The organism is Paraburkholderia sp. RL17-368-BIF-A, from assembly GCF_046054045.1.
GTDB lineage: Bacteria > Pseudomonadota > Gammaproteobacteria > Burkholderiales > Burkholderiaceae > Paraburkholderia > Paraburkholderia graminis.
The window spans coordinates 1-113390 of record NZ_JARESN010000010.1 but is presented as its reverse complement, the minus strand read 5'-3'; the positions used below and the strand labels follow the sequence as shown (position 1 = coordinate 113390).

The 113390-nt window shown below is 63.7% G+C and carries 105 protein-coding genes (1 of these 105 running past the window's edge); 55 read left to right on the top strand and 50 right to left on the bottom strand.

All coding sequences use genetic code 11. The features are described 5' to 3' along the window. The 3 genes in view from tssC to P0D87_RS18710 are tightly spaced (at most 36 nt apart) and all read right to left on the bottom strand, a layout consistent with a single transcriptional unit that may run on beyond the window. Window positions 1–721, bottom strand: the beginning of a protein-coding gene (gene tssC / locus P0D87_RS18720; RefSeq protein ID WP_006052924.1) for a type VI secretion system contractile sheath large subunit. It extends 770 nt beyond the left edge of the window; 721 of the gene's 1491 nt are visible here — the first part of the coding sequence; the start codon lies at window positions 719–721; the stop codon falls past the left edge of the window. 14 nt (window positions 722–735) lie between these two features. Beyond that, a complete protein-coding gene (tssB, locus tag P0D87_RS18715) occupies window positions 736–1284 on the bottom strand; it encodes a type VI secretion system contractile sheath small subunit (protein WP_006052925.1) in 549 nt (182 codons plus the stop codon). A 36-nt stretch (window positions 1285–1320) separates the two neighbouring features. Then, a complete protein-coding gene (locus tag P0D87_RS18710; RefSeq protein ID WP_082367163.1) occupies window positions 1321–2013 on the bottom strand; it encodes a tetratricopeptide repeat protein in 693 nt (230 codons plus the stop codon). Between the two features lie 382 nt (window positions 2014–2395). Between P0D87_RS18710 and tssJ the strand changes: the two genes are divergently transcribed. The 3 genes from tssJ to icmH all read left to right on the top strand — a co-directional run bounded on the left by tssJ (window position 2396) and on the right by icmH (window position 5253). Further along, complete coding sequence (gene tssJ / locus P0D87_RS18705; RefSeq protein ID WP_029968704.1) at window positions 2396–3022, top strand: type VI secretion system lipoprotein TssJ; 627 nt, start codon at window positions 2396–2398, stop codon at window positions 3020–3022. Between the two features lie 108 nt (window positions 3023–3130). Next, window positions 3131–4477 carry a type VI secretion system baseplate subunit TssK gene (gene tssK / locus P0D87_RS18700; protein ID WP_053860265.1) on the top strand — a complete coding sequence of 449 codons (1347 nt, stop codon included), beginning with the start codon at window positions 3131–3133 and terminating at the stop codon, window positions 4475–4477. After that, window positions 4474–5253 (top strand): type IVB secretion system protein IcmH/DotU, encoded by a 780-nt coding sequence (gene icmH, locus P0D87_RS18695; RefSeq protein ID WP_029968700.1) that lies wholly within the window; start codon window positions 4474–4476, stop codon window positions 5251–5253. Before tssK ends, icmH begins: the two co-directional genes overlap by 4 nt. Window positions 5254–5390: 137 nt before the next feature. Here the strand turns inward: icmH and zwf are convergent, their stop codons facing one another. The 5 genes from zwf to P0D87_RS18670 all read right to left on the bottom strand — a co-directional run bounded on the left by zwf (window position 5391) and on the right by P0D87_RS18670 (window position 10572). After that, entirely contained in the window at window positions 5391–6872 is a 1482-nt protein-coding gene (zwf, locus tag P0D87_RS18690; protein WP_029968698.1) for a glucose-6-phosphate dehydrogenase, read from the bottom strand. Between the two features lie 267 nt (window positions 6873–7139). Further along, window positions 7140–8075: a bifunctional Delta(1)-pyrroline-2-carboxylate/Delta(1)-piperideine-2-carboxylate reductase gene (gene lhpI, locus P0D87_RS18685; protein WP_053860854.1), complete on the bottom strand. Its 936-nt coding sequence runs from the start codon at window positions 8073–8075 to the stop codon at window positions 7140–7142. 135 nt (window positions 8076–8210) lie between these two features. Further along, window positions 8211–8474, bottom strand: coding sequence for a hypothetical protein (locus tag P0D87_RS18680; protein WP_006053215.1), 264 nt, complete (start codon window positions 8472–8474; stop codon window positions 8211–8213). A 77-nt stretch (window positions 8475–8551) separates the two neighbouring features. Continuing rightward, complete coding sequence (locus tag P0D87_RS18675) at window positions 8552–9184, bottom strand: cysteine peptidase family C39 domain-containing protein (protein WP_044022070.1); 633 nt, start codon at window positions 9182–9184, stop codon at window positions 8552–8554. Window positions 9185–9231: 47 nt separating this feature from the next. Continuing rightward, window positions 9232–10572 carry an NAD(P)/FAD-dependent oxidoreductase gene (locus P0D87_RS18670; protein WP_053860264.1) on the bottom strand — a complete coding sequence of 447 codons (1341 nt, stop codon included), beginning with the start codon at window positions 10570–10572 and terminating at the stop codon, window positions 9232–9234. A gap of 259 nt (window positions 10573–10831) precedes the next feature. On the opposite strand from P0D87_RS18670, the gene P0D87_RS18665 reads away from it, so the two are divergent. The 3 genes from P0D87_RS18665 (at window position 10832) to P0D87_RS18655 (ending at window position 13503) form a co-directional block, all read left to right on the top strand. After that, complete coding sequence (locus tag P0D87_RS18665) at window positions 10832–11086, top strand: helix-turn-helix domain-containing protein (protein ID WP_029968691.1); 255 nt, start codon at window positions 10832–10834, stop codon at window positions 11084–11086. A gap of 2 nt (window positions 11087–11088) precedes the next feature. Further along, entirely contained in the window at window positions 11089–12432 is a 1344-nt protein-coding gene (locus P0D87_RS18660; protein ID WP_053860263.1) for a type II toxin-antitoxin system HipA family toxin, read from the top strand. Window positions 12433–12648: 216 nt separating this feature from the next. After that, entirely contained in the window at window positions 12649–13503 is an 855-nt protein-coding gene (locus P0D87_RS18655) for a helix-turn-helix domain-containing protein (RefSeq protein WP_006053220.1), read from the top strand. 48 nt (window positions 13504–13551) lie between these two features. Here P0D87_RS18655 and P0D87_RS18650 read toward each other — a convergent pair whose 3' ends face one another. Together P0D87_RS18650 and P0D87_RS18645 are read right to left on the bottom strand one after the other, a co-directional pair. After that, complete coding sequence (locus P0D87_RS18650) at window positions 13552–15399, bottom strand: ATP-binding response regulator (protein WP_053860262.1); 1848 nt, start codon at window positions 15397–15399, stop codon at window positions 13552–13554. After that, window positions 15369–15911: a putative pterin-binding protein gene (locus P0D87_RS18645; RefSeq protein ID WP_053860261.1), complete on the bottom strand. Its 543-nt coding sequence runs from the start codon at window positions 15909–15911 to the stop codon at window positions 15369–15371. The genes P0D87_RS18650 and P0D87_RS18645 overlap by 31 nt, the downstream gene beginning before the upstream one ends. Window positions 15912–16139: 228 nt before the next feature. On the opposite strand from P0D87_RS18645, the gene P0D87_RS18640 reads away from it, so the two are divergent. Further along, window positions 16140–17111 (top strand): phosphoribosyltransferase, encoded by a 972-nt coding sequence (locus P0D87_RS18640; protein ID WP_053860260.1) that lies wholly within the window; start codon window positions 16140–16142, stop codon window positions 17109–17111. 12 nt (window positions 17112–17123) lie between these two features. Here P0D87_RS18640 and P0D87_RS18635 read toward each other — a convergent pair whose 3' ends face one another. Continuing rightward, window positions 17124–18815, bottom strand: a complete 1692-nt coding sequence (locus P0D87_RS18635) for an ATP-binding domain-containing protein (RefSeq protein WP_053860259.1) — start codon at window positions 18813–18815, stop codon at window positions 17124–17126. Between the two features lie 155 nt (window positions 18816–18970). Between P0D87_RS18635 and P0D87_RS18630 the strand changes: the two genes are divergently transcribed. Both P0D87_RS18630 and P0D87_RS18625 read left to right on the top strand, forming a co-directional pair. Beyond that, window positions 18971–19597: a glutathione S-transferase family protein gene (locus P0D87_RS18630; protein WP_006053226.1), complete on the top strand. Its 627-nt coding sequence runs from the start codon at window positions 18971–18973 to the stop codon at window positions 19595–19597. A 102-nt stretch (window positions 19598–19699) separates the two neighbouring features. Further along, on the top strand, window positions 19700–20314 hold the full coding sequence (locus P0D87_RS18625; RefSeq protein ID WP_053860258.1) for a Fur family transcriptional regulator: 615 nt from the start codon (window positions 19700–19702) through the stop codon (window positions 20312–20314). Between the two features lie 103 nt (window positions 20315–20417). Here P0D87_RS18625 and P0D87_RS18620 read toward each other — a convergent pair whose 3' ends face one another. Both P0D87_RS18620 and P0D87_RS18615 read right to left on the bottom strand, forming a co-directional pair. Next, on the bottom strand, window positions 20418–20948 hold the full coding sequence (locus tag P0D87_RS18620) for a response regulator (RefSeq protein WP_029968684.1): 531 nt from the start codon (window positions 20946–20948) through the stop codon (window positions 20418–20420). Window positions 20949–21300: 352 nt separating this feature from the next. Beyond that, complete coding sequence (locus P0D87_RS18615; RefSeq protein ID WP_053860257.1) at window positions 21301–22125, bottom strand: TetR/AcrR family transcriptional regulator; 825 nt, start codon at window positions 22123–22125, stop codon at window positions 21301–21303. 73 nt (window positions 22126–22198) lie between these two features. On the opposite strand from P0D87_RS18615, the gene P0D87_RS18610 reads away from it, so the two are divergent. From P0D87_RS18610 to P0D87_RS18600, 3 genes are all read left to right on the top strand, one after another. Continuing rightward, complete coding sequence (locus P0D87_RS18610) at window positions 22199–23770, top strand: MDR family MFS transporter (RefSeq protein WP_171800570.1); 1572 nt, start codon at window positions 22199–22201, stop codon at window positions 23768–23770. Window positions 23771–24135: 365 nt separating this feature from the next. Further along, a complete protein-coding gene (locus P0D87_RS18605) occupies window positions 24136–25182 on the top strand; it encodes a hypothetical protein (RefSeq protein ID WP_053860256.1) in 1047 nt (348 codons plus the stop codon). 68 nt (window positions 25183–25250) lie between these two features. Continuing rightward, the gene (locus tag P0D87_RS18600; RefSeq protein WP_006052318.1) at window positions 25251–26330 is read left to right on the top strand and encodes a TAXI family TRAP transporter solute-binding subunit; all 1080 of its coding nucleotides are present in this window, start codon (window positions 25251–25253) and stop codon (window positions 26328–26330) included. Between the two features lie 40 nt (window positions 26331–26370). Here P0D87_RS18600 and P0D87_RS18595 read toward each other — a convergent pair whose 3' ends face one another. After that, a complete protein-coding gene (locus P0D87_RS18595; RefSeq protein ID WP_053860255.1) occupies window positions 26371–27813 on the bottom strand; it encodes an aminotransferase-like domain-containing protein in 1443 nt (480 codons plus the stop codon). A gap of 115 nt (window positions 27814–27928) precedes the next feature. Here P0D87_RS18595 and P0D87_RS18590 point away from each other — a divergent pair, with 115 nt between their 5' ends. The 7 genes from P0D87_RS18590 (at window position 27929) to P0D87_RS18560 (ending at window position 35106) form a co-directional block, all read left to right on the top strand. Next, window positions 27929–28816 carry a DMT family transporter gene (locus P0D87_RS18590; protein WP_053860254.1) on the top strand — a complete coding sequence of 296 codons (888 nt, stop codon included), beginning with the start codon at window positions 27929–27931 and terminating at the stop codon, window positions 28814–28816. A gap of 136 nt (window positions 28817–28952) precedes the next feature. Further along, window positions 28953–29534, top strand: coding sequence for a GNAT family N-acetyltransferase (locus P0D87_RS18585; protein ID WP_053860253.1), 582 nt, complete (start codon window positions 28953–28955; stop codon window positions 29532–29534). 38 nt (window positions 29535–29572) lie between these two features. Continuing rightward, window positions 29573–30445: a MerR family transcriptional regulator gene (locus P0D87_RS18580; RefSeq protein WP_053860252.1), complete on the top strand. Its 873-nt coding sequence runs from the start codon at window positions 29573–29575 to the stop codon at window positions 30443–30445. Window positions 30446–30617: 172 nt separating this feature from the next. Further along, window positions 30618–32225: a flavin-containing monooxygenase gene (locus tag P0D87_RS18575; protein ID WP_053860251.1), complete on the top strand. Its 1608-nt coding sequence runs from the start codon at window positions 30618–30620 to the stop codon at window positions 32223–32225. Between the two features lie 49 nt (window positions 32226–32274). Next, window positions 32275–33183, top strand: a complete 909-nt coding sequence (locus tag P0D87_RS18570; protein ID WP_053860250.1) for an SDR family NAD(P)-dependent oxidoreductase — start codon at window positions 32275–32277, stop codon at window positions 33181–33183. Between the two features lie 76 nt (window positions 33184–33259). Beyond that, window positions 33260–34141, top strand: coding sequence for a metal-dependent hydrolase (locus P0D87_RS18565; RefSeq protein ID WP_053860249.1), 882 nt, complete (start codon window positions 33260–33262; stop codon window positions 34139–34141). Beyond that, window positions 34138–35106: an alpha/beta fold hydrolase gene (locus P0D87_RS18560; protein ID WP_053860248.1), complete on the top strand. Its 969-nt coding sequence runs from the start codon at window positions 34138–34140 to the stop codon at window positions 35104–35106. The genes P0D87_RS18565 and P0D87_RS18560 overlap by 4 nt, the downstream gene beginning before the upstream one ends. Here P0D87_RS18560 and P0D87_RS18555 read toward each other — a convergent pair. Beyond that, window positions 35081–35635 carry a putative glycolipid-binding domain-containing protein gene (locus tag P0D87_RS18555; protein WP_053860852.1) on the bottom strand — a complete coding sequence of 185 codons (555 nt, stop codon included), beginning with the start codon at window positions 35633–35635 and terminating at the stop codon, window positions 35081–35083. The genes P0D87_RS18560 and P0D87_RS18555 overlap by 26 nt on opposite strands. Window positions 35636–35858: 223 nt before the next feature. Here P0D87_RS18555 and P0D87_RS18550 point away from each other — a divergent pair, with 223 nt between their 5' ends. From P0D87_RS18550 to P0D87_RS18540, 3 genes are read left to right on the top strand one after another with little or no spacing between them, the layout of a single operon-like run. Further along, entirely contained in the window at window positions 35859–36728 is an 870-nt protein-coding gene (locus tag P0D87_RS18550) for an urea transporter (protein WP_053860247.1), read from the top strand. 31 nt (window positions 36729–36759) lie between these two features. After that, window positions 36760–37536: a class II aldolase/adducin family protein gene (locus tag P0D87_RS18545; RefSeq protein ID WP_053860246.1), complete on the top strand. Its 777-nt coding sequence runs from the start codon at window positions 36760–36762 to the stop codon at window positions 37534–37536. A 59-nt stretch (window positions 37537–37595) separates the two neighbouring features. Further along, window positions 37596–37787, top strand: a complete 192-nt coding sequence (locus P0D87_RS18540) for a 4-oxalocrotonate tautomerase (protein WP_006052330.1) — start codon at window positions 37596–37598, stop codon at window positions 37785–37787. Between the two features lie 110 nt (window positions 37788–37897). Here the strand turns inward: P0D87_RS18540 and P0D87_RS18535 are convergent, their stop codons facing one another. The 7 genes from P0D87_RS18535 to garD all read right to left on the bottom strand — a co-directional run bounded on the left by P0D87_RS18535 (window position 37898) and on the right by garD (window position 46310). Continuing rightward, window positions 37898–39103: a porin gene (locus tag P0D87_RS18535; RefSeq protein ID WP_006052331.1), complete on the bottom strand. Its 1206-nt coding sequence runs from the start codon at window positions 39101–39103 to the stop codon at window positions 37898–37900. Window positions 39104–39181: 78 nt separating this feature from the next. Beyond that, the gene (locus tag P0D87_RS18530) at window positions 39182–40534 is read right to left on the bottom strand and encodes a TRAP transporter large permease (protein ID WP_006052332.1); all 1353 of its coding nucleotides are present in this window, start codon (window positions 40532–40534) and stop codon (window positions 39182–39184) included. 7 nt (window positions 40535–40541) lie between these two features. Then, on the bottom strand, window positions 40542–41060 hold the full coding sequence (locus tag P0D87_RS18525; RefSeq protein WP_051153951.1) for a TRAP transporter small permease: 519 nt from the start codon (window positions 41058–41060) through the stop codon (window positions 40542–40544). A gap of 76 nt (window positions 41061–41136) precedes the next feature. Further along, window positions 41137–42129, bottom strand: a complete 993-nt coding sequence (locus tag P0D87_RS18520) for a TRAP transporter substrate-binding protein (protein WP_006052334.1) — start codon at window positions 42127–42129, stop codon at window positions 41137–41139. A 672-nt stretch (window positions 42130–42801) separates the two neighbouring features. After that, the gene (locus P0D87_RS18515) at window positions 42802–43761 is read right to left on the bottom strand and encodes an SMP-30/gluconolactonase/LRE family protein (protein WP_053860245.1); all 960 of its coding nucleotides are present in this window, start codon (window positions 43759–43761) and stop codon (window positions 42802–42804) included. Continuing rightward, on the bottom strand, window positions 43758–44600 hold the full coding sequence (locus P0D87_RS18510; RefSeq protein ID WP_053860244.1) for an NAD-dependent epimerase/dehydratase family protein: 843 nt from the start codon (window positions 44598–44600) through the stop codon (window positions 43758–43760). The genes P0D87_RS18515 and P0D87_RS18510 overlap by 4 nt, the downstream gene beginning before the upstream one ends. 120 nt (window positions 44601–44720) lie before the next feature. Then, complete coding sequence (gene garD / locus P0D87_RS18505; protein WP_053860243.1) at window positions 44721–46310, bottom strand: galactarate dehydratase; 1590 nt, start codon at window positions 46308–46310, stop codon at window positions 44721–44723. 217 nt (window positions 46311–46527) lie between these two features. Between garD and kdgD the strand changes: the two genes are divergently transcribed. From kdgD to P0D87_RS18490, 3 genes are all read left to right on the top strand, one after another. After that, on the top strand, window positions 46528–47445 hold the full coding sequence (kdgD, locus tag P0D87_RS18500; protein WP_006052338.1) for a 5-dehydro-4-deoxyglucarate dehydratase: 918 nt from the start codon (window positions 46528–46530) through the stop codon (window positions 47443–47445). 180 nt (window positions 47446–47625) lie between these two features. Further along, window positions 47626–48975, top strand: a complete 1350-nt coding sequence (locus P0D87_RS18495) for an MFS transporter (RefSeq protein ID WP_006052339.1) — start codon at window positions 47626–47628, stop codon at window positions 48973–48975. A gap of 166 nt (window positions 48976–49141) precedes the next feature. Beyond that, a complete protein-coding gene (locus P0D87_RS18490) occupies window positions 49142–49885 on the top strand; it encodes a FadR/GntR family transcriptional regulator (protein ID WP_006052340.1) in 744 nt (247 codons plus the stop codon). A 116-nt stretch (window positions 49886–50001) separates the two neighbouring features. Here P0D87_RS18490 and P0D87_RS18485 read toward each other — a convergent pair whose 3' ends face one another. Further along, the gene (locus tag P0D87_RS18485) at window positions 50002–51609 is read right to left on the bottom strand and encodes an aldehyde dehydrogenase (NADP(+)) (protein WP_006052341.1); all 1608 of its coding nucleotides are present in this window, start codon (window positions 51607–51609) and stop codon (window positions 50002–50004) included. A gap of 238 nt (window positions 51610–51847) precedes the next feature. On the opposite strand from P0D87_RS18485, the gene garL reads away from it, so the two are divergent. The 3 genes from garL (at window position 51848) to P0D87_RS18470 (ending at window position 55822) form a co-directional block, all read left to right on the top strand. Continuing rightward, window positions 51848–52654 (top strand): 2-dehydro-3-deoxyglucarate aldolase, encoded by an 807-nt coding sequence (garL, locus tag P0D87_RS18480; RefSeq protein WP_006052342.1) that lies wholly within the window; start codon window positions 51848–51850, stop codon window positions 52652–52654. Between the two features lie 33 nt (window positions 52655–52687). Beyond that, window positions 52688–53602, top strand: coding sequence for a 2-hydroxy-3-oxopropionate reductase (locus tag P0D87_RS18475; RefSeq protein WP_081653117.1), 915 nt, complete (start codon window positions 52688–52690; stop codon window positions 53600–53602). Between the two features lie 306 nt (window positions 53603–53908). Next, on the top strand, window positions 53909–55822 hold the full coding sequence (locus P0D87_RS18470; RefSeq protein WP_307260990.1) for a glycoside hydrolase family 28 protein: 1914 nt from the start codon (window positions 53909–53911) through the stop codon (window positions 55820–55822). A gap of 100 nt (window positions 55823–55922) precedes the next feature. Here P0D87_RS18470 and ilvD read toward each other — a convergent pair whose 3' ends face one another. The 3 genes from ilvD to P0D87_RS18455 form a co-directional block, all read right to left on the bottom strand. Then, the gene (gene ilvD, locus P0D87_RS18465; RefSeq protein ID WP_029971773.1) at window positions 55923–57782 is read right to left on the bottom strand and encodes a dihydroxy-acid dehydratase; all 1860 of its coding nucleotides are present in this window, start codon (window positions 57780–57782) and stop codon (window positions 55923–55925) included. 316 nt (window positions 57783–58098) lie between these two features. Then, window positions 58099–59397 carry an MFS transporter gene (locus P0D87_RS18460; RefSeq protein WP_053860241.1) on the bottom strand — a complete coding sequence of 433 codons (1299 nt, stop codon included), beginning with the start codon at window positions 59395–59397 and terminating at the stop codon, window positions 58099–58101. A 32-nt stretch (window positions 59398–59429) separates the two neighbouring features. Further along, window positions 59430–60287 carry an NAD-dependent epimerase/dehydratase family protein gene (locus tag P0D87_RS18455; protein WP_006052347.1) on the bottom strand — a complete coding sequence of 286 codons (858 nt, stop codon included), beginning with the start codon at window positions 60285–60287 and terminating at the stop codon, window positions 59430–59432. Window positions 60288–60842: 555 nt separating this feature from the next. Between P0D87_RS18455 and P0D87_RS18450 the strand changes: the two genes are divergently transcribed. From P0D87_RS18450 to P0D87_RS18435, 4 genes are all read left to right on the top strand, one after another. After that, window positions 60843–62255 carry a cytochrome ubiquinol oxidase subunit I gene (locus P0D87_RS18450; protein WP_053860240.1) on the top strand — a complete coding sequence of 471 codons (1413 nt, stop codon included), beginning with the start codon at window positions 60843–60845 and terminating at the stop codon, window positions 62253–62255. 30 nt (window positions 62256–62285) lie between these two features. Further along, window positions 62286–63290, top strand: a complete 1005-nt coding sequence (gene cydB / locus P0D87_RS18445) for a cytochrome d ubiquinol oxidase subunit II (protein WP_053860239.1) — start codon at window positions 62286–62288, stop codon at window positions 63288–63290. Next, window positions 63265–63423, top strand: coding sequence for a hypothetical protein (locus P0D87_RS18440; protein WP_006052350.1), 159 nt, complete (start codon window positions 63265–63267; stop codon window positions 63421–63423). Before cydB ends, P0D87_RS18440 begins: the two co-directional genes overlap by 26 nt. Before the next feature lie 340 nt (window positions 63424–63763). Then, window positions 63764–64528 (top strand): response regulator transcription factor, encoded by a 765-nt coding sequence (locus P0D87_RS18435; protein ID WP_053860238.1) that lies wholly within the window; start codon window positions 63764–63766, stop codon window positions 64526–64528. Here the strand turns inward: P0D87_RS18435 and P0D87_RS18430 are convergent. Further along, window positions 64494–66314, bottom strand: a complete 1821-nt coding sequence (locus P0D87_RS18430) for an ATP-binding response regulator (RefSeq protein WP_053860237.1) — start codon at window positions 66312–66314, stop codon at window positions 64494–64496. The two genes, P0D87_RS18435 and P0D87_RS18430, sit on opposite strands and share 35 nt — an antisense overlap. A 354-nt stretch (window positions 66315–66668) precedes the next feature. Here P0D87_RS18430 and P0D87_RS18425 point away from each other — a divergent pair, with 354 nt between their 5' ends. After that, window positions 66669–67460 carry a hypothetical protein gene (locus P0D87_RS18425; protein ID WP_029971779.1) on the top strand — a complete coding sequence of 264 codons (792 nt, stop codon included), beginning with the start codon at window positions 66669–66671 and terminating at the stop codon, window positions 67458–67460. A gap of 245 nt (window positions 67461–67705) precedes the next feature. Next, entirely contained in the window at window positions 67706–71116 is a 3411-nt protein-coding gene (locus P0D87_RS18420; protein ID WP_053860236.1) for an alpha/beta fold hydrolase, read from the top strand. Window positions 71117–71138: 22 nt separating this feature from the next. On the opposite strand, the gene P0D87_RS18415 is transcribed toward P0D87_RS18420, so the two are convergent. After that, window positions 71139–72554, bottom strand: coding sequence for an FAD-binding oxidoreductase (locus P0D87_RS18415; RefSeq protein ID WP_053860851.1), 1416 nt, complete (start codon window positions 72552–72554; stop codon window positions 71139–71141). 13 nt (window positions 72555–72567) lie between these two features. Then, window positions 72568–73557: an isopenicillin N synthase family dioxygenase gene (locus tag P0D87_RS18410; RefSeq protein ID WP_053860235.1), complete on the bottom strand. Its 990-nt coding sequence runs from the start codon at window positions 73555–73557 to the stop codon at window positions 72568–72570. 281 nt (window positions 73558–73838) lie between these two features. On the opposite strand from P0D87_RS18410, the gene P0D87_RS18405 reads away from it, so the two are divergent. The 5 genes from P0D87_RS18405 (at window position 73839) to hutC (P0D87_RS18385) (ending at window position 77820) form a co-directional block, all read left to right on the top strand. Continuing rightward, on the top strand, window positions 73839–74666 hold the full coding sequence (locus P0D87_RS18405; protein WP_006052358.1) for a transporter substrate-binding domain-containing protein: 828 nt from the start codon (window positions 73839–73841) through the stop codon (window positions 74664–74666). Between the two features lie 71 nt (window positions 74667–74737). Beyond that, the gene (locus P0D87_RS18400) at window positions 74738–75388 is read left to right on the top strand and encodes an amino acid ABC transporter permease (protein ID WP_006052359.1); all 651 of its coding nucleotides are present in this window, start codon (window positions 74738–74740) and stop codon (window positions 75386–75388) included. 18 nt (window positions 75389–75406) lie between these two features. Continuing rightward, window positions 75407–76069: an amino acid ABC transporter permease gene (locus P0D87_RS18395; protein ID WP_053860234.1), complete on the top strand. Its 663-nt coding sequence runs from the start codon at window positions 75407–75409 to the stop codon at window positions 76067–76069. Window positions 76070–76086: 17 nt separating this feature from the next. Next, on the top strand, window positions 76087–76959 hold the full coding sequence (locus P0D87_RS18390; protein ID WP_053860233.1) for an amino acid ABC transporter ATP-binding protein: 873 nt from the start codon (window positions 76087–76089) through the stop codon (window positions 76957–76959). 51 nt (window positions 76960–77010) lie between these two features. After that, a complete protein-coding gene (gene hutC / locus P0D87_RS18385) occupies window positions 77011–77820 on the top strand; it encodes a histidine utilization transcriptional repressor HutC (protein WP_006052362.1) in 810 nt (269 codons plus the stop codon). Between the two features lie 30 nt (window positions 77821–77850). On the opposite strand, the gene hutC (P0D87_RS18380) is transcribed toward hutC (P0D87_RS18385), so the two are convergent. The 9 genes from hutC (P0D87_RS18380) to P0D87_RS18340 all read right to left on the bottom strand — a co-directional run bounded on the left by hutC (P0D87_RS18380) (window position 77851) and on the right by P0D87_RS18340 (window position 86327). Further along, entirely contained in the window at window positions 77851–78534 is a 684-nt protein-coding gene (gene hutC, locus P0D87_RS18380) for a histidine utilization transcriptional repressor HutC (protein WP_053860850.1), read from the bottom strand. Between the two features lie 218 nt (window positions 78535–78752). Next, window positions 78753–80417, bottom strand: a complete 1665-nt coding sequence (locus P0D87_RS18375; RefSeq protein WP_053860232.1) for an HAL/PAL/TAL family ammonia-lyase — start codon at window positions 80415–80417, stop codon at window positions 78753–78755. A gap of 72 nt (window positions 80418–80489) precedes the next feature. Continuing rightward, window positions 80490–81281, bottom strand: a complete 792-nt coding sequence (locus tag P0D87_RS18370) for an ABC transporter ATP-binding protein (protein ID WP_006052365.1) — start codon at window positions 81279–81281, stop codon at window positions 80490–80492. Window positions 81282–81314: 33 nt separating this feature from the next. After that, window positions 81315–82070, bottom strand: a complete 756-nt coding sequence (locus P0D87_RS18365; RefSeq protein WP_006052366.1) for an ABC transporter permease — start codon at window positions 82068–82070, stop codon at window positions 81315–81317. A gap of 13 nt (window positions 82071–82083) precedes the next feature. Beyond that, complete coding sequence (locus tag P0D87_RS18360; protein WP_006052367.1) at window positions 82084–82806, bottom strand: ABC transporter permease; 723 nt, start codon at window positions 82804–82806, stop codon at window positions 82084–82086. 102 nt (window positions 82807–82908) lie between these two features. Then, entirely contained in the window at window positions 82909–83769 is an 861-nt protein-coding gene (locus P0D87_RS18355; RefSeq protein WP_006052368.1) for a transporter substrate-binding domain-containing protein, read from the bottom strand. A 279-nt stretch (window positions 83770–84048) separates the two neighbouring features. Further along, window positions 84049–84729, bottom strand: a complete 681-nt coding sequence (locus P0D87_RS18350) for a methyltransferase family protein (RefSeq protein ID WP_053860231.1) — start codon at window positions 84727–84729, stop codon at window positions 84049–84051. Window positions 84730–84749: 20 nt separating this feature from the next. Continuing rightward, window positions 84750–85586, bottom strand: a complete 837-nt coding sequence (locus P0D87_RS18345; RefSeq protein WP_053860230.1) for an arylamine N-acetyltransferase family protein — start codon at window positions 85584–85586, stop codon at window positions 84750–84752. Between the two features lie 51 nt (window positions 85587–85637). Then, window positions 85638–86327, bottom strand: coding sequence for a hypothetical protein (locus tag P0D87_RS18340; RefSeq protein WP_029971796.1), 690 nt, complete (start codon window positions 86325–86327; stop codon window positions 85638–85640). A 252-nt stretch (window positions 86328–86579) separates the two neighbouring features. Here P0D87_RS18340 and P0D87_RS18335 point away from each other — a divergent pair, with 252 nt between their 5' ends. After that, entirely contained in the window at window positions 86580–88112 is a 1533-nt protein-coding gene (locus P0D87_RS18335) for a carbohydrate porin (RefSeq protein WP_082367161.1), read from the top strand. Between the two features lie 82 nt (window positions 88113–88194). Here P0D87_RS18335 and P0D87_RS18330 read toward each other — a convergent pair whose 3' ends face one another. After that, entirely contained in the window at window positions 88195–89067 is an 873-nt protein-coding gene (locus tag P0D87_RS18330) for a LysR substrate-binding domain-containing protein (protein ID WP_053860229.1), read from the bottom strand. Window positions 89068–89180: 113 nt separating this feature from the next. Between P0D87_RS18330 and P0D87_RS18325 the strand changes: the two genes are divergently transcribed. Then, window positions 89181–90113, top strand: coding sequence for a DMT family transporter (locus tag P0D87_RS18325; RefSeq protein ID WP_053860228.1), 933 nt, complete (start codon window positions 89181–89183; stop codon window positions 90111–90113). A 79-nt stretch (window positions 90114–90192) separates the two neighbouring features. Here the strand turns inward: P0D87_RS18325 and P0D87_RS18320 are convergent, their stop codons facing one another. Both P0D87_RS18320 and P0D87_RS18315 read right to left on the bottom strand, forming a co-directional pair. Continuing rightward, the gene (locus P0D87_RS18320; protein ID WP_006052375.1) at window positions 90193–90444 is read right to left on the bottom strand and encodes a Txe/YoeB family addiction module toxin; all 252 of its coding nucleotides are present in this window, start codon (window positions 90442–90444) and stop codon (window positions 90193–90195) included. Between the two features lie 10 nt (window positions 90445–90454). Then, on the bottom strand, window positions 90455–90748 hold the full coding sequence (locus P0D87_RS18315; RefSeq protein ID WP_029971804.1) for a type II toxin-antitoxin system Phd/YefM family antitoxin: 294 nt from the start codon (window positions 90746–90748) through the stop codon (window positions 90455–90457). 565 nt (window positions 90749–91313) lie between these two features. Between P0D87_RS18315 and P0D87_RS18310 the strand changes: the two genes are divergently transcribed. Genes P0D87_RS18310 through mdcH form a run of 8 tightly spaced genes read left to right on the top strand, consistent with a single transcriptional unit; the run spans window position 91314 to window position 98449 of the window. Then, window positions 91314–92090: a GntR family transcriptional regulator gene (locus P0D87_RS18310; RefSeq protein ID WP_006052377.1), complete on the top strand. Its 777-nt coding sequence runs from the start codon at window positions 91314–91316 to the stop codon at window positions 92088–92090. Window positions 92091–92098: 8 nt separating this feature from the next. Beyond that, complete coding sequence (gene mdcA / locus P0D87_RS18305) at window positions 92099–93760, top strand: malonate decarboxylase subunit alpha (protein ID WP_053860227.1); 1662 nt, start codon at window positions 92099–92101, stop codon at window positions 93758–93760. After that, window positions 93760–94797, top strand: a complete 1038-nt coding sequence (locus tag P0D87_RS18300) for a triphosphoribosyl-dephospho-CoA synthase (RefSeq protein ID WP_149029241.1) — start codon at window positions 93760–93762, stop codon at window positions 94795–94797. The genes mdcA and P0D87_RS18300 overlap by 1 nt, the downstream gene beginning before the upstream one ends. 5 nt (window positions 94798–94802) lie before the next feature. Continuing rightward, window positions 94803–95117 carry a malonate decarboxylase subunit delta gene (locus tag P0D87_RS18295; protein WP_006052380.1) on the top strand — a complete coding sequence of 105 codons (315 nt, stop codon included), beginning with the start codon at window positions 94803–94805 and terminating at the stop codon, window positions 95115–95117. Next, window positions 95114–96010 carry a biotin-independent malonate decarboxylase subunit beta gene (locus P0D87_RS18290; protein ID WP_053860226.1) on the top strand — a complete coding sequence of 299 codons (897 nt, stop codon included), beginning with the start codon at window positions 95114–95116 and terminating at the stop codon, window positions 96008–96010. The genes P0D87_RS18295 and P0D87_RS18290 overlap by 4 nt, the downstream gene beginning before the upstream one ends. Continuing rightward, window positions 96007–96822: a biotin-independent malonate decarboxylase subunit gamma gene (gene mdcE, locus P0D87_RS18285; protein ID WP_053860225.1), complete on the top strand. Its 816-nt coding sequence runs from the start codon at window positions 96007–96009 to the stop codon at window positions 96820–96822. Before P0D87_RS18290 ends, mdcE begins: the two co-directional genes overlap by 4 nt. After that, window positions 96822–97517, top strand: coding sequence for a malonate decarboxylase holo-ACP synthase (locus P0D87_RS18280; protein WP_006052383.1), 696 nt, complete (start codon window positions 96822–96824; stop codon window positions 97515–97517). The genes mdcE and P0D87_RS18280 overlap by 1 nt, the downstream gene beginning before the upstream one ends. Beyond that, window positions 97517–98449, top strand: coding sequence for a malonate decarboxylase subunit epsilon (gene mdcH, locus P0D87_RS18275; protein WP_053860224.1), 933 nt, complete (start codon window positions 97517–97519; stop codon window positions 98447–98449). Before P0D87_RS18280 ends, mdcH begins: the two co-directional genes overlap by 1 nt. A 27-nt stretch (window positions 98450–98476) precedes the next feature. Here mdcH and P0D87_RS18270 read toward each other — a convergent pair whose 3' ends face one another. Continuing rightward, window positions 98477–99415, bottom strand: a complete 939-nt coding sequence (locus tag P0D87_RS18270) for a LysR family transcriptional regulator (RefSeq protein WP_053860223.1) — start codon at window positions 99413–99415, stop codon at window positions 98477–98479. 198 nt (window positions 99416–99613) lie between these two features. Between P0D87_RS18270 and P0D87_RS18265 the strand changes: the two genes are divergently transcribed. Together P0D87_RS18265 and P0D87_RS18260 are read left to right on the top strand one after the other, a co-directional pair. Continuing rightward, window positions 99614–100393 carry a putative hydro-lyase gene (locus tag P0D87_RS18265; RefSeq protein WP_053860222.1) on the top strand — a complete coding sequence of 260 codons (780 nt, stop codon included), beginning with the start codon at window positions 99614–99616 and terminating at the stop codon, window positions 100391–100393. Window positions 100394–100461: 68 nt separating this feature from the next. Beyond that, window positions 100462–101763 carry an MFS transporter gene (locus P0D87_RS18260; protein WP_029971814.1) on the top strand — a complete coding sequence of 434 codons (1302 nt, stop codon included), beginning with the start codon at window positions 100462–100464 and terminating at the stop codon, window positions 101761–101763. A gap of 36 nt (window positions 101764–101799) precedes the next feature. On the opposite strand, the gene yjfF is transcribed toward P0D87_RS18260, so the two are convergent. The 6 genes from yjfF to P0D87_RS18230 form a co-directional block, all read right to left on the bottom strand. Further along, window positions 101800–102897 (bottom strand): galactofuranose ABC transporter, permease protein YjfF, encoded by a 1098-nt coding sequence (yjfF, locus tag P0D87_RS18255; RefSeq protein ID WP_053860221.1) that lies wholly within the window; start codon window positions 102895–102897, stop codon window positions 101800–101802. Then, window positions 102894–103937 carry an ABC transporter permease gene (locus P0D87_RS18250; RefSeq protein WP_029971816.1) on the bottom strand — a complete coding sequence of 348 codons (1044 nt, stop codon included), beginning with the start codon at window positions 103935–103937 and terminating at the stop codon, window positions 102894–102896. Before P0D87_RS18250 ends, yjfF begins: the two co-directional genes overlap by 4 nt. Beyond that, a complete protein-coding gene (locus P0D87_RS18245; RefSeq protein ID WP_053860220.1) occupies window positions 103934–105547 on the bottom strand; it encodes a sugar ABC transporter ATP-binding protein in 1614 nt (537 codons plus the stop codon). The genes P0D87_RS18250 and P0D87_RS18245 overlap by 4 nt, the downstream gene beginning before the upstream one ends. A gap of 298 nt (window positions 105548–105845) precedes the next feature. Further along, on the bottom strand, window positions 105846–106832 hold the full coding sequence (locus P0D87_RS18240) for an ABC transporter substrate-binding protein (protein WP_006053251.1): 987 nt from the start codon (window positions 106830–106832) through the stop codon (window positions 105846–105848). A 233-nt stretch (window positions 106833–107065) separates the two neighbouring features. Then, complete coding sequence (locus tag P0D87_RS18235; protein WP_408636985.1) at window positions 107066–107464, bottom strand: hypothetical protein; 399 nt, start codon at window positions 107462–107464, stop codon at window positions 107066–107068. 11 nt (window positions 107465–107475) lie between these two features. Next, entirely contained in the window at window positions 107476–108090 is a 615-nt protein-coding gene (locus tag P0D87_RS18230; RefSeq protein WP_053860218.1) for an alpha-ketoglutarate-dependent dioxygenase AlkB family protein, read from the bottom strand. 340 nt (window positions 108091–108430) lie between these two features. Between P0D87_RS18230 and P0D87_RS18225 the strand changes: the two genes are divergently transcribed. After that, window positions 108431–109015, top strand: a complete 585-nt coding sequence (locus P0D87_RS18225; protein ID WP_053860217.1) for a malonic semialdehyde reductase — start codon at window positions 108431–108433, stop codon at window positions 109013–109015. Between the two features lie 9 nt (window positions 109016–109024). Here the strand turns inward: P0D87_RS18225 and P0D87_RS18220 are convergent, their stop codons facing one another. Further along, on the bottom strand, window positions 109025–109363 hold the full coding sequence (locus P0D87_RS18220) for a hypothetical protein (RefSeq protein ID WP_006053255.1): 339 nt from the start codon (window positions 109361–109363) through the stop codon (window positions 109025–109027). Between P0D87_RS18220 and P0D87_RS18215 the strand changes: the two genes are divergently transcribed. Together P0D87_RS18215 and P0D87_RS18210 are read left to right on the top strand one after the other, a co-directional pair. Further along, a complete protein-coding gene (locus tag P0D87_RS18215; protein WP_171800573.1) occupies window positions 109362–109508 on the top strand; it encodes a hypothetical protein in 147 nt (48 codons plus the stop codon). The genes P0D87_RS18220 and P0D87_RS18215 overlap by 2 nt on opposite strands. Window positions 109509–109778: 270 nt before the next feature. Continuing rightward, on the top strand, window positions 109779–110942 hold the full coding sequence (locus P0D87_RS18210) for a metallophosphoesterase (protein WP_053860846.1): 1164 nt from the start codon (window positions 109779–109781) through the stop codon (window positions 110940–110942). 99 nt (window positions 110943–111041) lie between these two features. Here the strand turns inward: P0D87_RS18210 and P0D87_RS18205 are convergent, their stop codons facing one another. Next, the gene (locus tag P0D87_RS18205; RefSeq protein WP_029971822.1) at window positions 111042–111575 is read right to left on the bottom strand and encodes a hypothetical protein; all 534 of its coding nucleotides are present in this window, start codon (window positions 111573–111575) and stop codon (window positions 111042–111044) included. A gap of 338 nt (window positions 111576–111913) precedes the next feature. On the opposite strand from P0D87_RS18205, the gene P0D87_RS18200 reads away from it, so the two are divergent. Then, complete coding sequence (locus tag P0D87_RS18200; RefSeq protein ID WP_006053258.1) at window positions 111914–112168, top strand: GlsB/YeaQ/YmgE family stress response membrane protein; 255 nt, start codon at window positions 111914–111916, stop codon at window positions 112166–112168. The last annotated feature ends 1222 nt before the right edge of the window (window positions 112169–113390 follow it).

Here is a 113390-nt window from a genome sequence, read left to right as displayed (position 1 = left end):
TGAGGCCGACGTAGCGCGAGTCTTCCGAGTCGCGGAACGACTTCCATTTTGCGTATTCGACGGTATCGAATACCTTGCCGAGATCGCGCGGCTTGCCGAGATCGGCAAACGTTTCAAGGCCGAGCAATTCAGGCGACGCCGATGCGATAAACGGCGCATGCGCGGCTGCCGCAACATGCGACATCTGCTCGATGAAGTACACGTCTTCCGGCTGACGCGTGACTTCGAAGTCGCCGATGATCGCGCCGAACGGCGAGCCGCCGAACGTGCCGAACTCTTCTTCGTAAATCTTCTTGAAGAGCGCGCTCTGGTCGAATTCGATCGCGGTCTTGAAGTCGCGCACGAGGTCGCGCTTGGGCGCATGCAGCGCCTTGATCTTGACCGTCGAACCGGTGTTGCTCTCCTTGCACAGATAGTCGAGCCCGCGCCACGTGCTTTCCATGCGCTGAAATTCCGGCGCGTGCATCACCGCGCTCAATTGCGCGGAAATCAGCCGGTCGAGTTCGGCAACGCGCGCGTCGATCGTGGCCGACAGATTGTCGGAGACCACCACCGTGCCGTCGAGCACCTCGCGCACGAGTTCGCCGATCAGGTCTTTCGCGCGCGCATGCTCGGAATCGGACTTCGCCACGCGGCTTTTCTCGACGATCTCGTCGAGCAGCGTGGATTCCGTACCGCTTTGCGCGGTAGCGAGTTGGGCTGCCGCCGTTTGCTGGTTCATCTCACACCCCGTGCTTATTCGCCTTGCTTGTCTTGATCCGGCGCGCCGCCGTCCCGGTTCGCCGCATTGCTCTGGTCTTTCGCCAGCGTCTGCAACTGCTGCGTGTTGTTCAATACTTCGGACAGCAGATCTTCGAGCTTGTCGTTGCCGGCCAGCTTGTTGCGCAGATCGGCGAGCTTCGAACGCGCTTCGAGCAGACGCCGCAGCGGGTCGATTTGCGCAACCACTTCGTCCGGACTGAAATCGGCCATCGACTTGAAGCGCAGATCGACTGCGAATTTGCCGCCGGCTTCGCTCAGGCGGTTCTCGACCTGAAACGCCGCGCGCGGCTCGATCGCCTTCATCACGTCGTCGAAATTATCGCGGTCGATACTGACGAACTTGCGATCGCGCAGCTTCGGCTGCTCGACTTCGGACTGCCCCGCCAGATCGGCCACCACGCCGACGACGAACGGCAGCTCCTTCACTTCGATCGCATCGCCGCGCTCCACCTCATAGGTGAGCTGCACGCGGGGCGGCCGCACTTTCTGCAAGCGTTTCTGTATGCTTTCTTTCTTCGCCATCGTCGGCTCCCGAATGCTGATGGTGAGGCGTGAAGATCAGCGCAGCGCGCTGAACGGATCTGACGCGCCGCCGCTTTGCGCGGCCTTGGCGGGCGCTGCGGGCGCCGCAGGTGCGGGAGTGGGAGCGGCAGGAGCAGCCGGCGTGGCGGCAGGGGCCGCGGCGCCGGTGGTTGCTTCCGGCGCTTCCACGGCCTTGCTCTTCGTGACGCGGCGAATCACGCGCTTTTTCTTCTGAGCCTGCTTGTCGTTCGGGTCGGGCGGGAACAGCGTTGCCTCGCCGAGCGTGTCGCGCAACTGCTTGGCGAGCGCCTGCGCGTCCGACTTCGCATCGCCTGCGAGCGACGCGTCCTGACGCAACTCACCCAGCGATTGCGTGGCGACGCGCAGGCCCGCGACGGCCAGCACGCTCTTTGCCTGACGATCGGTCTGGTCGCGCTGCAACGCTTCTTGCGCGGCGACGATAGCCTGCCCGTAATGACCTTGTGCGAACTGGATCTGCGCAATGCGCGACCACGGTTCTTCGCGCGTCGGATCGGATTTTGAAAGCTGCTGATAAAGCGCGATAGCGCGATCCTGATCGCCGCCTTTCGCCACTGTATCCGCGTCCGCGAGTTGCTTATTAAAAGCCTCCGGTGTGGTTGCCGCGTTGTTGCCCTGTGTCGCGCAACCGGCCATCACGCCGCAAGCCAACACTACCCCAGATAGTTTTACTAACAGACGGTCATTCATCGTTTTTCACCGACGTGCGATTTTTTAATTCAAGGAGAAACCGGAGTTTTGCTTTGCTTCAAGTGCGCGGGTATAGTACAGGCCAAATTTCGATAATTCAACTTTCATGTGAAGAAGCATTGCACGAAAAAAATACGCGTGGATCTTTAAAACCACACGAGCAGAAATTGTTTCCTGGCGCAATAGTAGCAGCTCGCGCTCCGGCAAAAATTTCCACTAGCGGACCGAAAGATGCGCTCGGCATGGGCATTACATGCGCGTTGCATCGAGCGGCAGTAGAGCGGCAGTAAACGGCAGAAAGCGGCATTAGTTGCTGAAATCGCGCCGGAATGATTTCGTTATTGATGTTTAGACGGGGGACGGCGGCAGCCGGTCGATGTATATGAATTCGCGTCTTGTTCGCCATGCATCGCTATTGATTACTCACGCCGCCTTATGCGCCCTTCTGGGCGGTTGCGCCGCGGGCGTGACGGTGCTCGGAGCCGCTGCCAACGCGGCTTTGCAGGCAAGCGGCCTCGGTAAGCCGGAACTGCCGGACGCGCAGAAACCGCCGCGCAATGTCGCGCTCACGTTATATGCGGCGCCCAATCTGAATGCCGCAAATGACAAACGGCCTTTGGCGCTGGTCGTGCGTCTTTACGCTTTGAAAGATCCGACTTCATTCCAGCAGGCGCCATTCGACGCATTTACCGATGTCGGCAAGGAAAAGACCACTCTCGGCGGCGATCTGCTCAGCGTGCGCGAAGTGACGCTAATCCCCGGCCAACGTTACGTTGTTACCGAAAAGGTGTCGCGTGAAGCGCAGGCATTGGGTATCGTCGCGCTATTCCGCGATCCCGCCATGCAGCGTTGGAAATTCGCCTTCGACCCGGCGAAGTCGGAGAAATCCGGCATAATGGTCGGCCTGCATAACTGTGCAATGACCGTGACCAACGGCACAGTGATCCCGCCGGAACAGGGATTGCCCGCACAGCCGCTGAATATGCTTTCTTCGGTCAGCTGCGGTTAAAGATGCCGGACCATTGCGATTTAACATTTTCTAGAGAATTAACAATGCGACGCCCGAATCGGGTTATTCCGGGCGCGCCGCACGCTGAACCCATATAACAGGTTTGACATGAGTTATTCCGCAAAAGTGCTCTGGGGAGAAGGCCTGTTTCTGAGGCCGCAGCATTTTCAGCGTCAGGACGCCTATCACGAGGCGCGCCTCTTCGAGTCGATCCAGGCCATCCAGCCGTACAACTGGGGCGTGCGCTCCGCGCGCTTCGACCGCGACGCGCTCAGCAGCAACGTGCTGCGCGTGAGCGAACTGTCGCTGGTGTTTCCCGACGGCGCGCTCTACTCCGCGCCGCAAGCGGACGACCTGCCGCCGCCCATCGCGCTGGACACGTTGCCCGACGGCATCAACGAATTCACGTTCTATCTCGCGCTGCATCCGCTGCGCGAGACAGGCGCCAACTATTCGCAGGACAGCAGCGCGGGCTTCGTCGCGCGCTACGTGAGCGAGCAGACGCCCGTCGCCGATCATTTCACCGACGCCGCCGAAGCCGACATCACGTTCCTCAAGACTAGCGTCAAGTTGATCGCGCATAGCGAGCCGCGCGATCAATTGCTGTCGGTGCCGCTCGTGCGCGTGCGCCGCACGGCGACGTCGGGCTTCGAGATCGACGACAGCTTCGTGCCGCCGTGTCTCGCCATCGACGCGTCGCCGGTTCTGCATCAGCGGCTGCGCCAATTGATCGACGCGTTGCAGGCGAAGGTCAACGCGCTCTATGGTTTTCACCGCGAGCCGACCAAGAACATCATCGAGTTCCGTTCGGGCGACATCGCGTCGTTCTGGCTGCTGCACACGGCGAGCGCGGCGTTCGCTTCGCTTGCGCATCTGTATCAGCATTCGGCGCTGCATCCCGAGCGGCTCTTTCAGGAACTGCTGCGCCTGGCCGGCCAGTTGATGACGTTCTCGAAGGGCTATGCGCTATCCGATCTGCCGGCCTATCGTCACGACGATCCGGGCCCCGGCTTCGCGCGGCTCGACACGATCCTGCGCGATCTGCTCGAAACGGTGATCTCCACGCGCTACTTCGCGATCGCGCTCGAAGAAGTGCGTCCGTCGTTTCATGCGGGCCGGCTCGATTCCGGCAAGATCGACGACAAGACGATGTTCTACATTGCCGTGTCCGCCGACATGCCGACGGCCGAGCTCGTCGAAGCGGTGCCGGCACGCTTCAAGGTCGGCGCTCCCGACGACGTGGACAAGCTCGTGCTCTCGGCCATGCCGGGCGTGCGGCTCGTCTACACGCCGCAAGTGCCGCCCGCCATTCCCGTGCGACCCGGCGCGTGCTACTTCTCGTTCGAGCCGCGCGGCGGACTGTACGAACGCATGCTGCAGGCGCAATCGGCAATGATCTATGCGCCGTCGGGCATCAACGATCTTCAACTTGAACTGATCGCGGTCACATCATGAGCTACGCGCCTTCACTCTTTGGCGGCAGCACGCCTGCCGCGACGCCCGCTCCGGCGGCCGAGCCGAGCTATCAGGTCCGCTCGCTGCTCGACCTGCTGTACGACGGCTTCTTCATGCTGTTTCTTTTGAAGAACGGCCGCGAGCCGGGCGACGCGCATGAGTTTAGTCAACGCATTCAGCAGTTTCTCGGCGACTTTGAGCGTGGCGCGAAGAAGCTGAACGCATCGGCGGAAGATGTGTACGCATCGAAGTTTGCGTTCTGTGCGGCGATCGACGAGTCGGTGCTGTCGTCCAGCTTCAGCATCCGCACCGAATGGGAACGGCGGCCGCTGCAACTGGTGCTGTTCGGCGAGCAGCTCGCGGGCGAGAAGTTCTTCCAGTATCTCGAGGAATGCCGGGCGCAAGGCGCAGCGCGGCTGCAATCGCTGGAAGTGTTCCATATGTGCCTGCTGCTCGGTTTCCAGGGCAAGTATCTGCTCGAAGGACCGGAGAAGCTCGCGTATCTGACGGCACGCATCGGCGATGAAATCGCGCATATGAAGGGCAAGCGCGCACCGTTCGCGCCGCATTGGCCACTGCCCGATCAGGTCGCGCATCGTCTGAAGCGTGAAGTGCCGTTGTGGTCGATCGGCGCGGTTTTCGCGCTGGTTGGGTTGCTTGCGTATCTCGGCTTGAATACCTATCTGCGGGATCAGACGTTGCGCACGTTGGCGCCGTATTCGCAGGTGGTCAAGCTCGGGCCGCAATCGGCCACGCTGACAATTTCGCTGCCGTAACGCGGCAACGCGATAACGCGACGCGTCGCGTCGCGTCGCGTCGCTGGACAAAAAAATGGCCTGCATCGCGCAGGCCATTTTTCATTGCGCTAAAGAAGCCGGCAATGACAATTGCCGGCCGCTCGCATGTGCTTGACTTACTGCGACTCCTCCGCCCAAACAGCATTCTCACGCGCCATCAGCGCCGTCGACGCAGCCGGCCCGAACGTGCCCGCCGTATAGTTGCGCGGCCGCTCGCCCGACTTCGCCCATCCTTCGAGAATCGGCTCGGCCCAGGCCCATGCGGCTTCGAGTTCGTCGCGGCGCATGAAGTGCGTGAGGCGTCCGCGGATCACGTCGATCAGCAAACGCTCGTAGGCTTCCGCGCGGCGCTCGCTGAACGCCTGCTGCAAATCGAGGTTCAGATTCACCGGCAGCATATGCATGCCGCTGCCCGGTTCCTTCGCGAGCACCTGAAGCTGGATCGACTCTTCCGGTTGCAACTGGATCACGAGACGGTTGCCGTAGTTGCGCCCGCCGCTCGGAATGATGGAGAACGGCAAGTCGGAGAATTCGATGACGATCTCCGACACCTTCTTCTGCATGCGTTTGCCGGTGCGCAGGAAAAACGGCACGTTGGCCCAGCGCCAGTTGTTGATATGCGCGCGCAACGCGACGAAGGTCTCGGCGCGGCTGCCGGCCGGCACATTCTCTTCCTGGAGGTAGCCCTTCACCGCCTCGCCGTCGACCGCGCCGGCCGTGTACTGGCCGCGCACGGTATCGCGGGCGATGTCCTCGGGCGTCATGGGCCGCAGCGAGCGCAACACCTTGAGCTTTTCGTCGCGGACCGCATCGGGATCGAGCGACACGGGCGGCTCCATTGCAACGATGCACAGCAGTTGCAGCAGGTGGTTCTGCACCATGTCGCGCAGCGCGCCGGTCTTGTCGTAGAAGCCGGCGCGGCTGCCCACGCCGACCGTTTCCGCGACCGTGATCTGCACGCGCTTGATGTACGGCGCCTGCCACAGCGGCCCGAAAATCGGATTGCCGAAGCGCAGCACCATCAGGTTCTGCACCGTTTCCTTGCCGAGATAATGGTCGATCCGGTAGATCTGCGCTTCGTTGAAATGCTTGCCGACCGCCGTGTTGATCTCCTGCGCGGACGCGAGATCGTGACCGAGCGGCTTTTCGAGCACGACACGCGACTGGTCGTCCACGAGTTCCGCCGCCGAGAGGTTCTCGCAAATGTTCATGAAGAGATCCGGCGACGTCGCCAGATAAAAGACGCGGCGCACACCGTCGCGCGATGCTTCCCTCAGGCGCAGATAGTCGTCGGCCGAATCGACGTCCATGCGCACGTATTCGAACAGCGCGAGGAATTTGTCCCACGCGGCGGCATCGAACGCTTTCTTTTCGATGAAGGGCTTGGCCTTCTGCTCCATGAACTCGGCGATGTATTCCTCGCGCGACCAGGGTTTGCGCCCGATCGTGAGAATGCGCGTCTCGGGCGGCAAATTGCAATGCAGATGCGCCATGTACAGCGCGGGCAGCAGCTTGCGAAACGACAGGTCGCCGGTGCCGCCGAAGATGATCATGTCGAGCGGAAGCTCGGGAGTCGCAGAAGCGTGTTGAGTCGTCATAGCGCGGTCGCAGCGTGGTGAGAAGGAAGGCGTCGTCGGATGCCGAAGAACCAGCGACAACCGCTGGCCCTGGGCAAAGGCGGAAGAAGCCGATGCTGGGCCTGACGGCACCCATCGGCAGGTTTTTCCGGCAAACGCCTATGGTGCAACGTTTTGCGATTGTTTGCACGGCAACATGCGCCGCACGTTGGCGCAATATGCCAACGCGGGCGGCAAGGCGCTGTTTTTAAGGCGTTTTTCTGGCGCGAGCCTCTCGCTGTCGCTCGCTTATCCGCGCGACCACGCCTCGCGCGCGACGCGGCAGGCCGCCAGATCCCACGCCGCACAGCCGACGCTTTTGAAAACGATCGGTGTTTGGGCAGGCGCCCGAGCAGACGTGTCCAGCACCGAAGCAATGCCGCGCACGCTGGCCCAATCCACGCCGGCCTGGATGAAATCGCCGGCCTCGTGTTTCGCGCCCGCCTCGTCGTCGACGAAAAGCGCGCTGCCCGCAATGGTGCGCGCGCCGATTTCCACCATCTCGGGCGTGAACGCGCCGACGCCGATCACGAGCCGCCCCGCGCGCGCCGCCTCGTCGTAAACCGGCTGACGGCTCGTGGTCAGCGCAATCACCGTGTCGATCGATTCCGGCAGCGGCGCGTCGGGCTGCGCAAGCGGCTGCAACTCCGACACCTTGCCGCGATGCGCGGCGCAAAACGCCTCGGCGCGCGCCGGCGCACTGCCCTTCACCCAGACGCGCGCCTCGGGATAGAGCTCGCCGATCGCTTGCAGATGATTGAGCGCCTGCGTGCCCGTGCCGATCAGCAGAAACTCGCGCGGCCTGGCCGCGGCAAAGGTGGCGACACCGAGCATCGACATGGCCGCGGTGCGGCGGCCGGTCACCGTCGGGCCGTCGAGGATGAAAAGCGTCTCGCCGGTGTCGGCGTCGAATGCCATCACCTGGCCGTGGATGGTCGGCAAGCCGCGCGGCCCGTTGCGCGGGCACACGTTGACCAGCTTGTGGATCGCGAGGTCCGGCGCGGTCGCGGGCATCGACAGCAGAACGCCGCCTTCGTTGAGCGGCACGACGAGGCGCTCGGGACTCGCTATGCGCCGCTGCGCGTAGTCGATGCTGGCGCGCTTTAACGCGTCGACGAGCGCGGCATACGGTGTGAGCCGCGCGGTCGCGTCGGCGTCGAAGATCTGCGTGGTCGGACGGGTCATGGGCGGGTAGGTGGTCGCAGTCGGAATAACCGATTCTACGACGCGGGACGGCGTGCGCAGCGCATCACGGCATGCCGCGCCGATGCGCGAGGCGCTTCCCCGCGCGTCGCGCATGCTCATTCGCTCGAAGCGGATTTATTGCGCCGCGGTCGACTTCCCGTCGCTGTCGCCGGACTTCTTGCCGCCTTTGAACATCGCGCGGCAAGGCGGACTCAGTTCGTCGACGTGCTGCTTCATGCACGCCGTGATCTTCGCCTTGTTCGGAATTTCGGACGCGCAAAAGTGCATGGCGTCGCCGCGGCAGGCCTTGGCCTGTTCATCGTGGGTGGCGGCATGCGCCGCGCCGACGGTGCTGAGTGCGACAAGGCTCGCGGCGAGCAGGGCTTGAGTTTTCTTCATGTCGGGTCCTGTATCGCAGATGTCGATACGGACGGTCGAGCAGAAAACGGGCCTGATCGGCAGCGGCTTGCCGCCGCTCAGCGCCCCGGCCAACTGAGCGTCATCCCGCGTCCGGCGTAGAACCGCGTCATCGTCGCGAACGGCAGATAGACGTCCGCCTGCTGCGGCCCGATGCCCGAAGGATTGTGAAACCACACGCCGCCGGCATCGCGTCCGTGCAGCAAAACGAGGTGCCCGCCCTGGCGCTGGTTCGGCTCGTCGGGATAGCGGATCTCCGGGCTCACCGACACGATGGCGAGCGTGCGCGCATCGAGACGCGCGGCGATTTCCTCAATGGACGCCTGCGGCAACACGTCGACGCGTACGCCGAACGCCTCCTGCACCCATGCCGCAAACGGACGATAGATCAGGCCGTCGACGCCGCCGTCATCCCGCATGCGATATACGCCGTGCCGCAACGCTTCGTCGAGCAGCGCGGCGCGCGGCGCGTGTTCGATACGCCAATAATCGAGCGCCGATTCGAGGCACGTCAGCCCGCAAAGGCGCTTCGCCCAGAAACGGTAGCGCTGCGGGTCCGTGAAGCCGCTCGTCTGCCAGCCGGGATCGTCGCAAGGATCGGCTGCCCGCTCGACGATAGCGCGCACCCAGTCGGGGCTGCCCCACTGCGTGTAATACGGAACTCCGGCGTGACGCAAAGTCGGTTCGTTCATGCTGACGTGATCGGACAAATGCGGGCGGAGAAAGTCGGCAGGCGCGCTCATAGCATGCTGCGAGGCCGCTGCATCGTGCCGTCGAAGAAACGCTGCAAACGGAACGCGGACAGGTCGAGCGACGGCTGCCCGCCGTCGTTGATCTCCGCGAGCAGCTTGCCGACGATCGGGCCCATCGCGAAACCGTGCCCGCAAAAGCCGGTGGCAATGGTCAGACCGCTGACTTGCGGCGGCGCGTCGATGACCGGAATGCCGTCGGGCAGCACATCGATCAGGCCGGCCCACGACTCGACCACCTGCGCGTCCTTCAACGCGGGAAAGAGCGCGCGCAGCTTCGCCAGCGCGCGCGGCGCGTGGCTTGTGTTCGGCTGCGGATGCGGATCGCGCGGATGCAGCACGCGCTCGCCGGGCGGCACGGCGCCCGGCAGACGCTGACGCAAGTCGCGCAGACACGCGCCGTTCAGATGAAAGCTGAACTTCTCGCGCTGACTCCTGAGCTCCGGCAGAAACCATTTGAGCGCACGAAAATGGCCGAGCGTCATGTCGACGTCGACCTGCATGTCGTCGGCGAGATTGATCGCCCCGTTCGCGCGCTGCCGCACGCCGAGCCCGTGGCCCCAGAAAGTCGACGCGCTCACATGCGGCAACGGATTCGTGCGCATGCAGGTGCCGCGCACCGCCTGCTGCGGCAGTTCGAGGCCCAGCGTCTTCAGCAGACGCCAACTGCTCGCGCCCGCGGCGCAAATGAAACGCGGCGTGTGGACCGTCCCGCGCTCGGTCACCACGCCTGCAATCGCACCGGCCGCGAGTTCCACGCCCAGTACGCCGCAGCCTTCGAAAAAAAGCGCGCCGGCTTGCGCGGCCCGCGCCGCGAAAGCGGCGGCGGCGCGGCGCGGCTCGGCCTGACCGTCGCTCGGCGTGTAGAGGCCGCCGAGCGCCGGGCCTTGCATGCCGGTCACCACCGCGTCGATCTGCTTGCGATCGAGCGTGCGCGTGTCGAGCCCGTGCTGCCGCGCCACGTCCATCCATTGCTGGAACGAGGTCCAGTCGTCCTCGTCGGTGGCGACATAGAGGCAACCGCCCTGACGCCACTCCAGATCGAAATCCAGTTCGCGCTCGAGGCTGGTCCACAGCGGAATGCCCGCCATCATCAGCGGAACTTCCGCCGATTCGCGGCCCTGCTGGCGCACGAAACCCCACGCTCGCGACGACTGCTGACCGGCAATGCGCGACTTGTCGAGCACGACCACCGACAGCCCGCGCCGCGTCAGATAGTAGGCCGCCGCGCAACCCATGATGCCGGCGCCGGCGATCACCACGTCGGCGTCGTGCGGAAACGGTTGGTCGGCGGAGGTGAAGCCGGCGTGCAGCGGATAGGTTGTCGTCATCGGGCAAGGAGGTTTTAAGCGCGGACATCATCTTCGCAGGACAGGCGGTTGCCTGCAACGCCGACCTGCGCAAAGCGCTGGAAAGCCCGTCCGCATTGAGTTTGGCGGACGGACGACGGAGCGGGAAAATTATCTGCCAGACGAATAAATGGCAAATATCCGTGTGGCAGATATTTTGCACGCGTATTCGTCTCGCGAATATTTGCCAAATATCCGCGAGACGAATAAAATGCATTTATTCGCCAAACGGATATTTGACATGCTGCATCTCATTGCCACCCCGAATCAGATCGCCCAGTTGCTTGCCGCGAGCAGACGGCAGGCAGGTCTCACTCAGGCGGAAGCCGCCGCGCGGGTCGGCGTGAGCCAAAGCCGCATTTCCACCTGGGAAACCGACGCAGCCGCGCTGACCGTGGCTCAACTGCTCGCGCTATGCGGCGCCTACGGGCTGCAGTTACAAATGCGCGACAAGAACAAGCCGGAGTTTGAGCCGGCGCCGTTGATCGAGTGGTGAGCATGACCCGCCCTACACATTCGCGCGCACTTTCCGTTTGGGCAAACGGCGAGCGCGTCGGCGTCTGGCGGATTCCGGCGCGCGGTCCAATGGAATTTTCCTACGACGCAGCGTGGATCGCCTCGCCTGCCGGCAGGCCGTTGTCGCTCTCGCTGCCTTTCGCGCCCGGCAACCTGGCGCACAAAGGGCCGCGCGTCCTCAATTACTTCGACAACCTGCTGCCCGACAGCGAGGTCATCAGAAAGCGCATCGCGCAGCGCTATCAGACCGAGACGCTCGACGCCTTCGATCTGCTGCAAGCCATCGGCCGCGATTGCGTGGGCGCGGTGCAGTTGCTGCCCGAAGACGACGTGCCGGAGCACGTCGACCGGATCGAAGGTACGCCGCTCTCGGAGGCCGAAATCGAGACCATGCTGACGCGCACGGTGAGCGCGCCCACGCTCGGCGCAGCGGACCAAAGCGACGACGATTTCCGCATCTCCCTCGCCGGCGCGCAGGAAAAAACCGCGCTGCTGTGGCACGAAGGACAATGGAAGCGGCCGCACGGCGCGACGCCCACCACGCATATCTTCAAGCTGCCGCTCGGACTCGTCGGCAACAAGCTGGCCGATCTCAGCACCTCGGTCGAGAACGAATGGCTGTGCCTGCGCATCCTGCGCGCCTACGGTTTGCCGGTCGCGAACACGGAAGTCGTGACGTTCGGCAAACAGCGCGTGCTGAGCGTCGAGCGCTTCGACCGGCAACTGCATTCGAGCGGGCAATGGCTGTTGCGCCTGCCGCAAGAGGATTTTTGCCAGGTGTACGGCGTGCCGTCGCATCGCAAGTATGAAAATGAAGGCGGTCCCGGCGTGCTCGACCTCGCGCGCGTTTTGCAGCAGTCGGTTGCGGCCGCGCAGGACATCGAAACGCTGCTCGCCAGCCAGATTCTCTTCTGGATGCTCGCCGCGCCGGACGGCCACGCGAAGAACTTCAGCATTCGCCTGCTTGCGGGCGGCCAATACCGGCTGACGCCGCTTTACGACGTCATGTCGATCTGGCCCGTCGAAGGCAGCGGGCCGAACCAGTGGTCGTGGTTCAAGGCGCGCCTTGCGATGGGCATGTGGTCGCGCAGCAAGCACGACGCGTTTCGCGACGTGCAGCGGCGCCACTTCAACACGATGGCGCTCAAATGCTCGTACGGCGCGAGCGCCGAACCGCTGATCGAGCGCCTCATCGAACAGACGCCGAACGTGATCGACCAGGTCTCGGCGGATTTGCCGGAACGGTTTCCGGCCAGGGTTGCCGAGCGGATCTTCAAAGGACTGAGGAACTCGGCGGCCAAACTCGCCAAGATGCCGGCGAACTGACCGCGTTCGCAAGAGCCCTGGGTGGATATGGCCCGGTTTCATCGGTAAAATGGGGTTATGCAAAGCGCATAACACAAAAAGCCGACCGCGATGTTTTTTGCGGTACATTTGCTGTCCCCCGCGTAGCTGCGTCGCGCCGTGTCCATGATGCATGGCCGCGTTACGCCTGCCGTATCGCCCACCACAGCCCTTTAAGACGGCGGATTCTCACGCAGTATGACCAACGAAACACACTCACCTGACTCCATCGCAGTCGCAGAGCGCGTGCGCGAGTTGATGAGCCGGCACGGAATCGGCAAGCGACAGCAAACCACAGAACTTTGCCGCATCCTCGATCTGAGCTTTTCGCAAGGGCACCGCAAGCTGCGCGGCAATAGCCCGTGGACGCTGTCGCAAATCAAGAAGGTCGCCGAGGTGTACGGCGAGCCCGCCGCGCAGCTCTTCGGCGCGCAGTCGCTCGACCCCGGCATGGTCGGCGCGATCGCGCAGGAAGCCGTGTTCTGCATCGGCGCGATCGAATTGCCGTGCACCGCCTGGGTGGGCGCGGCGCTGGAACCCGGCAGCCGCCCGGACTTCGTCGCCTACTCGAAGCTCGGCCAGTGGCGCGTCGCGCGGCACGACGGCGCGCTCTATCAAAGCGCGTACGAAGTCCACAAGATCGAGATCTATCCGCGCCGCGCCGAGACCGACAAGCCGACCATCGCCGTGGTCGACGACGATCACGCGAGCGCCGACAATCTGCGCGATTACCTCGAGCGCAGCGGCTTTGCCGCCGTGGCGATCTACGGACTCGCGGCCTTTGCCGAGCAACTGCAAACGCAGGTGTTCGACGGCATCGTGATCGACTGGCTGTTCGGTTCGCAAACCTCGGCGGCCGCGATTCGCGCGGTGCGGGCGTCGGAAAATCCTGACGCGCCGATCTTCGTTCTGACAGGCGAATTGCTGACCGGCAAGGCGAGCGAGTCGGAGATCAGCCAGGTGATCCGCAATTACGACGTCGCCTGCTATGAAAAGCCCGCGCGGATGGCGATTCTCGTCGCCGATCTGTCGAAACGGCTGAATCGGCCCTGAGGCAGTAGTCCTGCGCCTGGGCTTGTGCCCAGGCTTGTGGGCGGCGCCTCACGCGGTATGCCGCGAAGCCAGCGCGCGCTGCAATGCGTTGCGCAGATCGCCGTAATGTACTGGCTTTAATAACGCTTCAAAGAACGGCTGCGCGCCGCTTCTCTCTTCCTCCTGTTGTTCGCCGGGCTCCGGCGCATAAGCGCTGACCACGATCACCGGCACGCCTGACGACGGCCCGCCGCGCGCGGCGAGATCCGCGAGTAGCGCGTAGCCGTCGCGCCCCGGCATATGCAGGTCGAGCAGCACGACATCGCAGCGGCGCGCGTCGAGCCACGCGAGCGCATCGTCGGCGTTGGCGACGGCGTGCGCGTCGTAGCCCATGTGCGCGACCATCTCGCTGAGCGACTCGCGAATCAGCCGGTTGTCGTCGACGATCAGCACGCCTGGCCGCGCGTCGCCCGGCTCCGTTTGCGCCGCGGCGTCGCGCGAAGGCGCGGGCGCGACCGGCGTGACCGGAATCGTCACGGTGAAAGTCGTGCCCTCGCCCACCACGCTCGCGACTTCGACGGTGCCGCCAAAGAGCCGCACGAGTCCTTGCACGATAGTCAGGCCCATGCCCGCGCCTTCGAAGCGGCGCGTACGCGAGCCGTCCAGTTGCGTGAACTCCTCGAAAATCAGCGGGATTTGCGCCTGGGGAACGCCCGGCCCCGTGTCGCTGACCACGAAGCTCAATAGCGCCGGCCGCTGCATCAGCTTCACGCGCACCGTGCCGGTTTCCGTATAGCGGATCGCGTTGGTCACCAGGTTGTTGACGATCTGGCGAATGCGGTGCGGGTCGGAATCGACGAGACCCGTCACGCCGCTTGCCTCGCTTTCGAGCTTGAGGCCGCGCGAGGCCGCGGACATCGCATGTTCGTCGACGATCGACGCCAGCAACTCGCGCGGCTCGAAATGCTCGTGACGCAGTTCGAGCTTGCCGGCGCCGAGCCGTGCGTAATCGGTCAGGTCCTTCATCTGCGCTTCGAGATGCCGCGCCGCGGTTTCGAGCCGCTGAATCACCTTGCGGTCGGCTTCGGAGTGATAGTTGAAGCCGAGCAATTCGATCGACGACACGATCGCATGCAACGGCGTGCGCAGCTCGTGACTGATCATGCCGAGAAACGCGTCTTTCGCGAGACTCGCCTCGCGCGCCGCGCGGCTCGCCTGGTGCTCGGCCTGAAGCGCCGCGTGCTGCTGATGCATGAGACGCGTGCGGCGCCGGCCGTTGACCACGAGCAGCAACGTGGCCGCCGCGGACAGCAGCAGCAGGATCATGCCGCCGGCAAACAGCAGCCGCCGCTTGTCGATGAAGTCGCGGTTCATCGCTTCGCGGTCGGCGACATCGGCGAAACGGCGGCTCAGCGCGAGATCGTTGACCTCGTTCCAGTGCTGGCGCAATTGCGCGACGATGCGGTTGACGCCGCCCCGATCGGTCGGCAGCGCGGCGACGTCAGGCGCGAGACCGGCGAGCATGCGGTCGAGCGCGTGGATTTCATCCAGTTGCCGCTGCACCAGCGCGACCTGCGTGGTGAGCCGGCGCGTCGAGCCTTCCATCACATGCAACTTGGATTGCAGCAACTGATAGCGCAACGTGAGCCGCGGGTAATCGTCGTCGACGCCGGCCTGATACAACAGCAACTGGTTCTCGAAGCGCGCGTAGGCGATCTGCAACTGCGCCGCGTCCCAGTAGAAGCCGTCGTAAGAGCCCGTCAGCGACTCGGTCGTGTCGGGATTGAGCAGGTTCGCGTAGAGCAGATAGCCGATCGCGCCGGCGGGCGCCGCAAGCGCGGTGAGCCAGATCAGCACATAAAAAAACCGGCGCCCAGGACGGCGCTTTATTTGACGATGAGTGCCTTGATCTGCCATACGAATTTCGAATCGCCCGAGGCGCCCGTGAGTTCATCGGGGAACGCATCGCGCGGGTAGATGAGAAACAGCGGACCGAAGTCGCTGATTTTTAGACGCCGGCCGTTGATGCTGTACGCCAATACAACGCCGTAGCGGTCGCAATCGGATACGGGCACCGTGTACGTATAGTCGTCGAGTGTGTGAATCTCGATCTGCGTGCCGTACGCGCCGACCGTCTTCAGAATATCCGCCAGCAGCGGTCCTGTGAAGCTCGAACGCGGCGTCCATGTGGTCGAGGTGGTGATCGAACGAGCCGGCAGCGCCAGCAATTGAGCCTCGTCGAAGTGATAGGAACGGTGCGCGGCGTCGTTGGTCTTGCCGATTTTTCCCGTGACGTCGAGCGCGAGCGCCGTCGCGTCCGTCTGCGCCTGCACGCTCCACGCGGTCAGCGCGAGGATCAACCCCATTGCCCAGCGCACGCTCGCAGGCGCGCCGAATCCTCGTTGCACTGTTGCTGTCGCTTTGGTCATTTCTTTTTATCCGTAGCTGTTCTTTTGCGGCGCCGCCGCTCTCGCGGAACGCAGCGCCCCGGCTTGCCGTAACGCGCATCACCCCGACGCGCGATTGCCGAACGGCATGCATAATATGTCAAAATTCTTTGCAGGAAAAAACGAAGGCTCGCTAAAGCGCCCTTCGCTAGCGCGTCGCGCCGCTGGGCGGCCGCCTTCTCACTCGCGTTAAGCGACTCAACGAGCGTTATGAACAAGCCGGTTTTGCCCCTCACGTACGAGCAACTCGATCACTGGATTGAATCGCTGCAACCCGCGTTGCTCGCCGAAGGTTTTGCGATGGCAATCGGCATTCTGCGCGGCGGTGCGCCGCTCGCGCTGATGGTTTCGCATTCGGCCGGCGCGCCGGTTGCGTTTCTGCGCTACGACCGCGCGTCGCGCAAGGTTGCGTGGGACTCGACGCTGCCGATTCCGCCCGCCGGCTCGAAGGTGCTGCTGTGCGAGGACATTGCGGGACGCGGTTTTACGCTCGTCGATTGCATCGCGTTCCTCGAGCAGCATGGCCTTGTGGTAAGGACGCTGACCGGCGCGGTCGACGACCTGAGCCGCACGCAGCCCGACTACGCGATCGACGCACGCGGCTACTTCGCGCTATTTCCGTGGGAGCGCCAGGCCTACACGCAGCGTTATCGCGACGACTGGGCGCGCGTTGAAGCCGGCGAAGCGCCCGCGATGGCGGACGACCATCACTACGCAACCTACGCAATCGATCTCGACGGCATTCTGCTTCCCGACGTGCCGCTCGCGCGCTACGACGAAGACCTCGCTGCCGCGCTGCTCGAACGCGACGCGCTGCTGCCCTTCGAGGTGCTGCCTGGCATCGACCTGCAACGCGTTCGCACGATCATCACCGGCCGGCCGGAAACGGACCGCGCGCGTACCGAGGCCTGGCTCGAGCGGCATGGCTTCGACCATATGCAACTGGTGATGCGCGTGCCCGGCACGCACGACGAAAGCCCGGCCGGCGCGGCCGCGCATAAGGCGTCGGCGGCGCTTGCGGGCGGCGTCACGCACTTTGTGGAAAGCGATCCGGTGCAGGCCTTGCTGATCGCGCAACAAGCGCCGCTGTTGCGCGTGATCTGGTGGGACGCGCACACGCGCAGCGGCATGCTGGTCGCCGCGCGCGCGTGGCCCGCGCTTGCCCATGAACTCGCGCAATAGCTAGTGCGCGCGTCAGGCTTCGCGCGTCTCCCGTTCCTTGCCGTCCTTCGCGTCACGCAGATGCAGATGCCGCGCGGCACGCTGCGACGCGACGATGATCAGCTTCATCGTTGCGCGCGTCGCGCCGACAAACAGCTTGCGCGCGATACGCTCATCGAATGTATCGAAGTCGACCTCAGTAAGGATCACGCACGGCGCCGCCTGGCCCTTGAAGCGATAGATCGACTCGAACAGAACGTCGCCGTCACGATATTCCGGATTCCCAAACAAATCGTACTTGCCCGTGAAGCTGCGCAGCCGATGCGGGCCGAGATGATCCTGCGCGGTCATCGCGGAGCCCTCGCGTCCGCGAAACGACAGCACTGCGATGTCCTGCTTGCGAAAGCCGAGCGACAGCGCCTGCGTGATGGCGCGCTTGGTCGCCTCAATGGCGCCCTCCGCCGCGTTCGCTTCGTCATAGACGGACAGGGAGATGTCGGAGCCGTCGAACGGACTGCCTGACGCCAGCGCCGCCGCGCTCGACACCGAGCCGCCGACCACCTCGCGCACGTAATCGAGAATGTCGCGCGGGCTGCGGTAGTTGGTGGTTTCCTTCAGCGTCGTCCAGCCGGGCAAGGCGACCGGTTCGCGCATGTACAGGTTCTGCAGCGGATCTTCGAGCCACCACCACGCGCCGCCGGGGCTCAGCAGACGTTCTAGCGCAGCGACCCACGGCTCCTGAAAGTCCTGCCCTTCGTCGACGATCAGCACGTCGAATTGCCAGCGCGCGTCGATTGGAGTTTCGGCGAACATCGCTTCGAGCTGATCGAACACCTGGCCCGATTGAAAATCGGGCTGACGGCCCGCATCGCGCGCGATCCAGTCGCACAGTTGATGATAGTTCGCGACCTTCGCCTCGGGCGGCGCGACGCGCGCGATGTGATCGGCGAGCGGCCGGTTGAAGCACACATACAAAGGACGTTGGCCGCGCGCGACGGCGTCTTTCATCACCTGCACCGCGAGTTGCGTCTTGCCTGAGCCGGCCGTGCCGATCACGCGCAGCCGGAACGGCGAGAACTCGAGCCGCCGCGCCCACGTTGCAAGGCCGCCTGCGAGCCGCGTGACGAGCGTGCCCGCCTGACCGACGAGCGCGCTTGCGTCGGGCGTGAGCGCGAGTTCATCGGCGAGAAAGTGATGGATTTTCGACGCGCACGGCAGGCGCGGCTCGTCGGCGGGCAGCGCTTCACGAATCACTGCGGCGAGGCGATCGCGCCGGGTTGCGTCGACGATCCGCGCCGGATTCACGCCCGCAATCGCCGCGTCCTTCACGATATGGTCCGGGCAATACAGCAGTTCCTCGATGAAATAGGTGCCCGCGCCGAATGCCGCGGTAAAGCGCCGGTGCAAGCCTTCGATGGTATGCGCGAGCGCGATCGCCACGTTGCGCTCGGTTTGCAGATAGACCTTGACGAGCCCCTTCGGCGTTTCGCGCAGAAAGCCGGTTTTCTGCTCGACGATCATCACGCGTCCGGCGGGACTGACGATCACGAAGTCGGCCTCGCCGAACACCGAGAAGTTCTGGTTCAGACGCGTCCAGTGCACGCCGTGATAGACGGTGTAGTTTTCAGGCAGCGCCTTTTCGAGCAGCGCAAGGGTTTCGCGTTCGCGCGCCGCCGCGCCGGTGGCGGCGAGGCTCTTCCAGTCGTCGGGGACAATGCGGGCCATGCGGTGCCTCGTCGTTTTGCGGTGCGCTCATTGTACGCAACGCATCATGCCGTGCGCGGCGCGCTCGCATGCAAAGCATGCGCATCGTGTATCGTTACTGGTTGAACGCCGCGCGAGGCGCGGCTTGCCAACTGTCGACAAAAAAGGATGACCGGATGATTACGATCTGGGGACGCGCGAATTCAGTCAACGTGCAAAAAGTCTTGTGGTGCTGCGATGAACTGGTGCTGCCGTACGAGCGCATCGACGCGGGCCTGCAGTTCGGGCGCAACAACGAACCCGCCTACCTTTCGATGAACCCGACCGGCAAGATTCCCACGCTGGTCGACGACGACTTCGTGCTGTGGGAATCGAACTCGATCTTGCGCTATCTGGTGCTGCAATACGGCGCGGCGAGCCCGCTTTATCCTGACGAGCCGAAATTGCGCGCGAGCATCGACCGCTGGCTGGACTGGTCGCTGTCCACGCTGCAACCGGCGGAGCGGCCGGTATTCTGGGCGCTTGTGCGCACGCCGCCGGAACAGCGCGACGCCGCGAAGCTCGCCGACGACGTGCGCAACGTCACCGCGCTGTGGCACCTGCTGGACACGCATCTGCAAGGACGCTTTTTCCTCGAGAGCGACAAGTTCACGCTGGCCGACATCGTGATCGGCGCGTACGCGAAGCGGTGGTTCGGGCTCGATGGCGTCGAGCGTCCGCCGCTGCCCAATCTCGAGCGGTGGTATTCGCGCATCGCGACGCGTTCGGGCTTCAAGAAATACGTCGACTTTCCGTTGACGTGAGTTTCGACCGCGTTGCCTCGGCCAGGTGGGAACGTCCAGGGCCGGACGGCGATGCTATTTGCGCCCCGGCAGCAATAGCGCGTTGGCCTTTATAATCGACGCATGAAGAACGCCAAGCCCGCCGCGAACGCCGCCCATTCCGCCAGTCCCGCGAAAACGGAGAAGCCCGCCGCTTCCGCCGACGCGCATGCTCATACGCACGCGCCGGCGCATACGCATGGCGAGTCACCCGAAGCGGCGCTCGCCCTTGCCGAGGAATATTGTCGCGAACGCGGGGAAAAGCTCACGCCGCTTCGCCGCAAAGTGCTCGAATTGCTGCTCAATTCGGGCCGCGCGACTAAAGCGTATTCGCTGCTCGACGAAATGCGCCAGATTCATCCGGGCTCGGCGCCGCCCACGGTTTATCGCGCGCTGGACTTTTTGCTCTCGGCGGGACTCGTGCATCGCATCGAGTCCATCAACGCATTCACGGTCTGCCACGACCTGACGCAATGCCAGCACGGCATTCTTGTGGTCTGCCAGCAATGCGGCAACGTGACGGAACTGCATCAGCCGAAACTGCGCCAGGCGCTCATCGAGCAGATCGAAGACGCGGGTTACCGCGTCGCCAGCGACGAAATCGAATTGAAGGGATTCTGTTCCGCCTGCCAGGCCGCAGAGGCCGCCGCAGCGGTTTCTTCAAAGGCGGGAGCAACGGCGCCCGTCGCCGCGAAATAACGGCGGTTTGACTGTAACGGCGGCGCAAAGCGGTATCGGCTTCGTGCCGCATTTCGCGGCGTTTGGAGCGCCGCCGGCCAGGGCGGCGTGTTAATTCACCTACTCAACGCGCCGCACGCGCGCCAATCGCATCGTGCAGCAGCGTCACCAGATCTTCCGGCAACGCAGGTTTCGTCATGAAATGCTGGAAACCCTCGCCGATACTTCGCAGACGGTAAGCGTCATCCGTATGGCCGGTCAAGGCAACCGCCACCGACGGCGCATGATCTCCGCGAATCTCGTGATCACGCAGACGCTGGATCAGGTAGAAGCCGTCCATGGCGGGAAGTTCGAGGTCGCATACAACCGCGTCGGGCAGCAGCCTGACGGCCGCTTCGACGCCCTCTTCGGCATCCGCCACTGCAACGACGTTTGCCCCTTCCGCTTCGAGTAGCAGGGTCAGCGACTCCCGGCTGTCCGGGTCGTCTTCTACGAGCACGATCGTGGCCTGATCGAGTCTCAATGCTCCGTTCATCTTCTGTTGTTGCTCTAAAAATCCGGTTAGGCCGTCAGGCTTGGCCAACGTGTCGCCCTGCTGACTATGCTGGTTTTGCTGCTTGCCGCCGTTTTGTGCGGCCGCGATGTTGCTGTTCATGGTTCCGACTCGATTTCACGTGCCGAGTTGCAGGAAAGCGCACGATTGTAAACAAGGGTCCCTGCAACGCGCGCACCATAACGCGCCAAAATTGCACGCCAATGAAAAAACGGCTCCCGGAGTCCTTGCGAGGACAACCGGTGCCGGCACCCGATTCCCGCGACAGCGCGTGCGATGCTCCGCACGTAGCTCGCCGCCGCGGCTTCTTTTCGTCTTTCCGCAGATTTTTGTGCGACGCCCGCAGCCCCGTTGCGCAGCGTTCGCGTTCATCCCATCGGTAGCACGTTATGTGCCGCGCATCGGTGCAACGTAACGTGCGCGAACCGGTTGCGCGTTATGGTTTTTAACCAGCTCACTGAGCTTTCTTCGGACCAATTCCCTGGGTGAGCAGCGCGACCGCGTGGCGCGCGATTTCGTCACCGCCGACCTGGCGGCGCTTCGGATCGTTGCGCCACAGCTTCGACGTGGCGAGCGGCAGGACCGTCAGCCCGAGCAATGTGACGAACATCAACGACGGTTCAAGCGCCGCATTGAGAAGCCCCTCTTTCTGCCATCGTTCGATGGCGGCAAGCGACATCTTCTGGTTCACGTCGCCGAAACGCTCGTGCATGCGCTGCCGCAACAAACCGCTATCGCTGATGACTTCGCGCACCCATAACGACGGAAACCACGGATGCTCCACCGCCCCCCGCACCATCCGCTGCGCAAGCTGCGTGATGGCCGCGACGGGATCGTCGGCATGCTCCTGGAATGGCACGCCGAGACCCGCGCGCAACGGTCCGATACGTTCGTCGATCAGCACGTCGAGCAACTGCTCGCGCGTCTTGAAGTAGTAATGCATCATCGCCGGCGTGAAACCGGCCTCGCGGGCAATCTCGCCGAGCGTCGTATCGACGATGCCCTGGCGCGCGAACAGCTCGAGCGCCGCGTCGAGCAGACGGTCGCGCTGCTGTGCTCCGCGCGCCGCGCCCGAAGGCCGGCCAGGCCGTCGCGCGGCAACGTCTTGCGGCGCGGCTGCCGACGCGGCCGTCGCTGCCTTTGCCGCAGCACCGCGCGTAGCACCGCCCGCGGGGCCCGCACCGCGCGTCGCGCTCTTGCGCACCCTGGCCGCGCCCGCGCTACTCGCGCCCGCCTTCCCACCGCTCATCTTCTTGCCCACCGACGAAGTCCTTTTCATTGCTGTCGTGTTTGACGCGCGACCGGATGTCGCATATATTAATTTCTGCATTAATTAATTTCAATACGCCCCCATGCAAGAGTCCACTATCACACAACCCGAGCGCGTGCTGAACGCTGAGCCGCACGCCGGTTCGCGGCAAGACAGGCAGGCGGAAAATCAGGCGGACGCGCATGCCGCCGGCCATCCGCCGATTCGCCTGCTGTTCCCGGCGCTGCTGCTCGTCATGCTGCTGGCGGCGCTCGACCAGACCATCGTGTCGACGGCGTTGCCGACCATCGTCGGCGAATTGGGCGGGCTCAATAATCTGTCGTGGGTCGTGACGGCTTATCTGCTCAGCTCGACTATCGTCGTGCCGCTCTACGGCAAGCTCGGCGATCTGTTCGGCCGCAAGATCGTGCTGCAAACCGCCATCGGACTCTTTCTCGTGGGCTCCGCGTTGTGCGGCATCGCGCAGGACATGACGCAGCTCATCGTGTTGCGCGCGTTGCAAGGACTCGGCGGCGGCGGCCTGCTCGTCGTGACGATGGCCGCTATCGCAGATGTGATTCCGCCGGCCGAGCGCGGCCGCTATCAAGGCGTGTTCGGCGGCGTGTTCGGTCTTGCAACTGTGGTCGGGCCGTTGCTCGGCGGCTTTCTCGTCGAACACCTCACATGGCGCTGGATTTTCTACATCAACCTGCCGCTCGGCATTGTCGCGCTCGCGGTGATCGGCGCAGTGTTCAAGCCGCACGTGCGCCACGTCAAGCACACCATCGACTACATGGGCGCCGCGTTTCTCGCGGGCGCGCTGACCTGCATCATCCTGTTCACGAGCGAGGGCGGCACGACGTTGCCGTGGTCGTCGCCGGAACTCTGGTTCACGCTGGGAATGGGGCTCGTCGCGATCTGGGGTTTCATCCACGAGGAGCGCACCGCCGTCGAGCCGATCATGCCGCTCGAACTGTTCAGGCAGCGCACGTTCGTCGTGAGCAGTCTGATCGGTTTTATCGTCGGCGTGTCGATGTTCGGCGCCGTCACGTTCCTGCCGCTTTATCTGCAAGTGGTGAAGAACTCCACGCCGACAGAAGCCGGCATGCAAATGCTGCCGATGATGGGCGGCCTCTTCGTCATGTCGATGGTGACTGGCCGCACGATCAGCAAAATTGGCCGTTATCGCATGTTCCCGATTGCCGGCACGCTGCTGGTCTCAGTCGCGATGTTGCTGCTCGCGCGCTTGCAGATCGACACGCCGATTCATGTGATGTATCTCGACATGGGCATTCTCGGTTGCGGTCTCGGCATGGTGATGCAGGTGCTGATTCTCGCCGTGCAAAACACGGTCGAATTCAGGCATGTGGGCGTGGCCACATCGGGCGCGACGTTGTTTCGTTCGATCGGCGGCTCGGTCGGAGTCGCCGCGTTCGGCGCAGTGTTTTCGAACGGCCTTGCCGCGCGGCTCGAGAAGCTGATCCCACCGGACACCCAATTGCCTCACGCACTCGGACCCGCGGCGATTCACCAGTTGCCCGACGCATTGCGCGCCGACTATCTGCAGGCATTCGCAGGCGCGCTGCATATGGTGTATCTGTCAGCGGCGTGCGTGGTGCTGCTTGCGTTCGCATGCGCGTGGCTGCTGAAAGATCATCCGCTGCGCAAGCAGTAAGTAATCGCATTGCGCTTCTTCTCTGTCGGTCGCTTAATGCCAACGTTAGTTGCAAGCGCCCGAAATTCATCTTCGAGCGGCGCGCCAATAGCATAAAAAAAGCGGCGCGCGCTCGTCTTCCTCACATGCACGATCATTCGTCCTACCTGGTAATGTGCGGTAGCGCACATAACATAGGGTCGATCGTCCATTGACGCGCGTCTCGAAACGCCACATATTGAAAACGACGGCATGCAACGTTCTCTTCGTGCATGCCCGGACTCTCTGGCGCATGTAGATCGTGGTTTCCGCGGACGCCAACCCCGCCTCAAACGCGATCGGGAGCATGCCGTAACGGCATTGTTTTCCACAGGTGGAGCCATAGCATGTCCACTCAAACCTTAGCTGGCCATCAATTTCCGACGCCCTGCAACCGATGTGGCGGCGCCCTCTACCGGCAACTCGAACACTGCCCGTATTGCGGCGCTTTTCATCCGCTCGATGACGACGCGTCTACCCGCAGCGCGTTGCATGAAAGCAGGCCGAAAACGCTGAATACACTGAACATGTCGACGTTGCACGACAGCTTCACCGTGCCGACATTCAGCGAGCCCGACTTCCCTGGCGGCGCACTACATGCCGGATTGAATTTCGCGCCCGTGGCCAGTCTTCAAACGGCGCCTTCACCGCTCGTCGCGCCGGATACTTCGTTGCTGCCCGTCACCGAAACCGGCGAGGTGGTGCAGCGCGCCGGTCTGGGTGTGCGGCACGTGGTGGTGGCGAGCGTGGCCGTTGTCGCCGCGGGCCTGGCGTATGTCGGCTATGCGCTATTGAGCGAGAGCCGCGACCTGCATGGCAACGGCGACCAGGCTTTGGAATCCGCGCAGGATGCGAGGACAGCGACGGGCACCATCGCACGATACTCGCCGGATCAGGCGGCCAACACGGGTGTTGGCGCCGTGCCTGGCAAACCGATCAGCGCCGGCGCCATACGAAGCACCACGCAGGCGTTGCCGGCCGCCGTGCCGATCGCGATACCTTCAACGAAACCGGCCACGCCGCAATTCCGCGATGCCGGCCAGGCGTTGCAGGCAGCGCGGACCGCATTCGCCGCCAACGATCTCAGCGCGGCGCAAGCCGCTCTCGCCGCGGTGCAATTGCTGCAACCGGACAGCAGCGAGGCGCAGACTCTCGCCGCGCGATTGAAGCCGTTGACGGCGCGCCGCGACGCCGCGTTGCTCGCCGCGCAAATGTGCGCCGATCAGCAGTCGTGGCCCTGCGCGCGCGAGCATTCAGACGAGGCGCTCGCGCTGGACAGCGGCAGCGACGCCGCGAAAACGATCCTCGAGCGCGTGATCCGCGAAACGGGCTGGGCGCCGCTCAACTCGCAGACAACGTCCAGTGCAAAAACCGTCCGTCAGACTACCAACTAATCAAACAGATATTTCGGATGCCGAATCGAACGGACGAGGTTGTGCCAACTGACCGATAGGTGCGAACCATGCTACATAAACTTTTGACGGGATGGCTCGGAGCGGCGTTGCTCCTCGCATCTTCGCTGATCAGTGCCGAACCCGCGCACTACAAGATCGTTACCGGCCCGGAACGGGGCACGTATATCCAGATCGGTCAGGACCTGTCCAAATGGGTCGCGCAACCCGTCGGCATCGACCTCGCCGTGGTCGCGTCCAAGGGCTCGGCCGAGAACGTGCAGCGCATGCGCTATGAACCAGGGGTCAAGCTCGCGCTCGTGCAGTCCGACGTGTATCAGGCGTACATCGACATGGCCAACTCCGGCAATCCCGATGCCGGTACCGCGATTCGTCCGCTGCGTCTCATCATGCCGCTTTATGACGAAGAGATAAACGTCGTGGTGCGCGCGGATTCGCCGCTCAAAACGCTAAGCGACATCAAGGACAAAACCATCAGCGTCGGCCTGCTCGGCAGCGGCACCGCGCAGTCGGCGACCACCCTGTATCGCCTGATGTTCGGCCAGGCGATTCCCGAACAGAACGTCCAGCATCTGAGCAACGAGGACGCGCTCGCCGCGTTGATCGTGAAAAAAGTGGACGTCGCCATCATCGTCGTCGGGCAGCCCGCGAAACTGTTCAACGACATGAACCCGGAACTGTTGCAGCAAATCCGTCTGCTAAAGGCCGATTCCGCCGCGCCGGAAACGACCCGCGCGAAGCAGACCTATTTCCCGGCGACGATCCGCGCAACCAGCTATCCGAACTGGCTGAAGGAAGACGTCCCGACGCTGACGGTCAAGGCTTTCCTCGTCACTTACGACTACGGCTTGCGCGATACCGTCGGCAACCTGAATCACTTTGCCGACTCGCTGTGCGCGAACTTCGATAACCTGCAGGAACACGGGCATCCGAAGTGGAAGCAGGTGAAGCTCGAGTTGCCGACGCTCGTACGCGGCTGGAAGTATTACCCGCCGGTCGAGAAGCATCTGCGTGCGTGCCTCGCCAACAGAACCGCGAGCGTCAACGCGGCGGCCGCCGCCGCGCAGGTCGCGCAAAAACCGCGCAGCACGTGTACGAACCAGGAGCGGTTGCTTTTGCTGTGCAAATGAATTGAATGGCGGGCGGGCAAACACGCATCCTCATGCACCGTCACGCCCGCTCGCGCACACCGCGCGTGGCCGCGCTTTCCATCGCCCGCTGCAAGGTTTCATACACTTTCGGCCGATTGCATTGCGATACGTTAAAGCGCAAATAGCCGCCAGCCGACTGCGAGACGCTAAACACATTGCCCGGCGCGAACACGACATTGGCGCCTAACGCATGACGCGCGACGTCGGCGGCGTCGAGCGAATCGGGCAGACGCGCCCAGACGAACATGCCCGCGCGCGGCCGCGTCCACACATCGAGGCCGGCGTAGCCGAGGCGGCGCATGGTCTCGCCCATCGCGTCCGCGAGCTTCGCGCGCATCGACTCGAGATGACGCCGGTACGTCCCATCCACCAGCAATCGATGCACGACGCTCGCCGTAAGCTGCCCGTTGCCGAACGTCGTGGCGAGCTTCAGGTCGATCAGCGGCTCGATCCACTCGCCGCGCGCAGCGATATAACCGCAGCGCGCCGCCGCCGAAAGCGTTTTCGAAAAGCTGCCGATCGACACGACGCGCGTGAGCCCGTCGAAGGCCGCGAGACGCGGCGCGGCTTCGTCTTCGAAGTCGGCGAAGATATCGTCCTCCACCACGATCAGATCGTGCTCGCCCGCGAGCTTGAGCAGCCGATGCGCGATCGCCGGCGCGAGCGTGGCGCCGGTCGGGTTATGAATCGCGGAATTGGTCACATAAAGCCGCGGACGGTGCGTAATCAGCGCCCTCTCGAAGGCCGCGAGATCCGGCCCGGACGGCGTGTAAGGCACGCCGACGATACGCGCGCGATGCGCCCGCAGCAGCGCCTGAAAGTTGAAATAGCACGGGTCGTCGATCAACACCGTGTCGCCCGGTTCGAGCAGAAAGCGGCACACGAGGTCGAGCGCATGCGTGCCGCCGTCGGTCAGCACGATCTGCTCGGGCGGCGCGTCGACGCCGTGCTGCGCGAGCCGCCACGCGAGTTGCTGACGCAACGCGGGCAGACCGTACGGATTCGCGTAATCGGCGAGCGGCGACTGCGGATCGCGCGCTATCGCTCGCAACGCGCGGCGCACGCCGTCCTCGGGCAGCCACGACGCCGGCATCCAGCCGCAACCCGGCTTGAGCACCTTTGAATCCGATTGCAACGACTGCCGCGTGAGCCACAGCGGATCGACCTCGCGATCGAGACGCGGCCCGAGATCGGCGAGCGCGAGCGGCGGCGCGTGGCCCGACACGAAAAATCCCGAGCCGCGCCGCGCGACGATCACGCCTTCGGCAACGAGCCGGTCATAGGCCTCGACCACCGTCGACTTCGACACGCCGAGCGCGTCCGTCATCACGCGGATCGACGGCACGCGTGCGCCTGGCATCAGCGAGCGGCTGGCAATGCGTTCACGCAGATTGTCCATGACGATGCCAACCCGCGTGCCTTGCGGCTTTTCGCCGTTGGCGTTCTGTCCACTATCGCCCATCTGTACTGCTCCTTCGTCGGTACAGTTTGCGTGAATTGTACTGATCCGTAGCTTAACGTTTTCATGCCGGGAGCGGATGCTATAGGCTTCATTTCATTGCGCACGGACTTTTCGAATGGACAAGACGACGAACGGCTGGCTGAGCGGGTTCATAGGCGTGGTGATCTTCAGCGGCTCGCTGCCGGCCACCCGCATTGCCGTGCAAGGGCTCGACCCTGTGTTTCTGACGGTCGCGCGCGCAACCATTGCAGGCACGCTCGGTCTCGCGCTGCTGCTCCTCTTTCGCGAGGCGCGTCCCGCGCGCCGCGACGTGATTCCGCTCGTGGTCGTCGCCCTCGGCGTCGTGGTCGGCTTTCCGCTCTTGACCGCGCTCGCGCTGCGCCACGTCAGCTCGGCGCATGCAATCGTATTCGTCGGGTTGCTGCCGCTTGCCACCGCGATCTTCGGCGTGCTGCGCGGCGGCGAGCGTCCGCAAGCGGCGTTCTGGCTGTTTTCCGCGCTCGGCAGCGGCGCAGTGGTCGCGTTCGCGATGCGCCACGGCATCGACGCGTCTCCGGTAGGCGATGCGCTGATGCTCGCGGCGATCGTCGCGTGCGGGCTCGGTTATGCGGAAGGCGCGCGGCTATCGCGGCACCTCGGCGGCTGGCAGGTCATTTCGTGGGCGCTGGTGCTGTCGCTTCCGCTGATGCTTCCGCTTGCTTGGTGGACCCGGCCCGCGTCGTTCGAGGGCGTCAGCCATGCGGCGCTGTGGGGCCTCGCGTACGTGTCGCTGTTCAGCATGCTGATCGGCTTCGTGTTCTGGTATCGCGGCCTCGCGCTTGGCGGCATCGCGGGAGTCGGCCAACTGCAATTGCTGCAGCCGTTCTTCGGACTGCTGCTCGCGGGGCTTCTGCTGCATGAACAGGTGCCGCCCTCGATGATCGCCGTGACCGTCGCGGTGGTCGCGTGCGTGGCCGGCGCGCGGCGCTTTTCGAAGGCGCCGCCTGCACGGCGCACGGCGTGAGCCGCGCGGTGTTCGCGTACTACGATTTTTGAACGGCTTTGAATTTGGCGGCGCGGCGGGCATAGTAAAACGTATCGTCGGAAGAACCGGCACGACAGACCGTAAGCGCTATGCAAGGCCGCTCCTGGAATACGTTATGAGTACAACCCTCCCCGCCTCCGCTTCGGCATCGACCGCCGCATCGAGCGCCCCATTGATCCGCGACGCGACAGAAGCCGATCTGCCCGCGATCCAGGCCATTTACGCGCACCACGTATTGACCGGCGTCGCGTCGTTCGAGGAAGTCCCGCCTTCCGTCGACGAACTGCGCACGCGTCTCGCGTCCGTGCGCAACCACGGCTTGCCGTACATGGTCGCCGAGATCGACGGCGAAGTCGCGGGCTATTGCTACGCGACGCCGTACCGCCCGCGCGCCGCGTATCGCAACACCATCGAAGATTCGATCTACGTGAGCGACGCCTATCGCGGACGCGGCCTCGGCCGCGTGCTGCTGAAAGCGCTGATCGAACGATGCGAAGCCGGACCGTGGCGCCAGATGGTCGCCGTCATCGCGGACGGCGGCAGCGGCGGCTCGCTGTCGCTGCATCAGCAACTGGGTTTTGAGCTGATCGGCACGTTGAAGGCAGTCGGTTTCAAACATGGCCGCTGGCTCGACAGCACGTTGATGCAAAGGACGTTGGGCGCGGGCGCCACGACGCCACCCGATCAGCAAACGTAGCCGGTTCGCCTTCCGCGCAGCGCGGTAAAATCGCGGGCATGCCAAAACCGCCTCCGTCACCCGCGCCCGACGCCTCGCAACAGCCCGCCAACATGCCCGCGAGTGCCGCGCCGCGCAACGAATACACCGTCGACGAACTCGCGCGCGTGAGCGACACGACCGTGCGCAACGTGCGCGCGTATCAGGACCGCGGGCTTCTCGCGCCGCCTGAGAAGCGCGGCCGGGTCGGCGTGTACGACGACACGCATGTGTCGCGTTTGAAGCTCATCAATCATCTGCTCGCGCGCGGCTACACGCTCGCGAACATCCAGGATCTGATCAAGGCCGTCGACGAAGGACACGATCTTCGCTCGATTCTCGGCCTCGAAACCGCGATCGGCGGACGCTGGTCGCGCGAGCATCCGCGGAAATATTCGTTGATCGAGTTGCTGCAGATGTTCGGCGACAAGGCTTCGCCGGCGGCGCTTGCCAAGGCGGTCGATCTCGGCCTGCTCGAACGCGACGGCCTCTCGTTCGTGTCGGCGAGTCCCACTGCGTTCGCAGCCGGCGCGACGCTCGCGAAAGAAGGTATTCCGCTCGCCGATCTGCTCGAGGCCGTCGGCGCCGTGCGTCCGCATTTCAGCGTGGTCGCGAAGGCGCTGGTGGATCTGGTCGTGCGTCAACTTGACCGCTACGATCCCGACGCGCTTCCGCCGCCCGCCGACGTGCCCGCGCTCGTCGACGCAATCTGGCGCGTGCGGCCGCTCGCGATGGTGCTCGTCGAAAGCGAGATGAATCGTGCGCTGGAAGAAGCGTCCGGCGATTATCTCGGCGATCGCGTCGCCGCGATCATGGCGAAGAAACTCGGCGAATCCGGCGCGAAGCCGAGCATCGCGCGCCCGACGGGCACAAAGAAAACGCGCAAACAGTAAGTCAGCCGATGCGCGAGCTTCGCGCCGCAATGACCATCGCGTCATTGCGCCACCGCCGTTTCACCGCTTCCTAGAGTCGCGCGTCTAGCCGCCCTCTTGCATCGTCCGTCTCCACATCCTATCGTTACATCACTCAATGTAACAGTTATGAGCGTAAAAGGGAGACGACGGGATGAACGCACGAATGCCCCACGACGCCGCGGCGGACCACCCGTCCGCGCCTGCCGAGACCGACATCGCCATTATCGGGACGGGTTTCGCGGGCCTCGGCATGGCGATCCGCTTGCGGCAATCGGGCTTGACCGATTTTCTCGTCGCCGAAAAAGCCGATTCGGTCGGCGGCACATGGCGCGACAACCACTACCCCGGCTGTGCATGCGACGTGCAATCGCACGTGTACTCCTTTTCGTTCGCGCCGAATCCTCGCTGGTCGCGCATGTTCGCGCGGCAACCGGAAATCCGCGCGTACCTGGACGACTGTGTGCGGCGCTTTGGAGTCGAGCGTCATCTGCGTTTCGGCCATGAACTGACGAGCGCCATCTACGACGACACGCGCCGCCGCTGGCATCTGCGCTTTGCCAACGGACAGCAGTGGTCGGCGCGCGTGCTGATTTCGGCGATGGGCGGACTTTCGCGCGCGGCGATGCCGAACATTCCCGGCATCGAGACGTTCAAGGGCCGCGCGTTTCACTCGCAGCACTGGGACCACGGCTACCCGCTCGAAGGCAAACGCGTCGCCGTGATCGGCACGGGCGCAAGCGCGATCCAGTTCGTGCCGCAAATCGCGCCGCGCGTCGCGCATCTCGATCTGTTTCAGCGCACGCCGCCGTGGATCATGCCGAAGGCCGACCGCGCCGTGCGGCCCATCGAGCAGTGGCTTTTCAAACATCTGCCGTTCACGCAGAAGGTCATGCGCTCGGCGCTGTACTGCATGCTCGAATCGCGTGCGCTGGGGTTCGCGGTTCATCCGTCGCTGATGAAGACCGCGCAGAAAGTCGCCGAGCGGCATTTGCGCCGCCAGGTGCGCGACCCGCAATTACGCGCGACGCTCACGCCGGATTACACGATGGGCTGCAAGCGCATCCTCATTTCTAACGACTACTTCCCCGCCCTGTCGCGAGCAAATGTGTCGGTGACGACGAGCGCGATTGAGCGCATCGACGAAGACGCCGTCATCACGAGCGACGGCGTGCGTCATCCGGCCGACTGCCTGATCTTCGGCACGGGCTTTCAGGTTGCCGATCCGTTTGCCCGAGGCGTGGTGCGCGGACGCGGCGGCGTCGACATCGTCGATACATGGAGAGACGGCGCGCATGCGTACCTGGGTACGACATTGCCTGGCTATCCGAATTTTTTCATGATCGTGGGTCCGAACACCGGCCTCGGTCACAACTCGATGGTGTTCATGATCGAGTCGCAGGTCGAATACATTCTGCGTGCGTTGAAGGCGATGCAGAACGAAGGCGCAGCGGCGATCGAGGTGCGTCCGCACGTGGAGCGCGCGTACAACGAACAGATTCAGCAGCAGCTCGGCCGCGCGATCTGGTCGACGGGCGGCTGCAAGAGCTGGTATCTGGACCCGAGAACCGGGAAGAACACGACCCTGTGGCCCGGCTTCGCATACAAATTCCGCAAAGCCACCAGCACGTTCAGCATGGCCGATTACTTCGCCTATTCGCCCGCGTCTCAGAGCGTCAACGTGAACGTGAGCGCACATGCCGCTGCAACGCAAAGCGCGCATGTGCAAGGCACGGCATCGGCATCGGCGGAAGCGACGTGAAATAGCAATAACGACAACGCACCTTCAGAGAGGACAGGAGATAAAACCAATGAAGCACTTCACCGACAAGGTCGCCGCGATCACCGGCGCGGGTTCGGGCATGGGCCGCTCGCTTGCGATTCGCCTCGCGCGCGAAGGTTGCCATCTCGCCCTCGCCGACCGCAACGCGACGAGCCTCGAGGAGACCGCTCGACTCGCACAGGCCGCAGCACCGCATATCGTGGGCGCGCCGCTTCTCATCACGACGGCCGTATTCGATGTGTCGGATCGCAACGCGATGTTCGCGTGGGCGGCGCAAACGGCTGCTGAGCATGGGCGCGTCAATCTGGTGTTCAACAACGCGGGCGTCGCGCTGTCGAGCACCATTGAAGGAATGGAGTACGCGGATCTCGAATGGATCGTCGGCATCAACTTCTGGGGTGTCGTGCACGGCACGAAGGCGTTTCTGCCTTATTTAAAGACTTCGGGCGAAGGTCACATCGTCAATACGTCGAGCGTGTTCGGTCTCTTTTCGCAACCCGGCATGAGCGGCTACAACGCGACCAAGTTCGCGGTGCGTGGCTTCACCGAAGCGCTGCGCCAGGAACTCGACCTGATGAAATGCGGCGTGTCGGCGACGTGTGTGCATCCGGGCGGCATCCGCACCGGCATTGCGCAGTCGAGCCGCATTGCGCCGAATATGATCGGCTTCATGGTGGAAAACGAACAGCAAGGCAAGGACGACTTCGAGAAGTTCTTTATCACCACCGCCGACGAAGCCGCGCGCGTGATTCTGGACGGCGTGCGCAGGAACAAGCGGCGTGTGCTGATCGGCCGCGATGCGCGAGCCGCCGACTGGCTCGCGCGCACGCTGCCCGCCGCCTATCAGGCACTCGTCGTGCTGCAAACGCGGCGCATGAAGCGCATCGCGGAGAAACGCACACGGCGCGCGGCGCAGCTCGCCGGCAGGCGCGCATGATGAAGCGCGCCGCGCGGGAATCGCAAAGCGTCATGAGGAATCACGAGGAATCACACGAATTCAAGGAGAAAAGGCCATGATGCCCGTTCGCCGCGACTTGCGCTTCAATCTTCCGCCCGAGCGTGCCTGCGATTGGCATGCACAAGGCTCGCACGTCACGCACTTCTTCAACGCCCTTTCGCTGCTGTTTCCGGCTGGCGAGCGCTTTTTCATGGACAGCGTGCGCCACTATCGCGACGACATCGACGACCCAGTGCTGAAAAAGCAGGTGCTCGGCTTTATCGGCCAGGAAGCCATGCATACGCGCGAGCATGTCGAGTACAACGACCTGTTGCAACAGGCCGGCCTGCCCGCGCATAAACTCGACAAGCGACTGTGGGCGATCCTCAACTTCGGCCGCAAGGTGCTGCCGCATTCGTATCAGTTGGCCGTCACCGTTTGCCTCGAGCATTACACGGCGATGCTTGCGGGTTTGCTGCTCGAGGACGCGACGCGCATCGACGGATCTGTTCAAGGCTACGCGCAGATGTGGACGTGGCATGCGCTCGAAGAGACCGAACACAAATCCGTTTCCTACGACGTATGGAACGCAGTGCTCAAGCCCGGCCTCGGCCGCTATCTGTTGCGCACGGGCGTCATGCTCGCCACGGCGATCACGTTCTGGCTGATCGTGTTCGACTACCACGTGCGTCTGATCATCGCCGATCGAAAACGCGGCGGTCATGTGAGCGGCATGTGGCGCGTGCTGAAGTATCTTTATGGGCCACGTCATGGCGTTTTTCCGCGGATTGCCGGCGAATGGCTGAGTTTTTTCCGGCCGGGTTTTCATCCGTGGGACCACGATAATCGCGCGCAGCTTGCGCGCATCGACGGCCTCGTCGCAGCAGTCGATGCCGCCAACGCAGCCGCGCCGAATACGCGCCGCTCAGCGCGCCGCGGCATGCAGGCGGCCGCGTGATACGCGACACGTTGTCGGTGGATGCCGGCGACGTGCGGCTCGCCGTCTACGTCAGCGGACCGCGAGAGGCGCCGCCCATCGTGCTCGTGCACGGCTATCCCGACTCGGCCACGGTGTGGGAACCGGTGCGCGCGCAACTCGACGCGCGCTACCGCGTCATCAGCTACGACGTGCGCGGCGCCGGCGCGTCCGGCGCACCGGCCACGCGCGGCGGCTATCGTCTCGAACAACTTGCAGCCGATCTCACGGCGGTCGTCGATGCGACCTGCGGTGCGCAGCCGTTTCACCTCGTCGGTCACGACTGGGGCTCGATTCAAAGCTGGGAAGCCGTCACCAGTCCGGAATTCAAAGGACGGATTGCGTCGTATACGTCCATCTCGGGGCCGTGCCTTGATCACGCGTCGCTGGACTTGCGCGGCGCGAACGCTGCTGACGAAAAACATAGGATGACAAAACAATTTCCGCGCGGTCGCATCCGGCAAATTCTCAGGTCCTGGTACATCTTCTTCTTTCATCTGCCGTGGCTGCCGGAACTCGTATGGCGCCTTGGCGGCGCACGCATGTGGCCGCTGTGGTTGCGCATGACCGAGCGCGTGCGGGCACCGCGCGACCCCGCGCAACTGCGCAACGCGATCAACGGCCTCGGTCTTTACCGCGCGAATTTCATCGACAAGCTGCTGCATCCGCGCGCGCGCCACGCTCACGCGCCGGTGCAGTTCATCGTGCCGCTACGCGACCGTTATGTCGGGCCGGAATTCTCGCTCGGACAGGAAGCGTGGCTTGGTCCCTATGAGCGCATCGAGATTGACGCAGGCCATTGGGTTGTATTGCGCGAGCCGCAAGTGGTCGCCGCGCACATCGAACGCTTCGTTGCGCGGCACCTGTATCGACCGGGCGGCTCGGGTACATCGTCGTTCAACGCGCCGCTCAACGCGCCCTTCAACGCTCGCGCGGCAGGCGACTGAATAGCGTCGGATAGTCGATCACGAGCCCGTCGTCATCCACTTTCATATTCGCCGTGAAATCGCGGAAAATGCCTTCATAGCGATACTCGCGATTCAGCTCGATACACGAATACGCCTGCTCGACTCGCGTGACCTGAAGATCCGGCGTCGAAATGTAGGCAACTTGCAGAGGCCGGCGCTCGCCTTGCGCGAGTTGCAACCGGCGAATCGGCAGCGTGTTGGTAAACGGCGTGGCTGCGATGTCGATGTCGACGCATCCTTCGATCGCGCTCAGCACAAGGCCGTGACCATCGCGCCAATGGCCCTCGCCGTCGCCGTGCAACTCCAGTTCTCCCGCGCCGACAATCTTCAGCCAAGCATGACGCGTGCGCCATTGCACATCGCAACGCACTGTGTAGTGCAGCCCATAGCTCTTGCCGTAGCGCTGGCCGACGACAACGCTTTCGACTTCGAAGCCGTCGTCGCGCGCATCGAAGCTCAGATGTTCGATACCGTCGCCCTCTTGCGATGCCCACCGAAGTTCACGCATTGGATCGCCTCCTCGCGATGAAAACCGCGGCACGCGCCGCGTTTCGTATCGTAGCGCGAACGTCTTACTTTCACCGATGCGCGAATCGCCGCATGATGCGAGGTGTTGCAAATAGCGACTATCAACGCGCCGGCATGCACGCAGCGGCAGCACTGCCCTATGCTCGCGTTTCACCTGTGTCCGCGACGTCGCCGCGATTCCCACGCTCATCGATCCACAACTCATGCACGCCGCCGCCACCGAAGCACACTCCGCAGCACTACGCACGCTGCTGCGCAGTCTTGGCCAGATCGTGCTGCAAGCGAACGCTTTTACGGGCGCATGTCTGCTGGCCGCCTGGCTGCTGTGGGACCCGCGTCTCGCGTGCGCGGCGCTGACCGGCGCCGTCGCGGCCAACGTGAGCGCGGTGCTGGCCGGTTATTCCGACGACGACCTGCACGCGGGACTTTACGGCTTCAACGGCGCGTTGGCCGGACTCGCCGCGTTCAGTTTCATCGCCGACAACGCGACCGCTGCCGCCGTCGCGATTCTCGCCGCAACAGGCACGGCCTGGCTGCTCGCACCGTGGTCGCGATGGCTGTGCTCGCGCGGCCTCTGCTATTTCTCGAGCCCGTGTCTGATCGTCACCTGGCTTTGGCTGCCGATGACCGCAAGCGCGCCGTCATCGTCGACGCTCGCAACGGCGCACGCGCACGCCGACCTCGCCAGCGGCCTGCTCGCCGGCCTCGCGCAAACCGCGTTTGCCGGCGGCGCACGGGCCGGCGCGCTGGTGCTGATCGGCATCGCCGTGGCATCTCCGCGCCACGCGCTCTGCGCGCTGACGGGTGCGGCGCTCGCGAGCGCCGAACATCTGCTGCTGGGCGCGACGGCAAGCTCGTTTAACGCGGGCCTGCTAGGATTCAACGGCGCGCTCACCGCATTGGCGCTGACCGAATGCGGGCTTGTATGGATGCTCGGCGGCGTGACGCTGTCGGCGCTGCTGCAAGCGGGCGCTGCGTGCGTTGGCTTGCCCGTGCTGACCGCGCCGTTCGTCGCCGCAACGTGGGGCGTGCAATGGCTGAAGCAGCGTCGCGCGCTAATGCTCTATTCGTAGGCACTCCGTTACGCACCATCAGGAGAAACATATGTCGTTCGCTCATGTACCGAAGGGCCGCGTCGCGCAATCCGGGCCACGCTCCGAAGCGGAGCAGCAGACTCGCGTCGACCTCGCCGCCGCTTACCGGCTCGTCGCGCTCAACGGCTGGGACGATCTCATCTACACGCACATCTCCGCGAGCGTGCCGAACGAGCCGGGCCACTTCCTGATCAATCCGTTCGGCCTCGCATTCGATGAAGTGCGTGCGTCGAATCTCGTGAAGATCGACGTCGACGGCAATATCGTCGGTGCAAGCGAATACACAGTGAACGTGACGGGCTTCGCGATTCATGCGGCCGTGCACGCCGCACGTGCCGACGCATTCTGCGTGATGCATCTGCACAATACGGCGGGCGTGGCCGTCTCCGCGCAGCCTGCGGGACTGCTGCCCGCGTCGCAACACGCGCTGCGTTTTTATCGCCAGCTTGCGTATCACGACTATGAAGGCCTGGCATTCACACCCGCTGAGAGCGAGCGCCTCGTCGAGCATCTCGCGGACAAGCCGGCCATGCTGCTGCGCAATCACGGCACGCTGACGGTCGGCCGCACGGTCGCCGAAGCGTACGTGCTGATGGCCACGTTGCTCAAGGCTTGCGAGATCCAGTTGCAGGCGCAGGCATGCGGCGCGCCGCTCGTCGTGCCCGACGATGCAGTGGCCACTCGCACGGCCGAGCAGCTCTACGATGGCGGCGCAATCGAAGGAATACTTGAATGGCCCGCGCTGCTGCGCAAGCTCGACCGGCTCGATCCGAGCTATCGTGATTAGCGCTTAACGGGCACGCGGCGCAGTACGCCGATCGCTTTATCAACGGAGCCATATACATTATGCCCACGTTTCATATCGAACTGTTTGAAGGCCGCTCACTCGAGCAGAAGCGCCAATTCGTCGAAGCAATCACGAAAGCGACATGCGAGTCGCTCGGCGTCGAACCGAATTCGGTGGACATTATTCTCACCGACGTGAAGCGCGAAAATTGGGCGACGGGAGGACGCTTGTGGTCCGACAGCGAGAGTTGAATTGAACCGCTGCGCGCGCGGTGCGCGCAGCGGTTTTATTGCTCAGCGACGCATGAACAAAATGCGCCGCTGTGGCGGCGTAACAACACGCCGCCGCTACTCCAGAGCCATTAGAAGCGGTGAATGATGCCCACGCCGCCTGCAACCTGGCTGCGCGACGAAGACGGCGCGCTGTTCTGACCGTCGCCGATATCGGCCGTCGCGTTGATGATGCTCACGCCGTTGTTGCCGATCGTCTTGCCGTTCGCACGTTGATACGCTTCCACCGCATACAGACCCGTACGCTTGGAGAGGCTGTAGTACTGCGACAGGTTGAACTGGTGATAGCTGGCTGCGCTCGAAATGCCATTCGATTCCGTCGCACGCGTGTAGCTATAGCCGGCTGCCAGGTCGAGTGCACCGATCGGCTTGAAGTGCACCACTGCGCCACCCGTGTTGAACGTCGCCTGATGACGGAAACCCGAGTTCACACCCGGAATGTATTGCACGTTCGAGTACGAGAACGACACGTCCCATTGCGAGCTGAACGCGTAGCCGCCGGTAACCGCGAAGCGCTGCTGAGCCTGCGCCGTGCGATAGCCGTTCGTGATGCCGGACAGACCCGGGCCGCTCGTCGCGCCGTTATTCGACGTAGTCGACTCGGGGCCCCACAGACCGCCACCAGGCGTCGAGTTGTTGATGCGCTGGAAGCCCGCTGCGATACCGAACGGACCGTTCAGGTACTGCACCGCGGCGCTCCACGTCGAGCCGGCGTTGAAGCTGCCCGGCACGCCGCCCAACGAGTACGAACCGCTCACCGTCACACCGTACATCTTCGGCGACGTGTACACGAGGGAGTTATTCGCGCGATAGATCGTATCCAGCGAATCGAGATCGCCCGGGTGTGCGCCGTAAGCGCCCGTCAGCCACGTAGTCGGGCTATACGGCGACAGCAGCGTGTAGTACGACGTGTACTGACGGCCAGCCGTCAGCGTACCGTACGTGGGGTTCGTCACGCCGATCCAGGCCTGGCGGCTGAAGCCGAGGCCGTTCACGCTCTGCGCGCCGGTTGCGCTGTTAAAGCCCTGCTCCAGCTGGAAAATGGCCTTCGTGCCGCCGCCAAGATCCTCGCTACCCTTCAGGCCGAAGCGGCTACCCGCCCAGATGCCGTTGTTCATCTTCACAACCGAGCGGCCGCCCGAATTCGAGCCGAGCGCCGCCGAGCTGCTTTGGTAGCCGATCCCTGTATCGACGATACCGTACAACGTCACGCTGCTCTGAGCGTGTGCGCCAAGGGCGAACAGGCCAAGGGCGGAGGTTGCTAGTGCCTTTTTCATTTATGCTCCTCTTTAAAAAATTGTTCTTGACTACCGGTCATTGTCTGAACCGCGCAACCGGTGAATCGGGATGTCCGGTCAGAAAACCGGGTGTCCATTAATCAGGCTCGGCAACCACGTGGAGAACATCGGGACGTACGTCACAATGTTAATGGCGCTGAAGATAGCGAGGTAATAAGGCCACGCCACCTTGGTAGTTTCCCCAATCGACACATTCCCAATCGCGCAGCCGATGAACTGCACTGAGCCGATCGGCGGATGCACGAGACCCAATGCGCAATTCAGCAGGATCATGATGCCGAACTGCACGGGGCCGACGCCGCTATGCATTGCCATCGGCAGGAACAGCGGCGTGGTGATCAGAATGTGCGCCGCCATATCGACAAACGTGCCGAGGAAGATCTGGATGATGTTGATGTACAGCAGCATCAACCAGGGAATGCTCGTTGCGCCGTCGAGCATGTGCTCGATTGCATCGGGGATCTCCAGATAAGCCATCTGGTAGCGCAGCATGTTCGATACGCCGATCAGAAGCAGCACCACGCCCGTGGTTTTCGCGGCTTTCGACAAGGCGAAAGAGAGCTTCTTCAGCGTCATCGTGCGATACACGACGACTGTCAGCACAAGCGAATAGGCGACTGCAATAGCGGCGGCTTCCGTCGCCGTAGCAATACCCTTTGCCACGCAGACCAGAATGATCGCGATGACCATCAGGCCCGGCAATGCGCCGAGGAACGTGCGCGCGACCGCGAGCCAGCCGGGGAAACGCTGCAGTCCGGTGGAACCGTCGGGACGGCGCGGATAGCCGTAGCGCACGGCTTGCCAGTACGCGGCGATCAGCACGAAGCCCATCACCCACAACACCGGCAAGAGACCCGAGAACAGCAGATCGCCGATCGACACGCCGCTCATCGGCACACCGTTCAGCGTTCCTGTAATGCCCTGCGCGGCGAACGCGTAGATGATCATGTTCGTCGACGTCGGCATCAGCGCGCCCGCCAGCGACGAATGCGTCGTGACGTTGACGGCGTATGCGGCGCTGTAGCCTTCGCGCTTCATCAACGGAATGATGACGCCGCCCATTGCCGATGTGTCCGCCGTGGGCGAACCCGAGACGCCGCCGAACAACGTGCACGCGACCACATTGGCCATGCCGAGGCCGCCGCGGAAATGACCGACGGTGGCTTGCGCAAAACGCAGGATGCGATCGGCGATGCCGCCGTGGAGCATCAGCTCGCCGGAGAAGATGAAGAACGGTACGGCGAGGAATGAAAACGCATTCATCCCCGAGACCATCGACTGCATGGCGGTGGCCGCGGGCAGTCCCTCGTACAGATACGTCAGCACGCACGAGAGTCCCAGCGCGAACGAAACAGGAACGCCGAGTACCAGAAAAACGATGAAACTGATAGAAAGGAGGGCAAGTTCCATGATTGTTCTATTTGTGTTTCTTTGCGAAAAGCGCGAGCAGGTTCTCGATTGAGAACGACGCGATGCAGACGCTGGCAATAACCGGGATCAGATAACGAAGCGCTTCCGGCAAACCCAGAATTGGAATGTGGTCATGCCGCGTGGTCTCTGCCATCTCCAGAGAGCCGAAGAAGATCGCCACGGCAAGCGCGATCAGGCACAAGTGCTGGAACACGTGCGCAATCAGTTGGCCTTTCACCGGCAGGCTCTTCACGAGCGAATCGAGCCCGATATGGCCGCCTTCGCGAACCTTGAGCGCGGCGCCGAACATCGCGATCACGATTACGAGCAATAGCGCGATGGGTTCGACGAAATCGGGCGCGTCGCTAAATACATAGCGCATCACGACACCATAGATCACCAGCAGACTCAGCGCGGCAAGGCTGACGGAGGCGATGACGGTTAGCGTGCGAAAGAGAAAATCGTTTGGGCGTTTCATGAATCTCTTGATCCCATTCTTGCCTGCCGACATCAGCGGCGACGGCATTCAGCATGCGGCATGCAGCGGGAAAGTCCGCAGCTTCCTGCAAGACTTTCCCGCTGCGTAAAACACCATGCGACTCTTACTTGATTGCCTGGATTTCGTCGACGAGCTGCTTCATTTGCGGGGTCTTTTCATACTTCGCCCACACCGGCTGCATCACCTTGACGAATGCCGCGCGATCGATCTGCGACGGTGCGACGATCTGCGCGCCGCCCTTCGTCACGGTCTTGCTCGCGTCGCTCTCGCGTGCGGTCCAGAGCTTCTGGTAGTACGGCACGGAATCAGCCGCGGCCTTCTTGATGATTTCCTGTTCTTGCGGCGAGAGCGTGTCCCAGATCTTCTTCGAGAAGACGAGAACTTCCGGCGTCATCGAGTGCTGCGTTTCCGAATAGACCGGCGCGACTTCGAAGTGCTTGGTCTCTTCGTACGACGGCAGATTGTTTTCCGCTGCATCGACGAGACCCGTCTTCAGGCCCGTATAGACTTCGGCGAACGGCATCGGCGTCGGCGTGCCGCCCATTGCCCTGATTTCGTCGACCATCAGATCGGACGGTTGCACGCGAACTTTCAGGCCCTTCATGTCGGCGGGCGTGCGAATCGGCTTCTTCGTGTAGATGGAGCGCGCGCCGCTTTCGTAGAAAGTCAGCGCGATCATGCCCTTCGCTTTGAACGCGTCGAGAATCTTCTGGCCTTCCGGGCCGTACATCACCTTGCGGAAATGGTCGATGTCGCGGAACAGGAACGGCAGCGACGGGATCATCGATTCAGGAACGATCTCGTTGAATGCCGCGCCGTTCGCGCGCGCCATGTCGAGCGCGCCGATGCGCACCTGATCGATCGTATCGTTCTCCGAACCAAGTGCGCTGTTGCCGAATACCTTCACCGAGTCCTTGCCGTCGGTTGCCTTCTTGATCTGCTCGCCCATGTACTTGACGGCCATGTTGGTCGGGTACGTGTCGCCATGCACGTCCGACACGCGGAACACGCGCGCCTGCGCCGACATGGCGCCGAAGGCCAGCACGGAGGCGGCGACGATCAACGAAACACGGGAAGAGGCAAACTTCTTATTCATCGTGACATTCCTCAAAATTAGACATCCAATCGATGCAAAGAGCCGCTTGCAACAGCCGCTCGCGGACAGCCGGTAGCGAACTGCCGTAATGACGGCCAGTCTCGGATGTGACATGGTTTTGCTGCGTCTCCCGGCGCGGCGCCCGCGGTCTCCTGCGGTGGCGAACGCCCTGCCGTGCTGTCCGTGCAACGTCCCCGGCACAAAGATCAGCACTCCTGTCAGACAACTCGACTTCTTTTACTTCTGCTGCGTCGGCATGCCTGGGCGTGAACCTGTGAACCATCGCGCACGCCAAAGCCGCCGCGTACCACGCAATGCGCTGCTATCTCGAAAAGTACAGAAAGCAATCTGTTTGCGCTTATACGTTGTACGACGACATACGAAGTCTATAAAACGCAGTTTGAGTTGTACAGACGGTATTTACCCGAGGAAACGGGCATCCGGTAGAGATGACCTGGATGCGCTGTCAGCATGGACAGGCGCGACAGCGACGGGGATTGCAAAACAATGCGATGGGCTAAAGCCGGAACGCCGATTTTTCGTAAAACGACGACGCAAATCGTCGTATCGACGCCACAATGTTGTATGACGAGTGATGAATTAACGAGCGTGAAACAATAAGCGCCGGTCGCGTTGCCCGCGCCGGCGCTCTTTCCGACTGCTCTCTTTCGCTTACAGATCGCCGGCGAATTCCGGCTCGGGCAAGCCGGTGACCCCCGGACGCACCGCGAACAGATGCCCGTCGTGTTCGCTCGCGCCAGTCGCCGGGCGAATCGACGTGACGAACAGCGTGTCCAGGTCGCGGCCGCCGAATGCGCACATCGCGGGTTTGATCGCGGGCACGTTAATCTGCCGGTCGAGCTTGCCTTGCGGCGTGAAGCGCAGCAGCGCGCCCGCGTCGTTCGCGCAGATCCAGTAGCAGCCGTCCGCATCCACCGCCGCGCCGTCGGGCCGCCCCACATAGTGGTTCAGGTCCGCGAACACGCGGCGGTTGCGCGGCTCGCCGGTTTCGACGTCGTAGTCGAAAGCCCATATCTGTCTGCGCAGCGGGTGCGAGTCCGACAGATACATCGTGCTGCCATCGGGCGACCAGCCGAGGCCGTTCTGCGTGATGAGTCCGTCGACGATCGGCGCCGACAGCACGCCGTCCGCGTCGAATCGGTACAGCGCGCCGGCCGGGTTGGCCGCCGCCATATCCTGCACCATCGTGCCTGCCCAGAAACGGCCTTGCCGGTCGCAGCGGCCGTCGTTGAAACGCATGTCGCCGAACGGGAAGACCGGTGCGGCGAGCTTGCGCCCGCTGACCTTCACGGGCTCGGCTTGCGTCGCAAGAGGCGCCGAAGCGTCGCTCAGCGTCACCGCGAAAAGACCGGTCTCACAGCCCGCGAGCACGGTGCCGCGACGATCGAACGCGATGCACGCGACCTTCTCGGGCAACAGCCATTCAGACCGCTCGCCGCTTTCGAGTCGCAAGCGCACGATTTTTTGCGCCGGAATATCGACCCAGTAAAGCGCCTGTTCCGCCGCGCGCCATACCGGACTCTCGCCGACGGCAGCCGGCGTCGGCCCCGCCGCTTCGACGCGTTCGACGCGTTCGACCCGTTCGACGCGAGGATTGCCCGCCGCGCTCATCGCTTCGGCTCCATCGGCCCGGCCAGCACGAACGGCCCGCCCTGAAAGCGCTGCGTGGGATCGTCCAGATCGGCAGTCGGCGCGGTGACCGGGAACAGATGCTCGAACTGAACGGAGCTGTCCTGCGGACGGAAACCGAGAAACGCCGCTTTGGTGTTATCGACCCACTTGGTGCGGTTATCCGACACGCCGTACACGATCGCGTGCCCGACGCGATTCGTGAACAGCGAACAGCGCACGAGTTCGATGAAGTCGCGATAGCTCAGATACGTGACGAGCATGCGCGGGTTCTTCGGCTGCTCGAACGACGAGCCGATCCGCAGACACACCGTCTCGAGCCCGAAGCGGTCGAAGTAATAGCGCGACAGCGATTCGCCGAAGCATTTGGTCACGCCATACAGGCTGTCCGGACGCAACGGCGCGTCGGTATCGAGCACTTCCGTCACCGGATGAAAACCGACCGCGTGATTCGAGCTTGCGTAGACGACGCGCTTCACGCCCTGCTTCTGCGCCGCCGAATACAGGTTGTAGAGACCACGAATGTTCGCTTCGAGCAGATCGGCGAACGGCGCTTCGACGGAGATGCCGCCGAGGTGAATCACCGCGTCCACGCCTTCGAGCAGCGCGAGGACCGCGGCTTCGTCGGCGAGGTCGACGATCGACGCTTCTTCGTGCGCAGCCAGCTCGCCGAGCGGCGCGATGTCGGTCACGCGCACCACGTCGGCCCACGCGGCCAGCGCGCCGCGCAATTGCTTGCCGAGATTGCCTGCCGCGCCGGTGAGCAGCAGGCGTCGAAACGGTTTTTTCGAGGATGGGTGGTCGGAATTCGAATCAGTCATGTCTTTTTGTTTGAGCCGTCTATGAGGCGAATGAAGCGAATAAGGCAAATGAAGCTAACGAAGCAGTGAAGCCACCACGTAAAACGAGCCGCGAATTTCGCGGCTCGCCAGATGCGGCACTCAGGTCACCGGCGCCGGATTGAACAGCGCCAGCGCATTATGCAGCTTCAGCTTCTCGGCGCAGGTCTTCTTGCGGCCGCTCGCGACGTCGAGCATGAAGCGGAACAGTTCCCAGCCCACCTCTTCGATCGTCGCCGTGCCCGTCGCGATGGTGCCCGCGTTGATGTCCATCAGGTCATGCCAGCGGCGCGCCAGATCGGAACGCGTCGCGACCTTGATGACCGGCACTTCGGCGAGACTGTACGGCGTGCCGCGGCCCGTCGTGAAGACGTGCAGATTGATGCCGGCCGCCAGCTGAAGCGTGCCGCAGATAAAGTCGCTCGCCGGCGTCGCCGCATAAATCAGCCCTTTCTGGCGCACTTTCTCGCCCGGCGACAGCACGCCCGAAATCGCCGAGTTGCCCGACTTGATGATCGAGCCCATCGCCTTCTCGACGATGTTCGACAGCCCGCCTTTCTTGTTGCCCGGCGTGGTGTTCGCGCTGCGGTCCGCGCCGCCGCGCTTCAGATAATCGTCGTACCACTGCATCTCGCGGATGATCGCCTGCGCGACGTCCGCGTTCGCCGCGCGCGCCGTCAGTTGATCGACGCCGTCGCGCACTTCGGTCACTTCGGAGAACATCACGGTGGCGCCCGCGCGCACCAGCAGGTCGGTCGCGAAGCCCACGGCCGGATTCGCGGTGAGTCCGGAAAACGCGTCGCTGCCGCCGCATTGCACGCCGACCACGAGATCCGCAGCGGAGCAGGTCTCGCGACGCCGGTTGTTGAGCCGCTTCAGATGACCTTCGGCGGTCCTCATGATCGAATCGATCATCGACTGGAAGCCGACGTGCGATTCGTCCTGCAACACGACCACGTCGCCGTTCTCGTCGGCGCCAAGATCGCCGATGTCCGCGATCTCGCTCGGGTTCTGCGCGGCGGCAATCGGAATCGTGCCGGGCGGCATCAGGCGTTCCGGCTGCAATTTCTCGCAACCGAGGCTCACCATCATCACCTCGCCGCCGAAGTTCGGATTCAGCGCGATGTTGCGCACGGTGCGGATCGGCACCATCGCGTCGGGCGCGTCGATCGCCACGCCGCAGCCGTAGGTGTGGCCGAGGCCGACCACGTCGTCGACATTCGGGTACTTCGGCAACAACTCAGACTTGATGCGCACGACCGCGTGTTCGACCACATCCGCCACGCATTGCACTGTCGTGGTGATCGCCAGAATGTTGCGCGAGCCCACCGAGCCGTCCGCGTTGCGATAGCCCTCGAAGGTGTAGCCCTCGAGCGGCGGCATCTCCGGCGCCTTGATCGTCGCAATGGGCAAGTCTTCGAGTCCCGGCGGACTCGGCATGCGGATCACGTGCTCGTTGATCCAGCTTCCCTTGGGCAGCGCCTTCAGCGCATAGCCGATCACCACGTTGTAGCGGATGACCTCGTCGCCCTCGGCCAGATCGGCCAGCGCGACTTTGTGGCCTTGCGGCACGCGCTCGCGTAGCACCAGGCCGTCGGGGAATACGGCGCCCTCACCCAGTCCGCCGTCGTTCACGACGATCGCGACATTGTCATTGGGGTGAACGCGAATGTAGAGCGGTGAAAGTTCCATTGCATCGATCCTTATGGCGATTTACGCCTTCTGCGCCAGCTTATTCATACGTCATCCTACAACATGAGAATCGCGTGGGATGTTCCGTATTTACCCTAACAGCACCATTATGCCGCGAAAACACCGTTGAGTTAGCCGAATTGTTGTTGTACGATGACGTATAAGAAATCTTCATTTCTATTGATCCAACCTACACCGACGCCTGGATACAGACATCATGACGACACCGCAGGAACTCAAGCAGATCGTTTCAGAAGGCCTCCTCTCCTTCCCGGTCACCGACTTCGACGCACAAGGCGAATTCCGCGCCGACACCTTCGCCGAGCGCCTCGAATGGCTCGCTCCGTACGGCGCTTCGGCGCTGTTCGTCGCCGGCGGCACGGGCGAGTTCTTCTCACTGACGCACAACGACTATTCGAACGTCGTGCGCACCGCAGCCGAAGTCTGCAAGGGCAAGGTGCCGATCCTGGCCGGCGCAGGCGGCCCGACGCGCGTCGCCATCGAGTATGCGAAAGAAGCCGAGCGCCACGGCGCAAACGGCATTCTGCTGATGCCGCACTATCTGACGGAAGCCTGCCAGGAAGGCATCGCCGCGCACGCCGAAGAAGTCTGCAAGTCGGTGCCGAACATGGGCGTGATCATTTACAACCGCGCCAATTCGAAGCTTAACGCCGACATGCTCGAGGGTCTCGCCGAGCGCTGCCCGAACCTGATCGGCTTCAAGGACGGCGTGGGCGAGATCGAAAACATGGTGACGATCCGCCGCCGCCTGGGCGACCGCTTCTCGTACCTCGGCGGCCTGCCGACCGCGGAAGTCTACGCCGCGGCCTACAAGGCGCTGGGCGTGCCGGTGTACTCGTCGGCGGTGTTCAACTTCATTCCGAAGACCGCGATGGACTTCTACCGCGCAATCGCCGCGGACGACCACGCGACCGTCGGCAAACTGATCGACGAATTCTTCCTGCCGTACCTGAAGATTCGCAACCGCCGCGCGGGTTACGCGGTGAGCATCGTCAAGGCGGGCGCGAAGCTCGTCGGCCACAGCGCCGGCCCGGTGCGTGCGCCGCTGACCGATCTGACCGAAGAAGAAATGGCGCAACTCGACGCGCTCATCAAGACGCTCGGCCCGCAGTAACGCAGCGCGCGTGGCCGGTGGATCGACTGCCGGCCGGCCACGCGGACAACTGCCGCAGATGAGAGCCGCATAGACGGCTGCGCAAGGAGCGCCCGGAGACGACCGCGTCGCCGGGCGTTTTTCGCACATGCGGTCGAGGCCACGAGCCCGCTCTCTTGTACAAGAATTAAGGAGATGACCATGGAAATGAGCCGCACGGCGAGTTCCGCCAACGTCGCAAAGCGCACCAAAGTCCGCTACGCGATCCTGCTTCTTATCTTTGTAATCACCACGTTCAATTACGCAGACCGCGCGACGCTGTCGGTCACCGGCTCGGCGATGCGCGCCGAATTCGGCTTCGACGCGATCCGCATGGGCTACATTTTCTCGGCGTTCAGCTGGGCTTACGTGGCCTCGCAATTGCCGGCCGGCTGGCTGCTCGACCGCTTCGGCGCACGGCGCGTGTACGCCGCGAGCATTTTCTTCTGGTCGCTCTTCACGCTGCTGCAAAGCTCGATCGGATTGCTCGGCAGCGCGGCCGCCGCGGTGACGGGTCTCTTCGTGTTGCGTTTCGCGATGGGCGCGGCGGAATCGCCGGCCTTTCCGGCCAACGCCAAAGTCGTCGCGAGCTGGTTTCCGACCAAGGAACGCGGCACCGCCTCGGCGATCTTCAACTCGGCGCAATACTTCGCGGCAGTGATCTTCACGCCGCTGATGGCCTGGCTCACGCACGCGTTCGGCTGGCACATGGTGTACGTCGTGATGGGCGTGGCCGGCTTGCTGCTCGCGCTCACCTGGCTCAAGGTGATGAAGCATCCCGCCGACCATCCGGGCGTGTCGGCTTCGGAACTGGAGTACATCGAACAGGGCGGCGGCGTGATCAACGGTCACCAGAAAACCGGTCCCGCCGACGTCGAAAAGGCCGGCGGCTGGTCACTCGTGCGCCAGTTGCTGACGAACCGGATGCTGGTCGGCGTCTATCTCGCGCAGTACTGCATCAACGTGCTGACCTACTTCTTCCTGACCTGGTTTCCGATCTACCTCGTGCAGGCGCGTCACATGACGATTCTGCAGGCGGGCCTCGTCGCGTCGTTGCCGGCGATCTGCGGATTTTCCGGCGGCGTGCTCGGCGGCATTCTGTCGGACTCGCTGATCCGGCGCGGCCATTCGCTGACCGTCGCGCGCAAGGTGCCGATTGTCGGCGGCATGCTGCTGTCGGTGTCGATCATCGGCTGCAACTACGTTTCCACCGACTGGATCGTCGTCGCGCTGATGTCGCTCGCGTTCTTCGGCAAGGGCATCGGCGCGCTCGGCTGGGCGGTGGTCGCCGATACGTCGCCGAAGGAAGCGCTCGGTTTGTCGGGCGGCATCTTCAACATGTTCGGCAACGTGGCCGGCATCGTCACGCCGATCGTGATCGGCTACCTGGTCGCGCAAAGCGGCTCGTTCAACGGCGCGCTGGTGTTCGTCGGCGCGAACGCGCTGCTGACGGTGTTCAGCTACCTCGTGATCGTGAAGGACATCAAGCGCGTGGAGCTGCGCCCGCGCTAAGCGCGGCGCGAATTACAGCGCCCGGCTTCGGGCCGCGGCCGCGCGCTGCGGCCCGGCCCTCACCTCCCGCTCAAATTGATCCGGCCTTTCTATAATCAGTCGTCAGACGACGGTATAATGGATCGCAGAAAGTATCTGCAACTATCTGATTCAAGGGGCGTTTTCGATGGCTACACCACTGGCATCCGCGGCACCGCCACGACGCGCTCGTAATCTCGCCGAGCTCGTCGTCAATTACGTCACCGAGCAGATCGCGTCCAACGCGCTGAAACCAGGCGACAAGCTGCCGACCGAATCGCAACTCATGGTCACGCTGAGCGTGAGCCGCACGGTCATTCGCGAGGCGATTTCGCGCCTGCAGGCGGGCAAGGTCATCGAGACGCGGCACGGCATCGGCAGCTTCGTGCTCGAGCCGCAGCGCGAAAAGCTCGGTATTGATATGGTGCCGGCCACCACGCTGCGCGACGTGTTGTGCATCCTCGAATTGCGTATCAGCCTCGAAACGGAATGCGCGGGTCTCGCGGCCCAGCGTGCCAAACCGGAAGACCTCGCGCGCATGCGCGCCGCGCTCGACGCGATCGAAGCGACGCGCCATAACGGGCTCGACAGCGTCGAGGCCGACCTGCAGTTTCATATTTCGGTGGCGCGCGCCACGGGCAACCGCTATTTCGTCGACATTCTCACGCAAATGGGCAGCGCGCTGATTCCGCGTAACCGTCTCGATTCCGCGGGCATTGCGCGCGCCGAGCCGGACGCGTACCTGTCGCTCGTCAACCTCGAGCACGAGAGCATTCTCGAAGCGATCAGCCGCCACGACGCCGACGGCGCGCGCGCGGCCATGCGCATGCATCTGTCGAATAGCCGCGAACGGCTGCGTCGCGCGAACGAAACGTCCGAGGCGAATAGCTGAACGCGCCGGTTTTTCAAGCGCATAGACGTACGACTACGCGCCAACGGTAAAAAGAAAATGGCCGGGGAGTTCACCTCCCCGGCCATTTTTCATTCGATGCCGCCAATCAGGCGCGCTTAGCTGCGCGTGATCTCGCCATCGCGGCGACGCCACAGATTCAGCGGATTGCTGTCAGCCAGCGCCTCCGGCAACAGATCCGCCGGGAAGTCCTGATAGCAGACCGGGCGCAGGAAGCGTTCGATCGCGGTCGTCCCGACCGAGGTCGCGCGGCTGTCGGAGGTCGCCGGGAACGGGCCGCCGTGGACCATCGCGTGGCAGACTTCGACGCCGGTCGGAAAGCCGTTGACCAGCAGACGCCCGGCCTTGCGCTCGAGAATCGGCACGAGCTTCTGGGCCGCGGGCACGTCGGCGGCGTCCATCTGGATCGTGGCCGTCAGTTGGCCGGCAAAGTGCTCGGCAACTTGCAACAGCTCGGCTTCATCCTTGCAGCGCACGATCGTCGATGCCGGACCGAATACCTCGTCCTCCAGCGCCGGCGTGGCGACGAACGTCTGCGCGTCGGTCACGAACAGTGCGGCGCGCGCCTGGTTCGGGCCCGTTACGTCGGCGCCGCGCGCCACCGTTTCGACGCCGGCGGTCTTGGCCAGCTTGCCCTCGCCTTCCGTGTAGGCGGAGTGGATGCCCGAAGTCAGCATGGTCTGCGCCGGCTTGGCGGCCAGGGCTTCAGAGGCGGTGGCGACGAAACTCTTCAGCGCATCGCTGTCGACGGCAATCGCGAGGCCCGGGTTCGTGCAGAACTGGCCGGCGCCCAGCGCGAGCGAATCGACGAAGCCGCGCGCGATGTTCTCGGTGCGCTGCTTGAGCGCGTTCGACAGCAGAAACACCGGGTTGATGCTGCTCATTTCCGCGTAGACCGGAATCGGCTCGGGGCGCGCCGCCGCGACGCGCATCAGCGACAAGCCGCCCGCGCGCGAACCGGTGAAGCCGACCGCCTTGATCGCCGGATGCGCGACGAGCGCCTCGCCGACCGAATTGCCTGCGCCGACGATCAGCGAGAACACGCCTTCCGGCAGGTCCATTTCCGCTGCGACGCGCTGGATCACACGGCCGACCATCTCCGACGTGCCGAGGTGCGCGCGATGCGCCTTCACGACAACCGGGCAACCGGCTGCGAGCGCCGCCGCCGTGTCGCCGCCGGCCACCGAGAACGCGAGCGGGAAATTGCTGGCGCCGAACACGGCGACCGGTCCCACCGGAATCCTTTGCATGCGCAGATCGGAACGCGGCAGCGGCTTGCGGTCCGGCAGCGGCGAATCGAGCGTCGCGGTAAGCCACTGGCCCGAGCGCACTACTTGCGCAAACAGCTTGAGCTGGCCGGTCGTGCGGCCGCGCTCGCCTTCCAGACGCGCCTTCGGCAAGCCGGATTCCTGCTGCGCGCGCTCGACGAGCGCATCGCCCAACGCCGTGATGCCGTCCGCGATACGTTCGAGGAACTCGGCGCGCACGCTGAGCGGCAGTTGGCGGTACGGATCGAATGCCTTGCCCGCCAGTTCGCAGGCGAGGTTGACGTCGCTAGCCGTGCCGCTGCCGAAAACCGGCTCGGCGATGTCCGTGCCGGTGGTGGGATTGAACGCGTGCAGCGCCTGTTCGGCGCCGCGCACGGCCTTGCGGCCGATCAGCATTTCGCCGGTGATCTGGCCGGTGACTTCGCTGGAATGGGACATGTCTCTCTTCCTTGTATTAGAGCGCTAGATATAAGTCATCCTACAACATACGGGTGTGCCGATGCAACCGGAACCGCCTACTCGCACATGGGCTTTCAGCGTCATTCCGGGTTAACGTGACCGTTACAACGGCTGAATCGGGTGCTAATCTGGATATAGATATACGACGACCTATAACGTGCGGTTCAGCCATCGTCGGAACTTGACCCGATCCATTTGCCGTTCGAGGAATACGTTCATGCCAGCCGCGCCCTGCCAGCCTTATCAGTCTCTTCCCAACAGCTTCCGCCACGCCGTGCGCAGCGGTGAAACGCTGGTCGGCTGCTGGGCCTCGCTCGCGAGCCCGATTGTCGCCGAACTGCTCGGCGTGATCGGCTTCGACTGGCTGCTGCTGGACGCCGAACACGCGCCCAACGACGTCCTCACGCTGATCCCGCAACTGATGGCGCTCAAGGACAGCCGCAGCGCGCCGGTCGTGCGCCCGCCGGCCAACGAGAGCGTCGTCATCAAGCGGCTGCTGGACAGCGGCTTTTCCAACTTCCTCGTGCCGTTCGTCGATAACGCCGACGACGCGGCGCGCGCGGTCGCCGCCACGCGCTATCCGCCGCAAGGCGTTCGCGGCGTCTCGGTGGGCCACCGCGGCAACCGCTACGCGACGGTACCCGACTATTTTGACATTGCCAACGACAACGTCTGCGTCATCGTGCAGATAGAGAGCCGCCAGGCCGTGAACTCGATCGACGCGATTCTTGCCGTCGACGGCGTCGATGCGGTATTCGTCGGCCCGTCCGACCTCGCGGCCGCCTACGGACATCTCGGCAACGCCGCGCATCCCGACGTGCAGCAGGCGATCGCCCATGTGTTCGAACGCGCGCAGGCCGCGGGCAAGCCGAGCGGCATTCTTGCGCCGGTGCAAGCCGACGCCGAACGCTATCTCGCGATGGGCTGCCGCGTCATCGCCGTGTGCGCCGACCTCGGGCTGTTGCGAAACGCCGCGCAGGCCGTCCATCAACACTTCATCAAGAACCCGGCTGGCCAGAGCTAAGCCACGCGCAGCGCGGGCGCAAACCAGGCCGCCATGACATCTCTGGAGCATTCCATGCAAAAAGCAGGCTTTATCGGACTCGGCATCATGGGCAAGCCCATGGCCGCGAATCTTCTCAAGAACGGCGTCACGCTCGCCGCGTTCACGCGCAGCGGCGTGCCCGACGATCTCACCAAGGCCGGCGCACAGGCATGCGACAGCCCCGCCGCCGTCGCCGCGCAGGCCGACATCATCTTCATCATGGTGCCGGATACGCCGGACGTCGAGCGCGTACTGTTCGGCGAAAACGGACTGGCGAGCGCGTTGCATGCGGGTCAAACGGTGGTCGACATGAGTTCGATCTCGCCGATGGCCACGCGCGAGTTCGCCGCTCGCGTGCGCGAAACCGGCGCGGATTATCTCGATGCGCCGGTATCGGGCGGCGAAGTCGGCGCGAAGGCCGGGTCGCTCACCATCATGGTCGGCGGCGAGCAGGCCACCTTCGACAGCGTTAAGCCGCTGTTCGACATGATGGGCAAGAACGTCACGCTGATCGGCGCGGTCGGCGCGGGCCAGGTGTGCAAGGTCGCCAATCAGGTGATCGTCGCGGCCACGATCGAGGCGGTCGGCGAAGCGCTGCTGCTCGCGTCGAAAGCGGGCGTGGACCCGGCGCGCGTGCGCGAAGCGTTGATGGGCGGCTTCGCGTCGTCGCGCATTCTCGAAGTGCACGGCGAACGGATGACGAAGCGCACCTTCGATCCGGGCTTTCGCATCGAACTGCATCAGAAGGATTTGAATCTCGCGCTCTCGACCGCGCAGACGCTCGGCGTTTCGTTGCCGAATACGGCCACCTGTCAGGCGCTTTTCAATGCGTGCGTCGCGCACGGCGGCAAGGCATGGGATCACTCGGCGATGGTGCGTGCGCTCGAAGTGCTCGCCAATCACGAGATCGGCCAGCAAACAACCTGATCCATCACGCGCGTTCCGCCGCGCCGCTTCGCCCGTTCGATGTCGATGAATGGGTAAAGCGGCGCGTGTTGCGTTCTGGGCCCGCGCAAACCGACAAATTCCCTTCGTTTCTTTCAATTATTAAGGATGACTGACTTAACAAAACAATCGCAATGAACGCCGTACTTTCGAGCATCGACGATTATTTACAACGCCCTGAAGGGCAAGGAGACATTCGTGGCGAGTCACTATAAAAACAGCGGCAAACGGGCAGCATCGACGAACGCGGCTCATGCCGAACCTTATTCACCTGGACGCCGGGCGTTCATGGTGTTCGCCGGCACCTCCGCGGGCGCGACGCTGCTCGGCGGCTTGTCCGCGTGCGGCGGCTCGGGCAGTTCGGGGCTCACACCCGAAGATCCGATCTGGGGCAGCTACGGCGCCGCGACGCAGATCGTCGCTTCACTCGCCGGCATCAAACAGTCGATGTTCCCATCGCGCGACTTCGTCGTTACGCAATACGGCGCGCAACCGTGCGCGGTGGTCGCGGCAACCAATCCGTACACGGGCTCGTCGTCGCCCGCGAGCCCCGGCTCGAACCAGACCAACGCGGCGTCTTCGTTCGACTCGCGCCCCGCGTTCCTCGCCGCGATCCAGGCAGCCAACGCGGCGGGCGGCGGCCGCGTCGTGGTGCCGTCCGGCAACTGGTATTGCGCAGGTCCGATCGTGCTGCTCAGCAACGTCAATTTTCATTTGAGCGCCAATTGCACGATCTATTTCAGCCCGAATCCCGCGGACTATGCGAAGGACGGCCCGGTCAACTGCGGCGCGAACGGCAACCTCTTTTATAGCCGCTGGCAGGCGAACGATTGCCTGAACTTCGGCTCGCCCGTCTACGCGCGCAATCAGTCGAACATCGCGCTGACCGGCGAAGACGCGACCTCGGTGCTCAACGGTCAGGCGATGACGCCGTTCGCCGGCTCGGGCAACACCGCGACGTGCTGGTGGACCTTCAAGGGATCGAATGGCGCCTACGGTTGCGTGAGTTCGTCGACGCCCTCGCAGGTGTACAAGAACCCGAGCAACGTGGATCTGCGAACTGTTGCGCCCGGCATTTCCGACGCGCTCTACACGCAGTTGACGAGTCCGACGACGCCCTGGCAAGAGGACCAGAACTACTTGCCCGCGCTCTCGGAAGCGGGCGTGCCGATTGCGAAGCGCATCTTTGGCCTCGGTCACTATCTGCGCCCATGCATGGTCGAGTTCATCGGCTGCACGAATGTGCTGATGGAAAACTACACCACGAACAACACGCCGTTCTGGCAGCATCATCCGACCGACTGCAAGAACGTCGTGATTCGCGGCGTGACGACCAACAGCATCGGTCCGAATAACGACGGCTTCGACCCCGACGCGTGCGACAACGTGCTGTGCGACGGCGTGACCTTCAACACGGGCGACGACTGCATCGCGATCAAGTCGGGCAAGGATCTCGATACGCAATACGGTCCCGCGCAAAATCACGTGATCCAGAACTGCACGATGAATAGCGGCCACGGCGGCATTACGCTCGGCAGCGAAATGGGCGGCGGCGTACAGAACATTTACGCGCGCAATCTGCAGATGCTGAATCAGAACTGGGCGACCAATCCGCTCAATATCGCGATCCGTATCAAGACCAATATGAATCGCGGCGGCTTCGTGAAGAACTTCTACGTCGACAAGGTCACGTTGCCCAACGGCGTCGCGCTGAAAGGAGGCGGCTACGGCAGCGCGCTGCTCGCCGGCAGCCCGATCAACGGCACGGTGCCGCTTGGCGTGGTGACTGCGACTGCGGCCAATCCGTCCGCGGCTCAGGGCGGCCTGATTACATTCGACTGCGATTATCAGCCGGCCAACGACGCAATCAGAACGCGGCCGGCGGTCGTGCAGAACGTCAACATCTCGAACGTGCAGGCGAGCAACGTCACGCTCAACGGCGTCACGGCTTCGTGTTTTCAGGCGATCGTCGCGCAAGGCCCCGTCGCGTTCGACTACAACGGACCGACGCCCGCGCCGACCGTTCCGCCGATCACCGGCGTGACGATCTCGAACTGCAATCTCGGCACTGCCGTTTGCGCGGGACCGGCCAACGCCACCACGCCGGGGCCGATCTATGCGTACAACGTCAACGGCATTGCGTTGAAGAACGTCGTGATCGGCGGGACGACGTACAACACGAACGTGGTCGATCAGCGGTAAGACGCGCGCGCGGCGGAGTTGCGGCTCCGCCGCGTTGTGAAAAAAAACCGCTCGGGAGAGCGGTTTTTCTACCACCAGCGCATGACGCGCTGAGCAAAAATCAATCTTCGAGCAACGACAGATCGCGCACCGCGCCCTTGTCGGCCGACATCACCAGCTTCGCGTAAGCCTTGAGCGCCGCCGACACCCGGCGCGGACGCGCCTTCGCCGGCTTCCATCCCTTCGCGTTCTGCTCCTCGCGGCGGCTTGCCAGCTCCGCGTCGGACAGCAGCACGTCGATCGTGCGGTTCGGAATGTCGATGCGGATCTTGTCGCCGTCGCGCACGAGGCCGATCGCGCCGCCCGCCGCCGCTTCCGGCGAACAGTGGCCGATCGACAGCCCCGACGTGCCGCCCGAAAAGCGGCCGTCCGTCAGCAGCGCGCAGGCTTTGCCGAGACCTTGCGACTTGATGTAGCTCGTCGGGTAAAGCATTTCCTGCATGCCCGGCCCGCCCTTCGGACCTTCGTAACGGACGATCACCACGTCGCCCGCCTTCACCTTGCCCGCGAGAATGTTCTCGACCGCTTCGTCCTGCGATTCGGTGACGTGCGCGGTGCCTTCGAACACCAGAATGCTTTCGTCCACGCCGGCGGTTTTCACCACGCAGCCGTCGAGCGCGATGTTGCCGGTCAGCACCGCAAGGCCGCCTTCCTTCGAGAACGCGTGCTCGTACGAACGGATGCAGCCTTCGGCGCGATCCAGATCGAGACTCGGCCAGCGCGTGTTCTGGCTGAACGCCACCTGCGTCGGAACGCCGGCCGGGCCGGCCATGTAGAAAGTCCTGACCGCTTCGTCGTCAGTGCGAACGATGTCCCACTGATCGAGCGCGTCTTTCAGCGTCGGCGCGTGGACCGTGGGCACGTCGGTGTGCAGCTTGCCCGCGCGATCCAGCTCGCCGAGGATCGCCATGATGCCGCCCGCGCGATGCACGTCTTCGATGTGGTACTTGTTGGTGTTGGGCGCCACCTTGCACAGCTGCGGAACCACGCGCGACAGGCGGTCGATGTCCGTCATCGTGAAGTCGATCTCCGCTTCGCGCGCGATGGCCAGCAAATGCAGAATCGTGTTGGTCGAGCCGCCCATCGCGATGTCGAGCGTCATCGCGTTTTCGAACGCCTTGAAGCCGACCGCGCGCGGCAGCACGCTCGCCTTTTCCTCTTCGTAATACTCGCGCGCCAGTCCGACGATGCGGCGGCCGGCGCGCTTGAAGAGTTGCTCGCGGTCCGCGTGCGTGGCGACCACCGTGCCGTTGCCCGGCAGGGAAAGACCGAGCGCCTCGGTGAGGCAGTTCATCGAATTGGCCGTGAACATGCCCGAGCACGAGCCGCACGTCGGACATGCGGAACGCTCGACTTCGGCGACGTCGGCGTCGGAATACGCCTTGTCGGCGGCGATCACCATTGCATCCACGAGATCGAGCTTCTTGAATTCGATGGTGCCGGTCTTCGGATTGGCGAGGCGCGTCTTGCCCGCTTCCATCGGGCCGCCCGACACGAAGATCACCGGAATGTTCAGGCGCATCGCGGCCATCAGCATGCCAGGCGTGATCTTGTCGCAGTTGGAGATGCACACCATCGCGTCGGCGCAGTGCGCGTTGACCATGTATTCCACCGAATCCGCGATGATGTCGCGGCTCGGCAGCGAATACAGCATGCCGTCGTGGCCCATCGCGATGCCGTCGTCGACGGCGATGGTGTTGAATTCCTTGGCAACGCCGCCAGCGGCCTCGATCTCGCGCGCGACGAGCTGGCCGAGATCTTTCAGGTGCACATGGCCGGGCACGAACTGCGTGAACGAATTGACGACCGCGATGATCGGCTTCGAGAAGTCTTCGTCTTTCATGCCGGTGGCGCGCCACAGCGAGCGCGCGCCCGCCATGTTGCGGCCGGCGGTGGAGGTTTTGGAACGGTATGCGGGCATCGTGGTTGTTGAATGAATATCGCTTGAAAGAAGCGGGCCAAGGGAGTGACGGCCCCTCGAGCGCCCGTGCGAACAACCTCGTGAGCCGCGCCGCGGGCAAAACGCGCAATTATCCCACAGGGTCCGGCGGTGTGCGGGTCGCAAGTGCGGCTGGGCGGCGTTCGCGGCGAGGCTTGCGGCGGTGTGCAACGGATTGACCCGTGAACGAAAACGGCGCCCGCAGGCGCCGCTTTGGCTGGACCTCAGCGCCGCGTGATGCCGGCGCGGACGCTTCGTCGAATGTGTCCGTCGAATCTTCGTCGAATATCTGCGTCGATTACTTGGCCGGCACCGCGCCATTCGCCTGCGACCAGCGCGGCTCGGGCGTCTTGTCCGCGCTCTTCGCGAGCAGGCACACCACGCCCGCCGCGATGATGTCGAACACCGCGAGCACCACGAAGAGCGGGCTGTAGCCGACCTGCGTCACGAGCACGCCGAACAGCGCCGTAAAAGCCGCCGCGCCGAGATAGCCGGCCATGCCGCCCATGCCGGTGGCCGTCGCGACTTCGTTCTTGCCGAACATATCCGACGTGATCGCGTACAGTGCGCCCGACAGCGTCTGGTGCGCAAAGCCGCCCACGCACAGGAGCGCGACCGCCACATACGGACTCGCGACGAGGCCCACGCACGCCGGCCCGATCATGCACAGCGCGCCGACCACGAACACCATCTTGCGCGACGTGAACAGCGAAACCTTCGCGTACTTGTGAAACAGCGGGCTCAGATAGCCGCCGAGCACGCAGCCGATATCCGCGGCGAGAAACGGCATCCACGCATACAGCGCGATTTCCTTCAGGTTCATGTGGCGCTCGGTCATCATGTAAAGCGGAATCCACGCGTTGAAGGTCTGCCATGCCGGCTCGGACAAAATGCGCGGAATGCCGATCGCCCAGAAGTCGCGGCTTTTCATCATCGCGAACCAGTTGCGCTTGGGCGCGCCATCGTCGCTATGCTTCGCTTCCTGACCGCTCAGGATGTAGTCGCGCTCCGCGTCGCCGAGCAGCTTCTGCTTGCGCGGATGCTTGTACAGCACCATCCACACGGCGCTCCACACAATCCCCGCCACGCCGACGATCACGAACGCCAGTTGCCACTGCCCATGCAACAGCGCCCAGACCACGAGCGGCGGCGCGAGCAGTGCGCCGATCGACGAACCGATGTTGAACCAGCCGATCGCCACCGAACGCTCCTTGGCCGGAAACCATTCGCTCGTGGCTTTCACGCCGGCCGGAATGCCGGCCGCCTCGGCAATGCCGAGCAGGCCGCGGAAGAAAGCGAGGCTGCGCCATCCCGTCGACCACGCCGCCGCCGCACAGGCGAGCGACCAGGCCAGCGCGAACGCCGCGAAGCCGATCTTGGTGCCGACCGTATCGAGCAGAAAGCCCGCGACCGGCTGCATGAACGCATAGCAAAGCTGCCATGCGACTACGACGTGAGCGTATTGCTCAGTCGTGATGTGCAGGTCTTTCATCAGCGTCGGCGCGGCCACCGACAACGTATTGCGCGCCAGATAATTGATGATGAGCCCGGCTGCGACCAGACTGACCATCCACCAGCGGATGCCCTTGATCTTCATTGCTGCGTCTCCTGGTAATGCTTTAACTTGCTTCAGGCCGGCCGCGCCGCCGAAGCGCTGCCCGCGCCGGTGCCCGCGCCCGTGCCGGCGCCCTCTTCCTCACGCCGCGAATAATCGATGCCGACAAAGCCGCCGCCCTGGAAGCGCTGGCCCAGCGCATCGAGCGGATTCGGACGGGCCAGGATTTCGTCGGCGTAGTCTTCGGCGTTCTGCTTCGGCGTGTAGCCGAGGCGCGCTGCGCCGCTGTTGTCCCACCAGCTACGCGTATTGGCCGACACGCCCCACACGGTGATGAAGCCGAGATCGTCGGCTTCGATGCAGCGGTCGAGGAAATGCATCAGGTCCGCGTGGCCGAACCAGGTGCTGAGATGGCGCGGCTCGGTCGGACGCTCGAGGCAACTGCCGATGCGCACACACACGCTCTCGATGCCGTGCTTGTCCCAGTACATGCGGGCGAGCGCTTCGCCCCAGACCTTGCTCAGGCCATAGAAGCCGTCGGGACGCAGTTCGCAATCGAGGCTCAGCCGCTCCGTCACCGGATACATGCCGATCGCGTGATTCGAGCTGGCGAATACGATGCGCTTCACGCCGTGCCGCCGCGCGCCCTCGTACACCTCGACGAGACCGCGCAAATTGTTTTCGATGATCTCGGGCAGCGGACGCTCGACACTCGTGCCGGCGAAGTGGATCAGCACGTCGACGCCTTCCAGCAGCCGGTCGACGACCGCAGGATCGCGCAGGTCGCCATGCATCACATCCTCGCCGTCGATGAGCGGCGTGAGCGGCTTCGAGCCGGCCGCCGAACGCAGCGGCGTGCCGCGCGCAATGAACGCGGCGCGCACGACCGAGCCAAGCTGGCCACCGGCGCCACTAAGGGCAATCTTCTTCATAGGGGTTCCTTTACTGCACCGGCTCGTGCGCGGGCTAGTTGTACGATAACGTACTATCAACGATGCGGAATCGGATTTCAACTAGGCATTTACCCGAGGTCGCGGCGTGCCTTTCGATGCTTTCAGCCACTGAACGACAAGCCGCAGGCTCCATTTATGGTGCGATGTCGTATGACATTGAAAACAAACCCACCGCATTCCACACTCACCGACGCCATTGGCCACCGCCGCAAACCGCATCGCTCTCAACAAGCAGCCCTCGACACAACCCAACTCCCGCGCCCACCGTTTGCTGCGACGCGGTCGATTGCCGCACTCGCGCCCGTCTGGCGGAAAACGCGTCCTCGCAAGCAATAAGAAAAAGCTGATACAGATCAGTCATTTGCCGCGCGCGCACGGCAAAACCGCACAAAACAACGCGGTTCTTTGACGCACGTCGCGCCGCAGCATAATTCGCCGTGTTGGCCTAATCTTCGGCCATCTGCGAAACGCAGTGCGCACCGACACCGGTCGACGCGCGTAGTCCGCAACGAGCGGCATCACGCCTTCACGATCATGAACTCCGCAATATCGGCATTCGACCTCGCCCGCATCCAGTTTGCGTTCACCGTTTCGTTTCACATCGTTTTTCCGGCGCTGAGCATCGGCCTCGCGAGTTTCATCGCCGTGCTCGAATGGCGCTGGCTCAAAACCGGCAAGACCTACTACAAGGACTTGTGCCTCTTCTGGTCGAAGATCTTCGCCGTCGCCTTCGGCATGGGCGTCGTCTCCGGCGTCGTGATGAGCTATCAGTTCGGCACCAACTGGTCCGGCTTCTCGAGTTTCGCCGGACCCGTCACCGGACCTTTGCTGATGTACGAGGTCATGACCGCGTTCTTTCTCGAAGCCGGCTTCCTCGGCATCATGCTGTTCGGCTGGCAGCGCGTGAGCCCGCGCGCGCATTTCGGCGCGACGCTGATGGTCGCGATCGGCACGCTCATCTCGACCTTCTGGATTCTCGCGTCGAATAGCTGGATGCAGACACCGCAAGGCTTCGAGGTGGTGAACGGGCAGGTCGTGCCGCTCGACTGGTTCAAGATCATCTTCAACCCGTCGTTCCCGTACCGGCTCGCGCATATGGCGCTCGCGGCGTTCATCGTCGCCGGGCTCGTCGTGGCCGCGGTCGGCGCGTGGCACTTGCTGCGCGGACGGCGCGATCCGGCCGTCAAGAAAATGTTTTCGATGGCGCTCTGGCTGCTGCTGATTCTCACGCCGATCCAGGCGGTCGTCGGCGATCAGCATGGTTTGAACACGCGCGAATATCAGCCGGCGAAGATCGCGGCAATCGAAGGTTTGTGGGAAACCGAGAAAGGCGGCACCGCGCTGAACCTGTTCGGCATCCCCGACATGCAGGCGGAAACCACGCGCTACGCGGTGTCGATTCCGCACCTGGGCAGCCTGATCCTCACGCATAGCTGGGACGGCGAAATTCGCGGCCTCAAGGAATTCCCGCCGCAAGACCGGCCGAATTCGACGGTGGTGTTCTGGAGCTTTCGCATCATGGCCGGGCTCGGCATGCTGATGATCGCGATGTCGATTGGCGCATGGGTGCTGCGCCGCCGCGGCACGCTGTTCGAGTCGAAGTGGTTCCAGCGCGTCGCGGTAGCGATGGGCCCGAGCGGCTTCATCTCGCTGCTGGCCGGCTGGGTCACGACTGAAGTCGGCCGTCAGCCGTGGGTCGTGTACGGCGTGATGCGCACGTCGCAGGCCGTGTCGCCGCTCACCGCGCAGCAGGTCGGCATTTCGCTGATGGCCTTCGTGGTCGTGTATTTCCTCGTGTTCGGCACGGGCATTTACTACATGCTCAAGCTGATGCGCTCCGGCCCGGCGCTGCCCGGACAGACGCCGCACGACGCGCCTGCCCACACGTCGGACCAGACCGCGCGCCGCCCTTTCTCCGCCGCCGATCAGGCGATCGACGCCGCGTAACCCGATCTCTTCTCTTAGCCGAGTCACAAAATGGACGTAACCGTAGTGTGGGCCGCGATCATCGCGCTAGGTCTTTTCATGTATGTGGTGCTGGACGGCTTCGATCTCGGCATCGGCATCGTGTTTCCGTTTTTCCCCGACGAGAAAGAACGCGACCTGATGATGAACACCGTCGCGCCCGTCTGGGACGGCAACGAAACCTGGCTGGTGCTGGGCGGCGCCGCGCTCTTCGCCGTCTTTCCGATGGTGTATTCGACCGTGCTGTCCGCGCTTTATCTGCCGCTCGTCTTCATGCTCGTGTGCCTGATCTTTCGCGGCGTGTCGTTCGAGATTCGCGCGAAGGCGAATCGCACGAAGCACCTGTGGGATCTCGCGTTCATCGGCGGCTCGGCGGGCGCGGCGTTTTTCCAGGGCGTCGCGCTGGGCGCGTTTCTGCAAGGCATTCCGGTGATCGACGGCGCGTATGCCGGCGACGCCTTCGGCTGGCTTACGCCGTTCAGCCTGCTGGCGGGCCTCGGACTCGTCGTTACTTACGCGCTGCTCGGCTGCTGCTGGCTGGTTGCCAAGACGGAAGGCGATCTGCAGCGCCGCCTGCATCGCATGGTGTGGCCGCTGACGGTCGTGCTGCTCGGCTTCATCGCGATGGTGAGCCTGTGGACACCGCTGCAGGACGCGAACATCGCGCAACGCTGGTTCGACGACGGCCTGTTCTACCGGCTGCTGCCCGTGCCGTTCATGGTCGCGGTCTGCGCGTTCTTCATGCGCCGCGCGGTGCGCGAGCGGCATGACAACATGCCGTTCGTGCTCGCGCTGCTGCTCGTGCTGCTCGGTTACGGCGGGCTGCTGGTGAGCCTGTGGCCGTATGCGATTCCGTCGAGCGTGACGTTGTGGGAAGCCGCCGCGCCGCGCTCGAGCCAGACCTTCACGCTGGTCGGCGCAGCCGTGATTCTGCCGATCATCGTCGCCTATACGACGATGGGTTACTGGGTTTTCCGTGGAAAGGTGCGTCATGGCGACCAACATCACTATCACTAGGATCAGATCCGCGCGCAGGCTGCCAGGCTGGCTCTGGTTCATCGCGCTCTGGTGCTTCGGCGTGGGCTCGGCGATGTCGCTCGGTTACGCGTTCAAGCTTCTGATGAATGCGACGCTGTTTGCCGTGAAATAGCCGCTCGCCGCGTGCGCGCGCGGGCAATTCGATCCATGCCGCATAAGCTTTTGCGTCCGCCCGGCGGCGCTTAAAAAACGGCGCGCGCGGCTCGTCTACCTAGCAAGCCGGGGCCGATGCGCGAGAGAGACCTGCCCGCACAGGGCACACAAAAAAACGTGGCGCCGGCGATGCCACAAGCAGAGAATGACCGGCGCGGCGAGCCGCAAGGCCGCCGCGTCAACCGATCGGCTTAGATCACGGGGTAGCCGGCAATGATGCGATTCACGACAATAGAAGTAAAACGGGGCCTGGCAACAGCGGTAGTCCACAACACGCAAGCTCGACTCGTGGAGACATCATGAAGTTTCTTGTGGCGGACGACCATGAACTGATCCGGCAAGGCGTCAAGGGAATGCTGCGCGGGCTGGATGCCGACGCCCAATTCGACGAAGCCGATACCTGGGAAACCCTCGCCGCCGCCGCGCGGCCCGACGCGGATCACGATCTCGCGATCGTCGATCTGCATATGCCGGGCATGAGCGGAGCGTCGTCGCTGGAAATGCTGTTGAAGGCGAATCCGGCGCTGCCGGTGGTCGTCCTTTCCGCCGAGGAGTCGCCAGACGAGATGCGCGCGGTGCTGGCCGCGGGCGCGCTCGGTTTCGTGCCGAAGCGGCAGCCCGCGAGCGTGATGCTGAAGGCGATCGAACTCGTGCTGTCGGGCGGCGCTTATGTGCCGATGGAAGCGCTGAGCCTGCTCGGCTCGCGCGATGCGCAACCGGCGCAGGCATGCGCGGAGCGCGCCGCCGCTTCGCCTCAACAGGTGGCAAGCACCTCCGCGGGCCAAAACCCAGGCACCGCGACGCTCACCGAGCCCATCGTGCAACTTCAGCCGTTGCAGCCGCATCAGCAGCACTTGCTGGAAAACCTGTCGCCGCGTCAGCAGGACATCATGCGGCTCGTGCATCGCGGCTGGACCAACAAGATGATCGCGCGCGAACTCGGCGTGGCCGAAGGCACGGTGAAGGTGCATCTGTCGGTGATCTTCCGGGCGCTCGGCGTGCACAACCGGTCGACGGCAATCGCCGTGATCAACGGCTGGCTTGAAGCGGGGAGAACGCTGTAGCGGGCGGCGGCGTTGGTCCTTTATCGATCTCCGCCTGCTGCCACAGCATGTCGAGCGTGCGCCGCAAGCGCGCCGCCGCCACCGGCTTGTGCAACACCGGAATGCCTTGTGCGGCGAGCGCCGCCAGTTCCGCCGACGCCATATCGCCTGTAATCAGCAGCATCACGACACCTTCGTGGCCCGAGCGCGCCAGTTCGCTGCGCACCGCCGTCAGCGCCTGCGCGCCCGTGCGGTGATTGGCCAACTGGTAATCGCAAAGCACCGCGTCGGGGACGAAACCTTCCTCGAGCGCGGCCAATGCGGCGGTTTCGTCGCGTACGCCCTGCACGATGCAGCCCCAGCGGCCGAGCAGGCTCGAAAGACCTTCGAGAATCGACGGCTCGTCGTCGATGCACAACACGCGGCGCCCTTGCGCCGTCGGTCCGCCCGTCACCGCCTCGTTCAGACTTGCGACGATGCCGCTCGCGTCGCCCGCCTGCACCGGAAAGCGGAACACCGAGCCGCGCCCCGGTGCCGAGCGCAACTGCAATTCGCCGCCCAGCATGCCGACGAGGCGCTTCACCGTCGGCAGGCCGAGGCCGTGCCCCTGGCGCGCGTCGCGCTGCGGATTTGCGACCTGATAGAACTCCTCGAAAATACGCTCGTGCTCCTGCGCCGGAATGCCGATGCCCGAATCGCGCACTTCGATATAGCCGCCATTGGTTCGCCCCGCGCGCCGGAAGCCGAGCCAGATCGCGCCTTCCTCGGTATAGCGGACAGCGTTCGACAGCAGATTGCTCAGCACGCGTTCGAGCAGCACGGGATCGTCGTGGACCACCATCGACGTCGGCGCGATTCGCAGCGCGAGCCCCTTCGCCGCCGCTTGCGGACGATACTGGCTGCCGACGCGCTCGAACAGTTCCGACAGCCGGAAATGCAAGCGGATCACCTGGGTGACGCCGCTTTCGAGCCGCGCGAGATCGAGCACCTGGTTGAACAACTGGTTCAGCGCCTCGACGTTATGGACGATGTGCTCGGCGGTCTTCGCGTGCTGCGCGGGCGTCGCGGCGGAATCGTTGAGCGACGCCGCCAGCAGCCCGATGGCGTGCAACGGCTGGCGCAAATCATGGCTCGCCGCCGCGAAAAAGCGCGTTTTCGCGAGACTCGCCTCTTCGGCGACATGCTTTTGCGCCGCCAGCGATTCCGCCAGGTACTGCTGATCGACGCGCGCCTGCACGACCTGCTGGAACAGTTTGCGGTAACTGAGCGCATACACGTTGATCGCGCAGAAGAAGAACGCGAGCACGATGGCAAGAATCGTGCGATCGAACGTATGCATGCCGAAATGCAGCACGATCGACGGAAACAGCAGAAAGGGAATCGCCGTGGCGAAGTTCAGCAGGTCGAAGCCGTTCGACATGAACACGCCCGCTGCGAGCGTGACGAGCATCACCGTATGCAGCAGCGGCAAGTCGCTCTGCGGACTCTGGAACGCAAACCAGATCGCGATGCCCGGTGCGCTGTACAGCAGCACGCCGCGCACCGCGTGCACGTTGATCCAGCCGCGCGGCGACAGCAGATGCGGATAGCGCCGATTGCAGATCCATAGCGCGAGACCCGCGCAGTTGGCGGCCGCATAGAAGCCGAAGCAGGCGATGAAAAGCGGCGGCGACGGTATCGCGGGCCAGTAAATGGCCACCAGCACCGCGATCGAAAACCAGTGCGAGAAGAAAGCGATCGGGTCTTGCGCGTACAGCACGCGCACCAGGTCTTCGTCGATTGCACGCTGGATCGGGTCAGCCCGCATCGCGCGGTCTCCTTGTCGGGCACGGCAAATTCGGTGAGGGGGCGCGAGAGCCTGGCGCTTGCACGGAGCGCGCTGCGGCGTGTTTGCGCAAGAGCTTGCACTGTTCTACTGCAATGCAGCGGCGCGCGGCCGCCGCTTTCTTATCAGACGAATCAGGGGCGTGCTGCCGGATGGTTTACCCGGCAGTTTACCCATCAGCTAACACTTAATCCATATAGGCGAAGCCGCCGCCGACGACCATACTGGCCTCACTACCTGGCGCGGCCGCAACGATTCTTCCTTCCGCCTTTCGCCTGCATTCCGGGCTCGCCGCGCTTCTCGCCTTACTCACGCCTAACCCTAATGGAGGCTTTCATGGGCGCAGTTCCGAGCCACGAGTTCGTCCGCAATCTCGACGACGCGATCCTGCCCGATCTGTGGCGCCGCCGCACGCAGTTGTCCGCCGACGAAATGGTGTCGATGGTCGAACTCGTCAAGCGGGCGTTGCGGACTTACCATCCGCTGGAACTGCAGGCACTCGGCGAAGATAAGGAAGAACTGGTTGCGCAGTTCATTTATTCCAAGGTTCTGCGCCTCGCGCCCGGCCACACCGAAACGCATGCGTGCGCCGACAGCGCACCGTCCAATGGCTACGCACTGTGCGCGTATTTCCGCCGCTATCTGATCGACTGCCTGCGCAGCGCGGGGCATCAACGCAATGTGTCGATGGAAACCGACGGCATGGCGCAGGAAATCGATCTGCACGCCCAGGCATTGGAAGACCCCGTGCAAAGCGTGCTGCTGCAATACGGGCTCGACGAACAACGGGTACGGCACGCGGCGCGCGCTTTTATCGAAAGTCTCGACGAGCCCGAACGGATCGTGCTGGCCGGCAGCCTTGGCTGGTGCTCGGAAGGCAAAGGCGGACTGTCGGCGGTTGCGGCTTCGCATCGGGTGCCCTCGTATCACTATCGCGCCGTCAAACTCGGCGTCACCATGAAAAAGACGGCCACCGCCGACGATTTTTCCAATACGAAGATCGGTCGCTGGCTCACGGACGTGCTCGGGATCGAGATCGACATCGACAATCGCAGTGCGATTCTGCTGGCGCTGAATCTGCTCGCGGCCGAGTCGATCGATAGCGAAATGAATGAAGCGGCCGCATGACAGGCTGCAGCATCGACACAAAAAGAACACGTAAAAAGCCGCATGAGCGGACTCAACAACAACGGGCTCAACAATAGTAATGGGGAAATGACTGAGGCACAGGGGACTCCTTTGGGCGCATCGCACAGATGCGCCTTTTTTTGTCGGCGCGCACCGCCTACGATAAAAAAGCCGCGGCAGCGCGCCGTCTTTCTTCCGACGCCCGGTTCCCTTCCCTGCACCGATTCCTGACGAGGTGGTCGCGTATGAACCGCTTATCGAGCGCCGTGACGGCGATGAAGTCGCATTACGAAGTGGTCGTGATCGGTTCCGGTTATGGCGGTGCGATCGCGGCGAGCCGCATGGCGCGCGCGGGCCGCAGCGTCTGCGTGCTTGAACGCGGACGCGAATTCATGGCCGGCGAATACCCGCGCACGCCGTTTCAGGGCGCGGAGCAGATCCAGTACAACACGCCGCTCGCGCAAATCGGCTCGCCGCTCGCGCTGCTCGAAGTGCATGTGAACGACGACGTCAACGCGGTGGTCGGCTGCGGGCTCGGCGGCACGTCGCTGATCAACGCGAACGTCGCGCTGAAAATCGATTCGCGCCTGTGGGACGACACACGCTGGCCCGCTGCGTTGCGCGGCGATCAGACCGGACGTGACAAGGGTTATCAACGCGCGTGGGACATGTTGCAACCTGCGCCGGTGCCGAGCCGCTTCCGCGAATTGCCGAAGCTGCTCGCGCTCGCCAAATCCGCCGAGGCGCTCGGCATGGGCGACCGCTTCAGCACGCCGCCGATAACCGTCACCTTCGAGGACCGCACGAACGCGGCCGGCGTCGCGCAAAAAGCCTGCACCGGATGCGGCGACTGCAACTCCGGCTGCAACTACGACGCGAAGAACTCGACGCACATGAACTATCTGCCCGACGCCGTCGCTCACGGCGCGCAGATTTTTACGGGCGCCGCGGTTCATTCGGTTGTGCGCAACGTCGATACGCAGAAGTGGCAGGTCGGCTATCAGCTCGTGCGCTTGGGGCGCGAGAGTTATGACGCGCCCGATCTGTTCGTTAGCGCCGACATCGTGATCGTATCGGCGGGAACGATCGGCTCGACCGCGTTGCTATTGCGTTCGCGCAATGAAGGCTTGAGCGTGTCGGACATGCTCGGTCAGCACTTCACCGGCAATGGCGACGTGCTCGCGTTCGCGTACAACACCAATGACACGATCAACGGCGTCGGCTGGGGCGCGCATGTGGACCGCGATATTCCGCCGGTCGGGCCGACCATCACGGGCCTGATCGATCATCGCAATACCGCGGACGTCAGGGACGGTTTCGTGATCGAGGAAGGCTCGCTCGCCGGACCCGTGGGCGCCGCGCTCGTCGGCATGCTCGGTGCGGCCGCGCCGCTCGCGGGCGTGGATGTTTCGGGGCCGCGCACCGTGGACCAGCAACTCGAATACGACGCGCGCGTGGTCGAAGGCTTCCTGCACGGCCCGTATCGCGGCGCGCTCAATCACACGCAAAGCTATCTCGTGATGGCGCACGACGACGAGAGCGGCCAGATCAGCGTGAACGAGAAAGGCCGGCCGCGCATCGCGTGGGAAAACGCCGGCAAGCAGCCGATTTACGAAACCGTCGAGCAGACGCTGAAGCAGGCGACGGCGCCGCTCGGCGGCAAATACCTGCGCGATCCGATTTCAAACGACATCTTCGGCAATCGAACGGTGACCGTGCATCCGCTCGGCGGCTGCGGGATGGGCGAGGATGCGGAGCGCGGCGTAGTCGATCACCTGGGCCGCGTTTTCAGCGGCACGACCGGCACCGGCGTGCATGACGGCCTCTACGTGATGGACGGCGCCGTCATGCCCATGTCGCTCGGCGTCAATCCGTTGTGGACCATCTCCGCGCTCGCCGAGCGCAATTGCGCGCTGCTTGCGGCGTCGCGCGGCTGGAGCATCGACTACGATTCGAAAGGCACCGCCGACACACCGCCCGCGCAAAAGATCGGCTTGCGCTTTACCGAAACGATGGTCGGCCATTACACGCCGACCGGCGCGAGCAAGGACGCCGCGAGCCCGATGGCGTTCACGCTGACGGTTGAATCCGACGACCTCGCGATGATGCTTAGCGATCCGAATCACATGGCAAAAACCGCCGGAACGCTGACCTGCCCCGCCCTTTCCTCGCAGCCGATGACGATCACGGACGGCACCTTCAATCTGTTCGTGGCCGACCCGCAGGACGTGGACGAGCGCAACATGAATTATCGAATGACGCTCAACTCGGCGGAAGGCAAAACGTATTATCTGAGCGGGCAAAAGATCATCACGCGCACGTCGCCTCTCGAACTGTGGGAGCAAACGAACACGCTATACGCGCAGATTTTCGCCGCGCCCCAAGCCGACGCGCCGGCGATTGGCAGCGCGACGCTCATCATCACGCCGGAAAATTTCCTCAAGCAGCAACGCACGCTCGAAGTCACCAACGCACCCGATCTGAAGACACGTCTCGAATGGACGCTGAAGTTCGGCAAGTTCTTCGCGGGCGTGCTGTTCAGCGAATACGGCGGCGTGGCCGCGCCTTTGCAGTATCACGATCCCGCCGCGGAGCCGCGTATGAAGCGTGCGTTGCGCGCGCCCGCGCCGCAAATGTTCTTCTTCGATACGCCGGACGGTACGCGCTTGCGTCTCACGCGCTATGTCGACCCTGCACGCAAGAATGCGCGCCCCGTGCTGCTGATTCACGGCTCCGGCGTGTCGAGCCGCATTTATTCGACGGATCTGATCGGCACAAATCTCGTCGAATATCTGTGCGCCGCGAACTACGACGTGTGGCTCGTCGATCTGCGCGTGAGCATCGAAATGCCGAGCGTGCTCGTGCCGACCAACGTCGATAAAGTCGCGCTCGAGGATATTCCCGCGGCCGTCGCGAAGATTCGCGAGGTCACTGGCGTGAGCGGCATCCAGGCGCTCGGTCACTGCATGGGCGGCCTCGCGTTGAGCATGTCGCTGATGGCGGGACTCGAAGGCGTGCGTTCAGCGGTGATTTCGCAGGTCGCCGTGCATCCGGTGCCCGGCACGCTCGCCAGAATCAAGGCGGGTCTGCACATTCCGGACATCATGCAGCATCTCGGCGTGACCGATCTGACCGCCTATACGAGGGACAAAAGGTGGCCGCACAATCTCTACGACGAAGCGCTGCGGCTCTATCCCGTCGATCACGATGAGGGTTGCGGCAACCCGATCTGCCATCGCGCGACCTTCATGTACGGTCTGCTATACGAGCACGCGCAGGTGAGCGAGACGCTTCATTCGAATCTGCAGGAACTGCTCGGCGTGCATGACGTCGGCGTGTTCAAGCATCTGGCCGCGATGGTGCGCGCCGGCAAGGTCGTCGACGCCGACGGCGACGACGTCTATCTGCGCGGCGCGCGCGGCATGAAGGGGCTTGCGGGCATGCGCATTCCGATCGGTTTCATTCATGGCGACTGCAATGAAACCTATGTGCCGCAAAGCACCGCGCTCACCTATGAGATGTTGGTCAACGCGTTTCCCGAGCAACCTTATGAGCGGCATCTGATTGCGGGCTATGGACACATCGACTGCATCTTCGGCAAGAACGCCGCGCGCGATGTTTATCCGACTATCGCGCGCTATCTGAACGCGCACTGAGTTCGCACTGAGTTCGCGCTCGCTAGAACAGCTTGCCCGGATTCAGGATGCCGTGCGGATCGAGCGCATGCTTGATCGCCCGCATCGCCGCGAGTTCGGCGGGCGAGCGCGAGATCGGCAGGAACTCGCGCTTGAGCAGACCAATGCCGTGTTCCGCCGACACAGAACCGTGCAGCGGCCCGAGCATTTCATAAACGAACGCGTACACCGCGTGATGATCGACGCCGGGAATCGAATGGCCGTCCACGGTGACGTGCAGATTCGAATCGCCGATATGGCCGAAAAAATACGATTCGTTTCCGGGCCAGCGTTCATCGAGCGCCGCGCGGCAGCGCTCGACAAAATCGCCGATCACGCTGATCGGCAGGCTTACGTCGAAGTTGATTGCGTCGAGCCGCACGGGAAATTCGGCCGTGCATTCGCGGATCGCCCACAACGCGCGCGCGTCGGCCACCGACTGCGCGATCACCGCGTCGCGGATCCCGCCTTCTTCGAGCGCGCCGGTCAGCGCCTGCGCAAAGCGCTCGCCGTCGTCACTCGAATCGAAGCTCGCGTGTTCGATCAGCGCGTAGAGCGGATACGCGCCGTCGAACGGCGAACGCGTCCCCGTCAGCTTGACGCCAAAATCGTAGAAGTCCGGCCACATGATTTCGAATGCACCGATGTCGTTGCCAAAGCGCGTCGACAAACGTCGCAGCAGATTCACGGCGGCATCGTAGCCGTCGAGCGCGACGAGCGCCGTATGACGCGCGGCGCGCTGCGGATGAAGCCGCAACACCGCGCGCGTGATGACGCCAAGCGTGCCCTCCGAACCGATGAACCAGTGTTTCAGGTCGTAGCCGGTGTTGTTCTTGACCATCTTGCCGAGCGAACTTAGCACGTCGCCATTGGCGAGCACGACTTCGAGACCGAGCACCTGGTCGCGCGCGGTGCCCGACTGAATCACGCGATTGCCGCCCGCGTTAGTCGCGAGATTGCCGCCGATCTGACACGAGCCACGCGCGCCGAGATCGAGCGCGAGTTCGAAGCCCGCTTCGGCAGCGGCTTCCTGCGCGCTCTGCAATGTCGTTCCGGCGCGCACGGTCAGCGTGGCCGAAGCGGCATCGATTTCCTCGACGCCGTTCAGCCGTTCCAGCGACAACGCGATGTCCGTCGCGCGTGCAATCGCGCCGCCCGCAAGCCCCGTCATGCCGCCTTGCGGCACCACAGGTTGATGCGCCGCGTGGCAAATGGCGAGCGCGCGCGAGACTTCGTCTGTGGTGCGCGGCAGCAGCAACGCTGCGGGACGCGTCGGATCGTGGCGCGTCCAGTCGGTCATCGCGCGTTCGCCGATCTGTTCGCCGACGCGCACCGCATCGTCGCCGAGCGCGGCACGCAGCACGTCGAGCGTGGCGGCAAGCGGCGCCGTGCAGGGTTGCGGCTGCGTGTCGTGATTCATGTCGTGACGCGCATTATCGTTTTGTGTCATGCAGCGTTTCCTGGTTTTGCTTCTTCCGATAACCCATCGAATCGTTGATGCGCCCGAGAATGTAATCGCCCGCGGCCACCGGCTGATATTTGACGTCGTCCGCACTCGCGCCCAGTTCGCGCGGATCGACCATTGCGCCGTACGTCGGATCGTAGAACGTCGCGATCGAATAACGCTCGCGTCCCGAAGCATTGATCACGCGATGAAGCGTCGAACGAAAACGGTCGTTGGTCCAGCGCGCGAGCAGATCGCCGACGTTCACCACAAAGCTGCCTTCCACAGGAGGCGCATCGATCCAGGTATCGTTGGCAATTTCACGCACCTGCAATCCGCCCACCTGATCCTGCCATAGCAATGTGATGCAGCCGTAATCGGTATGCGGCGCGACGCCGAATTGATCTTCATCGGACTGTGGCGGCTGCGGCGGATAGTAGACCATTTGCGTGCGCTGCATCCGCTTCGTATAACGCGGCGCAAAAAAATGTTCGTCGACGCCGAGACTCACCGCGACTGCGAGCAGCAGATCGGCGCCGCATGCGCCCACCGCTTCATAGTAGCTGTACAGCGCGGGACGCAACTCGGGCATGAAGTCCGGCCAATTGTTCGGGCCGCGCAGCGCCTGGCCCGCGAGTACATCGGGATCGTCCTCGGGCAACTCGAGTCCGATGCTGAAAAACTCCTTGTAATCGGGGCGTTTCGCCTGATACATGGTCGCGTCGCCAAGCGCATTGAAACCGCGATGCCGATGATTGACCGCCGCGCGCCGCTTCGTCTCTACCGGAAATGCGAAGAAGGTTCGCGCGGCCTGTGCGGCGGCGTCGATGGTCGCTTGCGGCACGCCGTGATTGACGATGTAGAAGAAGCCGATGGTCGTGCACGCGTCGCGGATTTCGCGCGCCACGCTTTGCAACGCATGCGGGTCGCCCGCGCGAACGCCGGCAAAGTCGATGAGCGGAATGCGGGTCACAGGCATCGCGTTACTCCGTGAGAAGGTCCGACGAATTGCGGGGGCGCAATAGCCGGGGGCGCCTTAGCCGGGGGCGCCATCGCCATTGCAGTGGTATATACCGCCAAAAGCGCACCCGCAAGTGAACTCGCGGCGCTGCGCGTAAGGGCTTTTCTCTACTCGCGCGTTTATTTATTTTGCGCGAACACTGCGGTATATACTGCCTCGCATGACTTGCGCCGCGCCGATCTTTTGCGGCGCGTTTCGCGTCGCTCGTACGACCCGCGCTGTGCCCACTGGAGAATCTCATGAGCATCCTTGCAGGCTGGAAGTGTCGTCTGGTCATGTTGGCGTTGTGCGCGGCAAGCGTCAGCGCTTATGCGGAAGACCAGCTCGCCAAAGTGAAGAAAGCCGGCGAGCTCGTGGTCGGCACGGAGATGCAGTTCGCGCCTTTCGACTTCCTCGAAAACGGTCAGCAAGCGGGCTTTAACAAGGATCTGTTCGCCGAGGTCGGCAAGGAACTCGGCGTGAAGGTGCGTTTCATCGACCTGCCGTGGCCGAGCGTGTTGCCCGGTCTCGAAGCAGGCAAGTTCGATATGGTCGGCGGTCCGATCACCGTGACGAAGGCGCGCATGGAGCGCTACACGTACACGCTGCCCATCGCGGACGCCACTGACGCGCTGCTCAAGCGCGCCAACGATTCGGCGCTCAAGCAATCGTCGGATATTGCGGGAAAAACCGTCGGCGCGGGCAAGGGCTCGGCGCAGCTCGACCAGTTGAAGGCGTACGTCGCCACCTTGCCGAAGCCGCCTGAAATCCGCGAATACGTCGACAACAATCAGGCTTATGCGGACCTCGCCGCAGGCCGCATTGCGGCGGTCGCAAACTCGATGACCAACATCGCGTATGTGGCGAAGCAGCGCCCCGAAACGTTCGCGGTGGTGCAACCGCCGTTCGGCGCGAAAGTGTACTTCGCGTACTGCCTGCGCAAGGACGCGGACAGCAAGCCGCTCGCCGATGCCTTCAACGCGGCACTCGTGAAGATGCACGGCGACGGACGCCTCGCCGCGTTGCAGAAGAAATGGTTCGGCGTGGCGATGGATGCGCCGACTACGATGCCGACGCCGAATTATTGACGCGTGCCAGGCAGGCGCGATAAACGCACATTCACCGCACTATTGACCGCACATCAGCGAGGGCGACGCTCATGTTCAGCACGACCGTCTTCGTTCAGGGCATGCCGCTGTTGTTGCACGCGGCGCTCGCGACCATCGGCGTTTCGTTGACGGGGCTTTTCATCGGCTTCTTCGTCGCGGTCGGCGTGTGCGCGGCGCGGCTCTCGCCGAATCGCGCCGCGCGCCGCTTCGGCGGTGCGTACGTGTTCTTCTTTCGCGGCGTGCCGATGCTCGTGCAACTGCTGCTCGTGTACTACCTGCTGCCGTTCGCGGGCATCAACGTATCGCCGCTCGTGGCCGCGATCAGCGCCGTGTCGTTGTGCTCGGCGTCGTATATCGCTGAAATTCTGCGCGGCGGTTTTCTCAGCATTCCGCCAGGTCATATCGAGGCCGCGCGCATGCTCGGCCTTTCGCCGTTCGACACGCTGCGGCGCATTCTCGTGCCGCAGGCATTCCGTCTGACGTTGCCTTCGCTCGTCAACGAAATGGTGCTGCTGATCAAGGCTTCGTCGCTGATCTCGGTAGTGGGCGTCGCGGAGTTGACGCGCACCGCGCAGAACCTCGCGGCGAGCACCTACAGACCGCTCGAAGCGTACGTCGCCGCCGGCCTCATTTACTTCGTGATCTGCGGCGCGCTCGCACTCGTTGCGCATGCAGCCGAGTATCGGCTGAAGCACGCCTGATCGACCGGAGCCCACGCGATGCAACAGTTCGATCCCACCGTCATCACGCACAATCTTCAGCCGATTGCCGCGGGTCTCGCGACGACGCTCGGCACGTGGGCCGCGGGCGTCGTGATCGGCATGCTGATCGGCTTCGTGATCGCGGTGCTGCAACTCTTTTGCGGACGCTGGGTGCGCGCGCTGTTGCGTGTGTATATCGAGCTATTTCGCGGTACGCCGTTTCTCGTGCAACTGTTTCTGCTGTACTACGGCGGCCCGTCGTTCGGCCTCACGCTCGAACCGATGACAGCCGGCGTGCTCGGACTCGGCCTCTATGGCAGCGCCTACTTTGCCGAAGCGTTCCGCTCGGGATTCGAATCCGTGCCGCCGGGTCATTTGGAGGCCGCCTCGTGTCTCGGCTTGACGCGCATGCAAGCGGTGCTGCGCATCCAGATGCCGCAAATGCTGGTGCTGATCGTGCCCGCGCTCACGAATCTCATCATCGTGTTGAGCAAGGAGACCGCGGTGCTCTCGATCGTCACGGTGCCCGAGCTGACATTCGTGCTGACGGGCATCGGCTCGGCGACCTTTGCTTTCGTCGAAACGCTGCTGATGCTCTGCGTGTGCTATCTCGCGCTCGTCGAACTGACTTCGCGCGCGGGCATATGGGCCGAAGCCCGCATCGCCCGTTTCATGGCATAAAGGAAACGGACCACATCATGAACGCCATCGCCGACATGCCCTCTTCCGCGTCTACTGTCGCGCAGTCTCAACGCGGCGCACCGTTGATCGAGGTGCGCGATCTGCGCAAACGCTTCGGCGAAGTCGAAGTGCTGCGCGGTGTCGATCTCGAGATTGCGCGCTCGGAAGTGGTGTGCATCATCGGTCCTTCGGGCTCGGGAAAAAGCACGCTGCTGCGCTGCCTCGCCGCGCTCGAAACCTACGATCACGGCGACGTGCGTATCGAAGGCGAACTGCTCGGCTACAGCGAGCGCAACGGCAAGCGTGTGCGCGCGTCGCAAGCGGACATCAACCGCGTGCGGCGCAACGTCGGCATGGTGTTTCAGCAGTTCAACCTGTGGCCGCACATGACGGCGCTCGGCAACGTGATGGAAGCGCTTTTGCGAGTGCAGCGCCTGTCGCACAACGAAGCGCGCCGCCGCGCGAATACGATGCTGGAAACCGTGGGCCTTTCGCACAAAGGCGACGCGTATCCGGCGAAGCTTTCGGGCGGTCAGCAGCAGCGCGTGGCAATCGCACGCGCGCTCGCGATGGAGCCGCACATCATGCTCTTCGACGAGCCCACGTCCGCGCTCGATCCCGAACTGGTCGGCGAGGTACTGCAAGTGATGAAGCAACTCGCGCGCGACGGCATGACGATGGCGGTCGTCACACACGAAATGGGTTTTGCCGCGCAGGTCGCGGACAAAGTCGTGTTCATCGACGAAGGACGCATCGCCGTGCAGGGCAAACCGCGCGAGGTCTTTCACGACGCAGGGCAACCGCGCTTGCGGCAGTTCCTGCAAAACTACTTCGACCGCAACGCTTTCTGGGCGCGCGGCCCCGACGACGCCGACGCTGAAGCGCTATGAGCGCGCGCATTGCGCCAAGCGCATTGCGCGAACCGTGAAAAGGGGCCGCCGATGTCCGCCATGCTTCGCAGCAAGCGTCACCATGCCGACGAGCGGCCGCTAGCCGACGCGGCTAAAAATGCGCGCGCCGCCGAACATGCGCCGGCTGCGCGCTACGAACAGGTCAAGCATCACATTCGCGGCATCATCGAATCGGGCGCGCGTCAGGCCGGCGAACGCCTGCCTTCCGAACTCGATCTCGTTGCCACGCTCGGCGTGTCGCGCATGACGGTGAATCGCGCGCTGCGCGAACTCGCGCACGAAGGGCTCGTCACGCGCGTATCGGGCGTGGGCACCTTCGTCGCACAAGCGAGGCCGCAATCCACGCTGCTGATGATCGCGCATATCGGCGACGAAATTCGTTCACGCGGACACGAATACAGCTACCGTACCGTGCTTTTGCAACGCGAGACCGCATCCGTCGTGGTATCGAATGCGTTAGGCCTCGCGCCCGGCGCTTCGGTGTTTCATGTGATTTGCGTGCATCGCGAGAACGGTCTGCCCGTGCAGTTGGAGGATCGCTACGTGAACCCGATCATCGCGCCGGATTTTCTGCAACAGGATTTCTCGGCGATCAGGCCGTCGGAATATCTATATGAAACGGTGCCCGCGCACGACGTCGAACATATTGTCGACGCCGGGCTGCCCACTCCCGCGGAAGCGGAACTGCTCGACATTCGCGCGGAAGAACCGTGCCTCACGCTCGTGCGCCGCACATGGACGAGCGGCGTGGCCGTCACCTTCGCGCGATTCGTGCACCCTGGATCGCGTTACCGGCTCGGCTGCCGCTTCTCGCCGGATATGTCGCAACGGCAAGGCTGACGCGATGCAGCTTATAGCGCCGCTTGCCGGCTAGACATTCCCCGCCAGATGAAAGCGCGACGCCGGGTGCCACAACTGCACCGACGTCGCGACATCGTCGCCGACCCACGTACGACGCCACAGCAGCAGACACGGCTCGCCGATTTCCATCGACAGATGACGCCGCACATACGCATCCGGCTTTTGCGCGTAGATGCGGAATTCCGCGCGCTGAATCGGCGCGAGCCGCACCATGTAGTGATTGGGCGTCTCGACGCTGAAGTCCTGTTGCAGATACTCTGGGAACACCTTCGGATTGACGTAGCGGTCCTCGTACTGGATCGGCTCGCCCTCCTCGCTATGAACGATGCACGAGTGAAACGCCGGGCCGCTCGTGAGGCCGAGCCCTTCGAGCGCGTGCGGGTCGTCGCTCGGCTCGAGCGTCAGCACGCGCGCCGCGTGACGATGACCGCGCGCGGCGATTTCGTCGGCGATGTTGCGGATTTCCAGCACGGTCGATTCGTACCGCTGCGGCGCGACGAACGTGCCTGAACCTTGCACGCGCGTCAGCACGCGTTCGGCGGTCAACTCGCGCAGCGCGCGCGACACGGTCATACGCGCGACGCCAAACTCTTTCACCAGTTCGGTTTCCGAAGGGATCAACCCGCCCGGCTTCCAGTCGCCCTCGCTGATGCGCCGGATCACATAACGCTTGATCTGTTCGTAGGCGGGCATCGCTTTCGCCGGGGTCTCCTTGCAAGCGGCGCGCTGAGAAGTGCCGCCGCTATGCGCGCCTGGCTGCGCCGGCTGCCGGCCTTCTTTCTGATTATTCGTGACTGTGTTCACTCCGACCTCGTGAGTGGGTTGGGGGTCGTAGCCGTCGTACCGCTCGTACGTCCGCACGACGTCTCTGGCTCGCCGGCGGGTAAGCCCGCGCGCCAGCGGTTTTTGTGTCAGGCGACGCGTGCTGTGTTCAGTGGGCTGTTCATGCTGTTTATGTTGCTCCCGCTGTTCGCTGCCGCGGGAAATGTCGCCGCCGCGGCGAGGCTCGCAATCGATGCGCCCGCAACGAACTCCGCGCCCCCACCAGGTGTTATATGGCGCGGCCTCATCTTACCCGGACTCGGCAATGGCGGCGGCGCCTCGCCGGCGATCATGCGGAATGCGACGCTCATGTCGTCGGCGAGAGGACGGTCGTCGCGATACGTCGGCACGATCTGCCGCACGCGTTGCCAGAGCGCTTCCGTATGCGGCGCGCGCGGCGCGTCGGTGGCTTGCAGATCGTAGGCTTGCGCGGCGGCCAGCAATTCGATGGCGACGATGCGGCCCGCGTTATCGACGATCTCCAGCGCCTTCAGCGCAGCGGGCGTTGCGTGGCACAGGTGGTCTTCCTGCAAGCCCGATGTGATGCCGCCGTCGAGACTCGCGGGCAACGCAAGGCGCCGGTTCTGCGCGACCAGCGAGGCCGCCGTGTACTGCGCGATCATGAAGCCTGAACACGTGCCGCCAGGCTCCGCGAGGAACGCGGGCAAGCCGCTCACGAGCGGATTGACGAGGCGATCGAGCCGCCGTTCCGCCATCGCGGCGACCTGGGCGATCGCGGTGGCGAGGCTGTCCATCGCGAGCGCAATGGATGCGCCCACCGCATGCGCCTGCGAATACACGCGCGGCGCTTCGGGCGTGCCGGCGACGATCGGGTTGTCGGTGATCGACGCGAGTTCGCGATTGACCACGTCGGCGGTCGCGGTCAGCACGTCGCGCGCCGCGCCATGCACATGGGGAATGGTGCGCATCGAAAGCGGGTCTTGCGTGCGCTGCCCGACCACCGCCGCCAGAATGCCGCTGTCGGCGAGCGCGGTGCGCATGCGTTCGCCCACCAGATTCAGACCGGGCGACACGCGCAACGCAAGCGAGTCTTCGTCGAATGCAACGAGCTGACCGCGCAGATTCTCGAAGCTCATGGCCGCGACCACATCGGTCCAATCGAGCAGCCGCACCGCGCGTGCGAGCGCCAGCGCCGCCAGTCCCGTCACGCAAGGCGTACCGTTGACGAGGCTAAGCCCCTCTTTCGCTTCGAGCACGAGCGGCTCGCGGCCGAGCAGACGCAGCGCGTCGCGGCCCGTCAGACGCTCGCCGCGATAGCGCACATGACCCTCGCCGATGCACACGAGCGCGATATGCGCCATATGACTCAGATAACCGACCGAGCCGAACGCGGGCACTTCGGGCAAGCAATCGGCGTTGAGCAAGGCCACGAGTTGATCGGCCACTTCAAGGCGAATGCCCGAGTGCCCATGCGCGAAGTTGTTGACCGCGGCGGCCATGATCGCGCGCGTTTCAGCCACGCCGAGCGGCGCGCCGACGCCGACCGCGTGGCTCATCAGAATGTTGCGCGACAGCGTGCGCTGTTCGCTTGGCGACACGATCACGTCGCACAGCGCGCCGACTCCGGTGTTCACGCCATACGCGCGAATGCCGCGCTCGACGATCTGCTCGACGAGCATGCGCGCCGCCGCGATGCGCGCGCGGGCGTCGGCGGAAAGTTCGAGCGGTTCGCCGGCGGCGACCGCCGCCACCTGGGTCCAGTCGAGAGGACGATCGGAACGGATCACGGCCATGATGTTGCCTTGCGCGATAACTTACGTGTGTGATGCGGATGCCGATGCAGCGACGTGCCGACGATGCGCCGCTCAGTTCGTCGTGCGGTCGTGGTGACTCGACACGAATTGCCGGAAGCGCTCGGACTTACAGTCGACGAATACTTCGTCGGGCGTACCGTCCGCTTCCACTTGCCCTTGATGCAGGAACATCACGCGGTTCGACACGTGACGCGCAAAACCCATTTCATGCGTGACGACCAGCATGGTGCGGCCTTCCTCGGCAAGCGAGCGCATCACGCGCAACACTTCGCCGACGAGTTCGGGATCGAGCGCTGAAGTCGGTTCGTCGAACAGCATGACCTTCGGATGCATCGCAAGCGCGCGCGCAATTGCGACGCGTTGTTGCTGGCCGCCCGACAGATGCGCCGGATAGTGGCCGCGCTTTTCCGCGAGACCGACTTTCGCAAGGAGCGCCTCGGCTTCTTCGACGGATTCCGCACGGCTGCGTTTGAGTACGCGCATTGGTCCTTCGATCAGGTTTTCGAGCACCGTCATATGCGACCAGAGATTGAAGTTCTGGAACACCATGCCGAGTTGCGAGCGCACGCGATCCACCTGGCGGCGGTCGCTCGGTTGCAGCTTGCCGTCGCCGCGGCGTTTCATTTTCAGTTCTTCGCCGGCGAGCGCGACTGAGCCGTCGTCCGGTGTTTCGAGCAGATTGAGGCAGCGCAGAAACGTGCTTTTGCCTGAGCCGCTCGCGCCGAGAATCGAAATCACGTCGCCTTGATGAGCGTCGAGCGAAATGCCTTTGAGCACGTGATGATCGCCGAACGATTTATGAATGTTCTTGACCGACAGTGCAACGGGTGCCGTAGCGTTCATGGAATTCTCCAGGTTCATCCGGAATGGCGGCGCTCAGGGCGCGGCGCGGCGTGCTTCAGTCGTGGCGGACACGGGACGGCTCGGCGCGGCAGACTTCGGCGCCGCGCGCAGATGCCGCGACAGACGCGTCTCAAGCATGCTGAGCGCGCGCACGATGACGAAGTTCAGGAACAGATAGATCAGCGCGGCGCAGATGAACACTTCCGTCGTGCGATACGTTTGCTGAATGATCTGCTGCGCGACGCCCGTCACTTCCCACACGGTGACGAGGCTCGCGAGAGCGGTCGATTTGACGAGCAGCACCGCTTCCGTCGAATACGCCGGCAAACACTGGCGTAATGCAATCGGGCCGATCACGCGGCGCAGCAGTGCGAAACCCGACAGGCCAATCGAATAACCCGCTTCGATCTGCCCGACGGGAACGGCCATCAGGCCGCCGCGAATGATCTCGGCGGTATAGCCCGCCGTGCACAGCGCAAGCGACAATACCGCGCACATATACGGCTCGCGCAGCACCGGCCACAGAAAGCTCTCGCGAATCACGCCGAACTGACCCATGCCGTAGTACACGAGGAACATCTGGATCAGGAGCGGCGAGCCGCGGAACACGAGAATATAAGCGCGTGCAAAACGATTCGGCAGCCAGTGCGGCGACACGCGCATCGTGACGATCACGAGCGAGAGCAGTCCGCCGAGAACCAGCGAGCAGAAGAAAAGCCCGAGCGTGGTCGGCACGGCCGCGAGCAATTGCCGGATCGTGTCGAGCAGAAAGTCGAAGTCGAAATTCATGATGCGGCCGCCGTCAGTTGCGCGCGAAGTTGCGCTTGAAGGACCGGCCCACGCGCGCCTCGGCGCGGTTGAAGACCCGGTTCGAGATGCTGGTCATCAGCAGATACAGCGCGCCGCCGACCACGAAGAACGTGAAGTATTGATGCGTGGAGCCCGCCGCCACCTGACTCGTACGCAGCAGTTCGGCGAGACCCGTCACCGAGATCAGCGCGGAGTCCTTCAGGCTCAGTTGCCACACATTGCCGATGCCCGGCAACGCGAAACGCAGCACTTGCGGAATGAGGATGCGGCGCGCCATGGTCAGCGTCGGCATGCCGATGGAACGCGCCGCTTCGAGTTCGCCGCGCGACACCGCGAGCACCGCCGAGCGATACACCTCGGCCTGGTACGCGCCGGAAATCATGCCGACAGCAAGCGCGCCGATCACAAACGGCGGCACGCCGACGAAGCCTTCCGCGCCGAACCACTGGCCGACCGTGGTTACGAGCGTGGAGCCGCCGAAATAGAACAGATAGATGACGAGCAGTTCGGGCACGCCGCGAAACACCGTCGTATAGGTTTCGCCGATCACGCGCAACACGCGCAGCCGCGACAGCTTGGCCGCCGCGATCAACGCACCGAACACGGCGCCGACCGCGAGCGCGGCCAGCGTGAGCGCGACGGTCATCAACGCCGCGAGCAGCAATACGCCGCCCCAGCCTTCCGGCCCGAAGCCGAGCATCTGTATCAGAGCCATTGCCTACCTCTCATTCATGACGGCCGATGCAACAGCCGCACGAAACAACTGCACGTGCAAGCTCGCGCCCGCACGTGCCGCATTCGTTCGACGCCTCGTGAATCAGGGCGTCACGTCGGTCTTGAACCACTTGGCGGAGAGCTTCTTGACGGTGCCGTCGGCGAGCGCCGCGCTGATCGCGGTGTCGAATTTCGCCTTCAGGTCGGCGTCCTGCTTGCGAAACGCGAGGCCTTCGCCCGGGCCCCAGATCGGGCCGCCGATCTTCGGACCGGCCATCGAAATCGACGCGGTTTCTTTCTTGTCGACGTTCGCCGCGTAATACGTGACGTCGTCGAACGATGCGTCGATGCGGCCGTTCGCCAGATCGAGATCGCGCTCCGGCGAGGTCTTGTACACGCGGATCGTGGCGATGTCCTTGAAGCCCTCGTTGATGAACTTCGTGTAGACGGTGCCGGACTGGATGCCGATCGTCTTGCCCTTCAACTGCTTGCGCAGCGCGTCGACAGTCGGCTGATCGGCTTTAGCATCGCCCGAGAGTTTGACGACGGCGGCGCCAGGCGGGGCCTTTGGCAGCACTTTGGTATCAGCGACGGCGAAGGTTGCGGGCGTGGCCGCATACGGCTTCGAGAACGCGATGATCTTTTCGCGCTCCGGCGTGATCGAGATGGCGTCCATCAGCACGTCGAACTTGCCTGCTTGCAGGCCCGGAATCATGCCGTCCCAGTCTTGCGCGACCAGGTTGCATTGCAGCTTGATGCGCTCGCAAAGATTGGCGACGAGTTCCGGTTCGAAGCCGCCGAGCTTGCCGCCGGGCAACGTCAGGTTCCACGGTGCGTAGCCGCCTTCGAGCGCGATCGTCACCGTCTTCCAGTCTTTGGCTTGCGCCGGTGCCGCGAAAATTGCCGCGGCGCCGAACACGGCGCCGATCAATGCTTTTGCTGCCGTCGTGCGTTTCACTTTCACGTCGAAACTCCTTGATGGGGGGAACCGTCGAGCCGAATGTTTACTGCCGCTGAATTTGTATAGACAAGTCTGCACGAGTCAAAAAGCAGTCGCAAGGGGATTCATGCGAAATCGCGCGAATCATCGGGTAAGCCCCTAGGCGCCCTGACAGGACGGGGCTTCTACAGACATGATCGAAGAACGGCGAGCGCGCGACGAGATTAATTCATGCGCGCGTGTGGTGCGTTTTGTCTAGACAGGTTCATGCATGCGCCGCAAATGTGCGGCGGCTTTGCGCGTCTACCAGATGAGAGGAACGAAGCGAAAACGCACGCGCGTCATGTACTCCGTATAGCCGTCGAGTTGTTCGGCGAGCACGCGCTCTTCGCGCACCGCACGCCAGCCGAGCCCGATCGTCATGAGAGGAACGAACGCGAGACCCCACCATGAGCCGAGCAGCAACGGCGTGCCGACGAACAACAGCAGCGCCGCCGAATACATCGGATGACGCACGCGCGCGTAGGGACCGCTGTCGATCACCTTGTGACCGCGGCTCGACTGGATCTTCACGACGGGCGCCGCATAGCTGTTGGCTTCGAACACGAAGCGGCACATGAAAATGCAAAGCGCCACGCAAAGCGAGCCGAGGCTCACCAGCGCGACGGGCAGCGGCGCGGACCAGTGAAAGCGCATCGCGTCGAGTCCCATCACGATCAGCCAGCCGCACCACACGCACGCCACGCCGATCATGAAGAGCCGGTCCCAGCGGCTTTGCTGTTGCTGCACGAACGGCGCGAGGCGCTCGGCGAGCAGGCCGGGATCATGGCGTGCGAGCCACACGCCGATCCACAAGCTCAATACGCCGAGTTCGATCAGATACCACCACGCCGCCGGCCACGCGAGCGTGCCGGCCGCGCCGAACAGCAGCACGCCCATGCCCGCGAGCCACAGCACGGTATGGACGACGAGGCGCGTAATCATGGCATGGCCTTGTGCCGCGCTCACGCCGAATCGGCCCGAGTGCGCACGCGCTCGAAAATATCTGCGATGTCGATGTCCCCGGTGTTCAGACCGAAGCGCTCGCGCAAACAGGCCGCGAGTTCGTCCGCGCTCGCAAGGCGCTGCTCGCCGATCAGGCTGCCGTCTGCCGCGCGTTCGTTCACCTGGTCGTTGAGCAGCGTGAGCCGCGTCCCGGACAACACGCGGCATACGATCAGATTGCTCGCGAAGATCGCTTCCGGCGACGTCGACGTGTACCAGTTCGACGTTTCATAATCGATCCACTCGACCGGATGCAAGTCGAAGCGATACGCACGCGACCAGCTTTCATCGCGTGCCTGCACTTCGAGGTAGAGCGCGTCGCGCGACGCGTCCGCGAGCCGGAAGACGCCGAGGTCCGTGCGCTGCGCGAGACCTGGAGACAGCCGCAGCGGCGACGTCAGCGTGACGCTGCCGAGACCCACGTCCGCGATCCATGCTTCGTTATCCAGATCGATACGCAGCACCATGTGCGTGCGCGGCGTCACCGCGTCGGGCTCGCGGCCCCACAGCACGCGCCCTATCAGCGGCGTCACGCGAAAGCCCAACTCCTGCAGCACATTCGCGAGCAGCGTGTTCTGTTCGAAGCAATAGCCGCCGCGATGATCGTCGACGAGTTTTGTTTCGACGGATTCGAGGTCGAGCTTCACCGCGCGGCGCGTGAGCGGATTCAGGTTTTCAAACGGAATGGCCCGTGGATGCAGACGGTGAATGGCCTGCAGCACCTCGAGCGTCGGCGCGCGCGGGCCCGCATAGCCGATGCGCGCGAAGTAGTTGTCGAGATTCAATGTGTGTGACATTGGTGATCCGTTCGTGGCTTATGGGGTGTTACTGCGCGCCTCACTGCGCGCTCATTGCCCGCCGAGCGCCGACCTCGCGATCGACGGCACGCTGATCCCCTGGCTCGACGCAAACTGTACCGCGGAACTGAGCGTGGACATCAGCGATTGCAATTGCCCCGGCGCCGACTGCGCGATATACGACGCGCTTTGCATCGTCTGCGGATTCATCCCGGCCTGCAACAGCGACGAAGGGTTCATCTGCCCGATGCTGCCGAGCCCCGACTGCATGCTCGAATACTGGGTCACGCCTTTGGCGAGCGACGATAACCCGTCGGTGAACGCCTGCTTGTTCACCGGCGTTTGCGATGCGCCGCTCGCACCGCCTGCGCGGCTCGCGAAAGCCTGCGTGAGCGTTTGCGACAGCGACTGCTGCGTGCTGCCGACCTGCGTCAACTGACTGACCGACGGCGTGCCACCACTGCTTAGCAAGCCGGCTGCCTGCTGCGCCTGGCCGGCCGCGCCGCTCAGACCCATCGCGGACGCAAGCGTGGACTGTCCGCTCAGCACTTGCTGGTTCGCGCCCACGTAGGTCTGCAACAACTGCGAGAGCCCGCCGGGAGATGCGGCGGCGCCGGCATCCGCGGAGCTGTCTCCGCCGCCAATGCCGAACTGCTTCAGATTCAGTTGTGCGTTCGCGGCGCCGCTTGCGAAAAGGCCAGCACTCGCCAGCAACGAAATCAGGAGGGTGCGCTTCTTCATCATGTAAGTCCTTGTAAGTGGGCTGCGGAAATCTCGTGCGGTTCGACAAACGCTGTCTCCGCGCGTTCGCGCGAATTCATCAATTTGTCAGCTTGCCGTGCGTCGGCCCGTCTCGTTGACGCACCCAGACTGCGTCGGTACGATCACGCCCATTCCGCAAGTCGCGCGAACCGATGCGTCGACGCACGCGTTAAACAGCCATTTAACCGCGCAAAAATGCCCGGCAGTCGATAACAACATTAAAGGCTTTCGATGAAGCTCGCATCCTCCCTTCGACGCGTTGCGCTGCTGCGTGCAGGCCGTGAGTTCGCACGGTCGAGCGGCGCGACCGGCCGGCGCCCGCGCCTTTTTTCGCTGCGCCACGCGGCGTTGTATGTGGCGCTCGCGTGGGCTTCCGTTTGCGGCGCGGCAATGGCGCAAACCAGTTCCGACGCCACGCGCGACGCAAGCGAAGCGAGCGGCGCGGATGCGAACAAAACGCCGGCCAACGAAACCGGTCTCTGGAACCGCGACCAGCTATTCGGCGACATGGGCGGCTTGCGTCCGTGGCTCGGCCAATACGGCGTGACGTTCGCGCTCACGGAAACGAGCGAACTGCTCGGCAACCTGCGCGGCGGACTGGCGCGCGGCGTCGCGTACGACGGCCTGACGACCGCGACCTTGCAACTCGACACCGAAAAAGCCTTCGGCCTGCGAGGCGGCCAGTTCAACGTCAGCGCATTGCAGATTCACGGCCGCAATCTCAGCACCGACAAGCTGGGCACTTTGAACACCGCGAGCGGCATCGAAGCGGATGCCAGCACGCGCCTGTGGGAGCTGTGGTATCAGCAGTCGTTCCTGAACAAACGCGTCGACGTGAAAATCGGTCAGCAGAGTATCGATCAGGAATTCATCTCCAGCACGTACTCGGCGCTATTCATCAACACGATGTTCGGGTGGCCCGCACTGCCCTCGTACGACATGCCGTCGGGCGGCCCCGCGTATCCGCTCGCGGCGCTCGGCGTGCGCGTGCGCGGACAGATCACGCCTTCGTTGACGGCGCTCGGCGGTGTGTTCGACGGCGATCCGCTCGGTAACAACCCGAATAACCGCAGCGGCACGAACTTCAATCTGCATAACGGGACGTTGTTCATCGGCGAGCTGCAGTATGCGATCAATCAACCGGCCGATAGCGACGCCGCCGCGGCGCCAGGCGCAACCCGAGGCGGCCTGCCGGGCACCTACAAGATCGGCGTCTGGTACAACAATGGCCCCTTCGCGGACCCGCGCTACGATAACAACGGTGTGTCGCTCGCGAGTCCTGCGTCCACCGGGGTTGCGGCGAACCATCGCGGCGATTACAGCTTCTATGCGGTGGCCGATCAGACCATCTGGCGGCCGAATCCCGGCGAGGCACGCAGCCTCGGCGTATTCGCGCGCGTCATGGGCGCGCCGGGCGACCGCAACCTCGTGAGCCTCGCGGCGAATCTCGGCGTCGTGCTGAAAGCGCCGTTCGCGGGCCGCGACAACGATAGCGCGGGCCTTGCGCTGACGTACATCAAGATCGGCAGCCACACGCGCGGAATCGATCAGGATAACCTGGCATTTAGCGGCGGCCCGTACGGCGTGCGCACCAGCGAAACCGCGCTCGAAGCAACTTACCAGTATCAGATCGCTCCCTGGTGGATGCTGCAGGCGGATGCGCAATACACGTTCAACGCGGGCGCCGGGCAAAATCCGAACGATCCGACGAAGCCGCTGCGCAACACGTTCGTCGTGGGTGTGCGGACGAATATCGCGTTCTGATGTTTTTGATGTTGCCCGCGCCGCCGTTGTCCGCGCCGCCGCGCGTGAACGGCGCTGCGCCGTGTCACGAAGCCGCCGCCGCTTACGCGCGCGGCTGCGTGCGCAGCGACAGATCCTGCACCATCTGCGCCGCCAGATAATCGCAAGTCGGCCGGTCGGACTTCGCGCTGCGCGCCACCACGATTTCGAGCGGCTCGATATGCGGCAAGCCTTGCGCTTCGCCGAGAATGGCGAGCCGCGACGGCACGCTGCAGCGCGTCAGCGCAACCACCGACAAACCCGCGTCCACGGTGGCGACCAGGCCCATCAGGCTCGCGCTGCTGAAGGCCGCGCGGTAGCGAATCCGCGCGCCGTCGAGCGCGGCCAGCGTATGCTGACGCGCCACACAGCCGGGCTCGTATAAGCCGACCGGCAATGGCGACGCCGCCAGCACCGGGGTATCGACGGAAGCGCCCACCCACACCATCGGCTCGCTGCGCACGAATTCGCCGCGCAGCTTGCGGTCGCGCGTGACGAAGGCAAGGTCGATCTTGTTGTCCGCCAGCATCGGCGCGAGCGACGTGCTCTGCGCGCAGACAATTTCAATTTCGACGTGCGGGTACAGGTTCGAAAAGCGCCGCAATACCGGCGACAACAGCGACGAGACGTAATCGTCCGGGGCACCGAGCACCACGCGGCCGGTCACCTCCGGCCGCACGATCGCGGACCACGCTTCCTCATGCAACGCGAGCACGCGCCTCGCATATTCGAGCAGCGTATTGCCGGGCCGCGTCAACGAAAGATTGCGCGTGTTGCGCGCGAAAAGCGTCGTGCCGAGCATGGTTTCGAGCCGCTTGATCTGCATGCTGACGGCGGCCTGCGAGCGATGCACGGTTGCCGATGCCTTCGTGAAGCTGCCGGTATCCACGACCGCAACGAAGGTGCGCAGCAGATCGACGTCGAATTCCGGGTGCATGATTTATCAATGGCGCTTATGGAATTTCTCAATTTAATTCGTTTGTGCGTGGCCCGCAAGCGGCGCAATACTTCAATGCATCACCCAACGGAGATCTAACGGAGACGCGGCGCATGTCCCTCACCCAACGTCAACAAGGCGCGATCACACTGGCCGGCGGCGGGCTGCTGATGGGCACGCTCGGCGTGTTCGTCGAGGAAGCGCGGCTCGGCGCGCTGACACTGGTGTTTTTCCGCTGCCTGTTCGGCTTTCTGTCGCTGGCCGCGTATTGCGCGTGGAAAGGCTACTTCACGCGCGCGCATTTCACGCGACGCACGCTCACGCTCGCGCTCATCTCGGGTGTGCTGATGGTCACGCAGTGGGTCGGCTTTTTCGATGCGATCCATCGCACCAGCATTGCCGTCGCGACCGTGGTGTTTCATGTGCAGCCGTTCTGGGTCGTGCTGATCGGCGCGGCGCTCTTCAACGAACGGCTCGGCGCGGATCGGCTCGGCTGGATCGCGGCGGCCTTCGGCGGGCTCGTGCTCGCGTCGGGCGTGGCGGCCACGGAAAATCTGCAGGGCCATGCAAGCTACCTGATCGGCATCGGCGAGGCATTGGCCGGCTCGGTGCTCTATGCCAGCGTCACGTTGATCGCCAAAGGGCTCGGCAATTTGCGCCCGCACCTGCTGACGCTGATGCAATGTGCGGTGGGCGTGGTGTGCCTGCCGTTCATCGCGCCGCTCGTTGCACCTTTCGACGCCACGCATATCGAGCCGATGCAATGGTTCTGGATTGTCGGCATGGGCGTGCTGCACACGGGGCTTTCGTACGTGCTGATCTATGGCGCGCTGCCGAAGCTGACCACGCCGATCATCGCGGTGCTGCTGTTCGTCTATCCGCTCACCGCTATTGCCGTCGATGCAATCGTGTACGGCCGCGCGCTTTCATTGGCGCAGTGGGCGGGCATGGCGCTGATCGTGATCGCGAGCCTCGGCGTGAATCTCGGCTGGCCGCTCTTTTCGTTGCTGGGTTCGGGCGGGCGCGCGCGGCGACAGGCCGAGTGAATGGCGCGCGTGCGGCTGGCGATGTCGCTGGTCGCGCAGCGGTCGTTCGGTACTCGCGCAGTACTCGCTCGGTACTCACTCACTGGTCATAGTGAAACCGGCATGCGATCACATAGATCTTCCCGTCTTTCGGCAGATACACGAGCCGATCGGCAAACGTGATGCGGCGCGACCAGAAACCGCTCAGGCTGCCGACGAGCGGCTCCGGTTTTCCCGTGCCGATAAACGGATCGCGCCGGCACTCCTCCAGCAACGCATTGATCTTGCGGACGACCTTGCGATCGGTCTCCTGCCAATACACGTAGTCGTCCCAGGCGTCGTCGGTAAACATAAAGATGCTGTCAGCCTTTGCGGCGTGTTCGTTGCGGCTTTTGTGTCGGTTCATCGGTCAGCAGTTCGCGCGGGGCCGCACCGCCGGCATTCAACTGGGCAATGGATCGCGCGAGCCGCTGGGCATTCTTCGACGAACTCAGCAGGTACAAGGTCTCCTGCATCGCGTTGAAGTCTTCCAGCGACACCATCACCACGTTTTCGCCACTTTGTCTCGTGATGAGCATCGGTGCGTGGTCGCGGCAGACTTCATCCATTGCCTGCTTAAAGCCGGCTCGGGCCTCGCTGTAAGTAAGGACGTTCATGGGTTATCCGGCCTGCGAGGTTGCCCTCCGGCCACTCCTGTCAAAAGTTAGAAAAACGCTTCCGCCGCCGTGCGGATTGCCTGCCCTTGCGGTTGCGGGTCGGGCTGGCGATTTGCGGCTGCCGGTCGAAGCGTGGCGCAAAAGAAAAGACTTGGGGCCACGGCGACCATTGTACAGACCGCTGTACAGCGCGGCAAACATCGAACCGCGGACGAACGCGCCTTCTAACGAACAGCAGCATGCCTCTCCACGACCGCCTGCGCCAGTCGGCCGAATGGCCAGGGGCCACGCCGAGCGGCCCTTTCGCCTTGCTGGACGGTGCTTTGCGCTTGTCTGTGGCGCGAACGAAATCACAAACAGACGAGCGACTAGCGCGAGCGCTGTCAGAGCGAGCGGCAAGCCCATCGCATGCACGCGAAAAGACGCCGCGACAATCAGAAAATTCACGCACTCACCGCTGAGCGGTCCGAACGATGCCGCCCACGAAACGCCCGCGCCGCCCACGCAAAAAATCTCCGGGTTTGCCCGCGTTTAAATACCTCATTTTTGTATATAATATTTGAACATGAGCGACACAACCACCGACCTTCTTCCCTTGGACACCCCCGCGCGCGCCCCGCTGCTGCGGGCGGCCGCACCGCGCGAAAGCACGTCCCGCGTGATCGCCGACGCGTTGCGCGAAGCGATTATCGACGGCACGCTGGCGCCCGGCGCGCCGCTGCGTCAGGACGCGATCGCGCGGCACTTCTCGGTCAGCGCAATTCCGGTGCGCGAGGCTTTGCGCCTGCTCGAAACCGAAGGCTGGGCGAAGGTCGCGGTGCACAAAGGCGCGACGGTCGCGCCGTTGTCGGCGGATGAAGCGCGCGAAATCTACGAGATCCGTTCGGCGCTCGAGAGCCTTGCAATCGGACTCGCCATTCCGAAGCACACGGCCGCCACGTTGCGCGAATGCGCCGCGCTCGGCCGGGCGGCGGAGCGCGAGGCAGACCCGTCGCTCTACGTCGCGCGCAACGCGGCGTTTCACATGAGCCTGTATGCGCCGGCCGCGCGTCCGCAGCTCGAAGACCTGATTCGCGTGCTGCATCGGCGGGGCGAGCGTTACTTGCGCCTGAAGTTCGGCTTGCCGTCCTACAAGGGCGAATCCGACGATGAACACACCGAATTGCTCGACGCCGTGCGGCGCCGCGACGTGCCAGCCGCCCAGGCGCTCGTCGTCGCGCATCTGCTCGGCACGGGCGAACTGCTGCACCGTTTCCTGACCGAACGCGCGCAGGCGGAAGCCGCGCTCGCAAGCCAACCCAAGCCGCGCGGCCGTCCGCCGCGCGCTACTACCGGGAGTTGATTGAGCCGATGAACGCACCCGCCGAAGCACCATCCGCCGCACGTTCGTGGACCACGCGCCGCGACGAAAAAAAGCGCCGCCTCGCGGCCATCGCGCCGTGGCTCGAAGACGGCGTGCTGCCGTCCGCGCGCATCGTCGATGCGCTCGAGACGCTGATCCAGCCCGGCGACCGCGTCGCGCTCGAAGGCGACAACCAGAAGCAGGCCGACTTCCTGTCGCGCTCGCTGGCCAAGGTCGATCCGCAGAAGCTTCACGATCTGCATCTGCTCATCTCGAGCATCAGTCGTCCAGAGCATCTGACGCTGTTCGAGCGCGGCATCGCGCATAAAGTGGATTTTGCGTTTGCCGGGCCGCAAAGCCTGCGCGTCGCGCAACTGCTCGAAGACGGGCAACTGGAGATCGGCGCGATTTATACGTACGTCGAACTGTACGCGCGCATGTTCGTCGACCTCACGCCGCATGTCGCGCTGCTGTGCGCGGAAAAGGCCGACCGTCACGGCAATCTCTACACCGGTCCGAATACCGAGGACACGCCCACCATCGCCGAGGCCGCAGCGTTTCGTCATGGCATCGTGATCGTGCAGGTCAATGAGATCGTCGATGAACTGCCGCGCGTCGATATTCCCGGCTCGTGGGTCGACGTGGTCGTGGAGGCGGACCGCCCCTTTGCCGTCGAACCGCTGTTCACGCGCGATCCGCGCCATATCGGCGACCTCCAGGTGTTGACCGCGATGATGGTGATACGCGGCATCTACGAACCGTACGGCGTTACGTCGCTGAATCACGGCATCGGCTTCGACACTGCGGCCATCGAACTGCTGCTGCCCACTTACGGCGAGTCGCTCGGCCTTAAGGGCAAAATCTGCCGCAACTGGACGCTCAATCCGCATCCCACGATGATTCCCGCGATCGAATCGGGCTGGGTCGACAGCATCCATTGCTTCGGCAGCGAGGTCGGCATGGAGGCGTATATCGAGGCGCGCCCCGACGTGTTCTTCACCGGCAGCGACGGCACGCTGCGCTCGAACCGCGTGCTGTGCCAACTGGCCGGGCAATATGGGGTCGATCTATTCATCGGCTCGACGCTGCAGATCGACGCGGACGCCAATTCGTCGACGGTCACGCGCGGCCGCCTCGCCGGCTTTGGCGGTGCGCCCAACATGGGTCACGATCCGCGCGGCCGGCGTCATTCGAGCGAAGCGTGGCTCAAGCTGCTGAAAGATCAGGGGCCCGTGTCGCGCGGCCAAAAGCTCGTCGTGCAACTGGCCGAGACGTACAAGAAAGGCGGCGAACCGACTTTCGTCGATGAACTCGACGCGGTCGCGGTAGGCGCGAAAAACGGCATGCCGATCGCGCCCGTCATGATCTACGGTGACGACGTGAGCCACGTCGTCACCGAGGAAGGCATCGCGCATCTGCACAAGGCCGAGGGCATCGACGAACGGCGCGCGGCGATTGCCGCGGTCGCCGGCGTGACGCCGATCGGCCTGCGCGCGAAGCCGGAAAAGACGGCGGAGTTGCGCCGGCGCGGCATCGTCGCGTATCCGGAAGATCTCGGCATTCGGCGCGGCGAAGCGAAGCGTTCGCTGCTCGCGGCACGCAGCATCGACGATCTCGTCACCTGGTCGGGCGGTTTGTACGCGCCGCCGGCGCGCTTCAGGAGTTGGTGATGAGAGCCGCTGCTTTGTTGGAGCGCGAAGACGTGCCATGCGTGTCCGCGATAGAGATGCCCGAGCCGCTCGCGCGAGCGTGTGCCTGGACCGAGCGCGGGGACGCGCCGTATGGCCGAGCCACGCAAGCTCTGCATCCGGTCACGACAGCGGCCGCTGCTTCTGACGAACGTGTCGCGAAGCGCGCACAAGACTCATGCCCTGACTCGCAACTTGCCCATTACGCCGTGACCGCGCTGATCGACGAAGCCGAACTCACGCCGAAGCCCGCGCTCGTCGACCGGCGCGGCAGCGGCGCGCATCGCGATCTCGACCTCGCCATCATGCGACGCTCGGCGCACGCGCTCGAGCCGACCTTCGCCGCGCTCGCGCGCACGGCGCGGCGGCGCGGCGAGCCGTCGGCGCTATTGCGCACCGAACTCGCGCAAATCGGCCGCGCGGGCGAGCAGGACATGCTGCGCGCGACCGGCGGCAGCAACGCGCATCGCGGCGCGATCTGGATCGTCGGGCTGCTGGTCGCGGGCGCGTCGTTCGCGGATGCCGCGCTCCGGCTCGACCCCTCGGCGATCTGCCGGCGAGCCGCGCAGATCGCCTGCTTCCCCGATCGCTTCGCAGCCGCCACCGACAGTCACGGCGAACGCGCGCGTCAACGCTATCAGGTCGGCGGCGCGCGCCGCGAGGCGCAGGAAGGCTTCCCGCATGTGATCGCCGTCGGCTTGCCGGCGCTGATCGCGGCACGCGAGCGCGGCATTGCCGAAGATGCCGCGCGCGTCGACGCCCTGCTCTCCATCATGGCCTCGCTCGACGACACCTGCCTGCTGCATCGCGCGGGTCTCGCAGGCTTGCATGCAGGCCAGCACGGCGCGCGGCGCGTGCTGCAAGCCGGCGGCAGTTCGACACGCGCAGGCCGTGACGCACTCGCCGCGCTCGAACGCGACTTGCTGTCGCTCAACGCATCGCCCGGCGGCGCAGCCGATCTGCTCGCCGCCACCCTTTTCCTCGACATGCTGGCGCATCACGACGTCAGCGGGAGCTGAGCCTCATGGAACATCTGACCTTCGACTATCCGGCGCAACGCGCCGTCACGGCCCGCGCGCACGTCGGCGTGGTGGGTTCGGGCGATCTGGAAGTGTTGCTCTCGCCCACCGATAATCCGAACGCGCTCGCTGCACATGTCGTCGTGCGCACGAGCGTCGACGGCTACAGCCATATCTGGAAAAGCGTGCTGGACCGCTTTTTCACCCGCTACGACGGCGCCGCGCAAATCGAAATCAACGACTTCGGCGCGACGCCGGGTGTGGTCGCATTGCGGCTCGCGGAAGCGGTCGAGGCCGCGGAACAGGGAGACGACGCATGAGCACGCCCGCGACTGTGCATGCCGCGCCGCTGCTGCGCGAGAGCTTCATCGAGTTGCCCGCGCGTGAGCGCGCCCGCGCGCTGCTCGACCCAGGCAGCTTCCGCGAACTGCTCGGCCCGTTCGACAGGATCGAATCGCCGTGGCTGCCGCTGCAAGGCGTCGTGTGCCAGGCCGATGACGGCTGCGTGATCGCGCGCGGCACGATCGACGGCGAGCCCGCCGTGATCGCTGCGATCGAGTCCGCGTTCCAGGGCGGCAGCATCGGCGAAGTGTCGGGCAGCAAGATCGCCGCCGCGCTCGAGATGGCGTTGCGCGATTGCGAGCGCGGCAAGATCGTGCGGCCGGTCGTGCTGTTCGAAACCGGCGGCGTGCGGCTTCAGGAAGCCAACCTGGGCCTCGCCGTAATCGCCGAGATGCAGGCGGCCATCGTCGCGCTGCGCCGGCATGTGCCGGTGGTCGGCGTGATCGCGGGCATGGTGGGCTGCTTCGGCGGCATGTCGCTGGCCGCGGCGTTGTGCTCGTATCTGGTCGTGACGAAGCAGGGACGGCTCGGCATGAACGGGCCCGAAGTGATCGAGCAGGAAGCGGGCATCGACGAACTGGATGCGTCCGACCGGCGCCGCGTGTGGCAGTTGATCGGCGGCGAGCAGCGCGTGGCGAGTTCGCTCGCGGACCGGCTCGTGGACGACGACGCCGCGGACGTGCGCGCCGCCGTGCATGCCGCGTTCGTGCAAGGCGTGCCGGCCGCGCATCGCAGCGAACAGGTCGACGCGTTCTTGCAGCGGCTCGCGCGGATCGATCCGGCGAGCGTCACGCCGGAGAGCATGCGCGAGGTCTATGCAGCCGAAGCGACCCACGCGCCACAATCCCAGTCACGCAAGGAGCAAGCATGAGCGACACCTCACTGAGCCGCGGCGCGCGCTGGTTCCATGCGCTCGCCGGCGAATCCCGCAACGCGGCGCCCGTGTGGAGCGCCGACGCGCCGCTCGGCGGCGAAACCGCCCGCTTCATCACGGTCGTGCCCGACGCCGCCAACCGCTTTCCGCGCGCGACCGACAACGTCGTCGGACTCGAACAGGGCTGGCTGCTCGCGCGAGCCGTTCGCGAAGTGATCGCCGACGATGCGGCAAGCGCCACGCGTCGTCCGATCGTCGCGATCGTCGATGTGAAGAGCCAGGCGTACGGCTATCGCGAGGAAATGCTCGGCATTCATCTCGCGTGCGCCGCCGCGGTCGACGCGTATGCGTCGGCCCGCGATGCGGGACATCCGGTGATCGCGCTGATCGTCGGACCGGCGATGTCGGGCGCGTTCCTCGCGCACGGTTATCAGGCCAATCGCATCGTCGCGCTCGACGCGCCCGGCACGATGGTTCACGCGATGGGCAAGGAAGCCGCCGCGCGCGTCACGCGCCGCACGGTCGAGGCGCTCGACGCGCTCGGCGAGACGATCGTGCCGATGTCTTACTCGATGGCCTCGTTCGCGAAGCTCGGTCTGCTCGATCAATTGATCGAAGGTATCGGCGCCGACGCGCCGGACGCCGCGCAGATCGCGCGCGTGCAGCAGGTGTTGTGCGAACAGATCGGCAGTGCGCGCGCCGGCAGCCGCACGCTTGCGCGTCGGCTCGAATCCGCGGCGGCGCAGAAGAACCGCGCGGCGTCCATCGAAGTGCGGCGGCGTCTCGCCGAGCAATGGGATGCCGTGTAATGCCGATCTGCGCCGCGCCGCCGTTTGCAAGCGAGGCCGCTGCGTCGTGCGACGAACGCTGGCGCGCGCATGACTTGCTGCGCTTGCGGCGCCTCGCTGCATTCGACGGCGAACCCGACTGGGTGCGCGATGCGTTCGAGCGCGCGCCGTATGCGGTCGTGCGGCGCGCGCTCGCCGCGCCCGGCTTCGTTGCGATCGGCTTGCGCGGCGCGCAGCGGTCTCAGCGGTACGGCACGTGGGCCGCATCGACGGATATTGTCGAAGCCGTTTCGCCCGAGGCGTTGGTGCGAAACGAGCCCGATGCAACGCGCGCCGCGTTGCCCGCGTTCGTCGCGTTCGCCCGGTTGCAACGGGATGCACAAAGCGCACTCAACGCGCTTGTCTGGGGCCCGACCGGCAGCGTTGGTTTCGAACTCGCCACGCAAACGGCAGCAGTCACGCAATCGAGCGATCTCGATCTATTGATTCGGACACCGGAACGTTTGTCGCGTGAATGCGCGGCGGACTTGCTGAGCTATCTGCAAACGCTCGCGCGCGAAACCGGCATTCGCATCGACGCGCAACTCGAGACACCAGCAGGCGGCGTCGCGCTCGCCGAGTGGGCCGCCGGCAAGCCACGCGTGATGGCGCGTCATGCAAGCGGCCCGCAATTGCTTGCCGATCCGTGGGTCTGCGTTCATCGGACGGAACTCTGATGCTCGCGCTGATCTTCCCAGGCCAGGGCGCGCAGAGCGACGGCTTTCTGCATCGGCTGCCGTCGCATCCCGCCGTGCGCGCAACACTCGATGAGGCGTCCAGCGTGCTAGGCGCCGACGTGCTCACACTCGACACGCCCGATGCGTTGCGCTCGACTGTTGCCGTGCAATGCGGACTGACCGTCGCAGGCGTGGCGATCGCGCGTGCCCTCGCGGATGAAGGACTGACGCCGGACCTGAGCGCCGGTTTGTCGGTGGGCGCGTACCCGGCGGCGGTGAGCTGCGGCGCGCTCCCTTTCCCCGACGCTTTGAAGATGGTCCGCCGCCGCGCGGAACTGATGGAAGCGGCGTATCCATCGGGCTACGGTCTCGCGGCTGTGTCGGGACTGACGGAGCATGAACTCGCCGCGCTCGCCGCACGGCACATCGACGAAGGCGAGCCGCCCGTCTACATCGGCAACGTGAACGCGCCGCGTCAGATCGTGATGGCAGGGGCGAACACCGCGCTCGATAGCTTCATCCACCGCGCTCTGGATGCAGGCGCGCGCAAGGCGACGCGTCTTGCGGTCAGCGTTCCTTCGCATTGCGAACTGCTCGCGCAAGCAAGCGACGAACTCAGCGCGTATGCGCGCACGATTCCGTTTCGCGCGCCGCAAAGCGTGTACATCGGCAATCGCGGCGGCCGTCCGCTGTATACAGCCGATGCGATTCGCGACGATCTCGCGACCAACATGCGCTACACCGTGCGCTGGTTCGACGCGCTCACCGTGATGCAGGAAATGGGTGCGCGCGTCACGATCGAGGCGCCGCCTGGCCAGGTGTTGACCGACATCGCGCGCGAGCATTATCCGGAGATGGCCGCGCTTGCAGCGAGCACGCTTCCGTTTGAACGGCTCGCCGCGACGGCGCGGCGGCGCCTCGAACGCGAGTAGCGAGCCGCGCTTCATGCAGTGCTTGATCTAGCGCTTCTCGATCAACTGCCGCCCCATCGCTTTCGCATACTGATCGCACGCATTACGCGCGACGCGGGCAGCCGCCAGCACGCCGACGTCGGCATCGTCGCGGTAGTACATCGCTACATTGATCGGCGGCGGCAGCGGGCGCACCTGCAAGTGCCCCAGTTCTCCGCTCCCGAGAAACGGCTCGACGAAAAGCGCGGGCACCGCCGCGATGCCATAGCCGTCGCGCAAGAGCTTCACGATGACCGCCACGGAAGGCATGCACGTCACCTGCGTCTCGGCAAACGGCACGCCGGCACGGCGCGCAAGCGTCTGCACGATAGCCTCGACGGCGATTTGCGGCGCGGTGCCGCGGCCGAACGTCAGCACCGGCTTGCTCAACAGCGTGTCGGCATGCTTCGCGCGAGTCGCGGGGATGAGGTCGCTGCGCGCGATCCAGCGCACCGGATAACTCGCGAGCAGCGCGGATACGATCGACGTCTCCAACTCTCCCACTTCTTCCACCTGAATCACGAGATCGAGTTCGCCCGCGCGCAGACGAGGGCCGAGCACCGCGCTTGAATCCACGGTCAAGTCCACGACGATGCGGTGGTACTCGAGGTTCAGCATGCGAATGTAGTCGGGCAGCCAGCTATGCACGACGGTTTCGATCACACCGAGGCGCAGACGCGTCGCCAATTGCGTTTCGTCCTGCGCGGCGAGTTGCAGCGAGCGCGTGGCCTGCACGACCGAGCGCGCGTGCGCGAGCAGACGCTCGCCGTTTGCCGTGAGCTTGAACTCGGGCGCGTCGCGCTCGATCAATTCGACGCCAAGCTCGGATTCCAGCGCCTTGATACGCAACGAAATCGCGGCGGGCGTGGCGTGCATCGCGGTCGCCGTCGCGCGAAAACTGCCGAGCCGCGCGAGCGTGAGAAACGTTTCGACGAAGCGGGTATTCATTGCATGAGATCTCGCGATAACGAATGAGGCGCGAATGAGACGCGAATGAGGCATACGATCATCGCCGGAAAACGGGTCGCGCCGCCGTTAAGTTTAATTTAACGAAACGCAAGAAAAACTCGATGGATCGATATTTTTGACGTTACTAATCTGGAACGCATCAGAAGGCCAGTCCCGTCAATTCCAGTCGAGCAGTTCATGTCCTACACGCCATCCGAGTTTCGCCAGCAAGTACGCAGTGGCCGCCTGTCCGGTCCCACCGCGGGTTATTGCGGCGACTATGCGCAAGCCAATCTCGCCATTCTTCCGCAGCAATACGCTGGCGATTTCCTGCGTTTTTGCACGCTCAACCCGAAGGCGTGTCCGTTGCTCGGCATCGGCGAACCGGGCGCGTGGCGCGTGCCCGCACTCGGCGCGGATCTCGACATTCGCAACGACGTGCCGGCGTTCTATGTGTATCGCCACGGCGAATGCGCGGAGGACGTGCGCAGCCTCGATGAACTCTGGCGCGACGACCTCGTCGTGTTCGCGATCGGCTGCTCGTTTTCATTCGAGGAAATGCTGCGGCGTGAAGGCATCGGTCTGCGTCATATCGAACAGCAGGTCAATGTGCCGATGTATCGAACGCGCGAGCCCAATGTGCGCGCCGGCGTGTTCGGCGGCAATCGCGTTGTTTCCATGCGTCCGATGAAAGCCGCCGACGCCATCCGCGCGATTCAGATCACGAGCCGCTTTCCTGCTGTGCACGGCGCGCCGGTCCATATCGGCGATGCGTCGTTGATCGGCATTCGCGATCTGTCGCGGCCCGATTTCGGCGATGCGGTCGACGTGCGCGACGACGAACTGCCTGTGTTCTGGGCGTGCGGCGTCACACCGCAAGCCGCGATAGAAAGCGCGCGCTTGCCGTTTGCGATCGCGCACAAGCCGGGGCACATGCTCGTCACCGACATCCTCAACACCACGCTCGCCGTAATCTAGCGCGGCGCTATTTTCATCCGCAAGCCGCGCGCGAAGACGCGGTCCATCACGACGACCGGAGTTCAAGCATGGAAACCGAAGCGCAGTTGACCGCGGACGCCGAGCGCTACGGCGCGTCCGACGCGGGGAAAGGCCCGTTCGCATGGTATCGGCGGATCTCCGCGGCCGAGAAGCGTGCGTTCTGGAGTTGCAAGATCGGCTACGTGCTCGACGCAATGGACACGCAGTTCCTGAGCTTCGTGATTCCGACACTGATCGCGACGTGGGGCATCACGCGCGGCGACGCGGGACTGATCGGCACCGTCACGCTGCTGAGTTCCGCGGTGGGCGGATGGGCAGCGGGCGTACTGTCCGATCGCGTCGGACGAGTGAAGACCTTGCAGATCACGATCCTCTGGTTCGCCGTTTTCACGCTGGCGTGCGCGCTCGCGCAGAACTTCTCACAGTTGCTGTGGGCGCGAGGATTGATGGGGCTCGGCTTCGGCGGCGAATGGACGGCAGGCGCCGTGCTGATCGGCGAAGTGATTCGCGCACGCGACCGCGGCAAGGCGGTCGGGCTCGTGCAGGCGGGATGGGCGATTGGCTGGGGCGTGTCGACGCTGCTCTTCATGGCCGTCTTCTCGCTCGTTCCCGCCGACTACGCGTGGCGCGTGCTGTTCGCGATCGGCATCGCGCCTGCGCCGTTCGTGATCTGGATTCGCCGCTTCGTCGAAGAACCGGAGGTGCATCGGCGGCAGAAAGAGGCGCAGGATGCGGCGCAGGCGCGTCCTGCGCTGCTCGATATTTTCCGCGGCGACATCGTCTGGACGACATTGCGCGCGTCCATTCTCGCGACGGGTGTGCAAGGCGGCTACTACGCGGTGACGACGTGGCTGCCGACGTATCTGAAGACGGAGCGGCACCTGAGCGTGATCGGCACCGGCAGTTATCTTGGCGTCGTGATCGTCGGATCGTATTGCGGGTATCTGACGGGTGCGTATGTGAGCGACCGTATTGGCCGCAAGCGCGCGTTCATTGCGTTCGCCCTCGCTTCGTGCGCGATTGCATCGATCTACACGCAGCTTCCGCTAGATAACTTCTCGATGCTGATGCTCGGCTTCCCGCTCGGGTTCTGCGCGTCCGGTATTTTTTCAGGCATGGGTGCGTTCCTGACCGAACTGTTTCCTACGCGCATTCGCGGTTCGGGCCAGGGCTTTTGCTACAACTTCGGCCGCGCTGTCGGTGCGACCTTCCCGTTCCTGATCGGCTACGTGTCGCAAACGATGACGCTCGGCCACGCAATCGGCGCATTCGCGGCGGCGGCCTATGGAATCGTGATTCTCGCCGCGCTTACGCTGCCGGAAACGCGAGGCCGGGCGCTCGACGACTAAAAAAGCGCGCCCCTGCCACCCTCTTTAGTGCGAGGCTCAAGCCTGTTCGGGCGCGCGGCCTATCACATGCGAGTCGGTTGCTGCCGACGCTTCTCCATGCGCGCGTTCGCGTCCCGACGTGACGACCGCGCCGGTGCCGCCGGGACGCCGCACTGACTTCGCATGCCGTTCGATCAGCCGCTGCAGCAGGCAGAAAGCGCACAGCAGCGCGCCGATCACGATGCGGGTCCACCAGGAACTGAGCGTGCCGTCGAACGTAATCAGCGTCTGGATGGTGCCCAGAATGCCGACGCCGAACAGCGATCCGACCACATAGCCGACGCCGCCCGTCAGCAGCGTTCCGCCGATCACGGTCGCGGCAATCGCGTCGAGTTCCATGCCCTGCCCTTGCAAGCCGTAGCCGGACAGCACATAGAACGTGAACACCGCGCCACCGAGCGCCGAGCAGAAGCCGCTCAGCGCATACACGCCGATGCGCGTGTGCGCGACCGGCAAGCCCATCAATAGCGCGGAGCGGGCATTGCCGCCCACCGCGTACACATTGCGGCCAAAGCGCGTGAAGTGCGCGATAAAAATGGCGCCGACGAGCGCGACGAACGCGATTAGCACGTTCGCGGTCACGGAGCCGACGCCGATATCGAGCCGGAAGGCGGAGATCGCGTGGAAAGTCGGATCGGTGATCGTGATCGACTGCGTGGTGATCAGGAAACACAAGCCGCGCGCGAAGAACATGCCGGCGAGCGTCACGATAAACGCCTGCAAACGAAAGAAGTGAATCAGCGCGCCCTGCACGGCGCCGAACACGGTGCCCATCAGAAGAACGATCGGCAGAATGATCCATACCGACAGATGCAGCCGCTCGGACAATACCGCTTCTACAATCGTAGTGAGCGCAACGACGGAACCGACGGACAGATCGATCCCGCCCGACACGATCACGAACGTCATGCCGATGGCGACAATCAGCAGGAACGCGTTATCCACCAGTAGATCGAGCAGCACCTGCCACGAGAAAAAGCCGGTGTACATGACCGAGCCGAAGCCGAACAGCGCGCAGAACAGCAGGATCGTAACCGCGATGGGCAAGGTGCGCGGATCGACGATATGCGCCCACGCTGCGAACAATCGTCTCATCGTGCCACCCCGCGTTGCTTGATAATCTGCATCCCGAACGAAACCGCGAGCGCTCGCGCAGCCGGCGACTGAATAACGCTCACCGCCAGCACGACCGCTGCCTTGACGACCAGCGTCGCTTCTGGCGGCACGCCGATCGAATACGTCGTGTACGTTAGCGTCTGAATGATCAGCGCCCCGAGCACCGTGCCTGCGAGACTAAAGCGGCCGCCGAGCAGCGACGTGCCGCCGAGCGTCACCGCGAGAATCGCGTCGAGCTCCAGGAGCAGGCCGGCGTTGTTGCCGTCGGCGCTGCGCACGTTCGAGCTGATGAGAATGCCCGCCATTGCCGCCGTCAATCCCGAGAATCCATACACCGCAAAAACCAGCGCTTTCGAGCGCAAGCCAACAAGGCGAGTCGCCACCGGATTCACACCGATGGCGCGGATAAAGAGCCCCAGCGCCGTTCCCTCGACGAGCGCCGCGGTAGCCAGCACAGCGAGCGTCGCAATCCACACCGAGCATGGCACGCCCAGCCAGTATCCGCCGCCGACAAACAGATAGCCCGGCGCGCCGATCGGAATGATTTGCCCTGCTGTAAGTAGTTGCGCGATGCCGCGTCCCGCGACCATCAGAATCAACGTTGCGATGATCGGCTGCATACCGACAAACGACACGAGCACGCCGTTCCACATGCCGCTCAGCACGCCGACGATCAACGCCGCGAGCAACGCCTGAGCGATCAGGCCGCCCGTCGGCACCGGTTGCGTGGCGAGGATCGTCGCGGCCGCCGCGCCTGCGATAGCCACTACTGCGCCGACCGAAATGTCGATGCCGCGCGTCGCGATGACGAGCGTCATGCCCGTTGCGACGAGCACGAGCGGAGCCGCACGATTCAGCACGTCGATTGGCGCGCCGAACAGATGGCCGTCGAGCATACGCAATGACAGAAAGTGCGGATTGACCCAGAGATTGAGCGCGCACAACAACGCCAACGTCACGCATGGCCAGATCAACGGACGCTCGACGCCGTCACGCGCGAGCCAGTTCGATAGCTTCATTCGCCGCTCCCCGCGATGAGTCGGTAGATATTGTCTTCGTTCGATGCCGTGCCTTTGACTTCCGCAATTTTGCGGCGGTCGCGCAGCACGGCTACCCGATGACTGACGCGCAGCACTTCACTGATCTCCGACGAAATGAACAGAATGCTCAGGCCGTTCCCACACAGTGCGAGCAGGCGATCCATGATGTCGAATTTCGCGGCGACGTCGATGCCGCGTGTGGGCTCGTCCAGAATCAGGAGCTTCGGATCGGTCGCAAGCCAGCGCGCAAGCAGCGCTTTTTGCTGGTTGCCGCCGGACAGCAGACCGATAGGCTGCTCCGCGTCCGAAGCCTTGATGCCGAGCCGCTCGATCCACAGATCGGCCAGCTCGCGCGCGCGCTGACGGTTGATCTTGCGCCACCAGCCACGCCTCGCCTGCAACGCGAGAAGGATGTTCTCGCGGATCGACAGGTCGGCGACGATGCCCTCTTTCTTGCGATCTTCGGCGCAGTACGCAATGCCGTGGCGCACCGCATCGTGCGGGGATCGCAGGCGCACCGGCTTGCCGTCGACGAGCATCGTGCCGCTGTCGGCACGGTCTGCGCCGAACAGCAGCCGCGCGGTTTCCGTACGCCCCGAGCCGAGCAACCCGGCGAGTCCGAGTATCTGACCGCGCTGCACGTCGAGGTCGATTGGCTGCAAAGTGCCGCGCTTGCCGAGGCCGCGTAGTTCGATAAACGGCGGCGCGCTGTGATCGTCTTGCGTGTCGTCGCTGTGATCGCACGCTTCGTGAGCGGCTTCGCGCAGCCGCTCGCTCATGCGCTCGTGACCGACCATCTTCGAGACGAGCAGATCGGCGGGCAAATCGCGCGCGAGATATTCGCCCTCGCGTTCGCCGTTGCGCATCACCGTGATGCGATCGGAAATGGCATACGTCTGCTCGATGAAGTGCGTGACGAACAGAATGGCAATACCCGATTGCTTAAGATGCCGAAGTATTTTGAAGAGTTGCGCGACCTCGCTGTCGTCGAGGCTCGACGTGGGCTCGTCGAGGATCAGCACACGGGCATCGACGGAAAGCGCTCTGGCGATCGCCACCATCTGCTGGACCGCGATCGGATAAGCGTCGAGCGAGCGTGTGACGTCGAGCGTGATGTCGAGGCGCGCAAGCGCGGCTTGTGCGCGGCGCTTGATGTCGGGCCAGTCGATCGCGCCGAAGCGCCGCGGCTGCCGGCCCGCAAAAATGTTTTCCGCGACCGACAGGTTCGGGCACAGATTCACTTCCTGGTAAAGCGTGCGCACGCCTGCCGCCTCGGCTTCCTGCGGCGACGCGAAGGCCACGACTTCGCCTGCGAGACGGATCGTGCCGGAGTCGGGCGCGAGGACGCCTGTCAGCACATTGATCAGCGTCGATTTGCCGGCGCCGTTCTGTCCCATCAACGTATGGACTTCGCCGGGGAAAAGCCGGAAATCGACGCCCTGCAGCGCCTTCACGCCAGGGAATGTCTTCGTGACGCCGGTTGTTTCGAGAATCGGCTCGTGCGCGTCGCCGTGGTCGGCGGACGCAGCGGCGGCGGACCTTGTCGTGCTCGTGGCCGGCGGTTTGGGTTCGGAAGCGGGATGCGTCATAGACCTCGCTCGAGCGGCGGTGCGTGGGTGGCTGGTGCCTGCGTGCCGTGGTGCCTGTGTGCCGTGGTGGCTTCATGAGGCACGTTTCGACATCGGGTGAAAAGAGACCGTCCGCTGCCCAAGCAATCGGACGGTCAGGCACCGCTGGAGAAACGTTACGTGCTGGTTTGGCTGTGTGCGTTTGCTGGTTGCTTCTTCTTGCTTGTTTCGCTTGCTGCTCGTTGCTTGTTGCTGCGTTATTGCCCGCTGACGCAGCTTGCAAGCAAGTGTGTTTGCAAGGATGCCTAACTACTTTTCCCTAGTACTTTCGCGTCGGCAAGGTCTGCGCTGCGACGCTCATCGGGAACACGGTCTCTTCCGTCAGGATGCGCTTCGGCAAAGGCTTGCCGGCCACTACGTCCTTGACCGCCGACATCAGTTGCGGTCCGAGCAGCGGGCTGCACTCCACGTCGACATTCATCTTGCCTGCGGCCATGGCCTGGAAGCCGCCCTTGGTTGCATCGAACGAAACGACCACGACGTCCTTGCCCGGATGCATGCCCGCCTCTTCCATCGCCTGGATTGCGCCGAGCGCCATGTCGTCGTTATGCGCATAAACCACGTTGATCTTGTTGCCGTAGCTCTTGATAAACGCTTCCATCACCTGCTTGCCGCCGGCCAAGGTGAAGTCGCCGCTTTGCGACGCAATGATCTTGAACTTCGGATCGCTCTTGATGACTTCGATCAGGCCGGCGTGCCGGTCATTCGCCGGCGCGGAGCCGACCGTTCCCTGCAATTCGGCGATGTTGACGGGACCCTGTGCGTCCTTATAGTGATCGGCGAGCCATTTGCCGCCGCGGCGTCCCTCTTCCAGGAAGTCGGAGCCGATCATCGTCACGTACAGCGAGGTATCCTTGACGTCGATGTTGCGGTCCGTCAGGATCACCGGAATCTTCGCGGCCTTCGCCTCACGCAGCACCGGTTCCCAGCCGGACTCGACGACCGGCGAGAAGGCGATCACATCGACTTTTTGCGCGATATACGAGCGGATCGCCTTGATCTGGTTTTCCTGCTTTTGTTGCGCGTCGGAGAATTTGAGTTTGATCTTGGCGTCGGTTGCCGCGGATTTCACCGACTCGGTATTGGCGGTCCGCCATGCGCTTTCCGCGCCGACCTGCGCGAAACCCAGCGTGATCTGTTTGTCCTGCGCGTGTGCGCCGGGGGTTGCCAGCGTCAGCGCGCCGACACCCGCGCACAGCGCGAGCGCACCCAACGCACGACATGCGGCGCGTCGTGTATTCGCCATGACTGTCTCCTGATCGTTGTTGTGTAGGCGATCCATCGAATCCGACAGGCCGTTGCGGCCGCCGCGAAGCGTGGATCGTGATGTAGCGTAGTGTGCCGGGCGTTAACAGTCCAATCATATGATTCGCGGGAGCAATATCAATTTTGGTATAGACGGGGATGGGGGCTGTGCGGGTGTGCGCGGTAGTTGACGTGGTGGTTACGGCTTGGGGGTCGGCTGGTCGTTGCTGGTTTTTATGCGCTTACATTGGCGAGTCGAGCCGTGCGTCGCCTGGTTGGCAGGTCGCAGGGTGAAGTTGAGATGGGTGGTTCGGGTGCCTGCCGTGCGTCGAGGCGCGTCGGTGCATTTGCGTCGGCATGCGTCAGGGTGCGGGCTGTGTTGGGTCCGCTTGCAGTCGGGTTGCCGGGGGTCTGCCGGGGGTCTGCGGCGGGTCTGCCGTAGGTCTTGCCGTAGGTCTTGCCGTAGGTCTTGCCGTAGGTCTTGCCGTAGGTCTTGCCGTAGGTCTTGCCGTAGGTCTTGCCGTAGGTCTTGCCGTAGGTCTTGCCGTAGGTCTTGCCGTAGGTCTGCCGTGGGTCTGCCGTGGGTCTGCCTGCGGCGGGTCCGGTCCCGGCGAAGAACTTGCAGGTGCACATCGCCGCTGGATTTAGCCGCGCGACGGTCTGCCGGCCCGCGTATGAGGCGCAACCCACCGGAAAGTCAAATTAATGCGTTCGCCGACAACCCGTGGCTCTTTCGGCACCCGATGCCGCCATTCCGCCTGTGTCTTGCCCTTCATGACCAGCAAGCTGCCGCCTTTGAGCGAGAACGACTGGACGGCGCCGGTCTTGTTGTGCCGCAAGTCGAATGTGCGTGCCGCGCCCAAGCTCACCGATGCAATTACCGGTTCCGGTCCCAGTTCCGGCTCGCGGTCGGCATGCCAGCCCATGCTGTCCGCGCCGCTTCGGTAGCGGTTGAGCAGGACGCTGTTGAATCGGGCTCCGCAAGCCGCCTCAGCATCGGCCTTCAGTTCGGCGACGGCTGCTGTCCACGGTTGAGGTTCGTTACGGATACCGGAATAGACATACACAGCGTCGGCGTCGCCCTGCCATGCCGTCAGCCGCGGCAGCGCGACGCGACCGCCGGGCGTGCCCATGGTGTCCTGCCGCCATTCCACTTCGACGATGAGTCGCGCGGGGAACTGCTCGGCCGTTTCGGGCGCCAGCCAGTCGGGATACCAGTCGACGTCGGGAGCCGGAAGATCATTGAAAAGATCCGTCATGTTTGTGTGTGCGAGCGCAGCGCGGCGGTAGAACGTTGGCTATTATGGCTGCAATGGCCGTTAGGAGTTTCGCGGCATCGTGGCGGCTTCACGGCAGTCTTGTCGCGGCTTTACTGCGGCTTCGTTGTGGTCTCTTGCCACTTCACCGCAGCTTCGTTGTGGCTTCGTTGCGCTACTGTCGCTGCTCGACTGCGGCCGCCTGCGGCTTCGGTTCCCGCCTGCTGGCGCTATTAGTGCGCGTTGCGGATGCGTCTATGGCGCCGCCTGCCGAAGTTTTCATTCCGCAGACTTCTTCCCGCCAACGCGCTTCCAGTATCGGTTCCTTGAGTGGACAACCATCATGACTCTTTCGGATCAAGCACTCGACCAACTGTTCCGCCAAGCGCGCACGCACAACGCCTGGCAGCCGAAACCCGTCGATGACGCGCTGCTCGGTCAACTTCTCGAACTCACGCTGCTCGGCCCCACATCGGCCAACTCGAGCCCGGGCCGTTTCGTCTTTGTGAAAAGCGCGGCGGCCAAGGAGAAGCTGCGGCCGGCAATGTCAGCCGGCAATGTCGATAAAACAATGGCGGCACCGGTTACGGCGATTGTCGCAATGGACATGGCGTTCTATGAGCATCTGCCTAAGCTTTTCCCGCACGCCGACGCTCGGAGCTGGTTCGCTGGTAACGACAAGGCGATCGCCGAAACCGCATTTCGCAACTCGACGCTGCAGGGCGGCTACCTGATTCTGGCGGCCCGCGCGCTCGGCCTCGACACTGGCCCAATGTCAGGCTTTGACGCGGCGAAAGTGGACGAGGCGTTTTTCGCGGGCACGACAGTGAGGTCGAACTTCCTGGTCAACCTCGGCTACGGCGATGCGTCGACTCTGTTTCCGCGCAGCCCGCGCTTCAGCTTTGACGAAGCCGCGCGGATAGAGTGAAGCGCCGCTTTAGCTGAAGATCGCGATGTAGAACACCACCACGCCGATCACTGCGCCGACAAAGCAGAAATTCTCTTCTGTGCCGTCGCCATTCGAACGGAGCCACGCGCCGACCACGCCGAAAAGCCCCGCGATACCGAGCGCGACGCATAGCATGACGATGTAGAAGAGCGCGCTCTTGCCTAGTTCGGAGAAGTCGACGTTGCGCACGCCGAGATACAAACCCAACGCCATCACCGATATGCCAACGAGAGGGAGCATGACATGGCTGCCCTCATATCCAACGTGATGCGCGCGGTGCGCAGAGTCCCCGTGATGAAAACGATGGCCTGATCCGAGCAGTTTCATGATCGCCTCCCGCCTCGCCGTTCCAGGCGATAACAACAATCGAGCCGGGCCGCTGTTTGGTCAGTCGATTTGGCAGCGGCTCTTGATGCCGACCGGCTCACTTCCAGAATACTCCACCCGCATCGGCAATTCAAAGCCCATTTAATTAGGGTTATCCGGGAACTTGCGGACCTTCTAGACACGCCAGAGACCCTGGATTGAGCACGCCCGTTGCATGTCTCAACAGCACTGCTGCGCAGCAATACAAGCTGGCGTCGCTTTGCACGCTCAGTGTTTTTGCGGCCGTCTGCGCACGAGCGCGCATGCCGGTAGAATGGCCTTCGCCCTAGCCTTGGTCGCTAGCCGCGTCGCTACGGCAACTGGCCGCCGCCGTTCGGCTCATGCTCGCCGGCTCTTACCCGCCCTCACCTTCCCTATGCGCCGCTCATCGTTTCTTGTACGCCTCATCTTTATTGGCATTCTGCTGCACATCTATGTGGGCTTCCGCCTGATCCCCGACATGCCGGTGAGCATCACTGTCCGCTGGCTATCGGGGTTGTGGCTTGTGCTGTCCGTCTTTGTGATTCCACTGGGCATGCTCGCGCGCACCATCAAACAGCAGCCGCTGGGCGATCGGCTAGCGTGGGTCGGCTTGCTGGCGATGGGTTTCTTCTCCTCGCTGCTCGTGCTGACGTTTGTGCGCGACCTGACCCTCGCCTCACTCATGACCGTGGACGCGATGCGGCCTGGCACGATCCCTCTCGAACGTTGGCGAACCGGCACTGCGGCAGCTGTGCCATTGCTTGCATTACTGTCGACGCTGATCGGCCTCTTTAACGCCCGCCGTCGCGCAAGAGTCGTGACAATCGAGGTCCCGATCGACGACTTGCCCGCTGCCCTTGACGGCTTCACCATCGTTCAGATCAGCGACATTCATGTGGGCCCAACCATCAAACGGCGCTATGTCGACGCTATCGTCGACGCAGTGAATCGTCTGAAGCCTGACCTCATAGCCGTAACGGGCGATGTCGTAGACGGCAGCGTGCCGCAGTTGACTCACCACACCCAGCCGCTCTCGCGGTTGACTGCGCGTCACGGCGCATACCTTGTTACAGGCAACCACGAGTACTACGCGGGAGCCAATGCATGGATCGACGAGTTCCGTCGGCTCGGACTCCACGTGCTACTGAACGAGCATGTGGTGGTCGAGCACGACGGCGCCCGCGCCATAATTGCCGGCGTGACCGACTATTCAGCCGGCCATTATGATCCCCTTCACCGCAGTGACCCAATGGCCGCAATCGCGGACGCACCAGGCGACGTGCTGATCAAGGTACTTCTCGCCCACCAGCCACGGTCCGCCGAAGCAGCCGCTGAAGCGGGCTTTACACTGCAGCTCTCAGGTCATACACACGGTGGTCAGTTCTTCCCGTGGAATTTTTTTGTGCGGTTTCAGCAACCCTTCACCGCCGGCCTCGCTCGCCTGAACGGGCTGTGGGTGTACACGAGTCGCGGCACCGGCTATTGGGGACCGCCAAAACGGCTCGGCGCACCATCAGAAATCACACGATTGCGCCTTGTGCCCGGCCAGCCAGACTAAGGCAGGAATCTAGCGAAGGCGACTGTGACGCTGAAAGGACTACGCCTTTTTTTGTTGGGACGCCAGTCAATCGCTATGGACGCAACATGAATATGCGCTTTACTGCACGGGCGCCACGGCGACACTGACTTGCGGCGCGAACGCGACCAACACCTGCATCCCCGGCGTTACATTGACGAGTTTTGCCGGGTCGCGGCCCTGAATGTGGAACACGGCTCCGTTCGGCCCTTTCAATGCCATGACACCGGACGCGTGGTCAATCGCCTGGACTTCTGCACTGACATTCTGTTCCGGTTTCGCTTGCCCGATCGACGCCGCAACAGCGGCCGCGCCCTGTCCATCAGCACCGCGCGTAACGCTGATCACGGCATTGCGCATCATGCGGATATGGACTTTGCCGCCTTGAGCTATTCGCGCAAGATCTCGCGTATCCGTAATATCGAACGACGCCTCGCCACCCTGCGGGTCGCGCACAGTCACTGAATGCCTTGCGTGGTCGACGGATTTCACCACGCCCTCGGCCTGCAACGTGCTGCTCCCTTCAAACGGCGCGGGTAGCCCTGCAGCGAACGACGCAAAGGAAGCTGCGGCGACGAACGCACCAGCAACGATCCCAAGAGCTTTACGTTTCATACATTCCTCATTGACGTGAACGGACTCGAACCGGCGCCGTGGTGCCAACCGGTATCGTGCGCCGAGGCTTAGAACGTTACCGCGCGCGCAGATACGGGTGTTTCGGATAGTGTGTTTTTAATGATGGCGGACGTCAACGTTTGGACTCCGTATCGTCTTGTCGATTGGTCTGCATCGACCATGGAAATTTCCCAGAGACGCCGGTACACGTTTGGTCTACAGCTGGCTTACAAGACATTGAGACAATGTTAATTCTGTATCCTGAATATGGACTGCCCAGGAAGCTTCGACTAAGCTCTGTCACCGCGCATTGTTCACTTAACTATGGAGTCTCGATTATGGAACACAGCATCATTGCATGGCTTATCATCGGCGCGATCGCAGGCTGGCTTGCTGGCGTGCTCGTTAAAGGTGGTGGGTTCGGGCTTATCGTCGACATCATCGTCGGGATCGTTGGCGCGTTCGTCGGCGGTTGGCTCGCCCGCGTGCTGCACATCTCGCTCGGGAGCGGCTGGATCGGTTCGATCATCACCGCAGTAATCGGCGCAGTCATTCTGCTGTTTATCATCCGGCTCGTCCGACGAGGCAGCTGAGTTCAGCGTGAGCCTCTCCGGCGTCAGCGGCAATGCCGCTGGCGTCGGTCTCGCGCTCTTTTCACCGGCCTTGCGCTTTTTGTAGCGGTCTCGAGCTTGCACCGCTTTGCGGCCGGTTACACCTTTCCTTCGCTGCGTCGGCAACATTGATTACTGCTTGCCGCAGCCGCCTATGCCAGCGTAAAGCAAGTTGCAGCCGATGCGGGTGGTCCTCCGCTCTCTGCGCATCTTGCAGCACTAACGACATATCTTCCGATATTGCTGATGCGCTCTGTCTTGAATATCGGGCATGACGCGTCTGCGCGGCGCGAGGTTTCGCAGTCGTCGTTGCGATTGAGTCGACGTCGCGTTAGTCATGTCGACGATGCAGAGCCTCCAGCACTAAGTTCAGAATGCGACTGCGTTCGCAAATGACTTCGTCGCAAACATGACGCGTCCCTTATCGCCTTAAAGATCGCGTCGCCCGTGGGTGTCATTCATCTATGCGTGCCACTCGTACGTGTGGCTTTTGTCCGGTTGCGACCGGACAAAAGCCACTGAATGACTTGCGGACGATTGTTGAGCTCGCGTGGCGTAGCAGGAAGCGACGGCTGTGACGCTCGAGTTCGCTCAACACTAATGCGTAAAACGCAGCCGGGAAAACTCTATCGGCTCCGGATGGCGAGCTTAAGCTTGCCGACATGCTTGTGTTCAACGGTCTAAGGCGCGCCGCGCTATTTCCAATAGTTCTCGATGGCGCAAAGACGCACGTAGACGATGCACCTATGCTATATCCACCATCGTACTGATCCCCGGCTGGAATCGCTGCAAAAGTCGAGTGGAATTGCGCGAACGTGCAGTCCTGAATTTGTCACTTGCGGCACCGTATCACCGCTTTTGTGAAGCCTCATCGAGGCTGCAGTGCTTTGGGACTATCTGGCCGAGGCCGGCGATTCGCCTCGCGATAATACCGCTATGCAGCGTGGTAGCGGCATACAACCGATATTCACTGAGTTATGAACTCGCGGAAAATCGAAGTCATACTGACAAAGACTGGCGACTCGTGGGCGGCTAACGGCCGCATTCGGTTGGCTGGAGCTGACCGGCTATGCGGGCGCTCTGCGCATGGGCGGGCCGTGACGGCGCTCCGTATTTTGCCGCCCTTTGTTCCGCCGTTTATTCCGCGCTGTAAACGCAGAAACCCCACCTTTGCGGGGTGGGGTTTCTGACACTGCTGGGGAGC

Coding starts and splice junctions, on each gene's coding strand:
- tssB (WP_006052925.1), bottom strand. CDS start 1,284: ATGGCGAAGAAAGAAAGCATACAGAAACGCTTGCAGAAAGTGCGGCCG.
- P0D87_RS18710 (WP_082367163.1), bottom strand. CDS start 2,013: ATGAATGACCGTCTGTTAGTAAAACTATCTGGGGTAGTGTTGGCTTGC.
- tssJ (WP_029968704.1), top strand. CDS start 2,396: ATGAATTCGCGTCTTGTTCGCCATGCATCGCTATTGATTACTCACGCC.
- tssK (WP_053860265.1), top strand. CDS start 3,131: ATGAGTTATTCCGCAAAAGTGCTCTGGGGAGAAGGCCTGTTTCTGAGG.
- icmH (WP_029968700.1), top strand. CDS start 4,474: ATGAGCTACGCGCCTTCACTCTTTGGCGGCAGCACGCCTGCCGCGACG.
- zwf (WP_029968698.1), bottom strand. CDS start 6,872: ATGACGACTCAACACGCTTCTGCGACTCCCGAGCTTCCGCTCGACATG.
- lhpI (WP_053860854.1), bottom strand. CDS start 8,075: ATGACCCGTCCGACCACGCAGATCTTCGACGCCGACGCGACCGCGCGG.
- P0D87_RS18680 (WP_006053215.1), bottom strand. CDS start 8,474: ATGAAGAAAACTCAAGCCCTGCTCGCCGCGAGCCTTGTCGCACTCAGC.
- P0D87_RS18675 (WP_044022070.1), bottom strand. CDS start 9,184: ATGAACGAACCGACTTTGCGTCACGCCGGAGTTCCGTATTACACGCAG.
- P0D87_RS18670 (WP_053860264.1), bottom strand. CDS start 10,572: ATGACGACAACCTATCCGCTGCACGCCGGCTTCACCTCCGCCGACCAA.
- P0D87_RS18665 (WP_029968691.1), top strand. CDS start 10,832: ATGCTGCATCTCATTGCCACCCCGAATCAGATCGCCCAGTTGCTTGCC.
- P0D87_RS18660 (WP_053860263.1), top strand. CDS start 11,089: ATGACCCGCCCTACACATTCGCGCGCACTTTCCGTTTGGGCAAACGGC.
- P0D87_RS18655 (WP_006053220.1), top strand. CDS start 12,649: ATGACCAACGAAACACACTCACCTGACTCCATCGCAGTCGCAGAGCGC.
- P0D87_RS18650 (WP_053860262.1), bottom strand. CDS start 15,399: ATGGCAGATCAAGGCACTCATCGTCAAATAAAGCGCCGTCCTGGGCGC.
- P0D87_RS18645 (WP_053860261.1), bottom strand. CDS start 15,911: ATGACCAAAGCGACAGCAACAGTGCAACGAGGATTCGGCGCGCCTGCG.
- P0D87_RS18640 (WP_053860260.1), top strand. CDS start 16,140: ATGAACAAGCCGGTTTTGCCCCTCACGTACGAGCAACTCGATCACTGG.
- P0D87_RS18635 (WP_053860259.1), bottom strand. CDS start 18,815: ATGGCCCGCATTGTCCCCGACGACTGGAAGAGCCTCGCCGCCACCGGC.
- P0D87_RS18630 (WP_006053226.1), top strand. CDS start 18,971: ATGATTACGATCTGGGGACGCGCGAATTCAGTCAACGTGCAAAAAGTC.
- P0D87_RS18625 (WP_053860258.1), top strand. CDS start 19,700: ATGAAGAACGCCAAGCCCGCCGCGAACGCCGCCCATTCCGCCAGTCCC.
- P0D87_RS18620 (WP_029968684.1), bottom strand. CDS start 20,948: ATGAACAGCAACATCGCGGCCGCACAAAACGGCGGCAAGCAGCAAAAC.
- P0D87_RS18615 (WP_053860257.1), bottom strand. CDS start 22,125: ATGAAAAGGACTTCGTCGGTGGGCAAGAAGATGAGCGGTGGGAAGGCG.
- P0D87_RS18610 (WP_171800570.1), top strand. CDS start 22,199: ATGCAAGAGTCCACTATCACACAACCCGAGCGCGTGCTGAACGCTGAG.
- P0D87_RS18605 (WP_053860256.1), top strand. CDS start 24,136: ATGTCCACTCAAACCTTAGCTGGCCATCAATTTCCGACGCCCTGCAAC.
- P0D87_RS18600 (WP_006052318.1), top strand. CDS start 25,251: ATGCTACATAAACTTTTGACGGGATGGCTCGGAGCGGCGTTGCTCCTC.
- P0D87_RS18595 (WP_053860255.1), bottom strand. CDS start 27,813: ATGGGCGATAGTGGACAGAACGCCAACGGCGAAAAGCCGCAAGGCACG.
- P0D87_RS18590 (WP_053860254.1), top strand. CDS start 27,929: ATGGACAAGACGACGAACGGCTGGCTGAGCGGGTTCATAGGCGTGGTG.
- P0D87_RS18585 (WP_053860253.1), top strand. CDS start 28,953: ATGAGTACAACCCTCCCCGCCTCCGCTTCGGCATCGACCGCCGCATCG.
- P0D87_RS18580 (WP_053860252.1), top strand. CDS start 29,573: ATGCCAAAACCGCCTCCGTCACCCGCGCCCGACGCCTCGCAACAGCCC.
- P0D87_RS18575 (WP_053860251.1), top strand. CDS start 30,618: ATGAACGCACGAATGCCCCACGACGCCGCGGCGGACCACCCGTCCGCG.
- P0D87_RS18570 (WP_053860250.1), top strand. CDS start 32,275: ATGAAGCACTTCACCGACAAGGTCGCCGCGATCACCGGCGCGGGTTCG.
- P0D87_RS18565 (WP_053860249.1), top strand. CDS start 33,260: ATGATGCCCGTTCGCCGCGACTTGCGCTTCAATCTTCCGCCCGAGCGT.
- P0D87_RS18555 (WP_053860852.1), bottom strand. CDS start 35,635: ATGCGTGAACTTCGGTGGGCATCGCAAGAGGGCGACGGTATCGAACAT.
- P0D87_RS18550 (WP_053860247.1), top strand. CDS start 35,859: ATGCACGCCGCCGCCACCGAAGCACACTCCGCAGCACTACGCACGCTG.
- P0D87_RS18545 (WP_053860246.1), top strand. CDS start 36,760: ATGTCGTTCGCTCATGTACCGAAGGGCCGCGTCGCGCAATCCGGGCCA.
- P0D87_RS18540 (WP_006052330.1), top strand. CDS start 37,596: ATGCCCACGTTTCATATCGAACTGTTTGAAGGCCGCTCACTCGAGCAG.
- P0D87_RS18535 (WP_006052331.1), bottom strand. CDS start 39,103: ATGAAAAAGGCACTAGCAACCTCCGCCCTTGGCCTGTTCGCCCTTGGC.
- P0D87_RS18530 (WP_006052332.1), bottom strand. CDS start 40,534: ATGGAACTTGCCCTCCTTTCTATCAGTTTCATCGTTTTTCTGGTACTC.
- P0D87_RS18525 (WP_051153951.1), bottom strand. CDS start 41,060: ATGCCGTCGCCGCTGATGTCGGCAGGCAAGAATGGGATCAAGAGATTC.
- P0D87_RS18520 (WP_006052334.1), bottom strand. CDS start 42,129: ATGAATAAGAAGTTTGCCTCTTCCCGTGTTTCGTTGATCGTCGCCGCC.
- P0D87_RS18515 (WP_053860245.1), bottom strand. CDS start 43,761: ATGAGCGCGGCGGGCAATCCTCGCGTCGAACGGGTCGAACGCGTCGAA.
- P0D87_RS18510 (WP_053860244.1), bottom strand. CDS start 44,600: ATGACTGATTCGAATTCCGACCACCCATCCTCGAAAAAACCGTTTCGA.
- garD (WP_053860243.1), bottom strand. CDS start 46,310: ATGGAACTTTCACCGCTCTACATTCGCGTTCACCCCAATGACAATGTC.
- kdgD (WP_006052338.1), top strand. CDS start 46,528: ATGACGACACCGCAGGAACTCAAGCAGATCGTTTCAGAAGGCCTCCTC.
- P0D87_RS18495 (WP_006052339.1), top strand. CDS start 47,626: ATGGAAATGAGCCGCACGGCGAGTTCCGCCAACGTCGCAAAGCGCACC.
- P0D87_RS18490 (WP_006052340.1), top strand. CDS start 49,142: ATGGCTACACCACTGGCATCCGCGGCACCGCCACGACGCGCTCGTAAT.
- P0D87_RS18485 (WP_006052341.1), bottom strand. CDS start 51,609: ATGTCCCATTCCAGCGAAGTCACCGGCCAGATCACCGGCGAAATGCTG.
- garL (WP_006052342.1), top strand. CDS start 51,848: ATGCCAGCCGCGCCCTGCCAGCCTTATCAGTCTCTTCCCAACAGCTTC.
- P0D87_RS18475 (WP_081653117.1), top strand. CDS start 52,688: ATGACATCTCTGGAGCATTCCATGCAAAAAGCAGGCTTTATCGGACTC.
- P0D87_RS18470 (WP_307260990.1), top strand. CDS start 53,909: ATGGTGTTCGCCGGCACCTCCGCGGGCGCGACGCTGCTCGGCGGCTTG.
- ilvD (WP_029971773.1), bottom strand. CDS start 57,782: ATGCCCGCATACCGTTCCAAAACCTCCACCGCCGGCCGCAACATGGCG.
- P0D87_RS18460 (WP_053860241.1), bottom strand. CDS start 59,397: ATGAAGATCAAGGGCATCCGCTGGTGGATGGTCAGTCTGGTCGCAGCC.
- P0D87_RS18455 (WP_006052347.1), bottom strand. CDS start 60,287: ATGAAGAAGATTGCCCTTAGTGGCGCCGGTGGCCAGCTTGGCTCGGTC.
- P0D87_RS18450 (WP_053860240.1), top strand. CDS start 60,843: ATGAACTCCGCAATATCGGCATTCGACCTCGCCCGCATCCAGTTTGCG.
- cydB (WP_053860239.1), top strand. CDS start 62,286: ATGGACGTAACCGTAGTGTGGGCCGCGATCATCGCGCTAGGTCTTTTC.
- P0D87_RS18440 (WP_006052350.1), top strand. CDS start 63,265: ATGGCGACCAACATCACTATCACTAGGATCAGATCCGCGCGCAGGCTG.
- P0D87_RS18435 (WP_053860238.1), top strand. CDS start 63,764: ATGAAGTTTCTTGTGGCGGACGACCATGAACTGATCCGGCAAGGCGTC.
- P0D87_RS18430 (WP_053860237.1), bottom strand. CDS start 66,314: ATGCGGGCTGACCCGATCCAGCGTGCAATCGACGAAGACCTGGTGCGC.
- P0D87_RS18425 (WP_029971779.1), top strand. CDS start 66,669: ATGGGCGCAGTTCCGAGCCACGAGTTCGTCCGCAATCTCGACGACGCG.
- P0D87_RS18420 (WP_053860236.1), top strand. CDS start 67,706: ATGAACCGCTTATCGAGCGCCGTGACGGCGATGAAGTCGCATTACGAA.
- P0D87_RS18415 (WP_053860851.1), bottom strand. CDS start 72,554: ATGAATCACGACACGCAGCCGCAACCCTGCACGGCGCCGCTTGCCGCC.
- P0D87_RS18410 (WP_053860235.1), bottom strand. CDS start 73,557: ATGCCTGTGACCCGCATTCCGCTCATCGACTTTGCCGGCGTTCGCGCG.
- P0D87_RS18405 (WP_006052358.1), top strand. CDS start 73,839: ATGAGCATCCTTGCAGGCTGGAAGTGTCGTCTGGTCATGTTGGCGTTG.
- P0D87_RS18400 (WP_006052359.1), top strand. CDS start 74,738: ATGTTCAGCACGACCGTCTTCGTTCAGGGCATGCCGCTGTTGTTGCAC.
- P0D87_RS18395 (WP_053860234.1), top strand. CDS start 75,407: ATGCAACAGTTCGATCCCACCGTCATCACGCACAATCTTCAGCCGATT.
- P0D87_RS18390 (WP_053860233.1), top strand. CDS start 76,087: ATGAACGCCATCGCCGACATGCCCTCTTCCGCGTCTACTGTCGCGCAG.
- hutC (WP_006052362.1), top strand. CDS start 77,011: ATGTCCGCCATGCTTCGCAGCAAGCGTCACCATGCCGACGAGCGGCCG.
- hutC (WP_053860850.1), bottom strand. CDS start 78,534: ATGCCCGCCTACGAACAGATCAAGCGTTATGTGATCCGGCGCATCAGC.
- P0D87_RS18375 (WP_053860232.1), bottom strand. CDS start 80,417: ATGGCCGTGATCCGTTCCGATCGTCCTCTCGACTGGACCCAGGTGGCG.
- P0D87_RS18370 (WP_006052365.1), bottom strand. CDS start 81,281: ATGAACGCTACGGCACCCGTTGCACTGTCGGTCAAGAACATTCATAAA.
- P0D87_RS18365 (WP_006052366.1), bottom strand. CDS start 82,070: ATGAATTTCGACTTCGACTTTCTGCTCGACACGATCCGGCAATTGCTC.
- P0D87_RS18360 (WP_006052367.1), bottom strand. CDS start 82,806: ATGGCTCTGATACAGATGCTCGGCTTCGGGCCGGAAGGCTGGGGCGGC.
- P0D87_RS18350 (WP_053860231.1), bottom strand. CDS start 84,729: ATGATTACGCGCCTCGTCGTCCATACCGTGCTGTGGCTCGCGGGCATG.
- P0D87_RS18345 (WP_053860230.1), bottom strand. CDS start 85,586: ATGTCACACACATTGAATCTCGACAACTACTTCGCGCGCATCGGCTAT.
- P0D87_RS18340 (WP_029971796.1), bottom strand. CDS start 86,327: ATGAAGAAGCGCACCCTCCTGATTTCGTTGCTGGCGAGTGCTGGCCTT.
- P0D87_RS18335 (WP_082367161.1), top strand. CDS start 86,580: ATGAAGCTCGCATCCTCCCTTCGACGCGTTGCGCTGCTGCGTGCAGGC.
- P0D87_RS18330 (WP_053860229.1), bottom strand. CDS start 89,067: ATGCACCCGGAATTCGACGTCGATCTGCTGCGCACCTTCGTTGCGGTC.
- P0D87_RS18325 (WP_053860228.1), top strand. CDS start 89,181: ATGTCCCTCACCCAACGTCAACAAGGCGCGATCACACTGGCCGGCGGC.
- P0D87_RS18320 (WP_006052375.1), bottom strand. CDS start 90,444: ATGTTTACCGACGACGCCTGGGACGACTACGTGTATTGGCAGGAGACC.
- P0D87_RS18315 (WP_029971804.1), bottom strand. CDS start 90,748: ATGAACGTCCTTACTTACAGCGAGGCCCGAGCCGGCTTTAAGCAGGCA.
- P0D87_RS18310 (WP_006052377.1), top strand. CDS start 91,314: ATGAGCGACACAACCACCGACCTTCTTCCCTTGGACACCCCCGCGCGC.
- mdcA (WP_053860227.1), top strand. CDS start 92,099: ATGAACGCACCCGCCGAAGCACCATCCGCCGCACGTTCGTGGACCACG.
- P0D87_RS18300 (WP_149029241.1), top strand. CDS start 93,760: ATGAGAGCCGCTGCTTTGTTGGAGCGCGAAGACGTGCCATGCGTGTCC.
- P0D87_RS18295 (WP_006052380.1), top strand. CDS start 94,803: ATGGAACATCTGACCTTCGACTATCCGGCGCAACGCGCCGTCACGGCC.
- P0D87_RS18290 (WP_053860226.1), top strand. CDS start 95,114: ATGAGCACGCCCGCGACTGTGCATGCCGCGCCGCTGCTGCGCGAGAGC.
- mdcE (WP_053860225.1), top strand. CDS start 96,007: ATGAGCGACACCTCACTGAGCCGCGGCGCGCGCTGGTTCCATGCGCTC.
- P0D87_RS18280 (WP_006052383.1), top strand. CDS start 96,822: ATGCCGATCTGCGCCGCGCCGCCGTTTGCAAGCGAGGCCGCTGCGTCG.
- mdcH (WP_053860224.1), top strand. CDS start 97,517: ATGCTCGCGCTGATCTTCCCAGGCCAGGGCGCGCAGAGCGACGGCTTT.
- P0D87_RS18270 (WP_053860223.1), bottom strand. CDS start 99,415: ATGAATACCCGCTTCGTCGAAACGTTTCTCACGCTCGCGCGGCTCGGC.
- P0D87_RS18265 (WP_053860222.1), top strand. CDS start 99,614: ATGTCCTACACGCCATCCGAGTTTCGCCAGCAAGTACGCAGTGGCCGC.
- P0D87_RS18260 (WP_029971814.1), top strand. CDS start 100,462: ATGGAAACCGAAGCGCAGTTGACCGCGGACGCCGAGCGCTACGGCGCG.
- yjfF (WP_053860221.1), bottom strand. CDS start 102,897: ATGAGACGATTGTTCGCAGCGTGGGCGCATATCGTCGATCCGCGCACC.
- P0D87_RS18250 (WP_029971816.1), bottom strand. CDS start 103,937: ATGAAGCTATCGAACTGGCTCGCGCGTGACGGCGTCGAGCGTCCGTTG.
- P0D87_RS18245 (WP_053860220.1), bottom strand. CDS start 105,547: ATGACGCATCCCGCTTCCGAACCCAAACCGCCGGCCACGAGCACGACA.
- P0D87_RS18240 (WP_006053251.1), bottom strand. CDS start 106,832: ATGGCGAATACACGACGCGCCGCATGTCGTGCGTTGGGTGCGCTCGCG.
- P0D87_RS18235 (WP_408636985.1), bottom strand. CDS start 107,464: ATGTGCACCTGCAAGTTCTTCGCCGGGACCGGACCCGCCGCAGGCAGA.
- P0D87_RS18230 (WP_053860218.1), bottom strand. CDS start 108,090: ATGACGGATCTTTTCAATGATCTTCCGGCTCCCGACGTCGACTGGTAT.
- P0D87_RS18225 (WP_053860217.1), top strand. CDS start 108,431: ATGACTCTTTCGGATCAAGCACTCGACCAACTGTTCCGCCAAGCGCGC.
- P0D87_RS18215 (WP_171800573.1), top strand. CDS start 109,362: ATGATCGCCTCCCGCCTCGCCGTTCCAGGCGATAACAACAATCGAGCC.
- P0D87_RS18220 (WP_006053255.1), bottom strand. CDS start 109,363: ATGAAACTGCTCGGATCAGGCCATCGTTTTCATCACGGGGACTCTGCG.
- P0D87_RS18210 (WP_053860846.1), top strand. CDS start 109,779: ATGCGCCGCTCATCGTTTCTTGTACGCCTCATCTTTATTGGCATTCTG.
- P0D87_RS18205 (WP_029971822.1), bottom strand. CDS start 111,575: ATGAAACGTAAAGCTCTTGGGATCGTTGCTGGTGCGTTCGTCGCCGCA.
- P0D87_RS18200 (WP_006053258.1), top strand. CDS start 111,914: ATGGAACACAGCATCATTGCATGGCTTATCATCGGCGCGATCGCAGGC.